The sequence below is a fragment of the Paenibacillus prosopidis genome, from assembly GCF_003337375.1.
In the GTDB taxonomy this organism is placed as follows: Bacteria; Bacillota; Bacilli; order Paenibacillales; family Paenibacillaceae; genus Pristimantibacillus; species Pristimantibacillus prosopidis.
This window is the reverse complement of the sequence record NZ_QPJD01000015.1, coordinates 1-115,343: the sequence shown is the minus strand read 5'-3', so window position 1 is coordinate 115,343 and position 115,343 is coordinate 1. Positions and strand designations below refer to the sequence as shown.

Sequence of the window (115,343 nt, the reverse complement as noted above, 5' to 3'; positions counted from 1 at the left end):
CTTCTTGCGGCCATCATTACCGGCTAAGCGCATGGGAACGAATCGGATTGACGCTCGATGAAGGGCACCTGGTAGAATATGATGCGGATATGGAATCCGTCGATCCACTATCATTCCCTGGTTATGCGAGTAAGCTGGAGCAGCAGAAGAGTAAGTCGAATCTGCGCGATGCTGTCGTAACCGGAGAAGGCACGATCGGCGGTTTTCCAGTTGTCGTAGCGGTCATGAGCTTTGATTTTTTCAGCGGTAGTATGGGATCCGTCGTTGGTGAGAAAATTACTAGAGCAATTGAAGCGGCTCATGCCAAGCAGCTGCCGCTTCTTATTTTCTCAACTTCGGGCGGAGCCCGGATGCAGGAAAGTATTTTGAGCTTGATGCAGATGGCTAAAACAAGCGCGGCGCTGTCAAAATTTCAAGGTGCCGGAGGTTTGTTTATTTCCATCTTTACCGATCCTACTATGGGCGGCGTTTCTGCGAGCTTTGCAAGCTTGGGCGATTACAATTTGGCCGAGCCTGGCGCAATCGTCGGCTTTGCAGGCCGCATCGTTATCGAACAAACGATTCGTCAGAAGCTGCCGGACAACTTCCAGACGGCGGAGTTTAATTTGCAGCACGGCCAGCTGGATAAAGTCGTACACCGCAAAGATATGAAACCTACGTTAGCAAAGCTGCTCGATATGCATTGCGTAAGGGAGGGAACATCCTATGGCGGGTGAGCTGCCTTTTGAAAAACCGCTGAACGATTTGCGGCAAAAGATAACGGAACTGAAGAGCCTCAGCGTAGAGAAGGGCATTGACTTCTCGGAAGAAATTTTGGGCTTGGAGCAGAGATGCAAGCAGCTGGAAGACGAGCTGTATAGTGAACTCACTCCGGCTCAGAAAATGCATATGGCGCGGCATCATCAACGTCCTACGTCACTTGACTACATTCAAACGGTATTTACCGACTTCATGGAGCTGCACGGAGATCGTCTATTTGCGGACGATCTTGCTATTGTGGGCGGTCTTGCCAAGCTGAACGGCATTCCGGTAACGGTAATCGGCCATCAGCGCGGCAAGGATACACGCGAGAATATCGCGCGTTTCTTCGGCAGCCCGCACCCCGAGGGCTTCCGTAAAGCACTTCGATTCATGGAGCAGGCAAATAAGTTTAAGCGGCCTATTATCACGTTTATTGATACGAAGGGCGCATATCCGGGCAACACCGCCGAGGAGCGCGGACAATCGGAAGCGATTGCCCGTAACTTGCGGGAGATGGCCGGCTTCGGCGTGCCTATCATTTGTGTCGTTATAGGTGAAGGCGGCAGCGGTGGAGCGCTGGCACTAGGCGTTGGCAACCGTGTACTCATGCTTGAAAATGCGATTTATTCGGTTATATCGCCAAACGGAGCGGCATCCATTCTATGGAAGGATGCGTCCAAAGCGGATCAAGCTGCTGAAGCGATGAAAATAACGGCAAAGGATTTACTGGAATTTGGCGTTATTGAAGATATTATTGCCGAGCCGCAAGGCGGCGCGCACAAAGATCTAGCATTTCAAGCAGAACAGATTAAAGAGAAGCTGTGGCATCATTTGCAGGAGCTATTGCCATTAAATGAACATCAGCTAATTGAGGATCGCTACAACAAATTCCGCAAGGTTGGCCAGTATAAAATTGCTGAACAGCACTCTTTGGAAGCGCCGATCCCGAATGCGCAGACTGCGAATGCAACAAATGCGGCCAATGAAATTGAGAAATCGCTCGAACAAGCTCCGGAAGAGGCTCCGACCATCCAGTAAGTCATATGTACAATTGATTTTCCGCTGTACAAGCAGCGGAGAATCGTGTCAGAATATATTAGAATATCAGGCAATAAACGGAGGAAACTTAGCATGCGTAAAACAAAAATCGTTTGTACTATCGGTCCATCCAGCGAATCGCTGGAAAACACAAAGAAATTAATTAATGCAGGAATGAATGTTGCCCGTCTAAATTTCTCCCACGGAGATTTTGAAGAGCACGGCAACCGGATCATTAACATTCGTAAAGCAAATGTTGAGCTCGGTACATCGGTAGCCATTTTGCTTGATACGAAGGGTCCTGAAATTCGTCTGGGCAAGCTGAAAGAAGAGCCGATTGAACTCAATCAAGGTGAAACTATCACGCTGACAACTGAAGAGATTTTGGGTGACCGTAATCGTATTCCGGTTACATACAGCAATCTTCCAAACGATCTATCCGTTGGTTCGACTGTTCTAATCGACGACGGTTTGATTGGTTTGACTGTTGAAGAAATTAAGGGAACCGAAATTTTATGCCGTATCGTAAACAGCGGTCCGATCAAAAGCAAAAAAGGCGTCAACGTACCCGGCGTGAAAATTTCATTGCCTGGTATTACAGAAAAGGATGCTAACGATATCGTGTTCGGTATCGAGCAGGGCGTAGATTTTATCGCAGCTTCTTTCGTTCGTAAAGCAAGCGACGTGCTTGAAATCCGTGAGCTCCTTGAGCGTCACAACGCTTCGCATATCCAAATTATCTCGAAAATCGAAAACCAAGAAGGCGTTGACAATCTCGATGAAATTCTTGAAGTGTCCGACGGTCTGATGGTAGCTCGTGGTGACCTCGGCGTAGAAATTCCAGCCGAAGAAGTGCCGCTCGTTCAAAAAAATATGATTAAAAAATGTAACCGCGTAGGCAAACCGGTTATTACGGCTACACAAATGCTTGATTCCATGCAGCGCAATCCGCGTCCAACCCGCGCTGAAGCGAGTGACGTTGCGAATGCGATTTTCGACGGAACAGATGCAATTATGCTTTCCGGTGAAACAGCTGCCGGAAGATACCCGGTGGAATCGGTGCAAACGATGGCGCGTATTGCAGAACGCGCTGAAGGTTCGCTTGAATACCGTGAGATTTTCACGAAGCAAGCAAATGCTCAGCAAACGACCGTAACGGAAGCAATCAGCCAAGCGGTAGCTAACTCTGCTCTTGATCTTCAAGCGAAGGCAATCATTACATCGACGCAAAGCGGCTTTACTGCCCGCATGGTTTCGAAGTACAAGCCGAAGTCGCCGATTATTGCCGTGACTACGGATGAGAAGGTTATGCGTCGTCTGTCCCTTATTTGGGGTGTACGTGCCGTGTTGGGTCCGGAAGCAGATACAACCGACGAAATGTTTGAAAATGCGGTTAAAGGCGGAATGAGCACTGGCTTGCTGAGCCTCGGCGATACAGTTGTGATTACAGCCGGCGTTCCTGTTGGCCGTTCAGGTACAACGAACTTAATCAAAATTCACCACATCGGTGAGCTTTTGGCACAAGGACAAGGTATCGGCAGCCAAATAGCAACAGGTAAAATCGTTGTAGCGCGTACGCCGCAGGAAGCGATTCAAAAAACGACACAAGGCTCTATTCTTGTTACGGTAACTACTGACAAAGATTATATGCCTGCATTCGAAAAAGCGGCAGCGGTAATTACAGAGCAAGGCGGAATTACAAGCCATGCCGCAGTAGTTGGTTTAAATCTTGGAATTCCTGTAATTCTCGGCGTTTCGGGTGGAACAGAACTGCTTAAGGATGGCATGGAAGTTACGGTGTACGGTGAAACAGGCGTCATCTACCACGGACAATCCAAAGTGTTGTAATTGGTTAGTCATATAAAGTAACAATCATATATAACAAAAGCTAAAGCGATGGTGATCTCACCGTCGCTTTTTGTTAACCAGATACTGACGAGTTAAGCAAGTTTCAATTGCAAGGAGGTATTTTATGGCATCGGCATCCAATTGGTTTATGCATCCGCTTCGTGTGAGATATCAAGAAACCGATCAAATGGGAGTCGTTTTTCACGGCAATTATGTAACTTGGTTTGAAATCGGACGTACAGAATGGATAAGGAATGCAGGCTACGACTACAAAAAAATCGAGCAGGGCGGCTTACTGCTGCCGGTTGTCGATTTACAGTGCCGTTATTTGCTTCCCGCTCTTTATGATGATACCTTGCTCGTATGCACACGAATTGCGGAATGCTCTCCTGTACGGGTTACCTTTCAATCGCAAATCAGAAGGGTGACGCAGTCTGACTTCCATCCCGAAGAGCTTGCAGAAGATCAACAGCTTCCCGGCGAGCTGCTCGTGGAAGGCGGAACGAAGCATGTATGGGTGAACGCGCAATGGCAGCCTACCCGAATAAATAAGGCGATGCCGGAATTATATGAGCTGCTGCGCACAAAATCAACCTAAGGACACGCTTATAAAGTCTGTTTTGCTTCAAATATATGAATTTGGCAAAACATTTAAGGAGGGTCATGCATGTATAAATGGTTATTAGCTGCTTTTCTTATTGTGCCTGTTATAGAGCTGTGGGGAATTTTGCAGGTTGGTGATTGGCTTGGCGGGTGGACCACTTTTTTTATATTGATTATTATGGGGTTTGCCGGTGCTTATTTGGCCCGTGCGGAAGGACGTAAGGTATGGATGGATGCTCAGCGGCAAATGCAGGCGGGACAAATTCCTGGTCGAACGCTGTTGGATGGCATCTGCGTGCTTGCCGGAGGTATCCTCTTGCTAACGCCAGGCTTTTTCTCGGATATGGTAGGTATTACGCTGCTGCTTCCTATGACGCGTCCGTTTTACCGTCAAATACTGCTGCAATGGATCGAGAATAGAATGAGAAACGGTAATTTTAAAATAGGCCGGTTCTAATATTTACGCCGCTTTTACAAAAGGTTAACATGCAAATAATAGTCATGCTTCATAATAGAATAGAATAATACTGCACAAACCTTGCAGGAGGCGTGAGAAATGACCAGACAACATTTTTCCAACTATGTAAACCGTGACTTGAGTTGGATCGAATTTAACCAAAGAGTTCTTCAAGAAGCACAGGATGCAAGCAATCCTTTGCTGGAGAGAGCTAAGTTTTTGGCGATTGTCACGAGCAATTTGGATGAATTTATGAGCGTTCGTGTTGCTGGCATTCAAATGCAGATGAGAGCCGGTTTGACAAAAATCGATTTCACCGGCTATACGGCGCCAGGCCTTTGGAAAAGACTTATAAAAAGAGCAACGCAAATGGTTCATGATCAATACCGTACTTACAGGGAAGTATTTCGCGGTCTCAGCCGTGAAGGAATATTTATTCGTTCGCTTGATGAGCTTAATGTATCGCAAACAAAAGCAGTTTCGGATTATTTTCATGAAATTGTATTTCCGGTTTTAACTCCGATGGCGGTCGATCAAAGCAGACCCTTCCCGCTCGTTCATACAAAGGAGCTGTATTTGGCTGTTTTGCTAAGGGAAGTGGGGGATCCGGCAGAAGAGGAGCCGTTATTTGCTATTGTGCAAGTGCCTTCCATTTTGCCGAGATTTGTACCCGTGCCAGGAAGGACGAATAGTAAAAAGACGGAATTCGTGCTTTTGGAGGATTTGATTGAAGAATTTATTGATACTTTGTTTAACGGGTATATTCCTTTCTCCGTTAATCCGTTCCGTCTTACGCGTGATGCAGACATCACACTGAACGAGGAAGACGCGGAGGATTTGCTCGAGGAGATTGAGAAGGAGCTGCGCCGCCGCCGCTGGGGCATTCCCGTTCGTCTTGAAGTGGGGAAAGGGATGCATCCGTATGCGCTCGAAATGCTGATGGAGGAGCTGGAGATCGCGGACAATCTTTTTGAAATCGATGGTCCCCTTGATTTAAGCTTTCTGATGAAGTTTGCGGGCGCATTACCGGGCTATGATAATTTACGCTATGAAAAGATGGAACCGGTATATCCGCGGGAATTCGATGATACGGACGATATGTTCGACGTAATAAGACAACGTGACGTATTGATGTACCACCCATATGAGTCGTTTGATGCGGTTAATGATTTTGTGATGCAGGCTGCTTATGATCCGGATGTGCTGGCTATTAAAATGACACTGTACCGCGTCAGCGGCCAATCTGCGCTTGTTCAGGCGCTTGCAAAGGCTGCGGAGTCGGGTAAGCAGGTTACAGTTGTTGTGGAGCTGAAGGCGAGGTTTGACGAGGAACGTAATATTGCGTGGGCGCGTCAGCTGGAGAAGGCAGGCTGCCATGTCGTATATGGTTTAGTTGGTTTAAAGACGCATGCCAAAATATTGCTCGTCGTTCGGCGTGAGCACGGGACGCTGCGACGCTATGTGCATGTTGGAACAGGTAACTACAATGACAGCACGGCAACCTTGTATACGGACATTGGATTATTCACTTCACACCCGGTAATTGGCGGGGATGCTTCGGCGTTATTCAATGAGGTAACGGGCTATTCATCGCCCTATGAGTGGAAGGCATTCGGCGTTGCGCCTACTGATTTGAAGGAAAAGCTGCATCGTCTCATTGATCGGGAGCGATTAAATGCATTAGAGGGAAAACCGGCACGAATCATAGCAAAGATGAATTCGCTGTCAAATCAGGAAATGATCGATAAGCTGTACGAAGCTTCCCAGGCCGGTGTGAAAATCGTGCTCATCGTCCGGGGAGTATGCTGCTTACGGCCTGGAGTACCCGGCCGAAGCGAGAACATACAAGTTATTAGCATTGTTGACCGTTTCCTTGAGCATGCAAGAATCATGTATTTCCACAACGATGGGGAAGAGGAAGTGTATTTGTCCAGCGCGGACTGGATGACACGTAACTTGACCCGGCGTATCGAGCTTATGTGTCCGGTATTTGACACTACTCTTCGCCAAATATTAATTAAAATGCTGCAGCTCAACATTAACGATAACGTTAAAGCGCGCAAGCTGCAGCCTAATGGTACTTATGAGCATGTCGTGAACGATAACAATCAGCCGTTTCGCAGTCAATTTGAAGCGAGAGTTATATCGTCGTGGAAGGGCCGTGCATAGCCGAATAGTCTAAGACAGGGAACACACCCCATAGTTTTTTGAATTCAGCGGCCAGTTCTTCAACCTCACGGCACTCGACTGCGAGCGAGCCTCGCGGATGAACAGGCCGCAGCAAAAGCTGGGAGCCGGATTTTTGCGTATTCAATTGTCCAATGGCCTGCGTTTCCGTCCGGTCAAGCGCGGCTGACAGCTGCAGCAGCGCCCCAAGCTTATAAATGACATCAAGGTCGGACTCGTTCAGCAGCTCTCTATATTCGGATATGTGCTGACGAGTCCGGTTTTTGCTTTTGTAAGAGGCGACTGCGGCCGTCATTATGATTTCCCGGTGCGACAAGCCGTTCAGATGCGAGTTAATGATGAGATAAAACGAATGTCTGGCATATTCGTAATAATCGATCGAAGCGCCGATTCTGAACAACTGTGAAGCGGTGTCCAGCACCACCCTTGTTTGCGGCGGCAATTGATGAACGAAGTTCAATGCGTCATAAAGCTCAAGTGAGAGCCGGTTAACCTGCATAACGTTGTACTTGGGCGCTTCGGGATGCAGCGCGCTTAAATTCGTCAGGCTGTAAGCGAGCACGTCATCCAGCTTTGGATGATTCGGGAACCTCGTCGCATGAAATAATCCGTCACGCAGGCCAGCGCCGCATATGCGGTAATAAGCGGCTCTTGTGGCCTGGAACAATACACGAAGAATGGCTACCCCAGGAACAACGACATCGGCGCGGTCCTTGGACAAGCCGGGCAGCTTGCGTCTCTTATCGAGCGGAAGCTTTCTCATTTGATTAAACAGCTCATCCGTATCCTCGCCGGTTATAGGATAGTTATGGGTTTGCGGAAAAGGATACTTATGAGCAGCCTGATGCATTTTGCCGAGTGCTCTGACGGTGCCTCCTACTCCTACAAGCGGTAATCCGGGAGCTTCGCCGATCCACGTTTCATGCCGCAACGCTTCTGTAACATGCGCTTCGAGTGCCTTCAGCTCATCGTCTTGAAGCAAGCCCTTCGAGCCGAACCGTTTGTTAAGGCTTACGCAGCCGAATGGCAGCGAAACCGTACGGACAAGCGCACGATTACGGAATAACGACAGCTCCGTGCTGCCGCCGCCGATATCGATGAGAAATCCGTCCCGAATATGGAGCGAGTTGATCATGCCGAGAAAGCCGTAAGATGCTTCCTCTTCGCCGGATAGCAATTCGATGATTAGACCTGTATCTGCTTTTATCCGTTCGAGAATCTCTGAACGGTTCTCGGCATTTCGTATAGCTGCAGTCGCTACTGCGCGAATCTGGCTGGTATGATTGTGCGTACATATCATTGAAAAATGGCGCAAGGTGTCGATAAGATCATCGAGAGCCGTTTTCGAGAGCCGTCCATCCTCGTCTAAGCGCTCGCTTAGCCTCGCAGGCCGCTTGCTGCTATCAGCGACACGATGTGCGCCATTCGCTGTCCTCTCGTATACGACGAGCCGGACGGAGTTGGAGCCAATGTCTATTATTCCGATGCGTTGTTCTGTCATGTAGCGCCTCCGATGCGGCAAATTTTGCACTGCCAGTTCTCTATTGGACATTTTACCATTATATTCGCTTCTGTAAAAATAGTTTTAAGAAGCGGCTAAAATTGGCGCAATTAGGGAAAAATGCTGCTGGAGCAGACGATGAGGAACGCGAAATATAGTGCGAAAAAAATATTAATGATGCCGATAAAGCATTTTTATGTCTGTATTTGTTCACTTAACTGCGAAAATCATTTATGATTAATAGCGATGGTACAAATTACAATCCCTATTACTGATAACTATACCCAAGTTAAAGGAGAGAGAACGATGACAGCAACTAAAGGTCTGGAAGGAATTGTCGCCGCGGCGTCTTCCATCAGCTCGATTATTGACGGAGTACTGACGTATCGCGGAATTGATATTGACGAGCTCGCCGAAAACGCTACTTTTGAAGAGGTCGCCTACCTGCTTTGGTATGGTAAACTACCTAATCGTTCCGAACTTGACGGACTGCAGAAGAAGCTGGATCAATATGCGGCAGTTCCGAACGGAGTTCTTGAGCAATTAAAGCTGTATCCAAAAGACACGAACTCGATGGCCGCGCTTCGTACAGCAGTATCCAGCCTTGCATTGTACGATGCATCCGCTAACGATATGTCCCCTGAAGCGAACCAACTGAAAGCCATTAAATTGCAGGCGCAATTGCCGACAATCATTGCCGCTTTCGCACGTATTCGTGAAGGCAAAGAGCCTGTAGCTCCAAAGCAAGGGGTATCGATCGCATATAATTTCTTATACATGCTTACAGGCAGCGAGCCAGCTGCAGTAGCTGTTAAAGCACTTGATCAGGCTCTTGTACTTCATGCCGATCACGAACTTAACGCATCGACATTTGCAGCCCGTGTTACGGTTGCTACGTTGTCGGACATTTATTCGGGCGTAACATCTGCAATCGGCGCGCTCAAAGGACCTTTGCACGGCGGCGCGAACGAAGCCGTTATGGTTATGCTTGAAGAAATCGGCTCGGCGGCAAACGTTGAAGGCTACATTAACAACGCGCTTGCAAACAAGCAAAAAATTATGGGCTTCGGACACCGCGTATACAAAAACGGCGATCCGCGCGCAAAGCATTTGCAGCAAATGTCCCGCGAGCTGGGCAAGCTGACAGGCAACATGGAGCTCTACGAAATGTCAGTTAAGATCGAAGAGATGGTTACGGGTCAAAAAGGCTTGAAACCAAACGTCGATTTTTATTCCGCTTCCGTCTATACGACGCTTGAAATTCCACGCGATCTGTTTACGCCGATCTTCGCGATTAGCCGCGTATCAGGATGGAGCGCGCACATTCTTGAGCAATATCAAGATAACCGCTTGATCCGACCGCGTGCTGATTATGTTGGTCCTGTTAACGCGAGGTATATTCCGATCGAGCAGCGTTAATTTTCAAACCGAATGCAACGGAAAGAGTGAGGGCGAACGATGTTCGTTCTCCTTTTCACGAAAATAAACTAACTTCTACTTGCCAAGCAAGTACATATCCAAGGAGGATTTATTCATGGCTAAATTCGAAAAATTCGCGCTTCCGACAGAAGGCGAGCAAATTACAATTGATAACGGTGTACTTCAGGTGCCGAACAACCCAATTATTCCTTTCATCGAGGGCGACGGCACAGGCCGCGACATCTGGCGCGCTTCGAAACGCGTATTGGATGCAGCAGTAGAGAAAGCATACGGCGGCAGCAAAAAAATTGCTTGGTACGAAGTGTTTGCCGGCGAAAAAGCATTCAACGAATATGGCGAGTGGCTGCCGGCTGATACGCTTACTGCAATCCGTGAATATATCGTTGCGATTAAAGGACCTTTGACTACGCCAATCGGCGGCGGGATCCGTTCCTTGAACGTGGCTCTTCGTCAAGAGCTTGATCTATATGTTTGCCTTCGTCCTGTCCGTTACTTCGATGGCGTGCCTTCCCCTGTTAAACGACCTGAGCTGGTTAACATGGTTATTTTCCGTGAAAACACTGAGGATATCTATGCAGGCATCGAGTACCAAGAAGGTACTGCAGAAGTGAAAAAAGTGATCGAATTCCTGCAAAAAGAAATGGGAGCCAACAAAATCCGTTTCCCTGAAACTTCCGGTATCGGTATTAAACCAGTATCGAAAGAAGGCTCGCAGCGTCTTGCCCGCGCAGCGATCGAATATGCGATCAAACACGGCAAAAAGTCCGTTACGCTCGTACACAAAGGCAACATCATGAAATTCACAGAAGGCGCGTTCAAAAACTGGGGTTACGAAGTGGCTGAGCAAGAATTTGCCGAGCAAACATTCACTTGGGGCCAGTATGACCGCATCAAAGAAGCAGAAGGTACAGAAGCTGCCAACAAAGCGCAAGCTGAAGCAGAAGCTGCTGGCAAAATCGTCGTGAAGGACGCAATCGCGGATATCGCGCTTCAACAAGTTCTTACCCGTCCAACTGACTTCGACGTTATTGCAACATTGAACCTGAACGGTGACTATTTGTCCGATGCATTGGCTGCACAAGTTGGCGGTATCGGTATCGCTCCAGGCGCAAACATCAACTACTTGACTGGTCACGCGATCTTCGAAGCCACACATGGTACTGCTCCGAAATACGCGGACAAAGACGTTGTTAACCCTGGCTCCGTTATCCTGTCCGGCGTTATGATGCTTGAGCACCTTGGCTGGCAAGAAGCTGCTGACCTTATCTATAAAGGTATGGAAGCATCTATCAACAACAAAACAGTAACTTACGACTTCGCACGCCTAATGGAAGGCGCAACTGAAGTGAAATGCTCCGCCTTCGCAGACGAAGTTATTAAAAATATGTAGTAAAAGCCTTAAAAGGCGTTTTCGAACCCTCCTAAATCCTCCCTTCCAAGGGAGGACCCCGAGGCGCTGCGCCCTCTGGACACCTGCAAGGGGGAGGGACGTTGGAAGTACAGAGATGTTTGGAAGCTTCTGATGCGGAAGAGCGCTTTCGTCCCTGCGGGACACGCTTTACGTTTGAGAGTTGGACGTTTAGTTCAGACTTATAACAAATGAAAGCAAATAACTATCAGCTCATGTGAAAGGAGACTAAGCGTCCCCTTTTGATGAGCTCATTATTGGGAGGGTTTATTCTAATGGCTATCAAACGCAAAAAGATTACGGTTGTAGGCGCTGGCTTTACGGGCGCAACTACTGCGCTGATGCTTGCTCAGAAAGAACTTGGCGATATTGTTCTTGTCGATATCGCGCCGCTTGAAAACCCGACCAAAGGCAAAGCGCTCGACATGCTAGAAGCAACACCTGTACTCGGCGTTGACGCTAGTATCATCGGTACTTCGAATTATGATGATGCAAAAGATTCCGACGTCGTAATTATCACTGCCGGTATCGCTCGTAAACCGGGCATGAGCCGTGATGACCTCGTTAACACGAATGCGGGTATCGTAAAATCCGTTTGCGAAAACGTAAAAGCGACTAGCCCTAACGCATATGTAATCATCCTGAGCAACCCGGTTGACGCGATGACTTATGCAGCATTCCAAACGCTCGGTTTCCCTAAAAACCGCGTAATCGGTCAATCCGGCGTACTGGATACGGCTCGTTACTGTACATTTATTGCACAAGAGCTGAACGTATCCGTTGAAGACGTTCGCGGCTTCGTGCTGGGCGGACACGGCGACGATATGGTACCTCTCGTTCGTTACTCGAACGTTGGCGGTATTCCAATCGAGAAGCTGATCCCGGCAGAACGTATTGAAGCAATCGTTCAACGCGCTCGCGTTGGCGGCGGCGAGATCGTTAACCTGCTTGGCAACGGCAGCGCGTATTATGCACCAGCGGCATCGCTCGTTCAAATGACAGAAGCGATTTTGAAAGACAAAAAACGGATCATTCCGGTTATCGCATTGCTTGAAGGCGAATACGGCTATGACAACCTGTTCATGGGCGTTCCGACAATCATCGGCGGCGACGGCATCGAGAAAGTACTCGAGCTTGACCTGACTGCTGAAGAGAAAGCAGCGCTTGATAAATCCGCACAATCTGTCCGCAACGTCATCCAAGTCGTAACAGCGGGCTAAGCTAAATAACGAACATAAGCATTTTATAAAATATAAGAATTTATATGTTTCACACCTATAAATAAGCTTATATTTCACCGCGAAACGAGCTTTTGCCGCCAGGACGGCGACAGCCGTTTACGCTTGAATAAATGCGTTTGGGAGGACCCTGACAGTATGCTGCCAGGGTCCTCCTTGTCTACCCCAAAAGAATTTATAAGTTTCCAAGTTGGCGGAAGAACAAATTCTATTTTGCGATAAAACCTACCTCTAAACACGGTCGCTCATCCTTGAGAGGCCTCGATAGAGGTTTTCTCATCGTGCCTAGGAGGGATACAGATTGATCGAACAGGCAAGACAAGCTTTAAAACAGATATACGGCTATGATTCATTTCGTAAAGGACAAGAGGACATCATTTCAGGCATATTGCATGGACGGGACACACTCGCTATTTTGCCAACCGGCGGAGGAAAGTCGGTCTGTTATCAAATTCCTTCGATGCTGCTGCCCGGAACGTCACTTGTCATTTCACCTCTCATATCCTTGATGAAGGATCAGGTGGATGCGCTGAAGAGGCTAGGGGTATCGGCAGCATTCCTTAACAGCTCACTTGGAGCGGCGGAGTACCGGGACGTCATGCGGAGCGCAATGCAAGGGGAATACAAGCTGCTCTATGTAGCGCCGGAGAGATTAGATGCGCCGATGTTTCAGTCGCTGTCGGAGCAGCTTGCAATACCGCTCATTGCTATTGATGAAGCGCATTGCGTATCGCAGTGGGGACATGATTTCCGTCCCAGCTACCGTCAGCTTGCCGGTTGGATTGCCAGAATGGCAAACCGGCCGCTCGTTGCCGCGTTCACAGCTACCGCCACTAATGAGGTTGCTAAAGATATTGCCGATATGCTCAAGCTTCGTAACCCGAGCGTGTTCGTAACCGGTTTTGCGCGGCCGAACTTATCGCTCTCTGTCGTTACCGGCGTCGAAAAGAGAAGGTTTCTCGAACGCTATGTAGCGGAACGCAAAGAGCAGTCGGGTATCGTCTATGCGGCAACACGCAAAGAAGTCGAAAACGTCTATGAGCAATTGACGCGAAGCGGTATCCAAGCCGGTAAGTACCATGGCGGATTATCGGACGCAGAACGGGCTCAAACCCAAGAAAAATTTCGTTTTGACGAAATTCGCGTGATGGTCGCAACGAATGCTTTTGGCATGGGGATCGATAAGCCAAACGTCCGTTACGTGCTGCACTGGCAAATGACCGGCGATATCGAATCCTATTATCAAGAAGCGGGCCGCGCAGGCCGCGACGGCGAGGAAAGTGAATGCGTGCTGCTGTTCGAGCCTGCAGACATGCAGGTGCAGCGCTTCCTAATCGAGCAAGGCACCGGTGACATGGATCGAAAGTCTATCCAGCTGTCCAAGCTTCATACGATGATGAATTACAGCCGGACACAGCGCTGCTTGCAGCAGTTTATCGTTGATTACTTCGGCGAAACCGGCGTAGAAGCATGCGGCAAATGCAGCAGCTGCCTCGACAAAAGCGAACCCGTCAATCGGACGGATGAAGCGAAGATGGCTTTATCCTGCGTTGGGCGGATGAAAGGTCGTTTCGGTGTGACGATGGCGGCTAAAGTGCTGAAGGGCTCCCGCGATAAACGGCTGCTGGAGTTCGGACTTGACCGTTTGTCTACTTACGGTCTCATGCGTCATTTGCCAGAGAAGGAAATCACCGACTGGCTCTACTGGCTAGTTGCAGAAGGATACTTAAGGTTAAGCGAAGGGCAATATCCGGTTGTATCGCTGACTGCTAACGCGCTTCCGGTTCTCGAGGGCCGTGAGCCGATCATGCAGCGGGTGCGTGCGACCGTCCGGCAGGCCGCGACTTCTGACAGCATGGGCGCTTCGCCGTTGTTTGAAGCGCTTAAGCAGTGGCGCAAGGAGAAAGCGGCCGTGGAAGGCGTTCCGCCATTCATGCTGTTTTTTGACGCGACGCTAAGGGAGATTGCTAATGTGCAGCCGCAAACGGTTGAACAGCTGCTGGGGGTAAAAGGAATAGGCGCGGCGAAAGCAGACAAATACGGTGACGGATTGCTTGAAATCATCCGGTCATTCGGGGATGAAGCAGCAGCTTCAGCAATAACGGATACGAGATACAAGCAAGCTTCAGTTACGAAAAAACGGGTGAATACAGCAGACGAGCGGGCCAGTCATTTGGCGTCACTCGAGCTATTTCTAGCCGGACAGGAGCCGGAGTCGATTGCAAAGGAAAGAGGAATGAGTAAGGTTACGATTGAGGGGCATTTGATCCGCAGCGCAGAGGAAGGGCATGAGCTTGATTGGAGCCGTATCATCCCTGCCGAATATGAGCAGCAAATCGTTGAAGCCATTCAACAGTTGGGCGCGGACAAGCTGCGTCCTATAAAGGATGCGCTCCCGGAGGAGATTGCCTACTTCGCAATACACGGTGTAATTTGCAAATATGGTCTCAAAGGTTAAGTCAAAATATAAAAATTTATAAGATTAACACTTATAAATTAGCTTATATTTCACCGCGAAACGTAAGCTGTGCCTCCAAAGGACGGCGACAGCCGTTTACGCTTGTTTGAAAAAAATCTCATTTCTGATAAACTAGTCGTATTATATGATTTTGGAAATTGCGGCTAGCTTTTTATGTTTTTCCAAAACAGGAGGAGTTTAAAAATGTTTAATGCAATGTTGTTTTTGCATGTATTAGGTGCGGTTGGAATGGGATTCTATATTGTGCTCCCGATTATGGTAGGAAGAGCTTCAAAGCTTGCTGGAGTAGGCCAAGGCGGTTTGGCCGACGGACTGTTGTCTGCAAACCGGATTGCCCAATACTTCCTCATCGTGCAGCTGCTGACGGGCGGATATTTGATGTCGCAGGCCGATTATACGGTAGCATGGATGGTTATCATTATTCTATTGTTCCTGGGTATAGCCGCACTGGGCGGTATCGTATCGAAGCCGCTAAAACGTGTAGTCTCCTCCATTCAAGAGGGACAAAGCGCGACAGCTCATATTAACAAAGCGCGCGTTATGAGCTTGATCATTCTGGTGCTTTATATCGTCATTATTTACTTCATGATGTTTCCGATGATTGAGAGTTAATAGTTATAAATAAGAACACTGTAGGAGGATTGCAAAGTGCATGAATCATCACCTCATATTATAACGTTTGGCGAATCAATGGCTTTATTTATGCCACAGGAGCATAAGTCCATCGAACGTGCCGCAACGCTTGAGCAAAGCTTCGGCGGAGCGGAAAGCAATGTCGCAATCGGGCTTGCGCGGCTGGGCTCCTCGGTAGGTTGGTTTGGCGCGCTGGGCGACGATCCATTTGGCAAAATCATCCTGAAGACGCTGCGCGGCGAAGGGGTGGACATTTCGCGGGCGCAGCTTCATGCGGATGCGCCGACAGGCATGATGTTCCGCGAGCATGTTGCGGGAAAACTTGCCGTCCATTATTTCAGAAAGCATTCGGCTGCCAGCAGAATGAAGCCTGAGCAGCTGGACGAGGAATATATTCGCGGCGCCAAGCTGCTTCATGTAACCGGTATCACTGCGGCGCTCAGCGAAGATTGCCGTAAGACGCTGCGTCGTGCCGTCGACATTGCGAAGGAAGCCGGCGTACTCGTCAGCTTTGATCCGAATTTGCGGCTTAAGCTGTGGTCGATTGAACAAGCGCGTGAGACGCTGCTGCCGATCGCGGCCGATGCGGATTACTTTTTGCCGGGCTGGGACGAGCTTAAGCTGCTTTATGATACCGACGATTACGAGCATATTAAAGAACAGCTGAATCAGTTGAAGGCTGTCAGCATTATTAAAGGCAAAGGCGATACGACAGTCATATTAAATAATGGGCAAGAAGAAAGCCTGCCTTTCTATCCGGCTGAGCAGGTAGTCGATACGGTAGGGGCGGGAGATGGCTTCTGCGCAGGCTTCCTGGCAGGTATTATGAAGGGGATGACGCCTGTTGAAGCGGTGCGGCTTGCCAGTATTAACGGCTCGCTAGTCGTTCAAATGCGCGGCGATTGGGAAGCGCTGCCGGAGTGGAATATCGTCGAGCAGCGCTTGTCTGCCAAAGCATGGGTGGAGCGCTGACAATGGCGGATGGATACGGCTCCAAGGGACAGCGTCGCCGGGAGGCGGTGCTGCAGCTGCTCAAGCAGCAGGGACGGGTCACGATCCCAGAGATGGTCGAGCGTTTCGGCTGCTCCGAAGCGACGGCCCGCAGGGATCTCGAGCAGATGGAAGCGGACTATCCGGTCATCCGCACAATTGGCGGCGCGATGTATGACGGCATGCATACGGTGCGCGAGCTTCCTTTTGCCGAGAAGGAAGGACTGTCCATTTTGGAGAAGGAGCGTATTGCCGAGCTGGCTGCATCTTTAATTACCGAAGGGGATGTCATCGGTTTATCCGGCGGGACGACCAATTTCTTAATTGCGAAGACATTAAAGTCCCGCAAGGGAATAACGGTAGTGACCAATGCGGTTAACATTGCAATGGAACTGGCGGGCAGCCAAATTCAAGTTGTAGTGACAGGCGGTATTATGCGGCACAACAGCTTCGAGCTATGCGGTCCGCTCGGTGAAGGAATGGTAGGAAACTTGAATATCGGCAAAATGTTTATCGGCGTCGATGGTATTTCTGCCGCCGGCGGCATTACGACTTATTCCGAGCAGGAAGCGCAAATTGCGAAAGCGCTAATTAAACGTTCGCAAGAGACGTACGCCGTATTTGATCATACGAAAACAGACCGGACGTCGCTATTTTCCATCGCTTCATTATCTGAGCTGCGCGGAGTCATTACCGATGTCCCGCTTTCCGAGGAGCTTGCGGCTCAAATGGAGGCGTATGGCATTTCTGTACATGTAACAGGGTAGTAAAAATGAAAAAGACGGTATCCTCTTACTATAAGAGATACCGTCTTTTTGTCCTTCGGTTTGGAGAGTACAATCCCTTCGTCCCGGCTAGATGAACAGGAAAAGCTCCCACTATTCTTTATGTTTTGATGTTATATCTAATTTAACAGGAATTCCTTCCTCTGATTCGGCAAGTTGCCCGTGTAGAAGGGATTTTCCGCTCGATTATCGGGAGGTTTTCCATCAATATGATCCCAGAGAGCGCATGCGGGCAAGATTAGCAGGAGGTTTTCCAGTTCATGTAGCCGGACGCTTATTTCACCGTATTCTCATAAACGGAACGGCCTTGCACCCATGTCCGGCGAACGTTGAACTGCGCGTCGGTCCAGACGAGATCGGCTTGCTTACCGACAGTAATCGAACCGGTGCGGTCACTGATTCCAAGCTGTTTTGCTGCATTGCCGCTTGCCATACGGCTCACCTCTGGTAAGGACAAGCTCGTATGATCGAGCATGAAGCGAAAGGCACGTATCATTGTCAAGCTGCTGCCTGCCAGGGCATTGCCTTCGCGCAGACGCGCGACGCCTTGCTTCACGACGACGGTCAAGCCGCCTAGCGCGTAGTCTCCGTCCGGCATGCCTGCTGCCGAAATGGCGTCAGTTATTAGAATGACTTTATCCGCCGGCTTCGCTGCAAGCAGCAGCCGGATTGCTGCGGTATGAACATGCTCGCCATCGGCAATCAACTCGGCATAAATGCGGTCGTCGGTAAGCACGGCACCAAGCGTTCCAGGCTCACGGTGGTGTAAGCCGCGCATCGCATTGTACGTATGCACCGCATGGGAAAGTCCGGCGTCCGCCGCAGCTTCTATTTCAGTGTATACAGCATCGGTGTGCCCGCAAGCAGTAATTATTCCTTGTTCAGCAAGCCATGAGATCATTTCAATAGCCCCCGGCTTCTCTGGTGCCAGTGTAAGCAAACGAATGAGATCCGGCCATTCCGAATGCCATTTCTTCAGCCAGTCGAGCTGAGGGTTTTTGATGTGGGCAGGATTTTGCGCGCCGGGCCACTTTTCGCTTATGAATGGACCTTCCAAATGAACGCCATATAGAGCGGCAAAAGGCATTTCAGTTGATCGGTACTCTGCTGCTGCCTGAAGCACCGCTTCAATCGCTTCTTTGGAAGCGGTCATCGTCGTCGCCAGCATTCCTGTTGTTCCTTGCGAAGCATGAAACCGGGTAATCGTATCGTAGCTCTCGCGGTCCGCATCCATAAAGTCTGCGCTAAAGCCGCCATGAACGTGAATGTCGATAAAGCCGGGCAGCAGCCATCCGCCTTGTCCGTCAATTGACTCTAGCGATTCGGCAAGCTCTGCTTTATCCATGCTTTCATGTGAAATAATCCGTTCTATGCGGCCATTCAGAACGATGACACTTCCCGTCACCACACGATCCTCTAGTACGATATTAATATTGCGAATGAGCCAGTTAGCAGAGCTGCTATTCATTTAATCCAACATCCTTCCTGCCTCGCGATCGAGCAGTACGATTACACGTGCATGTGTTTGAAGCAATGAAGCCGGTACACTTGTCGTAATTGGGCCTGTCAGCGCTTCTTTTACAATTTCCGCTTTATCAGCTCCGCGAACGGCCAATACGATGGTGTCTGCCTTCAAAATCGAGCCTACACCCATCGTAACCGCATAGGTTGGAACTTCGTCCATGGAAGCAAAGAAGCGAGCGTTCGCTTCGCGGGTTTCATCCTTCAGCTTCACTGCGTGCGTACCGCCGGATAAGTTGACATCAGGCTCGTTAAAACCGATATGTCCGTTATGGCCGAGGCCAAGCAGCTGAATGTCGACTGGTTGGGCTTCGAGCATCGCATCATAACGTATGCACTCCGCGTCAATATCATCCGCCATCCCGTTCGGCAAATGCGTCCGGTCTTCCGGGATATCGATATGCGAAAATAAATGCTTGTTCATGTAATACGCATAGCTTTGGTCGTTTTGCGGCGGCAATCCGACGTATTCATCGAGATTGAAGGTCGTCACGCTGCTGAAGCTTACTTTTTTCTGATTGTACAACTCTACCATTTTGTCATAAATTCCGATAGGTGTCGATCCTGTTGCCAGCCCCAATACGGCGTTTGGTTTTTGGTTTACGGTATTAACGATCAGCTCTGCGGCGTACGCGTCTAATTGCTGCTGAGTATCAAAAATGATAATTTCCATGTATGTGCCTCCTCGGTGGATTCGTTGATTTTATATTATATGAATTTCGACGGATTAACAATAAAAAATGATTGTAAAAATCAATTTAATGATTGCAAAAATCATAAACGGACAAATAGCTTCGTGGATGTTCAAATCCACAGGGCTTGGGAGCGAGATATGAAAAAATATGCTATGCTTGTACGTAGCCGGCTAAGTGTAAGATTACCTAGCCCTAAGCGCAAACTAACGATGTTGTGAAAAGATAGAGAAGCGAAACTGGAGCTGCACCGCTATAAAAGGCATCAGCCGTTTACGCTTGGGAGGAACAAGCATGACAGTAGAACAACAAGCAGCTACCGCGAAGCGCAAAGGAGAGCATATACGCATTTGCTTACAGGAGCAAGTGAATAGCGTAGGTATTGAGACTGGGTTCGAGAGGTACCGGTTTAAACATAATGCGCTGCCGGAGCTGTCCTTTCATGAGGTGAAGCTGAGTACGGAATGGCTCGGCAAGAGGCTGGGAGCTCCCTTGCTTGTCAGCTCCATGACAGGCGGTACTGATGAAGCGGGAGCCATTAACCGCCGATTAGCGATTGTGGCTGAGGAGCGGGGATGGGCTATCGGGCTCGGCTCCATGCGCGCAGCAATAGAGAACGAGGAGCTGGCTGCCTCGTTCTCTATTCGAAAGGATGCTCCTACCGTACCTGTCATCGCAAATATAGGCGCGGTACAGCTTAATTATGGATTTGGTGTAGATGCTTGCCGAAGAGCAGTTGAAATTGCAGAGGCAGATGCGCTCGTACTGCATTTGAACAGTATGCAGGAGGTATTTCAGCCGGAGGGCGACACTGATTTTCGCAGCTTGCTATCGGCAATTGAGCAGGTATGCAAGTCAATTGGCGTGCCTGTCGGCGTGAAAGAGGTTGGCTGGGGAATCGATGGAGATACGGCGGCCGCGCTTGATCGTGTTGGCGTCGCATTCATTGATGCTGCAGGCGCAGGCGGAACATCATGGAGCCAGGTGGAGAAATACCGGTCGAATGATTCGCTTCGCAGACAGGCGGCAGAAGCTTTTGCCGATTGGGGCATTCCTACTGCTGAAAGCATCGTGGAAATTCGCAAGCAGCTGCCGGCTGCGAGCGTTATTGCGAGCGGCGGCTTGCGTAATGGAGTGGATGCGGCCAAAGCGATCGCTTTGGGCGCGAACTTGGCTGGCTTCGGGCGCGTTTTGCTCCCGCAAGCAGCTAACGGTAATAGCGAAGTATCAATAGAACAGTTGAAGCTGCAATTCGAACGGATTGAATTTGAACTTCGGACAGCGATGTTTGGTATCGGCGCAGGAACAATAAGTGAACTGCGGCAGACGAAGAGGCTTATTCCTAGATTGGAATAAGCAGTACAAGCTTTCTTAAACGGCAGAGGGTTAGCTCTATGAGCAGTCCCTCTGCCGTTTATTTATTCGAGTAGGTTCCCTTTGATAACGCTCTGATTTATACCGCTGCGAACAATTAAGCCCGTCTCCTTGAAATAGAGTCTTTATTTATGAAACCTTTGGAAGGACTATGATCCAGTGAAAGCTTTTTGGACTCGGGCGTATGAATGATTAACGCCAGCAGCGCAATGGTAACGTAAACTGAAGCAGGCTGATAAACTAAGTAGACATCCTCCCACTTTGGTCCGAATTTATTCTTATATTCATACAGCCCCTTAAAGTTATACAGCTTGCTCCCGTACTTGTACAGCAGCTTGCCTATGATAAAATCGCCCGCGTTGGCTAAGGGAGCCATGCCCAAGCTGCAAAGGGCATAGTTATGCTCCCTGGCCCACAAGAATAGCGAAAGAAACAGAACATCCATTGTGCCGTGCGGGCATGCTTTCGTATAACGCATGAGGTCTACGGTTATTCGCCGGCGAACGGAGTCTTCTTCCTGACCCGTAGCAAATTGACGATGATCACCTGCGACCGTCACGAACGCCTCGTAATTTTTATCTGGGCCAACCAACACTGCAACAGGAAATCGGCTCACGTATTCCGTTGCAAAAGACCCCACGGAGAAGCTTTTTTCCTTCCGATTACTGAGCCATTCATCCGATATGGCTTGAAGACGCTTCAGGAATGAATCGGAATAAGGCGGGAACAGAACCTCGACGGAGAAGCCGTTACGTTTAAATTTATTTATACGATTGCGCAGCTTAAGCCAGTGCTTGCCATTCAAATGAAAGCTGGACAAATCTACTTGAGCTTCTTCTCCGATTTTGGCACAGTGCAGCCCAAAATGCTTATAAAGCGGCAGATATGAGGATTTTGCCTGATAAAATACCGGCATACATTTATTTTCATAGCAGTTTGCAATAAACTGCTCGATGACTTGTCTAATGGACTGGGGTTTCCCAATAGGGTCGCCAAGCACAATTCTTCTCTTCCCGACCGAACGGTACACGATTAAAGCCTCGTAATCAGAATCCCAGAACCATTCCTTATCACCAAGGTAATATAAATGAGTGTGTGAAGTGTGTCCGCAGCTTTCAAGCAGTTGCTTTAGACGTTTTTCAGAAGTGATATCGATCATGGAAAAATCCTCCAAGTTGCTGTATCTGAGCTGTTGTCAGTATCGAATTATGTCTATCGAGCTTACGTTAGCAATTTGTATTATAGAATAGAATATAGGCCGATGGGAATCTATTTTGCGAGCATAGCGTAATTCAAGTACAATAAGTAATCATAACGATTTACATAGCGGACGACCGATAATGAAGGAGAGCACGGACATGAAAGCATGGTACGAACAAAGCTTTGGCACTGATTATATGCTCGTTTATAAACATCGTAATTGGGAAAATGCGAACAAAGAAGTTCATTGCATGATCGATTGGCTGCAGCTGCCGCAGGGCGCCGAGGTACTGGATATCGGCTGCGGCATGGGAAGGCATGCGCTCGCGCTATCAAGCTTAGGCTATACCGTAACCGGTATCGATTTATCGGATATATTACTTGAGGAAGCCCGTCGACATGATGAGACTGGCACAGTTAAATGGGTGCAGGGCGATATGCGCGCGCTGCCGTTCGAGGCAGGCAGCTTTGATGCGACGGTTAATTTGTTTACCTCATTCGGATATTTCTCGATAGAAGAAGATAACGTTAACGTGCTGCGGAATATTCGGAAAGTGCTTCGCAAAGGCGGATCATTTTTAATCGATTTTTTAAATCCGGTCTATGTGGAACGGCATTTGGTTCCTCGCTCCGAGCGGCGTGATGCGTATACGGGTTTGCTTATTGAAGAAGTTCGGTCGATTGAAGACGGCTGGGTGCAGAAGGAGATCACGGTATCCGATCCTTATAAGCAAGATGAGCCGAGGCAATATTTAGAGAGAGTCAGGCTGTTTTCACTCGAGTGGTTTGAACGGAATTTGGCGGAATGCGGACTTGCTTTGGAGCAGCTGTACGGGAATGTTGACGGCTCCGGGTATGAAGCAGCCACATCTCCTCGCATGATTATGGCAGGGAGGGCGAGATGATGAGTGGAGAGCAAGGCGAGTTTAGCTTGTCCGCGAGAACGGACGAAGTAGCAGTGGATTCAGTGATATGGCATGGGGAATGGGTTCAGGTGAAGGTACCTCTGCCATTTTCGTTAAAATGGGTGAACAGCTACCTCTTCCCTGAAGAAGAAGGCTATACGCTGATCGATCCAGGATTACGGACGGATGAAGCGATCCGTGTATGGGATGCCGTTCTGCACAAACTCGGCCTGCAGTGGACAGATATTACCCGTATCCTATTGACGCATCAGCATCCCGATCATTATGGCTTGGCTGGATACGTGCAGCAAAAAAGCGGCGCGCCGGTGTTCATATCGCGTCTCTCCCATGCTTATGCGGTTAGATTATGGGGAGGAAGCAGTGATTTTTCTGAGCAATTGCAGGCTCTGTATGGCAAGCATGGGATGCCGTCCGAGTTAAGAGAGGCTATCGGGGAGAATCTGGAAACCTTTGTCGCAATGGTGTCGCCGCAGCCGAAGGTAACCTACATCGAAGCAGGCAGCAGCATCGCAATTGGCGGAATGGACTGGCTGTTGATCGATGCTCCGGGTCATGCAAACGGACAGCTTTGCTTCTATGAGCAGGAGCGGGGCTGGATGCTCTGCGGCGACCAAGTGCTGCCGCACATTACGCCGAATGTGAGCGTCGTGCCGGGAGAGGGAGGAGATCCGCTGGAAGCCTTCCTTACTAGCTTGGAAGAGCTTAAAGCTTATGAAGTCAAGCTTGCATTTCCGGGGCACCGTGATCCATTCACGGATTTCACCGGCCGCATCACGGAGCTGCAGCAGCACCACGAGCGCAGGCTTGAGCGGATGGTTGCGATGCTCGCGGAAGAGCCCCGCACCGCTTTCGGGATGTGTGAGGTATTGTTCGGCAGCCGACTTCGCGAAAATCCGCATAATCTACGATTTGCGATGTCGGAGACGATCGCTCATCTGGTTTATCTGGAGAGGCGGGGGCGGATTGCTTCCGCTGTCGTGGACGGCGTTCATCAATATGCCGCAACCTTACTTTAAAAGTCGTGGAAGAAAAAGGGCTTTTCCTTTAGGCAGATTGCCTCAAGGAAAGCTCTTTTTTTAAAATATAAGAATTTATATGTTTCACACTTATAAATAAGCTTATATTTCACCGCGAAACGAGCTTTGCCGCTAAGGACGGCGACAGCCGTTTACGCTTGTTTAACACACATAATATAGTTTTATGATGATTTAATGAAGAATGCAAAATATATATTGCGACATATATAAATATATGATACATATTAAATAACGGAAAAACCTCATCATGCACATTTATTACTTATTCCGTCATAAGAGACCAGAGGGAGATTGGATAATGGAGAGAGAATTGGCACTGGAACTTGTACGTGTAACGGAATTGGCTGCGCTGGCATCCGCACCATGGATGGGGAGAGGCGATAAGAATAGCGCAGACGGTGCGGCAACTTCGGCGATGAGGGCGATGTTTGATTCGGTTTCGATCCGCGGAACGGTCGTTATCGGCGAAGGGGAAATGGATGAAGCGCCAATGCTTTATATCGGGGAGGAAGTCGGCAGTCTTAACGGTCCCGAGGTGGATGTTGCGGTTGATCCGCTTGAAGGTACGGAAATTGTAGCAAAGGGCTTAAATAATGCGATGTCAGTTATAGCGGTTGCAGGCAAAGGTCAATTGCTGCATGCGCCCGATATGTATATGGAGAAGCTTGCATTCGGTCCGGCGCTTGTAGGGAAGCTGAGCATTACCGATCCTATGGAAGTGACGCTTCAAAAAGCGGCAGATGCATTAAACAAGAAGGTTTCGGATTTAACCGTCATGATTTTGGACCGTACTCGTCACGAGTCTATTGTGAAGGTGCTGCGCAAGGTCGGCGTCCGTATCAAGTTTTTGTCAGATGGCGATGTAGCTGGCGCTATGGCTCCCGCATTTCCGGAGGCGGGTATCGATTTATATGTTGGTTCAGGCGGAGCGCCAGAGGGCGTATTGGCGGCAGCAGCGTTAAAATGCCTGGACGGAGAGTTACAGGCGCGGTTGATGCCAGCGGACAGCAATGAATATAATCGCTGCGTCCAGATGGGAATCGAGGATCCGTACCGGGTGCTCACCATGGAAGATATGATTGGTACGGGAGATGTTTATTTTGCGGCAACAGGCGTAACGCCCGGCGAGTTTCTCGGTGGTGTACATTATTTCCCGGATCAACGGGCCGAGACGCATTCCATCGTCATGCGCGCGAAGACGAAGACAATCCGGTACGTACGTTCACTGCACTATTTACCGAATAAGCCGTTTCTAAATAATGATAATAAATAGAAAAATAGGGGCTGCTCCTGCTGGTCGAAGACCGAAGGAACAGTCCCATTTCTTTATTATCGCCTATGAAAAAAGGAGCAGCGAATGTCCGTTGGACAAGCTGCTCCTTCTGCTATCGTTTGATTGCCTTAATCGAGAGGAGGCTGCGTGACGCCTTCTCTTTCTGCCTGTTTGCGGTGAGCGATCCGGCTTGCCGCCGATGCGGCTATCGCGCCGACGATATCATCCAGAAACGTATGGATTTGACCGTCGCTCTTATCGTTCAGCCTGACCAAGATACCGGGCTTCAGCTTATCGATATAACCGAAGTTTGTAAAGCCAATGCTGCCGTATACGTTAACAATTGACAGCGCCAAGATTTCATCACAGCCGTAAAGCCCCTCGTCGTATTTAATCATATCCTGCAGCGGCGCCATCAGCTTGCCTTCTTCAGCGAGAATATCAAGCTGAATGCCAGTCAATACCGCATTCTGCACCTCGCGCTTGGATAGGACGGCATCGACATGCACAATGCATTCCTCCGGCGTTAGGTCAGGGAAATAATCCTTTTGCAAAAAGTGAACGAGCTCAGCGATCGCCAGCTTCGTTACTCCGCGCTTAACGAGCCATTCATCTGTTGCATCCGCGACCTTGCGGCTGTTGAGGCTGTAAATTTCCGGATTGGACATGTTTCTGTTCCCCCTCATGATTTTATGTGGACAAAACTGGTCTAAAACAGGGAAGGGCTCGTATACATAGTACTACAAATAAGGAGTTGTACAAAGCCGCCAGGCAAAAAATGATTAGGGAGGAAAGACGAATATGATTCAAAAGAGATGGATTCGGGGCGCTGCGATTACCGGTGTATTGGTGCTGCCCCTTCTGACAGCCGGATGTGGATTATTTTCACAGGAGACAGGCAAATCGATTGATCCGCCGCAGGTAGAGGTAAAAGACGGAATAGACGGTGCTGGAACCGGACAGGCTTCCCCGCAAGGCGAAGAAACGCAAATGACCGTTTACCTGCAGGACCGGAACGGCTATTTAGCGCCAATCTCATTGCAGACCGCGCTTGGCACCAATGAAGTTGCAGCCCAGAAAGCACTTGAGATGATGGTTGAAAACGGTGCTTATGCCGACCAGCTTCCTGAAGATTTCCATGCGGTAATACCGCAAGGAACACAAATTAAACAATACAAATACGACAAAGAGCAGAAGCTGGCTATCGTTGAGTTTTCAGAGCCCTTTGCCGATTATAATGCTCAAGACGAGCGGAAAATCGTTGAAGCGATCACGTGGACACTAACGGCAATGACGGGTATTGAAGGCGTCGAAATCTGGTATGAAGGTGCGAAATTACCGGAAATGCCAGTCGACGGCTTCCCGCTGGACGATACGCTCACCAGGGCGGTAGGGATCAATATTGAAGCTGCCGACGGCGTAAACTACGCGCAGTCCACGCCGGTAACGCTCTACTTTTCAGCACAGACCCAAAACGACGAGCAATACTACGTGCCTGTTACCCGCCTTATTGCCCGCACGGAATCGACGGCTCAGGCTGCTCTCGAGCAATTGATCTCAGGCCCGCTTAATAAGAAAGAGCTGACCAGCGTCATTTTGCCGGACGTACAGGTGAAGAGCATTGAAGAAAAGGATGATATCGTTACCGTTGATTTGCAGGATGAGGCATACGAAGCTGGACAGAAGGTACCGGCGGAAATGCTGCAGGCTCTTGTCCTATCCATCACTGAAAATACAGAAGCAACCAGCGTTCAAATCAGGCTCAATGGAGAAACAAACATCGTAGATGACGCTGATAAATCCTATAGCCAGCCAGTCGGCAGACCGCATCATGTCAATGCAATCAAATCGTAAATCATGAATAACAGGACGATTAAAAGGGGGACGGGCGTCTCCCTTTTTTCTTTTTCCAAAGGATCGGATGCAATTCGTATGGCACTTTGGTAAAATAGGAAAGATTATAGAGTGGTTCGTTTTAGAATAAGATTATGTGGCGTAGTGGGAAAATCGTTCTAAAGAAACGAAGTGGTCGTTTCTTGTTCCCGGATTTTTACCGCTAAATGTCTTATTAAATGCAAAAAAATCTGGGAACGAAAGCGATCGTAAGGATGATTTACCCAAATAGCCATTTGTAATCAGCGAACTTAATGATGAAAGAAATACTCAGGAGGCTACTTACATGCGAATTGACGGTCGGCAAACGAACCAGCTTCGGCCGGTAACAATAACGACAGGTGTAAATAAATACGCGGAGGGCTCGGTCCTTATCGAGGTTGGGGATACGAAGGTCTTGTGTACAGCAAGCGTTGAGGAACGTGTTCCGCCATTTATGAAGGGACAGGGCAAAGGCTGGATTACGGCTGAATATGCGATGCTCCCGCGCGCGACTCACTCACGCAACATTCGCGAGGCGGCAAAGGGGAAGCTCACCGGAAGAACGATGGAAATCCAACGGCTGATCGGACGCGCACTGCGCTCGGTTGTTGATCTGCAGGCACTCGGAGAGCGGACGATAACGCTGGACTGCGATGTCCTTCAAGCGGATGGCGGCACGAGGACGACTTCTATTACCGGCGCATTCATTGCCCTTTCGCTCGCGATTAACAAAATATCGGAAAAAGTGCAATTCGCAAAATACCCGATCACCGATTTTCTGGCATCTGTCAGCGTCGGCGTCATCCAGGAGAAGGCGCTGCTTGATCTTAATTATGATGAGGATTCGAAGGCGAAGGTCGATATGAACGTCGTTATGACCGGCAGCGGCAAGTTCGTAGAAGTGCAGGGAACAGGTGAAGAAGCGCCATTCTCGCGCGATGAGCTGAACCAATTGCTTGCACTCGGAGAAGCGGGGATCACGGAGCTGATCATCAAACAAAAGGATGTGCTCGGACCGCTCGCGGCTCGTATCGGAGGTTAATTTTTTATGTCGATCCCATCAATTCTTTCGCATGAGACCATCGTTATTGCGACCAAAAATGCCGGCAAGGTGAAAGAATTCGCCCATGCACTGGAGAAGCTTGGCAAAAAGACGGCAAGCTTGCTTGATTACCCGCAAATTCCGGATATTATTGAAGACGGATTAACGTTCTTGGAAAATGCCCGGATTAAAGCGAAGACGACAGGCGACGCTCTCGGTGTACCTGTGCTGGCTGATGACTCAGGCTTACGGGTGGAAGCTTTAAATGGTGAGCCGGGCGTCTACTCCGCCCGTTATGCAGGTGAGGGAGCGAAAGACAGCGACAATAACGCGAAGCTTCTGAAGCAGCTGAATCTTATACACGCGCGCAGAGAAGCTTTGGCTGTGGAGCTACTGCCTGACGGTTCGCGTCTGCTTAGCAAAGCGGAGTTCGTATGTGCGCTTGCTTTGTATGATCCGGCGACAGGAAAGTTTCTGGAAGCGGAAGGTACAGTGGAGGGCTGGATAACGGATCAGCCTCATGGCACAGGCGGCTTTGGTTATGATCCGCTATTTTGGCTTCCTGGCCTCAGCCGCGGAATGGCGGAGCTTACGAAGGATGAGAAGCAGCAAATCAGCCATCGCGGCGAAGCTCTGAAGAAGCTGCTTCCGCTGCTGGAGCAAGCGCAATAGCTTGAACAATAGAACAACCCCGAATGCATGAAGCCTTAATTGGCTCGAAGCAGGCAGGGTTGTTTTTTTTATCCAATTACTACTTTATATTGTTTGAGCCACAAATTCACCTGATAAAGATAGGCGAACAGCTGAGGGCCGGACATGAGCTGGCCGAACCAAGGAATGTTCGAACTCGCTGATTCCGACTCAGCAAGCTCTCTGACCTTCTTTACATTAATAAGCGGTAGGAGCGGGGAGGTTGGATCATTCAGCACTTCAAGCAGCAGGCCTTTAACGGCAGCTAAATAATTCGGATTATGCGTTTTTGGATAAGGGCTTTTTTTGCGGGTCAAAACATCATCCGGCAATACTCCGCGCAGCGCCTTGCGCAAAATGCCTTTTTCCCGGTCACCCGACGTTTTAATTTCCCAGGGGATGTTCCACACATATTCGACCAGGCGGTGGTCACAAAATGGCACCCGAACCTCGAGGCCAGCGGCCATACTCATCCGATCCTTCCGGTCGAGCAGCGTAGGCATGAAGCGGGTAATGTTCAAATAAGACATTTGCCGCATTTTTCTGAGCTGCTCATTTTCTCCGTCTAGATGAGGTACCTCCGCAATTGCCTGCGCATACCGGTCACCGATATAATCGAGCGGCTTAATCCACGCGGCAACGTCCGGTGCCAATAAATCGGCGCGCATTGCGGAAGCGAGCGACCATGGGAAGGTGCGTGCATTAAGCGCTTCTTCGCGGTGAAACCAAGGGTAGCCGCCGAATATTTCATCAGCCGCCTCACCGGATATGGCGACAGTAGCATCCTTCTTGATTTCATGACAAAAAAGCAGAAGCGACGCATCGACATCAGCCATGCCGGGAAGGTCGCGGGCGAATGTAGCGTCCTTTAATGCCCCGACAAGCTCAGGCGTATCGAATTGAATGGAATGATGAATGGTGCCTAGGTGTGAGGTCATTCTTTCAATCCAAGGCGCATCGCTGTTCGGTTGAAAGGCGTGAGCCTGAAAATGCTTGTCGTTGTCCGTATAATCGACCGAGTAGGTGTGCACATTTCCTTGATCGTTCTGGTCGTAATAGCGGACGGCGAGCGTCGTCAAGGCACTGGAATCAAGACCGCCTGACAACAGCGTGCAGACTGGCACGTCCGAAACGAGCTGGCGCTCAACGGTATCCTTTAGCAGCTCCCGAACATGCTCAGCTGTTGCTTCCGTGTCCTGCTCATGGGGATTGCTCTCCAGCTTCCAATACGTAACGGTCTTAACGCCTGCATGATTGACCGACATACATTGACCGGGTCTGAGCTCGCTAATATGTTTATATACGCCATGACCTGGTGTACGGGCAGGACCAAGTATAAAGATTTCGGCTAATCCTTCCGCTCCTACATCGGGTTTTACCGCTGGATGCGCCAATATACATTTTTGCTCCGAGCCAAAAATAAATAGACCGTCCTGCGTGCTATAGAACAAAGGCTTTACGCCAAGCCGGTCGCGCGCAAGAAAGAGCTCCTGCTCGGCAACATCCCATATGGCAAAAGCAAATATCCCGTTAAAACGCTCTACGCACGCTTTCCCCCATTCCATGAAAGCGACAAGCAGCACTTCCGTATCACAATTCGTCGTAAACGCTCTTCCTCTGCTTTCCAATTCCTTCCGAAGCTCAAGAGCATTATATAATTCGCCGTTATACACAACGACATATTTGTCATCGCCGGTATGACGAATCATAGGCTGGGCTCCGTTTTCAGGATCAATAACGGATAAACGCCGATGCCCTAAGGCGCAATGCGCCGATATCCACGTGCCGGAAGCGTCGGGACCGCGCGGTGCAAGAGTGTCGGTCATCTTCTCTAAGCTTTCGCTTTGCTTAGTCAGATCACGGTTCCAATCGATCCAGCCGGTAATTCCACACATCGATCTCATTCCTCTCTTTAGCTGGTCTCCAGTAGCGATAATATCAGTTATATGCTGAAAAAAGGGATAAAATGTCTGTCCGACGGGGGATGCTAGAGGTAGCTGCAAAAGTATGGGAAGCAGGAAAGGAGTCAGGATTTATGAAAGGTGACGAAGCTGTAAGCAGTGAACGAAAGCCCTATTACGTATCGGTTCAAGCGGGGCAAATTTTAGAGGATCCGCAAGCGGCCGCATACGAGCTTGAAATTTTGGCGAACGAGGAAGAGTACACCCGGCTTCGGGAGCAGTTCGATGAGCTGGCGAGCATGGATGAAGCGCAAGCCTTCCATTTTGTCAGCCATCCTTATGGCTCTGCCAGCGAAATGGAAATGAATAACGGATATGACGAAATTATTAAACGAATTTACAAGCAGATCTATGAATACGGGACGGAAACGACGAGGCAGCATATCGACAAGATGCAGCTGTTATAACGATACATGCGGGAGGTAATAGAAGTTGCAAGTAATAGAGGCGCATGTAAGAGGTGCCGTCCAGCAAGGCGGCATTCGATGCGGTGAGGTAGAGGTGACAACCGATGATGCGAAAGCTCCAGTTGTTCTTGCTTACTTCTCGCAGTCCGAGGATAATGACTTTGATTTGCAGGCGATTGTACGAAATGAAGCGGACACAAAGACAGATTGGTTCGACAACAATATGCATCAAGCATTTGAGGACATAACGATCAGCGCCTTCCGCAACATTAATATGAAGACGGATTGGGGAGCGCGCGAATCGTTTAAAGTGCAGGTGCTGTCCAGCGGCCGTGTGCGGGAAGAGCTTGCACGGCTGCTTGAACAAACGGAGTGAAAGGAGAGGCTGTTCCTACGGATCATTTCCGAATGGAACAGTCATTTTATTTTTACATACTTTTAGAGCGGTCGATTCTATTAAAAAGGCGTAATAAATGATATAATTCTACAAAAAATAGTGGAGGCATATCGTTTTGCAAAAGTTGGTTTTTTTCGTCGGAGTGGCAGGCACAGGCAAAACAACCGTAGCTAGAAAGCTGGCGGATCGCATTCCTGCGGCGTTTCTCGACCGGGATACAATTGGCGGCAGATTCGTTGAGGCCATTTTGGAGATGAACGGTCTGGACAAAAATGACCGTGATTCTGATTACTACAAACGGAATTTACGCGATTTGGAATATGATACGGCCAAAGACGTTTGCATCGAAAATTTGGCAGCAGGCCAAAACGTATTTATGATTTCGCCTTTTACGGCGGAGCTTAAAAATAAGCAGTGGATTGAAGAGGTCATCAGCGCAGCAGGCCTGAAGAAGCAGGACGTGGACGTGAGTGTAATCGTTGTAACGCTGCTGGATATGGGCATGCAAAAGGAACGCATTATCGGCCGTCAAACCGAGCGCGACCAATGGAAGCTGAACAATTGGGGAGATTTCGAAAAACGTATCGATTTTGTACCGCAAATCAATTGGGATATTCCGCAATCATCGATTCTCATATTCGACAACAGCGGTGAATTGACTCAGGAGAAATCAGAGCAGCTCTATCAGTTTATTAACGAGAAGCAGCCTTCGTTAACGTTGTAATGTATCGCAGACCGTCCCCGATTGCCGGGGAATTGGCTGTGAAGTAACCGCCAATCGAATTAAATACAAACCGAAAAAACCTCCCTCAGATAATATTCGCTGAAGGAGGTTTACTTATATGTAATGGTGTTTATGAAAATTAGAATGGCGTCCCAGAAGAGATTCGAACTCCCGACCGACGCCTTAGAAGGGCGTTGCTCTATCCAGCTGAGCTACTGGGACACGAATAATAATATACCATATGTGAATCGTTTATTGCAAGCAAATATGTATATTTTTTTTCAAGCCGCTTCATTTTCTCGAAAAAAGAGTGAAATGGCGGTGTTTGTTTTTTCTTTTGACTCGGCATGGTATAATCGTACGCGAGATTAGTTGAATGATCAAACGGCGTGACAATAAGGCGGTGTTACCATAACGACTCCCAATGACACACAAGGCGACAACAAGGATAACGTTTATTTGTTCCCTAGCATGCTGGACCATTATCAGGTACAGCTGACTCGTATGCTAGAAGCGGAACAGTATGGGGAGGCCAAGGAGCTGCTTCGCTTTTTGCTGCAGTGCCAAGGCGAAGACGAGCGCCATTACGAAGAATGGGACAGCCTTCTGACTTGGCTCGATATGGCTTTTCCAGAAGATGGATCAAGCAGGGATGACACTGGCTTCATCATGGCAAATGTGGATAAGGATGATGAGAATGAGGCATTGATGCGCGAACAGATTCTGAATCCTCCTGATCAGGATGAGGCTTATGTGAACCAAGTGCTGTATATCATGCAGCATCATCCGATGATAGACCAGCAAATGCTTGCTCTGGAACGTGCGGCATATGTTCAAGCAGAAGATATTAATGATACCATTATCGAATGGCTAATGACCCAGCAAGTACATCCAGTCGTTCAGTTTAAGGCGCTGCAATGTCTGCGTAAGAGAGGAGCTTCCGGAACGGTTACGATCGAGAGACTGGGAGAGATAGTGGAGCTGGAAATGGATGCTACTCCGCTGTCTATGGATGATTTTCCTGAGCCAGTTAACCGTATTTTAAATCGGACGGAGCAGGTCGCCGAGGTAGATGATCCGACACTTCCTCATTTTGCCAGGGAGCTATGGAAAGAAAGCCTGCAATTTTTGTACGGCACGGCTGCTTATCATTGGATGCTGAGGGAGGATGAGGATACGGTCGACTGCTTTGCTGCTGCACTGCATTTGACGCTGCTGCTCACCGTGTACGGCTCAGCCAACGATGACGATATTCGCGATACATATGGCATTACCGAAGGATTAAGATTTCGTTATGAGCAAGCATGTAGAGCTCTGAGGCAGGTTGCCTTATTGCAGCAGTCCGGAGATGATGAACCTCAGTCTTGAAAAGGTTGTCCATCTTGTTTATAATAGAATGGTTTATGGAACGTGAAAACTAGGATGCATGAGCATTTTCGGAGGGGAAGGCATAAAATGAAAGCAACTTGGGAAAAAATAGACAAGAACATCGTGTCGATCGACGTGGAGGTAGAAGCGGAGCAGGTCGCACAAGCTCTTGATCAAGCATTTAAGAAAGTCGTTCAAAAAGTGAATGTTCCAGGATTCCGTAAAGGTAAAGTGCCGCGCGGCATTTTCGAATCCCGTTTTGGAATTGAAAGCCTGTATCAGGATGCTATTGACATTCTGCTGCCTGATGCTTATTCCGACGCAGTCAAAGAAAACAATCTTCAGCCGGTTGACCGTCCTGAGATTGACGTAGAGCAATTCGCAAAAGGTCAAACATTCAAATTTAAAGCTAAAGTTATCGTTAAGCCGGAAGTAACGCTTGGCGATTACAAAGGCTTGGAAGTTGAAGCTGTCGCATCTGAAGTAACGGAAGAGGAAATTGCAGCTGAACTGGAGCGTTTGCAGCAGCGTCACGCAGAGCTTTCGGTCATTGAAGAAGGCGCTGCTCAAAACGGCGACATTACCGTTATCGATTTCGACGGCTATGTAGACGGAGAGCAATTTGAAGGCGGCCAAAGCGAACGTTATTCGCTTGAGCTTGGTTCAGGATCTTTTATCCCTGGCTTCGAGGAGCAAGTTGTAGGCATGCAAATCGGCGACTACAAGGACGTAGAAGTTACGTTCCCTGAAAGCTACCATGCTGAAAACCTGGCTGGCAAACAAGCAGTATTCAAAGTGAAATTGCATGAAATCAAACGCAAAAATCTTCCGGCTTTGGATGATGAGTTTGCTAAAGACGTCAGCGAGTTCGATACAATTGACGAATACAAGCAAGATCTGTCCGCTAAGCTGAAGGAACGCAAGGATAAAGAAGCCGAGCAAGCTCTTGAAACAGCAGTTGTCGAGAAAGCTACGGCGGCAGCAGATGTTGAAATTCCTGAGCCGATGATCGTTACTGAAACGGACTACATGGTCAAGGATTTCGAAAACCGTCTGCGCATGCAAGGCATGAACATGGATCTTTACTTCCAATTCTCAGGTCAAAACGAGTCTGTTCTTCGTGAGCAAATGCGTGCGGATGCCGAGAAGCGCGTTCGCAATAACCTGGTGCTTGACGCTATCGCGAAAGCGGAAGGAATCGCTGCGACTGACGAGGATTTGACGGAAGAGCTTGAGAACTTGTCCAAAGCCTACAACCGCCCTGCGGATGAGCTTCGTGAGATTTTCACGAAAAACGGCAACATCGACAGCTTGAAAGAAGATGTTGCGCTTCGTAAAACAATCAAGTTCTTGCTTGAAAACAGCAAAACGGTTTAATCGATCACATAAGAGAAATTAAATAAAACGTTTTACACAAGATAAGGCACGTCACAGATACGTGCCTTATTTTGACCCTACATATGAAAATGTGCTTGCTCTGGAGGCTAATCTCCGTACATATCGAACGGCCGTCGCCGTATACTGTATTATTGGAAAAATGACATCACTTCGATGACGTGTTACAATAAGTAAGTAATCTAAGCCATAAACGAAAAGAGGTTGGTCGCATGAATCTAGTACCGATCGTAGTCGAACAAACAAACCGTGGGGAACGTTCTTACGATATTTACTCCCGTTTGCTGAAGGACCGTATTATCTTCCTTGGGAGCGCAATTGATGATGACGTAGCAAACTCCGTCATTGCACAGCTGCTGTTTCTGGCGGCCGACGATCCGGAGAAAGACATTCATCTGTACATTAACTCTCCCGGCGGGTCCGTAACAGCTGGGATGGGTATTTTTGATACGATGCAATATATTAAGCCTGAAGTGTCTACGATTTGCATGGGCATGGCAGCAAGCATGGGTTCGTTGTTGTTGACAGCGGGTGCGAAAGGGAAGCGGTTCGCGCTTCCAAACGCTGAGGTTATGATTCACCAGCCCCTTGGCGGCGTGCGTGGTCAAGCGACCGATATCAAAATCCATGCGGATTGGATTTTGAAAACGAAACAAAAGCTGAATCAAATTTACGTAGAACGTACCGGACAGCCTTATGACAAAATCGACCGCGATACCGACCGTGACTATTTTATGAGCGCGGAAGAAGCTCTTGCTTACGGTTTGATTGACAAGGTGATTACTACTCCGGTATCGGCGATTTAATCAAAAGGGGTGATTACATGTTTAAATTCAACGATGAAAAAGGCCAGTTGAAATGTTCGTTCTGCGGAAAGTCGCAAGATCAAGTACGTAAGCTGGTTGCCGGACCCGGCGTCTATATATGCGATGAGTGTATTGAGCTGTGTACAGAAATTGTTGAGGAAGAGCTTGGGAATGAGGAAGAGCTTGATCTCAAGGACATTCCGAAACCGAAAGATATCCGGGCAATATTGGATTCTTATGTTATCGGACAAGAATTTGCGAAAAAATCATTGTCTGTAGCCGTGTATAACCATTACAAACGCATCAATTCCGGCAGCAAGATCGAAGACGTGGAACTGCAGAAGAGTAATATTTTGCTGCTGGGTCCAACGGGCTCCGGTAAAACATTGCTGGCGCAAACGATGGCTAAAATATTGAACGTTCCATTTGCAATTGCAGATGCTACATCGCTTACGGAAGCCGGTTATGTAGGGGAAGACGTGGAGAACATTTTGCTCAAGCTCATTCAAGCTGCCGACTACGATGTCGAAAAAGCGGAGCGCGGTATTATTTATATCGATGAGATTGATAAAGTGGCCCGCAAATCGGAGAACCCGTCCATTACGCGCGACGTATCGGGTGAAGGCGTGCAGCAAGCGCTGTTGAAAATTCTAGAAGGCACGGTTGCATCCGTTCCGCCTCAGGGCGGTCGCAAGCACCCGCATCAAGAGTTTATTCAAATCGATACGACGAACATTTTGTTCATTTGCGGCGGCGCGTTCGACGGGCTTGAGTCCTTGATCAAACGCCGTATCGGTAAGAAGGTTATCGGCTTCAACTCTTCGGGCGAAATGCAGAAGGATTTGAAAGCAGGCGAATATTTAACGATGGTATTGCCTGAGGACTTGCTCAAATTCGGACTTATTCCGGAGTTTGTTGGACGTCTGCCGGTTATTTCTACCTTGGAGCCGCTTGATGAGCCGGCACTCGTTCGGATTTTGTCCGAACCGAAAAACGCGCTTGTGAAGCAGTACCAAAAGCTGCTTGAGATGGACAATGTCAAGCTCGATTTCGAGCCGGCCGCACTCGATGCCATTGCGAAGGAAGCGATCAAGCGCAACACAGGCGCACGCGGCCTACGCGCAATTATCGAAGGCATCATGCTCGAGGTTATGTATGAGGTGCCGTCACGTGATGATGTGAGCACATGTCTCATTACGGAGCAATCCGTAAAGGACAAAATTATGCCTGAGCTTGCTGCTAAGAAGGGTAAGAAGAAAGAAGAGAGCGCCTAGCCATCACTACCGTCATTGTTTCCACCCAGCCGTGCGGGTCACCGCCAGTCAAAGGGTGGACTTTGACGTTCATGGGAGAGATAAGTAAATGTACTTACGTCAAGATACGGTAGCGGTTAAAGTCGGCGATCTTACGATTGGCGGCAGCAATGAAGTAATTATTCAAAGTATGTGCACGACCAAGACAGCAGATGTGGAAGCGACAGTCGCAGAAATATTGCGTCTCGAGGAAGCGGGCTGTCAGGTCGTGCGTGTTACCGTCAATAATAAAGAAGCAGCAGAAGCGATTAAAGAGATTAAAAAGCGCATTCATATTCCGCTTGTCGCGGATATTCATTTTGACTACCGATTGGCACTGATGGCGATCGAGAACGGCGTAGACAAGGTGCGGATTAATCCGGGCAACATCGGTCGCCGCGAGAAGGTCGAAGCGGTTGTCCAGGCGTGCAAGGATAAGGGCATTCCAATTAGGATTGGCGTAAACGCAGGTTCATTAGAAAACCACTTGCTTGAGAAGTACGGTTATCCGACTCCGGAAGCGATGGTAGAGAGTGCATTGTTCCATATCGGAATCTTGGAGGAGCTTGATTTTCACGATATTATCGTGTCGCTGAAGGCGTCTGACGTACCGATGGCGATTGCCGCATACAGCATGGCTGCCGAGAAAATTAAATATCCGCTGCATCTTGGCATTACGGAAGCAGGTACGCTGCATACGGGCACAATTAAGAGCTCGGCGGGCATCGGTGCATTGCTGGCTCTTGGCATCGGCAATACGGTACGGATTAGCCTCAGCGCTGATCCGGTTGAAGAGGTGAAGGTAGCACGCGAGCTGCTGAAGACGTTCGGACTGATTACGAACGCGGCAACGCTCGTTTCGTGTCCGACATGCGGCCGATTGGATATCGATCTATTTTCAATTGCCAATGAGGTAGAGGATTATATTGCAAAAATAAAAGTGCCTATAAAAGTTTCCGTGCTTGGCTGCGCGGTGAACGGGCCCGGCGAGGCACGCGAGGCCGATATCGGCATTGCAGGCGCAAGAGGCGAGGGCATGCTGTTCCGGTACGGGGAAATGATACGCAAAGTACCGGAAGCAGAGCTTCTAAACGAGTTAAAGAAAGAAATCGATGAAATCGTACGCGTGTTTGAAGAAACAGGCGAAATACCTGGCCGCAAGCATCATGCGCCAGCATAAGCCATGACAGATTAAGAGGCTTAATTACGTCCATACGTGACGTAGTTAAGTTTCTTTTTTTATAGGCATGGAATGTGATGAATAGGGTAAATTATCCACTGATGATACACATCACAGCTGAAATAGATGCGGAGGTGAAAAACGTGGATTGCGATCAACCGAATCAACAATGCGAAATCGATCAAGAAAGCTTAAAGCGCATTCTGCAGCAATCGCTTGATCAAGAAACAGAACTTCTTCGAACCTATACAACGACTTCGGAACAGATTCATCAAAACGAAGAGCTCAAGATCCGGCTGCAAAACTTTGCGGAAGGGAATGCCAAACGTTCCAGGCAGCTGATGGATGAACTGAAAGCATTGAATTAGGAGTTCCCTTTCCGGCAGGTGGACAGGATGTTCTGACGAAATCGGAAAAAAATCGCGAAAGCGGTTATTCCCTCTTCTAAGGGGTAATACTACCAATTATGTAGTTTGTTCGTACTGCCAAAGGACGGCGTCAGCCGTTTACGCTTGAGAGGGGCGGATAGGTAATGAATTTAAGTGTTGTATTAATGTTGATCCAAGTGTTTTTTGCTGTAGTTATTGGCCTGTATTTCTGGAACTTGCTGCGCAATCAGAAGACGAACCGTTCTGCGGTAGACCGGGAATCGCGCAAAGAAATGGATAAGCTGCGTAAGCTGCGGTCGGTTTCGCTGACGAAGCCCCTGGCGGAGAAGACGAGACCGCAGGCGATGCAGGATATCGTCGGACAACGCGACGGGCTGCGTGCCTTGAAGGCAGCGCTCTGCAGCGCAAATCCGCAGCATGTTATTATATATGGGCCGCCAGGCGTCGGAAAGACGGCTGCCGCACGCGTTGTGCTTGAGGAAGCAAAAAAAAATCCATCATCGCCGTTTCTTCCGGAGGCAAAGTTTACGGAGATTGATGCGACAACTGCGCGGTTTGATGAGCGTGGTATTGCCGATCCGCTTATCGGTTCTGTGCATGACCCGATTTATCAGGGTGCGGGCGCAATGGGAGTTGCGGGAATTCCGCAGCCGAAGCCAGGTGCCGTTACGAAGGCACACGGCGGTATTTTGTTTATTGACGAAATAGGTGAATTGCATCCGGTACAAATGAATAAATTGTTAAAGGTGCTTGAGGACCGCAAGGTCTTTCTTGAAAGTGCTTATTACAATTCGGAGGATGCAAACATCCCGGTTTATATTCATGATATTTTTCAAAATGGATTGCCTGCCGATTTCCGGCTTGTTGGAGCAACTACCCGCTCGCCGCAGGAAATTCCGCCTGCCATCCGGTCACGCTGTATGGAGGTGTTTTTCCGGCCATTGCTTGCAGATGAAATCGGGTTAGTAGCGGAAAATGCAGTGAAGAAGATCGGCTTTGCGCCGTGCCCGGAAGCCATTGACGTTGTCAAAAAATATGCAACGAACGGCCGTGAGGCAGTAAATGTCATTCAGCTTGCAGCCGGCGTAGCCTTATCCGAGAAAAGGGACAGCATCACAGCAGGCGATATTGAGTGGGTAGTCAACAGCAGTCAAATTCCGCCGCGTCCTGACCGCAAAGTGCCTGATGCTCCTCAGATTGGCTTTGTGAACGGTCTTGCCGTCTACGGTCCGAATATGGGAACGCTGCTCGAAATTGAGGTTAGCGCAATTCCTGCTGCCTCAGGAAACGGTCAATTTACGATTACCGGCGTTGTTGACGAGGAGGAGCTTGGAGGCGGCACACGGACACTCAGACGCAAAAGCATGGCAAAGGGCTCTGTGGAAAATGTGCTTACGGTGCTGCGCCGCATTGGACTTAATCCGCAGGATTACGACTTGCACATTAACTTTCCGGGAGGAACGCCGATTGATGGGCCTTCCGCCGGGATTGCCATGGCAACAGCGATTACTTCGGCTATCAAAGGCGTACCAATCGACAATAAGCTAGCGATGACGGGAGAAGTCGGCATTCATGGCAACGTGAAGCCTGTCGGCGGCGTATTAGCTAAAGTAGAGGCTGCATTCCAAGCAGGTGCCAAGCAGGTTATTATTCCGAGAGAAAACTGGCAGGCCATATTCGCTGATCTGGAGGGACTTAAGGTTATTCCGGTAGAGCGGGTTGAAGAAGTGTTCGCTTATGTGTTTCCTGAGGCTGACGTCCTGCCGAATCGCGTGGAAACACCGCTTGGAACAGATCTTTTTATTGCATCAGGCGTTCCCTATTTGCAGGCTGATTCCGTAGAATGATAAAATGGGGAAGACGTTAACATTTGGAGGTGCTGGAGTGGGACCTAGTAAATCGAAAGGTCGTCGACTGCCCTTGCTTCCGCTGAGGGGTCTACTCGTTTATCCCAGCATGGTGCTCCACCTTGATGTGGGTAGGGACAAATCGGTTCGGGCGCTTGAGCGCTCGATGGTCGAAGATCATATGATATTGCTTTGTTCACAATCTGAAGTGAACATTGAGGAGCCGACCGAGGAAGATATATATAAGGTCGGCACGATTGCGAAAGTGCGGCAAATGCTGAAGCTGCCGAACGGTACGATTCGCGTTTTAGTGGAAGGTGTCATTCGCGCAGAGATTTTGGATTATTTGCCGAATGATGAGTTTTACGAAGTGTCGGTTAAGGAGCTGCCGGAGCAGGAGACGGATGACCCTGAGGTTGATGCGCTTATGCGTTCCGTTCTGAGCCAATTTGAGCATTACATTTCGTTATCGAAGAAAATAACGCCGGAAACGCATGCTGCGGTGTCGGACATCGACGATCCAGGTCGGCTTGCGGACGTTATAACGAGCCATCTGACACTGAAAATCAAGGATAAGCAGGACATTCTTGAAACGGTCGATGTAGGAGAGCGTCTGGAGAAGCTGCTCGACATTTTGAACAATGAGCGAGAGGTGCTTGAGCTCGAACGCAAAATAAACCAACGCGTCAAGAAGCAAATGGAAAAAACGCAGAAGGAATATTATTTGCGCGAGCAAATGAAGGCGATTCAAAAGGAGCTTGGCGAGAAGGAAGGTCGCGCAGGCGAGGTTGAGGATCTGCGTAGTCAGCTTGCCGAAGCAGGTATGCCGGATCTCGTGAAGGAAAAGATCGAGAAGGAAATCGATCGCCTGGAGAAAATGCCGTCTACATCAGCGGAAGGCGGCGTCATTCGAAATTATATCGACTGGCTTCTGTCATTACCGTGGAATAAGCAAACGGATGATGACCTTAGCTTGAGCAAAGCGGAGGATATTCTTAACGACGATCATTATGGATTGGAAAAGCCAAAGGAGCGGGTGCTGGAATATTTGGCGGTGCAGAAGCTGGTCAAGCAGCTCAAAGGGCCTATCCTTTGTCTAGTCGGTCCTCCAGGCGTCGGCAAAACGTCGCTCGCACGTTCAATCGCGAAGTCGCTGGGTCGAAAGTTTGTACGTATTTCACTAGGCGGAGTGCGGGATGAAGCGGAAATTCGCGGTCACCGCCGAACTTACGTTGGCGCGATGCCGGGCAGAATCATTCAGGGAATGAAGACGGCGGGCTCGTTAAATCCTGTATTTCTGCTGGACGAAATCGATAAAATGGCAATGGACTTCCGTGGCGATCCTGCTTCAGCTCTTCTAGAGGTGCTTGATCCTGAGCAAAATAATACGTTCAGCGATCATTTTATCGAAGTTCCGTTCGATCTTTCGAATGTTATGTTCGTAACTACAGCGAACGCGATGCACAACATTCCGCGGCCGCTGCTTGACCGTATGGAGGTTCTGTATATTCCAGGCTATACGGAGCTTGAAAAGCTGCAGATCGGCATGCGTTACTTGCTTCCGAAGCAGAAGAAGGAGCATGGGTTAACGGAGGAGCAGCTGAAGGTATCTGACGAGGTACTGCTGCAGCTTGTTCGAGAGTATACCCGTGAGTCGGGCGTACGTAATTTAGAACAGCAAATTGCTGCTGTGTGCCGCAAAGCAGCGAAGCACTTCGTTGCGAATGAGCAGGCAGAGCAGCAAGAGCCGCTTGAGCTTAAGAGCGAGCTGCTTAAGGAATGGCTCGGACCGGCGAAGTTCCGTTACGGGCTTGCTGAGACCGAGAACCAAATCGGCGCTGTTACCGGCCTGGCTTGGACGGAGGTTGGCGGCGATACGCTAGTCATCGAGGTAACAATCATGCCTGGCAGCGGGAAGCTGACGTTAACCGGCAAGCTCGGTGATGTCATGAAGGAATCGGCGCAAGCAGCTTTCAGCTATACGCGGTCAAGAGCGATCGAGTTAGGTCTTGATCCGAGCTTCCATGAAAAAAACGATATTCATATTCATATTCCGGAGGGTGCCATTCCAAAGGATGGTCCATCTGCAGGCATTACCATTGCAACGGCTCTTATTTCGGCACTTACCAATCGCTATGTGTCCAAGGAAGTAGCGATGACAGGTGAAATAACGCTGAGAGGCCGCGTGCTTCCGATTGGCGGCTTAAAGGAAAAATCGCTGGCCGCACATCGCGCAGGCATTCGGAAGGTGCTGCTGCCGAAGGACAATGAACGGGATTTAAGGGACATTCCCGACAGCGTACGCAATGATATGCAATTTATTCCTGTCAGTCATATGGATGAAGTGCTGAGGCATGCGCTCGTTCCGGTTCAAACGGGGGAGAAGGCAGGTACATCGATTTTATGAAAATAACACAAGCGCAGTTCATCATCAGTGCGGTACAGCCGCATCAATATCCTGAGGACGCCTTGCCGGAGATTGCTCTGGCAGGGCGTTCGAATGTCGGCAAATCATCCTTGATTAATAAATTAATTTTACGCAAAAACTTAGCTAGAACGAGTTCGCAGCCGGGCAAGACGCAGCAGCTTAACTATTACCGGGTAAATGAAATGATTTACCTGGTCGATTTTCCCGGTTATGGCTACGCGAAGGTGTCGAAGACGCAGCGCGAGCAGTTTGGTGAGATGATTGAAAAATATATTCGTGATCGCGAGCCGCTTAAGCTGCAGCTGCTTGTAATCGATATCCGTCACGAGCCGTCAGCACAGGATAAGCTTATGTACAAATGGCTGAAGCATTACGAGATACCGACCTGTATCGTGGCGACGAAGGCGGATAAGATTCCGAGGTCGAAATGGGACAAGCATATAAAGATGATCAAAAAATCGCTGGAAGCGGATCCGCGCGATTCAGTCGTTTTGTTTTCCTCAGAAACGGGGCTTGGACGAGAGCAGCTTTGGGACATCATTACGGAAGCGATTGCTACATGAGGTAGCTAGTGCAATAAGTTCTTATATAAAGCAGAGGATTCAGTGAAAAAGTCGGCTTTCCTCGTGGAATCCACCGTTTTTTTGTGGAATATGCGTAAATATCGGGGATGGACGGCAGGAATATAATTCGCTGATCACGTATAATATACTTAAACAGCAAGACCAAAGCATCTAGACCAAAGCGTGCAAGTTTAAAGAATTGAGGAGATTTTTATGGCTAAGCGGCTAGCCACAGAGTATGTAAATGCCAAACTGCAGTTAACGAATGATGAGATGGCTGAGTTTATCCGATTATTTGAAGAGCAGCAATTACGCCTTCAGGTGCTAGTGCTCGATAACGGAAACCAGGAGCTGGTTCTCGAAGACGTAGCAGGGAGGGAAGAAGTCCGACTGACCTTCGAACGTCAACAAGACTATTATGTATGCGTACTTACTTGCCGCCTTATTGGGCCAAGGCTGACCAATGCTATGCGCAAAGCGGTATCTGCTTTCCGCGGCAACGCGATCGTCAACCGAATCTATAGTCATTATACGATGATCTATCATTATATGAACGGTACTGTTCTCAAAATTGTTGAAAGCTCCAAAACAGGAGAACGAGTGGTATTTGAGTTTAAGGATACGCTTGGTCAACTAGAGCGTGTTTTCCGCAGCCGTCTGATTGAGCGTGAGATCAGCTTAATCAACAGCGCGGTTAACGAGCTGCTCGATCTGCGCAACCAAACAAACGAGGCTGAAGAGATTGGCAATATCGATGAGCGATTAACCGAATTGACCCGTAAGCTCTTTGTTCTTGAAGCGTAATAATGTATAAGAAAAAGGAAAGGAGCCGCTGCCGCGGCTCCTTTTTTTCGTTACCACATCAGAATGTTTAAGTGCATTACAGCGATAAAGCGTAAAGGAGATCATTCTGATTATAAAAACTTCATAAACGCGGTCGCCCATCCTCGAAGTACTTCGATAGGAGTTTTTCTCATATCTAATATTTGTCATTGGCTCTATATGCAACATATTGCGAGTGTAAACAGTTAATAACATTGGGAACATGAATAATGACTGTTACCTACACACATAGGAGAAGGAGAACGAGCCACATGAATCAGACAGCACGGTTCAAACAGTTTGCAATTGGCATATCCTTTGCGATTGCCATTTCATTATCGTCTTGCAGTAACAGCGATGCTAATATGAATCAAACACCGCCTCCAGCAACAGCGTCTCCAAGCGTACAGCCAAGCACAGAGCCACGCACGGAGCCAAGCGATACAAATGACGGGAACATTGAGGAAGAGCTGACAGGCGGCTCTGAAGCGGCAGTAACGATTGGTTCCCTTGTTGAGCTTGCAAAAGAAGGTAAGGTGCCAAATTGCGAATATGCCGCGCATTCCGCTTTATATGATGAGATTGAGAAGGCATGGGGAAAGGCCGATAGTAATAATACTTCCGGTAAAGGCATATATGCCGAATACAAAGACAAAGGCATTACTTTCGGGTACAACAAAGGGATGATTGTATTCGATGTAAGATCATATGCGAAGAAGCTTCAGTCGCTTACCCTTACGGATATTGAAGCCGCTCTGGGTAAAGCGGATAAGACAACCGTTAACGGATCAGACGACATCTATACGTATCAGGTTAACGAGCAATACCAGCTGAAATTTATAATTTCGGAGACAACCGGCAAGGTTGACCACATCTCCGTATATAGTCCGGAGGACACCAAAAATAATATGGCGGGATGACCCGTTATTGAGTTGCGGGATAAGCTTATTGATCATACATTGAGAACGGGGCTGGAAGGTGAACGCCAATTCAATCCTTGCAAAAAAAAATGTTGCAATTATTACGGATAGATGTTATTTTTATTCTCGTTGAAAAGATTGTTGGCCTTAAATAATAGGAACCAGGATTCACTCAGGACATTGTTATGTTGCGAGAGATTAATCCCTCGGGAAGTGAATGACGTAGGTCCTAGCGGATGAAATTTTTCAAACATTTTATTCCTAGGAAGGGGGAACCGAAAGATGGAATATTCAACTTTCGGAAGACACGTTGCTGTTGATACTTGGGGTGTAGACTTTGATCTACTAAACAGCGCTGAATTTTTACAATCACACATGGTAGAGGCTGCTGAAGCTTGTGGTGCTACTGTATTGTCAGTTCAAGCGAAACAATTCGAACCTCAAGGAGCAACTGTACTCGTGCTGCTGTCGGAGAGTCACCTCTCGATTCATACGTATCCTGAGAGAGGTTTTGCTGCGCTGGATTGTTATACCTGCGGTGAAACTGTTGATCCTCAGCTTGCGATCGACTACATGCTCGCTGTACTGAAGCCAAAAGCAACTTATGCGAAGAAGCTTGTACGCGGAATGGGCGAACTGCAAGTGGAAGAACCAAAAATGAAACAAACCGAGCTCGTTTAAGAGCTTTAAATTAATCGGTCATATCGAAATAACCATGGGATTTCTCCATGGTTATTTCTTTGCCTGAAAAGGGAATAATGAGTATGTATTTTTCAAATATTATTCATAAATGAACACTATCTGAATGTCGAATTGTGCTATACTTAACGGTAATATAATAGGTTGATACGAATTGGAGAAGGAGGCAGGTGACCGCGCATGCACATTATCGCGATAGGACTGAATTATCGAACGGCTCCCGTGGAAGTTAGAGAACAATTTGCGTTTGCGGAACGGGATTTACCGGAAGCGCTAAAGCAGCTCATTCAGACACAAAGTATAATGGAATGTGTCATAGTAGCGACCTGCAATCGGACGGAGCTATACGCTGTTGTAGACAGGCACCATTTGTGCGGGCACTATATTCGAAGCTTTATGGAGAAATGGTTTAAATTGCCTCGTCAGCAATTTACGAACCATTTATATATGTACGAGGATGACAAGGCAATTGAACATTTGTTCCGAGTCACAAGCGGACTCGATTCGATGGTCATAGGAGAAACGCAAATTTTAGGCCAAGTGAAAAGTGCGTTTTTGTTAGCGCAACAGTTGAAAACGACCGGAACAGTGTTTAACATGCTGTTTAAACAAGCAGTCACGCTGGCTAAACGCGCGCATTCCGAGACAGCGATCGGCGAATCGGCTGTTTCTGTCAGCTATGCAGCCGTCGAGCTCGGAAAAAGGATTTTTGGACAATTTAACAAAAAGACCGTTATGGTTATAGGCGCAGGAGAAACGAGTGAGCTGACAGCGAAGCATTTGTATGCGAATGGTGCTGACCGGGTTATTGTCGTGAATCGGACGTACGAGCGGGCAGCGAGTCTGGCGGACAAGTTTAACGGCGTCGCATGGTCGATGGAGGAAGCGGCGGAGAGGCTGCACGAAGCGGACATTATTATTAGCTCGACAGGGGCACAAGGCTACGTACTCAATCGTCAGCAGGTAGCTGGAGCGATGCAGCGCCGTAAAGCAAAGCCTCTGTTTATGATTGACATAGCGGTACCCCGTGATTTGGATCCTTCAATTGCGGCTGTCGATAATGTCTTCTTGTACGATATTGATGATCTGGAGGGCATTGTGGAGAGCAACCTGGAGCACCGCCGCCTGGAGGCCGCCAAAATCGAAGCGATGATCAGCGAAGAAATCGAGCTGTTTGACCAATGGTACAAAACGCTTGGTGTCGTTCCGCTTATCAGAGCGTTGCAAACGAAAGCGTCAGACGTTCATGAGGAAACAATGAACAGTTTGACGAATAAACTACCTAACCTTGGGGAGCATGAGCTCAAAGTCATTCGAAAGCTGACGAAGAGCATTGTAAACCAAATGATGCAGGACCCTATTTTGCGCATAAAAGAAATGGCCGGTGAAAAGCGGGCTGATGAAGCCATGGATATGTTCGTCAAGCTGTTTGCACTGGAGGAAGAGCTGGCTAAGACGCAGCAAGCAGAGCTTGAGGCGGCTGCCGAGTCTGGCGTTGCGGCAAAAAAGAAAAACGTTCAAACCCATGCGGCTGCGGTGGCACTAGCTCCTATTATCAGATAGAGGGCCGTAATGTGGAGGGACAATGCTGATGCAAAACTTGCTATATGATGCGATACTTTATATCTATGCCCTGAGCCTACTGTTTTATTTCTCCGACTTCATGAACGCGAGCCGGAGAGCAAAACGGATAGGTACAGGGCTGCTTATTTTTGTTTGGGTTTTGCAGACTGGTTATTTGATCACCCGCATTGTGTCTCATTTACAAATGACAGTTGTAACTCCTTTTGAGTATTGGTTAGGGTTTTCATGGCTTCTGGTTACGATATCGTTAGTCATCAGTCGGTTTATAAAGATTGATTTTATCGTCTTTTTTGTAAATGTAGTCGGATTCGCGGTGCTGGCGCTTAACTTGTACAGCAATCCAGGGAACGGCGAATCATTAGCGGTATGGAAAACAACGAGGGATCTGCTGTATGTACATATTAGTCTGGTCCTTTGCGCATATGCGGCACTAACAATTGGGGCTTTATTCGCCTGCATGTATTTATTTTTGCACAACCAATTGAAGCGTAAACGGTGGTCAAATTTTGTGAGAAGACTGCCAAGCTTAGATTTGATCGAGCGCTATGGTGACCGGGCGGTTATCATCGGCGTGCCGCTGCTGGCTATGTCCCTCGCGATTGCGGTTATATCTCTGCTCGTTGAAGGCCGCATAGCGCTGCTGTTTGACTGGAAAGTCCTTTCTTCGTTTGCGACATTGATTATGTATATTATTTATGTCTATCAGAGAGCGATGCTAAAACGGCCAGGACTGCAGCTTGCTAGGCTATATATCGCTTCGTTTGGAATGCTGGTTTTGAATATATTATCGAATTACTTTTCATCTTTTCATTAATAAAGCGGAAGATGCTGTGAATGGAGGCGCTAAGCAGATGAATGGATATTATCCCATCGTCTTGCAGCTTCGAGGCAAGCGGTGCGTCATTATCGGTGGCGGGGGCATTGCGCAGCGCAAGCTGCTTGGACTGCTGGAGGCAGGGGCGGATGATGTGCTTCTGGTCAGCCCTTCTGTCACGGCGCAGATTGAAAGGTTGGCAGCAGAGGGCAAGTTCCGTTTAGAGCGCCGCGAATATAAGGAAGAGGATGCGAAAGAAGCATGGCTTATATTTGCGGCGACAAACGATAAGCGTGTCAATGCAGCGGTTGCTGCAGACGGAGAGCGATTCGGTGTTTTGGTCAATGCGGCAGATGAGCCGGACAACAGTACCTTCATTTCACCGTCCGTCGTACGCAGAGGCGATCTATTGCTTGCCGTTACCGTATCCGGAGCGAGTCCGGCGCTGTCGCAACAGATCAAGCAGGAGCTTGAAGCACAGTACGGCCCTCGCTATGAAGAAATTGCGGCCCGGCTGCGCCGATTGCGTGATCGGACGCTTGACATGATTTTGGATGAGCAAGAGAGACGGGCCGTACTAAAGCTTGCAGCTGAAGATGCTGTGCAGTTTAATCGTAACAACTTCGACACTGATGAATGGCTGCAAAGCCTGTATCATCGGATAGACAGGAGGCATTCATAATGGCAGCAGCAAACATGGAGAAACGGGTTATCGTTGTAGGAACTAGACAGAGTGCGCTCGCGTTGACACAGACTGGACAAGTCATTGATGAGCTAAAGCGGATCAGCGAGAAGCATGGCTTCGATTATACGTTTGAGATAAAGAAAATTGTAACGAAGGGCGACCGCATTCTTGATGTTACGTTGTCCAAGGTAGGCGGAAAAGGATTGTTCGTGAAGGAAATCGAGCAGGCGTTGGTCGACGGGGTAATTGACTTGGCTGTGCACAGTATGAAGGATATGCCGTTTGAGCTGCCGGAAGGCCTGATCAATGGCGCGATTCCTAAACGCGTCGATCCTAGAGACTGTCTAGTGATGCGAGATGGCAGCAGCTTGGATGACTTGCCGGTTGGCGCACGTATAGGTACGAGCAGCCTGAGGCGGTCATGCCAGCTTAAGCATGCCAGACCGGATCTTAAGTTGGAATCCATTCGCGGCAATATTGATTCACGTATTCGCAAGCTGGAAACGGAAGGCTTTGATGCGGTCGTACTTGCTGCGGCCGGACTAACGCGAATGGGCTGGCAGGATCAGATATCGGCAAGTATTCCCGTAGATGTATGCTTGCCGGCTGTTGGCCAAGGGGCGCTCGGCATTGAATGCCGGGAAAATGATAAGCAAATACGACAATTGCTTGCCTATTATAACGATACCGAAACAGAACTTACTGTACGGGCTGAACGCAGCTTTCTTGGTGCGCTTAACGGAGGATGCCAAGTTCCGATCGGCGCTTATTGTGTAATTAGCGATGCAGATCAAGGCAATAAAGTTGAGCGGCAGTTAGTCATGACTGGAATGGTCGGTTCGCCGGATGGCGCGACCATGCTGAAGGAAGTTATGCAGGGGACGAATCCCGAGCAGCTTGGACGCGATGTTGCAGCTGCTCTCATTGCACGCGGTGCAGACCGCATTTTAGCGGAAATTGGGGGATGAGAAGCTTGGATAAGGGGAAAGTTTATTTGGTCGGTGCGGGACCTGGCGATCCAAAGCTGATTACCGTGCGGGGCCTGCAATGCTTAGAGCAATGCGATGTTGTCGTGTACGACCGTTTGGCGAGTCCTCGGCTATTGAGACATGTGAAGCCCGGAACGGAGCAAATCTATGTCGGCAAGCTGCCGGACCGTCATACGATGAAGCAGGAAGAGATCAATCAGCTGCTTGTTGACTTGGCGCTGCAAGGGAAGACGGTTACCCGGCTAAAAGGCGGCGACCCGACGATTTTCGGACGGGTCGGAGAAGAAGCCGAGCTGCTTTACGACAACGGCATTGAGTTTGAAATTGTGCCCGGCATAACGTCAGCGATCGCTGTACCTGCTTATGCCGGCATTCCCGTGACGCACCGGGACATGGCCTCATCGCTTTCTATCATTACGGGACATGAGAGTCCGGACAAGCTCGATCGTTCGATTCATTGGGACAAGGTGACGAATGCGACAGGAACGCTTATTTTTCTTATGGGTGTCGCCAAAATCGGATATATCGCAGAACAGCTCATACGTCATGGCAAAGCTCCGCAAACACCGGTTGCACTTATTCGTTGGGGAACGAGAGTAGAGCAGCGCACGATTGTCGGGACGCTTGAGACTATTGAAGCGATCGTGAGAGAAGCGGATTTTCAACCCCCTGCCGTCATCGTTGTCGGCGAGGTCGTACTGCAGCGCGAGAAGCTGCAATGGTACGAAAAGAAACCGTTGTTCGGCATGCGGGTACTCGTCACGCGGGCAAGAGCGCAGGCTAGCGAGCTTGCGGATCAAATTGAAGCATTGGGCGGCGAGCCTTGCGAGTTTCCAGTCATCGAGACACAGGAGCCTTCAGAGCCGGCTGCGGTCGAAGCGCTTCGCGAGCGGCTGCAGGATGCGGAACAATACCAATGGATCATGTTCACGAGCGTGAACGGGGTTGATTACTTCTATCGCTGGCTGCGTGAATTCCATATTGATATTAGAAGGTTTCATGGCGCTAGAATTGCCGCAGTCGGTCCAAAGACGGCAGAAGCGCTTAAACAGCGCGGACTTACGGTGGAAGAGCTGCCGGTGAAGTTTCATGCGGAGGGATTGCTTGAGAAGCTGGAGGCGGAGCTGAAGCCGGGTGAGCGCGTGCTGCTTCCGCGAGGCGACTTGGCACGCGAAGTATTGCCGCGTGAGCTTAAGGCGAAAGGGCTAGTTCCAATCGAAATAGACGTTTACGAAACAGTGCTGGCCGATTCACAGGATGAGCTGGCGCTGGAATGGATCCGTGAAAAGAATATTCATATGATCACGTTTACGAGCTCGTCCACTGTGACGAATCTGCTTGAAGTATTGAAACGCAGAGGCATTGCGAATCCAGTAGATCTGCTCACGGGAATACCGGTTGCAAGCATCGGTCCCATAACGACACAGACGGTAGTTGATGCCGGCCTCAAGGTAACCATCGAGCCTGAAGATTCGACGCTGGACAGCTTAATGCAATCGATCGTTAACTATCATCGCGCCAATACAAGCGCAAATTAAGGGAGGAAGAGCAGGTTATGAGTTATCCGACAGTGAGGAACCGCAGATTGCGCAGAACGTCTGCGCTGCGCAGCTTAGTTAGGGAAACGGTGCTGAGCGCAAATGATTTTATTTATCCCATCTTTGTTACATTCGGTCATAACATCAAAGAGGAAATTCCTTCGATGCCGGGCGTTTACCATCTTTCAATGGACCGCTTGGAGGAGGAAATACGGGACGTTATCGCAGCCGGCATTCAATCCGTCCTGCTGTTCGGCATTCCGGAGCATAAGGATGCAATAGGCGCATCCGCTTATGACGCGAACGGTATCGTGCAGCAAGCGATTAGAGCGGTAAAGGAATGGGCTCCGGAGCTTGTTGTTATAGCAGACACCTGCTTGTGTCAATTTACCGATCATGGCCATTGCGGTATCGTTCATGTGCATGAAGCGACGGGTACGGCTGAAGTGGATAATGACTCCTCCTTGGATTTGCTTGTTCAGACTGCAATATCGCAAGCGCAGGCGGGAGCTGATATCATCGCGCCTTCGAATATGATGGATGGCTTCGTTCTCGCAATCCGTGACGGGCTCGATGAAGCAGGCTTCAGCGATATTCCTATTCTTTCGTATTCCGTGAAATATGCCTCTGCTTTCTACGGACCGTTCCGTGATGCTGCTCACTCGGCACCGCAATTTGGTGACCGCAAGACGTACCAGATGGATCCGGCTAACGTGCGCGAGGCGCTTCGCGAAGCGGAGTCAGACGTGGCCGAGGGTGCTGATATGCTCATGGTGAAGCCGGCATTAGCATATCTTGACGTCATTAAGCTGCTTAAGGAGCAATTCGATTTGCCTGTTGCAGCGTATAATGTAAGTGCAGAATACTCCATGGTAAAGGCTGCAGCTGCTAACGGATGGATTGATGAGCGTGCTGTCGTGCTCGAAACGCTGACCGGCATGAAGCGCGCCGGTGCCGATCTCATCATTACGTACCATGCGAAGGATGCGGCCCGTTGGCTCAAAGGAGAGGAATAACCAGATGAGTGAGCATTTGAACAGTAGAAATGACGAACGCTCGGTAGCGGCTTTCGCACGAGCCAAGAAAGTCATTCCAGGCGGTGTGAACAGCCCGGTCCGGGCATTCAAATCGGTAGGCTTGAACCCTGTATATATGGAACGGGGACAAGGCAGCCGTATATACGATATCGATGGCAACAGCTACATCGATTACGTCGCTTCATGGGGTCCGCTAATTATGGGACACGCGCATCCCGAAGTGATCGAAGCCATTAAACGTACGGCAGAGAAAGGGACGAGCTTTGGCGCTCCGACCGAGCTTGAGACCTTAATGGCGGAGCTTGTGTGTGAACGCGTCCCTTCCGTTGATGTTGTGCGGATGGTTAACTCCGGTACGGAAGCAACGATGAGCGCACTTCGGCTCGCACGCGGATATACGAATCGCAGCAAAATATTGAAATTTGAAGGATCCTATCACGGCCATGCGGACAGCTTGCTGATCAAAGCGGGCTCAGGCGTAGCGACGTTAGGTTTGCCTGACAGTCCCGGCGTACCTGAGCATGTGGCTTCGCATACGATTACCGTTCCTTACAACGATCTCGAATCGGTTAAGCTTGCATTCGAGAAGTTCGGTGAAGAAATCGCATGCATCATTGTCGAGCCGGTGGCAGGCAATATGGGCGTTGTACCTCCGCTGCCAGGCTTCCTGCAAGGACTGCGTGACGTAACGACGCAATACGGCAGCGTTCTTATTTTCGATGAGGTCATGACTGGCTTCCGCGTCGGTTATAGCTGCGCTCAAGGTTTATACGGCATAACGCCTGACCTGACTTGCTTCGGCAAAGTAATCGGCGGTGGATTGCCGGTCGGCGCATATGGCGGCAAACGTGAATTAATGGACATGATAGCGCCGAGCGGGCCGATCTATCAAGCGGGTACATTATCAGGTAATCCGCTTGCGATGACTGCAGGCTATACGACACTCAAGCTGTTAACTCCGGACACTTACGAGCAGCTGGAACGGCAAGCGGTCAGGCTGCAGCTCGGCTTCGAGGCAAATGCCCGCAAGCACGGAATCGCAAGCACCATTAATCGCGTAGGTTCAATGGTATGTCCGTTTTTCACCGATACGTTTGTTATTAACTATGATACAGCGAAAACATCTGATCTCGAACGCTTCAAGACTTATTTTGCGGCGATGCTTGATTTGGGAGTAAGCATTGCTCCATCCCAGTTCGAAGGCATGTTCGTCTCTGCTGTTCATACGAATGACGATATTGATGCGACGATAGAGGCCCACGATAAAGCGTTAAGTCGATTGTAGGAGGTTGCGCAAGTGACGATTGGGCAAGCGATACGGAATGGTCAATGGCTTGAGCTTGATTGGCCGGCTCTCGCTGCCAATGCCGCTTCTGAGATAAGCGATCCCTCTGCGGAAAAGGCTCCGGCAGCTCTGCCGGAGCTTGCGCAGCCGCGGGCCGGCAGTCATCCGCATCTTGTGCGGCAGTGGCTGCTGGCCCGTTCCTTATTTCCGGAAAAATGGATCAACCGGCTGTTCTCGGTCGGCGGCATTCAGTGGAGGGGAGAAACTCTTCAGCTGTTAGCTTTTCCGCCTATAAACCCTCATAGCGATCCGTTATACCGCAAAGCATTAGCAGGTTCTAACACGGTAGTTCCTGAAGTGCTTTTTGAGGATGATTTTTGCATCGTGTTCCATAAACCTGCAGGAATGGCTGTGCATGAATCAGTCCCCGGCCAGTATGGGACTTTAGATGAAGCAGCAGCAATACATATGCTTAGGCTGGGTGATCCGCTCACGGTTCGTCACATTCATCGACTGGATGACGATACTTCGGGTCCGGTTTTATATGCTAAAAATGATTTGGCCGGGTGGAAGCTGGATGATGCGATGCGACGAAAAGAAATCGACCGGCAATATATCGCCGTTGTACACGGGCGGGTGTCCAAGTCAAGCGATACAATTAATTTGCCGATAGGGAAAGATAGGCATCACCGTGCGCGGCGCCGCGTCTCGGAAAGCGGCGAGCAGGCGGTCACTCACTATGAGGTGTTAGAAGCCGGTTCGCAGGCATCAATTGTAAGAGTAAAGCTTGAGACCGGCAGAACGCATCAAATACGTGTTCACATGAGTTACATTGGCCACCCGCTCGTCGGTGACGCTTTGTACGGCGGCGATTCCCGCCTGCTGCCGCATCAAGCTCTCCATGGTGAGAAGCTGCTTTTTCCGCATCCATGGAATGGTTTAGTTGTCGAAGCAGCAGCTACATGGCCGCAATGGCTTGAACAGCTCGCGCGAAACGTTCAATCCCGTTCAAAATGATAGTCATGCTCCTGCCAATCCTACCATATAGATAAGTAGTGAATGTAACGTTAGCCCAAGCATTCAGTACGAGAAGGGAGGACTTAGGCGTGTCGGATCAAACGAACGGGTTACGCTTTGATGTGTATGAACGCGTCCATTTGCCTGATGATGTCGCAGCAATCGATGAGCTGGAGGAGATTGAGCTAGTTCCCCGCATCCAAGTGATCGATCAGGGGGATCATGCTGTTTTGAAAGGACAGCTGCTCTTAAGCGGGGTATATAGGGGGCAAAATGCCTCCGAAGCTCCGCTGACGCTTGAGCATTGGATTCCCGTCGAAATAACGCTGCCGATGAATCGCATATCACGGCTAGATGACATTTCGATAGAAATCGATAACTTTGACGTCGATTTATTATCTGCTCGAACGTTAAATATTACAGGTGTGCTATCCTTACGCGGTATTTCCGTAGAGCCTGTTCAGGAGCCGGAGGAACAATGGCGGGAGGAGCCGTTCACCGTTGTCCATCAACGGGAAGCTTATGATGAAAGGCCTGCAGAGGAGTTTTTTAGACGGACAGAGAACACGGAACAGCCGTACATACCGGAGGAGCCATCTTTTGCTGCAGAAGAAGAGCTCCAGTATGAGCAGCGGCCGGCATCGACGGACGAAGCAGAGGCTGCAGTTAAGATTTCATCCTCGGCAGCGGATATAGGATGGTCATCCTCGCAGCTATTCAATCCAACCGTGCAGCAAGCAGAAGAGAAAGAGAACGAGGAAGAAGAAGCGCGGGAAATTACGTATACCTCACAGCAATCGAGCGACGACAGCTGGTTGGCAACATCAGCGCCATATATGGACTCTGGCCAAGCTGAGCCTGTATCTTCACAGCAGTATGAACCTGAAAAAGATCGGACGGAGCTTGAAGCGAATGAGCAAGCTGCTCCGTTTCTGCCGGAACCGATCCTTGAGCAAGGGCAAGAACCAGAGCCCGAAAAACAAGAGCTTCGTATTGCTTTTGCTGGTAAACAACCGGAGGAAGGCAGCGGTCCGGCCTCCAATGTCGGCATACTGACATTGCTTTCATCAAGCAGACGCGAACAGGCGGCGCGTCAAGCGGCGGAAGAGGTAGTGGCCCAGCAGATTGCTGCTGAAGAAGCGAAGGTACAGGCATCAGGCGATGAAATAGAATGGAAAAATTTATTTCTAGGCAAGCGAAACGAAGATACCGAATTTCGCAAAATTCGGATGTGTATCGTGCAAAAAGACGAGACGCTCGACGTTATCGCCTCGCGATACAGCTTGAATCCAAGAGAAATATTAGTATACAACCGTCTGGATGAATCTGCTGTTACGGAAGGACAGCTAATATACATTCCTTCCTTAACAAAGAATTAACAAATTTGCCCTTATTGCTCATAAAAATGAGCGATAAGGGCATTTGTTGCTCTAGCCCAGTTGACTCCGCCGTGGAACAAAGGTATGATTATACATATATATGTTGTTATAACGACGTTGAAGGGGAATAGTAAGCAGCGAAGCCTTCAGAGAGTGGAACCGTTACGCTGAGAGGTTCTGCAGGATGTGACTGCTACGGGTCGCCCCGGAGTTGCCTGAACCAAGTAGGAGCAGCTTGTGTGCTCCACCTAAGTTAGGCCGGCCGCAGCCGTTATCTGTTTGAGTGTCGCGTGAATGCTGTTCGCGTGAAACAAAGGTGGTACCACGGAAGCTAAACCTTTCGTCCTTTATGATAAGGACGGAAGGTTTTTTTGTTTTTTAGATCGATTTGTGGAGGATGGAACGAATGTCAGAAAATCAAACGACAACTGCGATGCCGACGACTTATGATCCGAAGGCAGCCGAGCAGAAATGGTACGATTACTGGATGCAGGGCAAATATTTCGAGGCAGGCAAACGACCTGATGCAGAGCCATATACGATTGTTATCCCGCCTCCTAACGTTACCGGTATGCTGCATATCGGGCATGCGCTCGATTTTACGCTGCAGGATATTTTGATTCGGACGAAGCGGATGCAGGGCTATGACGCGCTTTGGCTGCCTGGCACAGACCATGCCGGTATCGCAACGCAAACAAAGGTTGAGCAGAAGCTGCGCGAGCAAGGCATTTCCCGTTACGACTTGGGGAGAGAAGCATTCCTTGAGAAGGTTTGGGAGTGGAAGGATCAGTATGCGAATACAATCCGCGAGCAATGGGCCAAGATGGGTCTTTCCCTTGATTATTCAAGAGAGCGGTTCACGTTGGACGAAGGGTTGTCCAAAGCCGTTCGCGAGGTGTTCGTTCGACTGTATGAGAAGGGGCTCATCTATCGAGGCAAAAAAATCATTAACTGGGACCCGGCAGCCCGCACGGCGTTATCGGATATTGAAGTAGAGTACAAGGAGCTTAACGGGCACTTGTATCATTTGCAATATCCGCTGAAGGACGGCTCGGGTTTCATTACAGTTGCAACAACCCGCCCGGAGACGATGCTAGGCGATACAGCTGTTGCGGTTCATCCAGAGGATGAGCGGTATAAGCACCTCATCGGTCAATTAATCATTCTGCCGGTTATCGGACGCGAAATTCCGATTATCGCTGACGAATATGTTGAAAAGGAATTTGGATCCGGCGCCGTAAAAATAACGCCAGCCCATGATCCGAACGACTTCGAGGTTGGCCAGCGCCATAACTTGCCGCAAGTGATCGTTATGGATGAAACCGGCACGATGAACGCTGAAGCGGGTCCTTATCAAGGATTGGACCGTGCGGATTGCCGTAAGCAGCTTGTGAAGGATTTACAGGAGCAGGGCGTGTGCATCCGCATAGAGGATCACGTTCACCAGGTTGGACACAGCGAGCGCAGCGGCGCCGTTGTTGAGCCATACTTGTCAACGCAATGGTTCGTTGCGATGAAGCCGCTGGCTGAAGCCGCTATTGCAGCTCAGAAAGCGGGCAAGGGCGTTAATTTTGTACCTGAACGTTTTGAAAAAATATATTTGCATTGGATCGAAAACGTACGCGACTGGTGTATTTCCAGGCAGCTTTGGTGGGGTCACCGCATACCGGCCTGGTACGATGAGTCAACCGGAGAAATGCATGTATCGCGCGAGGATATGGCAGGAGAACATCTCCGTCAGGATAATGACGTGCTTGACACTTGGTTTAGCTCCGCGCTGTGGCCGTTCTCGACGCTTGGCTGGCCGGATCAAACGGAGGACCTGAAACGCTACTACCCTACGGATGTGCTCGTAACGGGATATGACATCGTCTACTTCTGGGTAGCCCGCATGATCTTTACGGCGCTTGAGTTTACGGAGCAATCACCCTTCAAGGATGTATTGATGCACGGACTGGTTCGTGATGCGGAAGGACGCAAAATGTCCAAATCGCTGGGTAACGGCGTCGATCCGCTCGATGTAATTGAGAAATACGGCGCGGATGCGATGCGCTATATGATTTCGACAAGCAGTACGCCAGGTCAGGATTTGCGTTTCCGCTTTGAGAAGGTTGAGCAGGCTCGCAACTTTGCCAACAAAATTTGGAATGCGTCGCGTTTTGCGCTTATGAACCTGGAAGGCGTTGAAGCTAAGGACATTGATATTAGCGTTCATTTGGGCACGGCAGACCGCTGGATTCTGCATCGCTTGAACGAAACGGTGCGCGATGTCACCCGTCTGATTGACAGCTACGAGTTCGGCGAAACCGGCCGTTTATTGTATAACTTTATTTGGGACGATCTTTGCGACTGGTATATCGAATTCGCGAAGCTTAGCTTGTACGGCACGGATGAAGCAGCGAAAAAAGCGACGCAATCGGTGCTGGCTTACGTGCTTGACCGGACGCAGCGCTTGATTCACCCGTTCATGCCTTATATCAGTGAAGAGATCTGGCAGCATTTGCCACATGTCGGCGAGACGATTACACTCGCTGAATGGCCGGTGTATGATCAGGCGCTGGAAGCGGCAGATGCCGTTAAAGAGATGGAACTGTTAATGGAAATGATCCGTGCAGTGCGTAATATCCGCGCGGAAGTGAACGTGCCGATGAGCAAGAAGATCGAGCTGCTAATTAAGCCTTCGGGTGAGGCGGAAGCCGCCATCTTAGCCCGCAACGAAGAGTTCATCATTCGGTTCTGCGGCACGTCGAAGCTCGATGCGGGCTTGCATATTACTGCGCCTGACAAAGCGATGACTGCTATCGTTACGGGTGCAGAGCTTTATTTGCCGCTTGCAGGGCTCATCGATATCGAGCAGGAAATTGCTCGACTGGAGAAGGAGCGCCAGCATTTGAATACCGAGGTAGAGCGTATCGAGAAGAAGCTTAGCAATGAAGGCTTTGTTGCGAAGGCTCCTGCTAAGGTCATTGAAGAGGAACGCAGCAAAATGAACGACTATGCAGATAAACGCGAAAAAGTGCTTGCCAGAATTGCGGAATTGCGCGGATAACGCTGCAAAAACGGAAGAAGGATCGATAAGATGACGGATCAAATAAATGAGCAGCGGCCAACTAGGCCGCTGCATTCTTACCCGGAAGCGGTAGATTGGATTACAGGGCTCATTCCTTTTGGCATTCGCCCGGGGCTTGAGCGGATCGAGAAGCTCATGGAGCTGTTGGACAATCCGCATCGCAGGCTGAAATTTATTCATGTCGCAGGTACGAATGGCAAAGGCTCGACCTGCGCTTACTTAACCAGCGTGCTGCAGCGCGGCGGCTATGACGTGGGAACATTTACTTCGCCGTATATTACGAAATTCACAAACCGGTTCCAGTATAACGGCGTCGACATAGAAGAGGAGACGCTGCTCAAGCTTGCGAATGAGCTTAAGCCGCATGTCGAAGCACTGGCGGAAACAGAGCTCGGCTCGCCGACGATGTTCGAAGTGTCGACAGCGCTCGCTGTACTTTTTTATGCGAAGGTCACTTATCCGGATTATGTCGTGTGGGAAACGGGGCTTGGCGGGCGGTTAGACGTGACGAATATCGTTCAGCCGGTCATTTCCGTCATTACGAATATCGGACATGATCATATGGATCGGCTAGGGGACACAATTGCCGCCGTTGCTAGAGAGAAAGCTGGAATCATTAAAGCAGGAATACCTGTCGTGAGCGCGGTAACGCAGCCTGAAGCGATTGAAGTGATTAAGAAAACGGCGCAAGAAAAGCGTAGCACCCTTTATTTGCTCGGGGAACAGTTTCATGAAACCGAGCTGTCGGTACGGGAAGATGAGCAGAACTTCCGATTCGAGAATTTGTTCCGTACGATCGAACCGTTGACGATTACGCTGAACGGTGCGCATCAACGGACGAATGCGGCGGTTGCCGTCATGACGCTTGAAGTACTGCGGCAGTACAATGCGCTCGTTATTGAGGACGATGCACTGGCAGAAGGATTGCGTGCGGCAGCTTGGCCGGGACGATTGGAAATGGTATCGCAATCGCCGCGTATTTTACTCGATGGCGCGCATAATCCGGAAGGCGCTGAGACGCTGGCCGCTGCGTTAAAAAGCACATACAAATATAATCGTTTACATCTAATGATGGGTATGCTGGAGAATAAGAATCATCATGAAGTGCTTAAGCATATACTACCAATAGTGGATACGCTAATTGTGACCGAGCCTGATTTTCGGATGAAAAAAGAAGCAACGGCATTGGCTGATTTGGTACGGGAAATGCGGCAGCAGCGGCCTGATGAGTATTCTTTCGAGCTTGTAGTAGAACAGAATTGGCAAACAGCGTTACAAAAACTACAACAGTTAACCGGGGAAACAGACCTTGGGGTCGTGACAGGCACGCTTTATTTGATAGCGGACGTTCGCTCCCGCATAATGTATAACTCGGATTCTGAAAAAGGTTGGTGAACCGTCTTTGAATACGGCAGAACACGTTCATTTCATCGGAATCGGCGGTTACGGAATGAGTGCCATTGCCCGCGTTATGCTGGAAATGGGCTATAAAGTAACCGGATCCGATGTCGCCCGTCAAGAATTGACAGAGAAGCTTGCGGCTAATGGGGCCAGCATTTATATCGGTCACGAGCCAGAGCATGTGAAGGGAGCCGACTTGGTCGTATACTCCACAGCGCTTTCAAAGGACAATGTCGAACGGAAAGCTGCAGAGGCGCTTAATATTCCCGTGCTTCATCGTTCACAAATGCTGGCAAGATTAATGAATGCAGGCAAGGGAATCGCGGTGGCAGGTGCACACGGTAAGACGACAACTTCCTCGATGATCGCGCTTGTCATGGAATCTTGCAATGCCGATCCGACCTATATTATCGGGGGCGAGATCGTAAATGTAGGTACGAATGCGAAAGCGGGGAAAGGTGAATATGTTGTAGCGGAAGCGGATGAAAGCGACGGTTCGTTTCTTCAGTATCACCCTACGCTAGCTATTGTGACCAATATCGAGCCGGACCATCTCGAAAATTATGACGGCGACTTCGGCAAGCTGAAGGCAGCTTATGTACAATTTTTGCAACAGGTGAAAACGGGCGGTAAAGCGATTGTATGCGCGGATGACGAGACGGTTACCGAACTGATTCCGCAAGTATATCAAGGTACTGCTGACCCCTCGCAGCTTGTAACGTATGGAATAGACGGCGATGCTGATTACAAAGCCGGGAACATCGAGCTTGGCGATCGCAGAGTTTCATTTACGATGACGTATAAGGGCGCGCAGTTAGGTGCGATTGAGCTTTCCGTGCCAGGCCGCCACAATGTGTATAATGCGATGGCTACCGTTATAACGTGTCTAGAGTCAGGCTTGTCTTTTGACGAAGTAGCAAAAGCGATTCGTTTGTTCAGAGGCGCTAAGCGCCGCTTTCAGGTGCTTGGCGAAGTTAATGATATTCTGGTTATCGATGACTATGCTCATCATCCGACTGAAATCAGAGCCACGATCAGTGCTGCAAAAGCGACGGGCAAACGTATTGTAGCCGTATTTCAGCCGCAGCGCTATACCCGGACATTCTTCTTATTTGAGCAGTTCAGCCGTGCGTTTCCCGAAGCGGATGAGGTTATCATCACTGACATTTATTCGCCGGCCGGCGAACAGCAAATCGAAGGCGTGCACTCGCACAAGCTTGTGGAGCTTATCAAGAGCAACAGCAATGCGAATACGGTGTATCTTCCGACGAAGGAAGAAGTACTCGCATATTTGACTGAAAGGGTCGCACCTGGCGACCTAGTCATAACGATGGGAGCAGGCGACATTTGGAAGGTAGCGGATTCGCTGGCAAAATCGCTAAAATCGAAACACTGAAAGCATAACGCCCGAAGGTTCCATGACGGAATCATCGGGCGTTTGTTTTTTTCGGAAGTGGAAGCGCCTAATGAAAGAGGGGGCAATTTCACGAGGATTTCCTTGGTCATTTCATGCAGCGGATCCCCGCAGCATTTAGGGTCCTGAACAGTTACTAAATATGATACAATGATAAAATCAGACATCCAAATACATTAAGTTATGCGTCTTGAACGCAGCAAGGAGGGCTTTATTTTGTCAGTACATAATTGCAGTTATGCAGGCTATCTTTTGGTGCATTTTATTGGGGAGCAGCCTGACGGCGAGCAGGTCTATTTCTCCTACAGTGAGGACGGTCTGCATTGGAAAGACCTGAACGCGGGCTTACCGGTTCTGCGTTCCGAATTGGGGGAAAAGGGAGTGAGGGATCCGTTTTTAGTGCGCTCGCCCAAGGAGGACAAGTTTTATCTGATTGCCACGGATCTCCGCATTGCAAACGGAAAAGGCTGGTCCGCAGCAGCGAATGAAGGAAGCCGCGATATGATCATATGGGAATCCGCCGACCTGGTGAATTGGTCTTCACCATGGGCAGTGACGCTTGGCGTACCGGGAGCCGGCTGCGTCTGGGCGCCGGAGGCTATTTATGACGAAGCCGCGGACGAATTCTTGGTGTTTTGGGCCTCCGCGACGCAGGAGCCGCAGGAAAATGAGCGGAAACAAAAAATCTATAGCGCCCGTACGAGGGATTTCCGCAGCTTTACAGCGTCTGAAAAGTATATTGAACGGGAAAACCATATAATTGACACTACGATAATTGCCAACAACGGTACCTACTACCGTTTTTCTAAGGATGAAACGACTAAGAATATCAGGGTCGAAAAAGGCACATCGCTGGAAAAAGACTCATTTTCCAATCTGCACGTTCCGGTTTTGGAGGAATTGTTAGGTGTTGAAGGTCCGCAAATTTTCAAACTGGGCGACCGCGAGGAGTGGTGCCTTATTGTGGACCGCTTTGCGGAAGGCAAGGGTTACCTCCCCCTGCTGACCTCCGACCTTGAAAGCGGTGAATTCCGAGTTCTGCCGGAAGGGTCGTTCGATTTGGGGAAAACCAAGAAACGTCACGGCGGAGTACTCCCTATTACCGCTGCTGAATGCAGCCGCCTTCTGGCGGCGTTTGGTGACGGCCATCAGGTGTTGCCCGGGCAATTCGCCGACCCGGATCTTGTGAAGTTCGGCGACCGCTATTACCTTTATCCTACAACCGATGGCTTCACAGGCTGGTCGGGCACGCAATTTCATGCGTTTTCATCGGATGACATGCGTATTTGGAGAGACGAAGGCGTGATTTTGGATCTTGCGACGGAAGATGTACCATGGGCTGTCGGCAGTGCATGGGCACCGGCCATCGCAAGCAAAGGTGGCAAATATTACTATTATTTCTGTGGCAAAATGAAAAGCGGAGAGAGCGCTATAGGTGTTGCGGTTGCCGAGACTCCGGAAGGCCCGTTTCGCGCTCAGCCGCAGCCGCTTATTACCATGGAACAGACGAAGCGTCTTGGTATCGCCATGGGCCAGGCCATTGACCCATCCGTTTATTTTGAGGATGACGGTACGGCTTACCTGCTGTTTGGAAATGCACACCCTGCAATCGTACAGCTCGGCGAAGATATGGTAACCGTAATTGAGGATACGATGAGGAATCTTGTCGGCCTGCACGACTTCCGTGAGGCGGTCACCGTTCTTAAGCGCGGCGGGCAGTATCACTTCACGTGGTCCTGCGACGACACCGGCAGCGAGGATTACCACGTGAACTATGGTACGGCTGAACATCTTTACGGACCGGTAACTTACCGCTACCCGGTTCTACTCAAAAATAAGGAAAAGGATATGCTCGGCACCGCTCATCATTCGATTCTCCAGGAGCCCGGCACCGATAAGTATTGGATTGCTTATCACCGGTTTGTCACGCCGCTGACCCGGTTTACACAAGGAAAAGGCTATCATCGCGAAGTCTGCATAGACCCGCTCACCTTCGGCGAAGATGGGCTGATGCAGCAGGTGCAGCTGTAGAGGATGCCCGCGTAATGATTAATCTTTTGAATATGTCGTAAACAACAAACAGCCCTCACCTTTAATAAGGATGAGGGCTTTGGTTTGTTTTAAGGTGCAATCGACATGTTGTGGGCAACGATGGCGACCATCGCATTAGGGCATAGTCTTCGATCCTCTGCATCCATTCCTTTACTTCTCCAATCTTAATCCCAACCTCCCTCCCACCAACCTCCAGCGTGTCCCGCAGGGACGAAAGCGCTCCACAGCAGACACGTAACTCGCACACTTCTCTCTAATCTCCAACGTTAGTCCGGTTTAGGAAACCCGAGCGCGACGCCTTACAGCGTGTCCTGAAGGGACGAAAGCGCTCCACAACAAACGTAACTCACACCCGCCTCTCCACTGCCTACGTTAGTCCATTTGCAGGTGTCCAGAGGGCGCAGCCCTTGGGGCCCTCCCTTGGAAGGGAGGGTTTGGGTGGGTTCGAAAGCTCTTGAGGGTTTGGGTGGGTTCGAAAAGCCCTTGAGGGTTGGGGTATGCGTTGGTTTGGGTGGGTTCGAAAAGCCCTTGAGGGTTGGGGTATGCGTTGGTTTGGGTGGGTTCGAAAAGTCCTTGAGGGTTTGGGTAGCCTTTGAAGGTCTGGTAGATATCCCTTACAGGGCTCGGGTCTATTTCTCTTAAAAGTCTCATAGATTAAAAAGAGAAGAATGGGACAAGGAGCGAATGACATGAATCAAAAAAACCGTATTACTTACCGTTTCGATCGTAATGGACAATCTATCACTGAAGAGAGCCGCAGAGCGGATATTAAGCAGGAGACCGCCACAAATTCCGTTTCGTCCCATATCACTGCAAATAATAATGCCGCTAAACCGGCTAAATTAAATGTTATTCCGTTGTATCCCGCTAATGAACAGCATGCTCTCAGGGAAATAAGCCCTTGGAACAGTCCCTTTCAAGAAGATATTGGGGCACTCGAGCAATTAATTCGAAACACCGATACAGGGCCGGTACCGTCCTTGCCAGCGCAAGCGGGCCCGTCGAAGGTGAAGCTGGAAAGCCAGAGGAGAACCGAAATGGAAACTCCGCAAATAAACACGGACAAACGTGAGTCTAGCAAGACGGATTTCTTTATTGCAGAGAACGAAGTTGAGCCCATAAATGCTGACAAGATAGAGATGAACGACTCCCGTACGAATCCGCTTTATACCTCACGTGTAAAACACGTAACAGGTGGACCTTCTTGGTTCAATGTTTTTTTGTCGGTTGCAGGCGCGCTTGCTACCGGAGCGTTGTTTGGATATTTGCTGCTGTCGTTGTTTACAGGCGCAACGATTTGGCCTGGCGGTTCAAGCGATAATATGAACTCAGAGACTGTATCGGGAAGCACATCTTCTACTAACAATACGCCAACAGGTGCAGATGCTAATTCGAATGCAAATCAAGAGGATACGGTTACGCCTCCAGAAAACGGGACGAATTCAAACAGTGAGATAAATCCTGATGTTCCTATAGTCAGCCTCACGGGGTTTAATCGTACGTATTATATGCTGCAATTCGGGGTATTCAGCAATACGGAAGGACGTGATGCGGCATTAGCTCAGCTTGCAGAAAAAGGGCTGGCATCCGCAGCTATGACGGGCAAGAACGATTATCGCGTATATGCAGGAGTGGCCGCTGACAGGGCCAAAGCACAGACCTTGCGCGCACAGGTGCCGGAATTGGAGCTTTATGTAAAGGAAGTGACACTCACTGTGCCTGAAAAAATACCGTTCAGCGGCGATGGAGCAGCCGCGCAAGCCTTCTTCGAACAGACAAGTGACCTCGTCCAAATGTTGGACGAATTGGCATTAGCGCAGCTGGAGCAGCCTACGTTATCCCCTCTAAGCAAAACAGCAGCTGATGCATGGCAATCGGAGCACCAGAAATGGACGGAAAATGCAGTAAAAATGCGGAATGGAACGACAGATGCAGCAGGTAAAACCTATTTGAATAAAATCATTTTATCGATAAATACAGCAGCCAAATCGATGCTGGAATACGATAAAAAACCGTCTCGAGCTCATTTATGGTCGACGCAATCTGAGACAATGAAAGCTGTCATTACGCAAAAAGAGTGGTTTGAGTCCATCAGCGCATTGTAAACGAATAACATCATGCGTATAATAGATTCAGGTGTCACTTCATGGCGAGAGGCGTTGAAAGATGAAGAAAAACGGCTGGATTCTTCTCATTTTTATCATACTGGGCTTATTAGCGGGTGCTTTAGTAGCACGCTGGCTGGCTCCGGTTCCAGGCATTTCATTTTTGACAAAACCGATTGAAGCATCATGGTCACCCGCCATTGATTTATATGTGTTAAGCTTCAATTTATCGCTTCATCTTCAGTTTAGTTTGTTCAGCTTGATAGGAGCCGTTATAGCGATATGGTTGTACCGCAAAATATAAGCCGTCAGTACATAAACTAGCGGGGGCAAGCACGAAGGAGCGCAGTAATAACCATATGGAACCGATAAAATCACGCAACGAATCGATAAGCCGGCTTGTATTGGCTTCTTCGTCACCGCGCCGGAAGGAACTGGTCGCATCGCTGGGCCTTTCCTTGCCGGTTTATATTTTGTCTACGGACACCGATGAATCCATTCTGCCTGGCTGGACGCCGGTTCAAGTAGTAGAGCAGCTGAGCTTGCGCAAAGCTCAAGCTGCGGCACGCATGCTGGAGCAAAAGCAGGACAAGGAAGCATCTCTCATTATTGGCGCAGATACGATTGTAGTATTAGATGGAGACGTTCTTGGCAAGCCAAGTCACGATGAGGAAGCGAAGGCAATGCTAAGACGTCTGCAAGGCCGCTCCCACGAGGTGTATACAGGTGTAGCCTGTGTTCTTTCTTCGAATGGTGAAGCTGCGGTTGCCCACCGGATGACGAAGGTTCAAATGAAACCGCTCAGCGAGCAGCAGATTGCACGTTATGTCGCAACGGGTGAACCGCATGACAAAGCAGGATCTTATGGCATTCAAGGACTAGGCTCAACGATGGTGGATCGAATCGATGGCTGTTACTTTAACGTCGTCGGACTGCCGCTTGCACTTCTCTCAGATATGCTGGCCCAATATGATGTTCATGTTTTTTGAAAAATAAGGCAGTATATGATTTGAACTATATTTATGGAGAAGGCGGGATTGGGACATGGAGCCGCAATATATGATTTTGCGTGATGTCCCCCATGAAGAACGTCCAAGAGAGCGCATGATGCGATATGGGGCAGAGGCACTTAGCCATACGGAATTGCTGGCAATATTGTTGCGTACAGGTACACAACGGCAGTCTGCCGTTCATTTAGCCGGCGCGATACTGAAACAATGCGGAAACTTGCGCAATTTGATGGATATGAGCATGGAAGAATTGACGGCCATACGAGGAATAGGTCCAGCAAAAGCGATTCAGCTGCGGGCAGGCATTGAACTCGGCAGACGAATTACACGCAGCCGGTTGGGTGAAGCAGTTACCGTACGCAAGCCGCAGGATGCTGCGGATTATGTGATGGAAGAGCTCCGTTATTTAAAGAAGGAGCATTTTGTATGTTTATTTTTAAATACGAAAAATCACATTATTGCCCGTGAAACGTTATCTGTAGGCACTTTAAATGCGTCGCTGGTACATCCGCGCGAAGTATTCCGTGCGGCGATTCAGAGAAGCAGCGCATCGATTATTTGTGTCCACAATCACCCCAGCGGCGACCCGACCCCAAGTCCGGAGGACATCTCGCTGACGAAGCGGTTGTCGGAGGCTGGCCAGCTGGTGGGGATAGAAGTGTTAGACCATTTGGTGATCGGTGACGGACGTTTTATAAGTTTGAAGGAACAAGGTTACATGTAATATAATAAAGTGATTGTCGCAATTAGAAGGGAGCAACAACATGTTTGGTGGTTTTTCGAAAGATTTAGGAATAGATTTAGGCACAGCGAATACGCTTGTATTCGTCAAAGGAAAAGGAATTGTGGTAAGGGAGCCTTCGGTGGTGGCCCTTCGTACTGATACAAAAACAATTGAAGCAGTAGGCGAGCAAGCCAAAAAAATGATCGGCAGAACGCCTGGAAACATCCGTGCTATCCGTCCGATGAAGGACGGCGTTATTGCTGATTTTGAAACGACAGCAACGATGATTAAATATTTCATCCGTCAAGCGCAAAAGCAGCGCTCGTTATTCCCGCGTCATCCGAACGTCATGGTTTGCGTGCCGTCAGGGATTACCGCTGTTGAGAAACGGGCAGTTGAGGATGCTACTAAGCAGGCTGGAGCGCGCGAGGCCTATACCATTGAGGAGCCGTTCGCAGCAGCTATCGGCGCAGATTTGCCCGTATGGGAGCCGACAGGCAGCATGGTTGTCGATATCGGCGGCGGTACGACTGAGGTTGCGGTCATTTCCCTTGGCGGCATCGTTACTTCCCGCTCCATTCGCGTTGCCGGCGATGAAATGGATGAAGCCGTTATTCAATATATTAAACGGCAATACAACCTGATGATTGGCGAGAGAACGTCTGAACAGCTGAAGATGGAAATCGGGTCTGCGCTGCCACTTGATCGTGCGGAGTCAATAGAAATACGCGGCCGTGATCTTGTAACGGGCTTGCCGAAAACTCTTGCAATAACATCCGATGAAATTACGGAAGCGTTGACGGATACGGTAAATGCTATTGTTGACGCTGTTAAAGTTACGCTTGAGAAATGTCCTCCTGAGCTTTCCGCTGATATTATGGATCGGGGTATCGTGCTTACAGGCGGCGGGGCATTGCTGCGCAACCTGGACAAGCTGCTGCAGCGCGAGACGGGGATGCCGGTCATTGTTGCCGACAACCCGCTTGATTGTGTAGCAATCGGAACTGGACGTTCGTTAGACCACATTCATTTATTTAAAACGAGAGGCAGTTCTGCTCGCTCGAGACGTTAGTGCTCGTCCAATGGGGAATAGGATATGAAATGGGCAGGTGATTCGAGCTGTTTAAGCTAATGCGAAATAAGCGTATGTTTATGCTTATGATCGGGTTTATTCTGTTCATTGCGGTCATCGGATTCTCGCTCAGCGACCGCAAGGAATTGACATGGCCGGAGAAGTTTCTGAAGGATTCGGCAGCATACGTGCAGCAATGGTTTTACAAGCCCGCTGGTTATATAGCGGGCTTCTTTGAGGATATTGGCAATCTTCGACGTATCTATGAAGAGAATGAGCAGCTCCGGATTACGGCGGCAGCTTATTCCCGTGATAAAATAGAGTATAACTTCGTCAAGAAAGAGAACGAGCGGTATAAGGAAGAACTTTCTTTCACGAAGCGTCAGAAGCAAATGTATAATTATAATTATTTGATTGCACAGGTCGTGTCCGTAAGCAATGATGCGAACAACCGGACAATGAATATTAATTTAGGCTCCAAAAACGGCATTAAACCAAATATGGCGGTAACGACCGTCGACGGTTTAATCGGACTCATTAGCGCCGTAACCCCTTTATCGGCAACGGTGACACCCATTACGGAACTGAATGAAGCATCGCCGACGTTCAATTCTATTGCAGTTACGATAATGGGCCGCGAAGATGAATCGTTCGGCATACTGAGCAGCTATAACAAAGAAACGAACCGGCTGCTGATGACGAAAATAGCTGAAAACGATAAAATGGATATTTCGGATACTGTAATTACTTCGGGTCTCGGCAACGTGTATCCGCGGGGGCTCGTTATCGGTACAGTGGAATCCATGCAGAAAGGCGACTTTGGACTGACTAATACGGCATCCGTGAAGCTCGCTGCCAGCTTTGACCATCTAACCGAGGTGTTTGTTGTTCAGGTTCCGGAGCTGGAGGATGCTGGGCAATGAGCATGAACCGAATTATTGTGCTCATGCTGCTTTTATTTGTTATCGAGGGAGCTGTCATGCCGTGGATCATTCCGGCAGGCTTCGGCAACCGGATCATTCCGCACTTCATCTTTGTGGCTGTAGTTTTCTCGGCGCTCTATAGCGGCCGCCACCTTGCGCTATTGCTTGGAGTAAGCTTCGGACTACTTCAAGATATCGTCTATTTCGGCCATTTGATCGGGGCTCATGCTTTTATTATGGGGTTAATCGCCTATTATACGGGAGTATTGCTGGAGCGGCGACGCGCTACGGTCATGATGGCGATCTCGATTATTGGTTTTGCTTGTATCTTGTACGATTCTGCTCTATTTTTTATTTATAAAGTGTTCCGCATTACGAATGAGTCCTATGCGTGGGCTTTAATCGATCATATTCTGCCGAGTTTGTTTTTGCAGCTCGCGTTTGCCCTAGCCTGTTATGTGCCTGCAAGACGTATATTTGAATCTCAGACGAAAGCGAATTCAGAGCAGGATGAGGAATAAAAATACGGGCAAAAGCAGGAATTTGTCAGGTTCAGCAAGAATCCAATAGGTTGGGGAGGGACGAACGTGACCGAGAAGCAGCATATTATCATTAAAGGCGTCAAGGAAGGTCTCGTGTTCCTTCTCGACGATAAGTGCGAATTCGCTACACTTCTGGACGAACTGCAATACAAGCTGGAAAAAACACATCAACAATTGCTGACTGGACCGCTTGTTCATGTCCAGGTGAAGCTTGGCGCAAGGCAAGTGACTGATGACGACAAGGATCGGATTAAGACAGTCATACGGGCTCAAGGCAATTTGATGGTTCAATCCGTTGAATCTGATTCGCCTCTGTTGGATTCCATGCAAGGTAAACAGCCGAACCTGCAAGTGCTAACGTCTATTATTCGCTCTGGACAAACCTATGAGCATGACGGGGATTTACTATTGATCGGCGATTTGAACCCGGGCGGAACGTTGTTATGCACGGGAGATATATATGTAATGGGCGCTCTACGCGGCGTTGCGCATGCTGGTATAGGCGGTCGTACCGACGTCATTATTGCGACTTCGCTTATGCGGCCTACCCAGCTGCGCATAGCGGATGTGATCAGCAGGCCCCCGGAGGAATGGATGACCGGCGATGCGACAATGGAATTCGCCTTCTTAAGCGAAGGCCGAATGCAAATCGATAAGCTGGCGCAATTATTCCGCATACGGCATAATCCTATTATGTTTAAAGGAGTGTAGAACATGGGAGAAGCGATTGTTGTTACATCGGGCAAAGGAGGCGTCGGCAAGACGACTACCTCGGCAAACCTGGGAACGGCGCTAGCTTTGCTTGGCAAAAAGGTATGTATGGTGGATACGGACATCGGACTCCGTAATCTGGATGTTGTAATGGGTTTGGAAAACCGCATCATATATGATTTGGTGGATGTAGCGGAAGGCCGCTGCCGTTTAAATCAAGCGCTTGTAAAGGACAAGAGGTTCGATGAGCTGTACATGCTTCCGGCCGCACAAACAAAGGACAAAGATTCGGTAACGCCTGAACAGGTCCGCAGCATGATTTTGGAGCTTAAGAAGGAACATGATTATGTCATTATCGATTGCCCTGCCGGAATCGAACACGGCTTCCGCAATGCTATTGCCGGGGCTGATCGCGCCATTGTAATAACGACGCCTGAAAATGCGGCCGTTCGGGATGCTGACCGCGTTATCGGTTTATTGGAGCAGGAGAAAATCCCTTCCAAGCTAATCATAAACCGCATTCGACAAAATATGATGAAGAACGGCGAGATGCTCGATATCGATGAAATTTGTCAGGTGCTTGCAGTAGACTTGGTCGGGATCGTTCCAGATGACGAGAAGGTTATATCTGCCGCAAACAACGGTGAACCAACGGTTATGAATCCGGCTTCGCGTGCGGCAATAGCCTATCGAAACATTGCCCGCCGAATACTAGGTGACATGGTTCCGCTTATGGTGCTGGATGAGAAGGCGGGAGCGTTCAAACGTTTCCGTAAGTTTCTTGGAATAGGATGAATTCGATTTGCTTAATAAACTAAAAAAGCTGGACTGGGGAATTTTAATTATTTTATTGTTCCTCATGATTATCAGTACAGTTGTCCTTCACAGCGCCACAGCTAATTTCCCCCAATATGCCAGTTCAGACATGAGGCAGTTGTTATTTTACGCGGTTGGCTTCTCCATTGCCATTGCCGCTACACTGTTCGACTACCGTATCATTCTGAAAAGTTGGCATGTTTTATATGGCATTGGCGTTTCATTGCTAATTCTCGTCTATTTCTTCGGTGCAGTAATTAACGGTGCGAGAGGCTGGTTCAAATTGCCCGGAGGGTTTTCGTTTCAGCCTGCGGAAATTGTTAAAATCGTACTCATTATCGGAATCGCGTATATTATGGGAAGAAGGCAAGGCGATCGGCTTACGTTCTCACAGGATTTGCTGCCGGTTGGAGCATTTGCGTTTTTGCCGTTCATGCTCGTTATGATTCAGCCTGATCTTGGCAACGCTATTATATATTTGGTTATCGTGCTAGGCATGTTATGGATTGGCAACGTCAAATATTCACATGTGCTGGTTGGTCTTGCCGTCGTTATTGCCGGAATGGTCGTTTTCGTTACCCTATTCAATATGTTCAACCAAGAAATATATGATTATTTAGAAAATCAAGATAAGGAGCACTGGCATCAACGGATAAACACATTCATAAATCCTGAAGAGGCCTCTGCAGACGCAAGGCATCAATCGGAAAACGCTCAAATTGCGATTGGTTCCGGCGGCTTGAGCGGCGATGGCTATTTGCAAGGTGATATGAAAAATGGCGGCTTCATTCCGTATCCGTATTCGGACTCCATTTTCGTTGTCATCGGAGAAGAGTTCGGTTTCCAGGGCTCAGCCATTTTACTGCTGCTTTACTTTTTGCTCATTTACCGAATGATTGTGATCGCTTTCCAGTGCTATGATTTGCGGGCGTCGTTTATCGTTATCGGTATCGTGTCGATGTATGTGTTCCAGGTGTTTCAAAACATTGGGATGATGATCGGCATCATGCCGATTACCGGAATTACACTGCCGTTTATAAGCTATGGGGGCACTTCGCTCCTCCTTAACATGATGTCGATCGGACTCGTATTCAGCATTAAGGCGCATCAAGAGAAATATGAGCTGGCCGATTAACTGTATTTTAAATGAAGCGACAGCAGAGCTGTCTCAGAGCCGGATGTAATCCGTTCCCTGAGCAGCTTCTTTTTTTTGCAGAAGCCTTTCTCCGCATACTTGTCTTCCACTGCTCATATCCATGTATAAAGGAACAAGCTATCAGTAGTGATGATGGAAGCGGGGAGGAACAGCGATATGCAAACGAGAGATGGGGTAAAGCAGCGCAGACAGCAAAAAATAAAATCGTTGCTGGAACGGCAGCCGTCAGCAGCGCAAACGGAGGACATTTTCCCGGAGCCTGCAGATTCGTATAACCGTGCTTTTATTTATCCGGATGAGAGGGACGAGCTTGATCCCGAGGCCTTATGGAAAACAAATCCGAATCCTTGGGCAAGCTGGGGCGGGGATAGAGGTAACTTTGATAAACGGAGCTTCATAAAGGGACCGGAGCTGAGCAATAACAATGAACCGCCGCATAACCGAAAACGGAACTCCTTCCTTAAAGAGCTGCAATGGAAGCTTGCAATTGCTTTGTTGATGTTTGCAGCTGTGTGGGCGATCTTCCGTTACGATACGGAATGGACGCTGCAGGGACAAGCTCTCGTAAAGCAAGCGTTGACTGACGAGATCGATTTCACTGCTGCTGCTGCTTGGTACAGGGAAACGTTTGCTGGTGCCCCGTCTTTTATTCCTATTTTTGAGGAGGAACCTCAAACCGCAATCGGAGCGGACGGAACCGTTAAGCTGCCGATTGTATCACCTTTGCCGGATGGGTCGCTTGTTCGAACATTTGCGGAGCTGCTTAATGGAATAGAACTGGCAGGTACATCGGAGGAACAGGTGGTTGCCGCAGAAACGGGGCGCGTGCTGCAATTGACCGATCAGGATGAAAGCGGCAGTACGATTGTTATTCAGCATGCTAATCATCGTGTAACGGTATATGGCAAATTGGGCCAGACCGAGGTTCAAGTGAATGATTGGGTCGAGGCAGGCGATCCGATAGGCAAATTGTTAAAGTCGGAAGGTATGGAGCCGAGCCTGCTCTATTTTGCGGTGAAGCAAAATGATCAGTACATAGATCCTGTGGACGTGATACCGATTGATTAAATGGAAAGGAATAATTTGGTCGGTCCATCCTCTGTTCGTTATCATTATGCTCGGATCGGTCATTACAGGTTTTTTCGCCGAGCTGTTTACGTTGTTTTTGCTTGTATTGGTGCATGAGCTCGGTCATGTCATCGTCGCGCGCAGCCTAGGCTGGACCGTGCGTGAAGTAAAGCTTCTGCCCTTCGGTGGAGTGGTGGAGGTCGAAGAGGCTGGAGGGGTGCCGGCAAAGGAGGAAGCACTCGTAGCGATTGCAGGTCCGCTGCAAAACGTGTGGATGGGGCTTGCAGCGTGGGCTTGCGGTGAGCTTGGCTTATGGGCTCCGGAATGGTCGCAGTATGTTTGGAAGGCGAATCTGATGATAGGATTGTTTAATTTACTGCCCATTCATCCTCTAGACGGCGGTAAGCTGCTGCAGGCAGCGTTAAGCTATACGGTTAATTACTATAAAATGCTCATATGGTCTTCCCGCGTAAGCTTATTGTTTAGTGTATTGATGACCATCAGCTCACTTCTTCCGCTGTTCATTTATAAGGACGGAATACAGCTTAACCTGCTTATCGTCGGTCTATTTTTGCTGATGACAAATTGGACGTACTATCGGAATGTTCCCTATTTATTCTATCGGTTTTTGATGTATCGGGGACGTGTCGCCGTGCGGGCGATGACGAAGGGTGATTTGGCAAGTCCGATTATCGTTAGCGGCGGGCAATCTATTTTGTCGGTAGCCCGGCTGTTTCGAAGAGAGAGATATCATCTGATCTATATGGTTGAGTCAAGAAGCAAGGAAGTCAAGGTGCTGCCTGAGCAGAAAATTGTCGAAGATTGCTTGTCGGAAAATAATCCGAACCGTGCAGTATCGGAGCTTTTCAGGTAAAATAGATGAAAAGCGTACTGGCAGGTGATGTTCGGGGAATGAAGCAAATGTTGATGCACGTACATGGTGAAATGCTGCAAACTGCAGTACTTGAGAATGGCCGCTTAGTCGAATTTTTTATGGAGCGATCCAAAGCAAGCAGTTTGGTGGGCAACGTATACAAAGGCCGTGTCGTAAATGTGCTGCCTGGCATGCAGGCGGCTTTTGTTGATATTGGGTTATCCAAAAATGCTTTTCTGTATATCGATGAATTGCTTCATCCGCATTTGGACAAACAGCCCGAACATAAGCCGCTTATACAGGAGCTTGTCAGACCGGGGCAGGAGCTTATCGTTCAGGTAATGAAGGAACCGCTTGGCGGTAAAGGCGCGCGTGTGACGACACATTTTACACTGCCTGGACGCTGGCTTGTCTATATGCCCAGTTCTGACTATGTCGGCGTTTCGAAGAAAATTGGCAGCGAGAGCGATCGAACTCGCCTTCGTACAATTGGCGAAAAGCTGAGGCAAAATAAAGAGGGCATCATTTTGCGTACAGCGGCCGGGAGCGAGAGCGAGCTTTCGCTGCATGCCGATGTCTCACAGCTAAGAGAGCTTTGGCAAGCGATAGAGGGCCGCGGCAAGAAGGAGCATGCGCCCGCTGAGCTTCACCGCGAAGCTGGTCTTATGCACCGCGTCGTTCGCGATACGTTGACAGCTGATATGGATGAAATATGGATAGATGACGCAGTTCGCTATGAGGAGGCCTTATCGCTGCTGCAGGAAATGACCCCAAAGCTGCTTGAACGGCTAAAACGATATGAGAAGCTGTCTGGATCAGGTGTAAGCTTATTTGAAGCCTACCGGGTTTCGGAACAAATAGCCGCTGCATTTGAACGGCGCATTCCGCTGGAGAGCGGAGGCCATCTCATATGGGAAGAGACGGAAGCATTGACGGTAATTGATGTGAATACAGGCAAATTTACCGGTACATCTGATTTGGAGGATACCGTATTTCGCACGAACATGGAGGCGGCGGATGAAATAGCAAGATTGCTGCGGGTACGGGATGTCGGCGGTATAATTATTATAGATTTTATTGATATGGAACAAGAGAAGCATCGTGAGCAAGTCATGCACAGGCTTACCGATAAAGCCCGCAGTGATCAGACGAAATGCTCTATTTTAGGTTGGACAAGACTCGGTTTGCTCGAACTGACACGCAAGAAGGCCCGCGAGAACGCCGTCCAGCAGCTTTCAGAACGATGTGCGGGGTGCGGCGAAATTGTCAGACGAAATACATCGTTTAAATAGTTTAATTTTTATTCGATAAATAATTGATCTGATCTGCATAGTATGGTAAACTGTTTGGGTGTCTGTCTCGTACCTTGCGAGGAATGGGATGTACAAGTACCGCTCCGATTGGGTTTAGAAGCGTCTGCGGCGTCAGCCGTATACCACCTGAATTAGGCGAGTCTTCGAAAATAAGGAGGTGCACCAACTATGTTCGCAATTATTGAAACTGGCGGTAAGCAATACAAAGTTCAGGAAGGCGATGTAATCTACATCGAGAAACTGGACACAAACGCAGGCGAGAGCGTAACATTTGATCGTGTTTTGGCCGTATCCAAGGGTGAAGGTCTTGTGACTGGAACTCCTGTTGTTTCTGGCGCGTCGGTTTCCGGCAAAGTCGAGAAGCAAGGTAAAGGACAAAAGATCATCGTTTACAAATACAAAGCCAAAAAGAACTACCGTCGCAAGCAAGGTCATCGTCAACCGTTCACGAAAGTAACAATCGAGAAAATCCAGGCGTAAGAGGGATTTCATGATAACCGTTACGTTCGTACGGAGAGCCGCTGACAGACGGATCGTATCATTTGCTGTCGAAGGACATGCTAAATATGCGAAACCCGGCAAAGATATCGTATGCGCGGGTGTGTCGGCCATTTCGGTCGGCACCGTTAATGCAATCGAAGAGTTAGCAGGTACTGAGCTTCCTGCCGCTATGAAGAACGGCTGGCTGTCGTCGGATATTCCGACGCTGGCAGACGAAGAGGCGGATGGACGGATGCAGCTGCTGCTCGAATCGATGGCGGTTATGCTCGGCACAATTGCACAATCTTACGGCAAGCATGTCGTAATTCATGAACAGCTTCTTTGAGCTTACGCTTAAGGAAGCGGCTTTGCTTCAACAAACCTTTAAGAAGGAGGGAATCACTATGTTGAAACTGAATCTTCAGCTCTTCGCTTCGAAGAAAGGTGTAGGTTCCACGAAGAACGGACGTGACTCGCAGTCGAAACGTCTTGGGGCAAAACGCGCTGACGGTCAAACCGTATCGGCAGGAAGCATTTTGTTCCGCCAACGCGGAACAAAAATTCACCCGGGTACCAATGTAGGCATCGGTAAAGACGATACGCTTTATGCGAAAGTAGAAGGCGTAGTCAAGTTCGAACGTTGGGGACGCGAGCGCAAAAAAGTGAGCGTATACCCTGTTGAGCAGGCTCCGGTAGCCGCTGCAGTAGAAGCTTAATAGCAAAAAGTCCCGGCCTGCATCGTTAGGCCGGGTTTTTTATTTCAGCGCTGATGACCATGCGGCATTCGCATGATATACTGGATAAGCTAGGAAATACGAAGAAAGTGGGTTTAATCGATGGGACGCTTAACAACGGCGAAATATTACATAGCGGCAACTGTTTTACTGCCTTGTGCCGCTGTACTTATTTGGCCTTCTAAAGTGTGGTTAACTGCTGTCTTTCTCGTTTGGCTTATTGCTGCAGCGATTTACTGGATACGGACGGAACGGAAAGAGCATGCGCAGAGGACAGCGCGGACGATTTAATCGTTGCAAACATCGGCCATAAAAACACTCAATCATCATCGACATGACTGGATGAACGATCTGCAAGTCGTATATGGCTACATTCGGCTAAAGAAGTTGGATAAAACGATCGAATACGTGGAGAAAATAAGCGAACGGATGGCGATGGAGAGCAGTATATCAAAGCTTGGCGTACCCTCTCTTATTAGCTATATTCAGTCGTTTCGTACGATTTCGAATTCGCTGGAGCTTCAGGTAAAAATTAACGGCGATATTCATTTGAACGAAATAACGGCAGAAGCCGATCAAATAGCCGAAACGCTCATTCATACGATTAATGCCTATCGGTTTGCAGTGAAGACTAGCTACGGAAATGCTGCTGTTCTAACGCTGGAGCTGACACTGAATGATGATGCGCTATATGCGGCATTTTATTATCAAGGCGAATTAATGAATGAACAGCAATGGAAGCAAAAAATACAAAAGCAGTTGCAAGGCGCGCCTTTGCAGCCGGTCAACTTCGAGCAGCCTTATGCCAAGGTGCTGCTAAAGGCGGAAATGCGCGCTTGAACGGGGGCACAACATGTTTGTCGATAAAGCGAAGATTTTTGTGAAAGGCGGCGACGGCGGCGATGGTATCGTCTCGTTTCGCCGTGAGAAATATGTGGAACAGGGCGGGCCGGCAGGCGGCGACGGCGGACGCGGCGGCGACTTGATTTTTCAAGTAGACGAAGGACTGCGCACGCTGATGGATTTCCGTTATCAGAAGCATTTCAAGGCTGAGCGCGGCGAGCGCGGCAAAGTGAAGAGCATGCATGGTGCAGGTGCCGAGGATACAATCGTACGCATACCGCCAGGTACGATCATTATCGATGATGACACGCAGGAAATCATCGCCGATATGACGCGGCACGGTCAGCAGGTCGTTATTGCTAAGGGAGGACGCGGCGGACGCGGCAACACGCGCTTTGCTACTCCGACAAACCCGGCTCCGTACATTTCCGAGAACGGTGAAGAAGGTCAGGAGCGGTGGGTCGTCCTTGAACTTAAAGTAATGGCGGACGTCGGGCTGGTTGGTTTTCCGAGTGTCGGTAAATCAACGTTGCTTTCGGTTGTATCGGGAGCAAAACCGAAGATTGGTGCCTATCACTTTACGACGATAACGCCGAATCTTGGAGTCGTCGATGTCGGAGACGGACGCAGCTTTGTTATGGCCGATTTGCCGGGATTGATCGAAGGCGCGCATGAGGGCGTGGGACTCGGCCATGAGTTTCTTCGTCATGTTGAACGTACGCGTGTCATTATCCATGTCATTGACATGTCCGCATCCGAAGGACGCGATCCATTCGATGATTGGCTCAAAATAAATGCGGAGCTCGTGCTTTATAACGAGAAGCTGGCAGATCGTCCGCAAATTATTGCGGCTAACAAAATGGATATGCCGGAGTCGGAGGAGCAGCTCGAGCTGTTTAGGCAGCAGCTTGAAGAAGCGCGCGGCGATCGTGAATATGAGATTGTTCCGATCTCCTCGCTCACGAAGCAAGGCATCCAGGAGCTCTTGTACAAAGCGGCTGATGTGCTCGATACCGTATCTGAGCAGGTTGATATCGAAGAAGTGAAGGATGTTGAGGAACGGAAGGTTTATACCTACGAGAAGCGTGAAGAGACTACTTTCACCATCCATAAAGAAGATGAAGTGTTTGTCATTGAAAGCGCGGGAATCGATAAATTCATGAAGCGGATGAACTTGAATTCCTATGATGCGGTCATGCGTTTTGCGCGGATTATGCGGAAGATGGGTGTCGATGCTGAGCTTCGGAAGATGGGCGCCAAAGACGGCGACATGGTGCAAATTGGCGATTTTGCATTCGAGTTCTTTGAAGGCAGCGATTATAACCCGAATGGCTAGCGTTTAGCTTGCACATATGAATGACCGAAGACGGCGCAAGCCGTCTTTTCATTTTTCCTATTGCCCCGGGCCGTTTATTCCGATATAATGTCCACTATAGGTGAACAATTGTCTTTTTGAGGAGGACGTATAGTGATTAAGCGCTATTATGTCGTTCGGGAGGACATTTTACCGGAAGCGATAATGAAGACGATACAAGTAAAGGAGATGCTGAGTCGAGGAGAGGCGCTTACCGTTCATGAAGCGGTTGAACGCGCGGGCCTCAGCAGAAGCGCTTTTTATAAGTATAAGGATGGCGTTTATGCGTTAAATGAGCTGGAACGGGAACGGATCGCGACGATATCGATGGATTTGGAGCATCGATCGGGCGTGTTGTCGAACGTGCTCAGCATGGTAGCAAGCATGGAGGGCAATGTACTGACGATGAATCAGAGTATTCCGCTCCAAGGCTTTGCCAACGTCGTCATTTCCGTCGATATTTCGCAGCTTTCCGGGGAATTGTCATCGCTGGTCGAATTGCTTCGCAGCCAAGCTGGCGTACGTAAAGCTTCGGTCATCGGGCAAGGATAATAGGATAGATATAACGGAGGGAATATATGAAGCCGGTAAAAGTAGGTTTGTTAGGATTAGGAACAGTAGGTACAGGCGTCGTCCGCATTGTGGAGGGACATCAGGAGGATTTGCAAAGCCAGGTAGGTTCACCGATCGTTATTGAAAAGGTGCTTGTCCAAAACAAGAGCAAATCACGTAATATTTCGATTTCTTCAGATAAGCTGACAGAGGATCCGTGGGAAATTATCCGTCATCCCGACATTGATGTAATCGTTGAGGTGATGGGCGGCATCGCGCTTACGAAGGAATATATTTTGGAAGCACTCGAACGCGGCAAGCATGTTGTAACGGCAAACAAAGATTTAATGGCGCTGCATGGACCGGAAATTTTGGGAAAAGCGCAGGAGCACCGCTGCGACGTACTCTATGAAGCGAGCGTAGCCGGCGGCATTCCGATTATTCGTACGTTGGTCGAAGGCTTCTCCTCAGACCGTATTACGAAGATTATGGGAATTGTGAACGGAACGACTAATTTTATATTGACGAAGATGAGCCAAGAGGGCGCATCCTATGCCGATGTGCTTAAGGAAGCGCAGGAGCTTGGGTATGCCGAGTCGGATCCGACGTCGGATGTAGAAGGACTTGACGCAGCCCGCAAAATGACGATTCTTGCAACAATTGGGTTCCGTGCTAATGTAGCGCTCGAGGACGTATCCGTTCAAGGTATTTCATCTGTAAGCAAAGAAGATATTTTGTATGCCAAGCGACTTGGGTATGAAGTGAAGCTTCTCGGTATTGCAGAGCGTCAGGACGACCTTATCAGCATTAGCGTACAACCGACGATGGTTAAGCAATCCCATCCGATCGCATCCGTAAACGGCGTTTTTAATGCGGTTTATGTGTACGGTGAAGCGGTTGGAGAAACGATGTTTTATGGCGCAGGCGCAGGCGAGCTTCCAACTGCTACTTCGATTGTATCCGACCTGGTTGCCGTTGTGAAAAACCTGAAGCTTGGCGTTAACGGCATGCAAGGCAGTCTTGCTTACAAAGAGAAGAAGCTGAAAACCGACGAGCAAATTTCTTCGAAATATTTCTTGCTGCTTCAAGTGGCAGACCGTGCCGGTGTTCTGGCACGCATTACGCAAGTATTTGCTGACTTTGAGGTTAGCCTGGAGTCTGTTCTTCAGCAGCCAGCTCCTTCAAACCCCGAAGCCGAAATTATCATCATTACTCATGATGCGAATAAAGCAGCTATTCAAAAGGTGCTGGCAATGTTCGAATCGCTAGATGTCGTTCACAAAGTGAAGAGCGTTTATCGCGTTGAAGGTTAAGCGGCATGAATAATCGCAAAGTTATTGTAAAAATACCAGCAAGTACGGCAAATTTAGGCCCAGGCTTCGATACGCTCGGCATGGCGCTTTCGTTATATTCATGGATTGAGATGAGCGTGTCCGAAAGAACCGAAATTCAGCTTTTCGGCGATCAAATGAAAGGCTTGCCGAGAGACAAATCCAATTTAATCTATAAGGTCGCACAGCTTGTGTTCAAGGAAGCAGGCGTGTCCGTTCCGGAGCTGTTGATCTCGATGTATAGTGATATTCCGCTTACCCGTGGTCTCGGAAGCAGTGCATCGGCTATCGTAGGAGCGCTTGTTGCCGCCAATGCGTTAATCGGCAGCCCGCTAACGGATGACAAACTGTTCCAGATAGCGACTGCGCTGGAAGGGCATCCTGACAATGTAGGCGCTTCGTTGTTCGGCGGCATCGTCGTTTCCGCATGGGATGGCGAGCGTGCCGACTATGTGCGGATTGAGCCGCATCACAAGCTGGAGACGCTCGTTGCTATACCTGCGTTTCAGCTGTCAACGGAAAAGGCTCGTCACGCGCTGCCGGCGCAAATCAGTATGGCTGACGCCGTATTTAACGTCGGCCGCAGCTCTTTGCTCGTCGCCGCGCTTGCAAGCGGCGAGCTGGGAATCATACGACATGCGATGAAGGATCGCCTGCACCAGCCTTACCGTGCAGCATTGATTCCCGGCATGACAACGATTCTTGAGCGCGCGCACCAGTTCGGTGCGCTTGGAGCTGCGCTTAGCGGGGCTGGGCCGACGCTAATCGCTTTTGTCGATGCCGATTGCCCGGATAAAAAGGCACTGGAGAGGTTTTTGCTCGACACGTTGAAGATGGAAGGTATTGAAGCGGAAACGCTTTGGTTGTCACCGTGCGCTGAAGGGCCGGAAATTACGGTAGAGCAGCGTTCGGAGCAAACCTCCGGTTCGTTGCTGGACAGAATTAAAGGAGACGTTAAGGCATGAAGACGATTGCAGTATTACCAGCCGGCTCTGTATCGGATGAGGCGGCACGACATTTGTTCCGCGGGGAAGAGATTGACTGGAAGCATCACCGTCTTATTTCGGATGTTTTCTTGTCGACCGTAAACGGGATAAGCGATTACAGCATTATCCCGATTGAAAATACGATAGAGGGCTCCGTCAGCTTACATATGGACTGGCTCGTGCATGAAGTGGACATCCCGATTCAAGCGGAATGGGTATACCCGTCAATTCAAAACCTGATCGGGCGGCAATCCGAGCTGTTGAATGGGTCCGGCGAGCTCGATTACTCCCGTATTAAGAAAGTAATCAGCCATCCAGTAGCAATTGCCCAATGCTTGCAATTTTTGCGGACCCATCTACCGCATGCCGAAACCGAGCATGTGAGCAGTACAGCCGAAGGCGTTCGTATCGTTCGGAATAATCCGAATGCCGGGTGGGCGGCCATCGGAACGATGACAGCTGCGGCGAATGAAAGCCTTGATGTGTTAGCGCGCGGGATCACGGATCACGATAATAACTATACGCGTTTTTTGCTTGTCGGATCAGAGCCGTATACGGCCCGTCAATCGGATACGATGAAAACGAGCATATTAATAACGTTGCCTGAGGACTTTCCGGGAGCTCTGCATCAAGTGCTTTCTGCGTTTGCATGGCGGAAAATTAACTTGTCCCGCATAGAATCCCGTCCAACGAAGAAGAAGCTGGGCAATTACTATTTCTTTATCGATATCGATATGGCGCTGGATACGGTGCTGCTGCCCGCGGCTCTGCAAGAAATTGAAGCGCTCGGGTGCCAGGTTCGTATATTGGGCAGTTATCCTAGTTTTTCAGAAGATAAAATCTTATAGCTTTCGTTTAAGCGACATACTTTTTGGAGGTGTTGGAAAGGTCATGGCACAGCAATGTATCTACTTGAATGGTGATTATGTTTCGAAAGATGACGCTAAAATATCGGTTTACGATCACGGTTTTTTGTATGGCGATGGAATATTTGAAGGTATCCGGATATATAACGGCAATATTTTTAAATGCAAAGAGCATCTGAATCGACTTTATGATTCGGCAAAATCAATCATGCTCGATATCCCGCTGTCGCAAAGCGAGATGCAGGATGCGCTCGTTGAAACGATTCGCCGCAATGAAATGCGCGATGGCTACATCCGTCTTGTCGTGTCCCGCGGTCCTGGTAACCTGGGTCTTGATCCGAAGCGATGTCCGTCAGCATGGGTTATCATTATTGTAGAGCAGCTTGCCATATATCCGGAGGAAGCGTATCAGAGCGGGCTTGTGTCCGTATCGGTATCGCAGCGCCGTAATATTCCAGATGCACTTAATCCAAAAATTAAGTCGCTCAACTACTTAAACAACATTTTAGTGAAAATTCAAGCGAATTTGGCTGGTGTCGGTGAAGCTATTATGCTGAACTCGCAGGGCTACGTGGCTGAAGGATCGAGCGATAATATCTTTATCATTAAAAATGGTACCGTCTATACGCCGCCATGTTACGTTGGTGCCCTTGAAGGGATTACGCGTGCAGCCATTATGGAATTGTGTGCCGTACACGGGTACAATCTGAAGGAAGAGCCATTTACACTGCATGATGTATATGTTGCGGATGAAGTGTTCTTTACAGGGACGGCTGCTGAAGTAATTGCCGTACGTGAAGTAGACGGCCGGACAATTGGTTCAGGTCAAGCAGGTCCGATTACTACTCATTTACTTCAAGAATTCCGAAAAATTGTATCTGTAGACGGCGTAAAAGCATTCGATTAGCACGCAGAAGCATAGTAAAGCCGGGTTCGCTTAAAAAAAGTGAGCCTGGCTTTACTATTTTTTTTGTGAAAGTGGAGACACCCGCCCATATTCTGCATAGGATGTAAGGATTGATAGCAGGCAATTAACTATGCCTGGTTATTCAGAACGTGACAGGAGGGTATCAGCGAGTGAAAATTCATATGGTAAAAAAAGGCGATTCATTATACTTCATTGCTCAAAAGTATAATGTATCGATGGAAGAAATTTTAAAGCTGAATCCGGGGATTACGAATCCGGATGCCATCGATGTAGGCATGAAGCTGAAAATTCCGTCCAGCCATACGGGCGGATCGGGCGGGATGGACATCATGCATCAGCATGTGGTGAAGCAAGGGGATACGCTTTGGAAGCTGTCCAAAGCGTGGGGAGTACCGCTCGCTGATATGATTAAAGCGAATCCTCAGCTCAAAAATCCAAATGTATTGCTAACAGGCGAAATTGTCAACATTCCGAAAGTTGGCGGAGTAATGCCTGAAGCACCTGCTGCTCCGGGCACCGTAGGCGCACATTCGCTTCATCCTAGTTCTATTATGCAAAATGTGCAAGGATGGGTCGGGAAAATGGCTACGGCTCCGATACTTGGAAAAACGCCGACAGGACCTATTGCTGGCAAGACGCCTACTGCTCCCATAACACCTTTGGCAGAAGCTGCGCCAGCAGCGCCAATCGCACCACCGCAGGCGGCGCCTATTCAAGAGAAAAAGCCGACTGCTCCCATTGTGAAGCCTGTTGCACCAGCAGCAATTCCTGCTCCGAAGCCGATGGCAATTGAACCTGCTAAGAAGACGCTGCCGATTCAAAAACCGGTAGAGAAAAAGCAAGCTCCGATTCATGCCGAATACAAACCAAATGTCGATTTGTTTAAGCAGTACGGCATTCCGGCTACAGAAGCGTTGTCTTTGTATGATTTGCCCAAAGCACCAGAAGCTGTTTCTCCGGCAGCTAAGCATCCTACTTACGGTGGTTACGATTACGGTCAACCAATGACTATGCCTGCACAAACGGGCCATGGTTACGATTACGGTCAACCAATGACTATGCCTGCACAAACGGGCCATGGTTACGATTACGGTCAACCAATGACTATGCCTGCACAAACAGGTCATGGTTACGGCTATGGCTATGGAGAATGGCATCAGCCACCAGTACCATTCAGTAATACGGTGAGCCCGCTCGGCGAAGGAAACGATTCGTATGATTGCCCTCCGGGAACGGTCTTCGTTGGAAGCTATCCTTCTCCATCGACGATGCCTCTAGGCGCTGGACCGGATTGGGGCTACGGCAATCCAATGGTAAGCCCGCTGCAGCAAGGTTTTGGCGAGAATAACATGGTAGCGGGAGCATCCGCAATGCCTAACCAAGGAATGGTGTCTCCACTATCGGCCATGCCGAACCAGGGTATGGTGTCTCCGTATTCGGCCATGCCGAACCAGGGAATGGTGTCTCCGTATTCGGCCATGCCGAACCAGGGAATGGTGTCTCCGTATTCGGCCATGCCGAACGAGGGAATGGTGTCTCCGTATTCAGCCATGCCAAACCAGGGAATGGTGTCTCCGTATTCGGCCATGCCGAACCAAGGAATGGTGTCTCCGTATTCGGGCATGCCGAACGAGGGAATGGTGTCTCCGTATTCAGCCATGCCAAACCAGGGAATGGTGTCTCCGTATTCGGCCATGCCGAACCAGGGAATGGTAGCACCGTCTTACATTCAACCTGAAACAGGCTATGGATACGGTTCAAACCTTCCTCCTTATCCTTCCTATCCGGGGTGGCCTCAAACAGCAGGTGCAGGGGCATATGAGAAGGATTGCGGATGCCATGGAGATCGGACGGAGCAGACTTCCGTCAAGCTGGCAGATACAGAAACACCAAAGTCAGCCAAAACAGGCGTTCAACGCAAAAACACAAAAAAAGCGGTTATCCGCACGGTGAAGACACGTCAGAATAAAACGAGAAATCGTGGCAGCATGCCTTGGTTAAATAATTAATGCAATGAATCTAAGCTTCTGTTCTCTCCTGATGAGGGACGGAAGCTTATTTGTTGTTTTCGTGATTACAAAATTCGTTTGAATAATAATGCAATAATGGCGCACACTATCAAAAAATATAATGAAGGGGTCTTCCATATGACGGAATTCAGCCTTTGGAAAAATCTAAAAAAGCGTCTTCGCCGAAAACGCCGTCCGTTGTGGATGCTGGGTGGCATTCTGTTCTGCCTACTTGCCGGATGGTGTGCCGTTTCATATGCAGAGACGGTATACGCAGAAACGCCGAAACCGAATAACAATAACCAGAGCATCATTAAGACGCTGCAGCAGAAGCAAGGAACGCTAACCGTTAAGCTCCATCAGTTATATGTATGCGGTGAGGAGATGAGGCCGCTTGGCCGAATGATGACCGAGCAGATCGTACAGCTTCTGCTTGTGCATCCGGAATGGAATGCGACGATGGATAAAGACCAAAGCACGATACTTTTTGAGGAGCGAATCGATGACTTGTCCGAGCACTGCAAAGCGCATGCTTATATGGGAGTGGACAAAAAAGGGAATTTGACCCTTTACGACGGGGTTCCGAAAAAAGAAAAGGTTGTGCGCACCTTCTTCCAACTAGATGTGCGATATATGGAAAGCAGCCTGCCGCAGGATAAGCTGGACAAACTCTCGAGAGGTATTCGTATAAGTGATATTGATGAATACAACAGTGTTTTGTCGACATACAGCGACTATGCTATGGAACAAAACGAAAAAGTTATGAAACCAACATATTAGCATACGCAAATGAGCAGAGACCGTACATTAGATGTCGGTCTCTTTCATTTTGTGATTATCAAGCGAAATGTCAAACGCGCGTTCTCATTCACGCCAACATTTGCTATAATGGTTGGTATGCTTTCGAAGTAAGTATTACTTCGTAAAACTGGGAGTATGCTTACGAAGTAAGTTTTGCTTTACAAAACGAAGCGTATGCTTTCGAAGTAAGTTTTACTTCGTAAAACTTTTGAGGAGATGGCGGTTTGCGCGTTCTTGGTATTGATCCTGGTATTGCAATAGTTGGTTTTGGATTCATAGATAAAATCGGACATAAGCTCACACCCGTGCAATACGGTGCTATACAGACGGAAGCCCATACACCCTCAGAGCAGCGTTTGCTGCAAGTTTATGATTCTGCGGGCGCATTGATGGATAAATATAAGCCTGACGCCGTTGCTGTGGAAAAACTGTTTTTTAACCGGAATGTAACGACGGCATTTGATGTAGCTCAGGCTAGGGGCGCTATTATTTTGGCTGCTGCGCAGCGTGGCTTGACAATCGGGGAATATACGCCGCTTCAGGTGAAGCAGGCGGTTGTAGGCTACGGCAAAGCAGAGAAGAAGCAAGTGCAAGAAATGGTCAAAGTCTTTCTGAAGCTTTCAGCCGTGCCGAAGCCTGACGATGTTGCCGATGCGCTTGCGGTAGCCATTTGTCATGCCCATTCTGCCGTATTGACTCAGAAAATTAACGAGGTGAAGCGTTCGTGATCGATTTTTTAAGAGGACTTGTCGTTCATTTAGAATCCGAATATATCGTTATGGACGTAAGAGACACGGGCTATCGGGTGTTTACGCCTAATCCGTATGCGTTTGCCAAAAAAGAAGAGCCGGTAATCATTTATATTCATCATCACGTACGCGAGGATGCTATTTTATTATTCGGATTTGAAACGCGGGAGGAGCAGACGCTGTTCCGTAAACTGCTGGAGGTGTCCGGCATAGGACCGCGCGTCGCTTTGGGCATTTTGTCGGGTGGACGGCCAGATGCGGTAATTGCCGCCATTCAGCAGGAAAACATCGCATTTCTGACTAAGCTGCCAGGCATTGGGAAGAAGACCGCCCAGCGGATGATTCTCGACTTGAAGGACAAGCTGATCGGAGCAGGGCTAGACGGCGGCTTGCTGACTGCTGCAGGCGTTGCCCTAGATCTATCATCCAGCGGCAGCACGGGACAGGGTGCCGGTACCGCATGGCAGGAAGCGCGCGAGGCGCTTGCTGCACTCGGCTACACAGCGGCAGAACTGGACCGCGCATGGAACGGCCTGCAGACGAGCGTAACAGCCGAGGAAACGGTAGATTCATTGATGAAGCGGGCGTTGCAGCAGCTGTTTAAAGGCTGACGGAGGGAGATGAACGAAGGATGGACGATAGAATCATTTCCGCCAACCTAATGATGGAAGACCAAGCGGTAGAGCTAAGCCTGCGTCCCCGTTATTTGGCCGAGTATATTGGGCAGACGAAGGTCAAGGATAACCTGAAGATCTATATCGAAGCCGCAAAAATGCGCAAGGAAGCGCTTGATCATGTACTGCTTTACGGTCCGCCAGGACTCGGGAAAACGACACTTTCGAATATTATTGCGAATGAGCTCGGTGTTAATCTTCGAACTACGTCAGGTCCTGCCATCGAACGTCCGGGCGATCTTGCTGCTTTGCTAACCAATTTACAAGAGGGCGATGTGCTGTTTATCGATGAGATACACCGGCTGCACCGCACCGTAGAAGAAGTATTGTACCCGGCTATGGAAGACTTTGCGCTCGACATTATGATCGGTAAGGGACCAAGCGCCCGTTCGGTCAGACTCGATCTGCCTCCGTTCACCTTAATCGGTGCTACTACGCGGGCAGGTCTGCTTTCAGCACCGCTGCGGGATCGCTTCGGTGTCGTAAGCCGTCTTGAGTTTTACAATATCGACGAGCTTGCATTTATCGTGTCACGCACATCCGAAATTTTGAATGCCAGCATTGTTGGGGAAGCGGCTTCTGAGATCGCGATGCGTTCACGCGGTACGCCGCGAATAGCGAATCGTCTGCTAAAGCGGGTTCGCGATTTTGCGCAGGTTCGCGGCGATGGTGTGATTACGCATGATATCGCCCGTTCAGCGTTGGAGCTGCTGCAGGTCGATCCAAAGGGGCTTGATAGTATTGACCACAAAATGCTGTACGCCATGATGACCACCTTTGCCGGCAGGCCTGTCGGACTGGATACGATAGCAGCGACAATTGGCGAGGAAAGCCAGACCATTGAAGACGTGTACGAACCCTATTTAATGCAAATCGGATTTTTGCAGCGAACGCCGCGCGGACGTATTGCAACCGAAAACGCCTATCGTCATCTTGGTTTGCCTATGCCGGGGAGGTAGGTGCTCATGTGCGCGAAAGCTGCCTTGTCTTCCGAGACACTTTATGTCGTATATGATGGACAATGCAATCTGTGCTTGGCTTCTGTAGCGAAGCTGAAGGAGCTTCCAACATCTGCGGCACTTCAATTTGTGCAGATTCAACAAATCGAGCTTACGGACGGCAATCAGCCTATCGTTCCCGGTCTTCATCAGGTGAAACGCGAGGCGCTGTATGACAAAATGCATGTTACAGATGAGCAAGGCAGGCTGTTTGCAGGCGCAGACGGGGTTATCCGAATATTGCGAACCGTGAAGGGGCTCCGGTGGCTCTCCGCATTTTACCGGATACCGGGAATGAAACGGCTGGCCGATTGGATGTATCGCTACGTAGCGAATCGAAGATATGATTGGTTTGGATCAACCGGGCAAAGCTGCTCGATTAACGGGTGCGAGCGGTTGCCAGACAGAGGGGAGAAATACAAACATGGCAATTAAAAGGTCGATTAAGCGTTTAATCTTTTTGACCTTATCTATTTTAATGCTTGTTTCAGCCTGGACGGCTTCGCCCTCAAGAGCGGCGGTGCCGAAGCTGGATCAAATCCGGGTCGCGATATTTATGCAATTACCTGGGAAATATGTCGATACAACGGCTGCTGCGACATTCTCGTCAGCAGGCGGCATGAATGTCGGCTTAAGGCAGCCGGACGGAATTCATAATTGGTTTAGCGTTGCGGCAGCTGCACAAATTCGTTTTGCTGCTGAAGATTATAAGGTCAATGTATTTGAATCGACTAATTTCTCCTCTGCTTTGGCTGTTTATAAAAGAATTCAAACTGCTAAAGGGGCAGGATACCTGACTTCGATTGCCAAAAACGGAGCTATCGTATATCAAGTTTTAGAAGGTACATATAATACAGCCGCTGATGCAACTGCTGCACAAAGCAAATGGACGGCTGACGGCGAGCTGTCAAAGCTAGCCGGTGGATTCAAACCGGTGCTTCAAGGTCCTCTTCACCTCGAAAGCGCGCCGCTTGCGAGTAAAGCGGACGCAGCAGCAGCTGCGAGCTCCTTCGGTGCGGCAGGCATCGATGCATTTGTAGCTGTACGTTCGCTGCAAAATGGCGTTGTCAGCTATTCCGTTATGGTAGGAGCTGCCGTGACTGATGCCGAGCTCCAAATCATTAAAGCAGCAGCGGCAAAAGCGCCAGGCGGAAGCAGCTTGAAGGAAGCTGATCCGCAATCCGCCTATTTGCTCATTAGGAATGATCACTCGCTAAGCGCTAAAGCGGAAAGCAGCTCAGAGCTGTATACGTTTGCCGGCAGTGACACGAAAGTATCGGTATCGCCCGCTGCCGCTGATCCGATCAAGCTGACTGAAAGGAGCAACCGCACCTATCGCGGACTGTTTGAGCTTAGTGAACTTAACGGCCGTATGGCTGTTATCAATGAGCTTCCTTTCGAGCAATACTTATATTCCGTTGTCGGAGTAGAGATGTATCCGACATGGCCTTCTGAAGCTTTGAAGGCTCAGGCGGTAGCCGCCCGTTCCTACGCGTTAAACAAGGGCTTCGGATTCCAGATCGCACATGTCGTCGATACAACATTAAGCCAGGCTTATTACGGAACAGGCTCGGAGCGTCCGACAACAATAGCCGCCGTCAACGAAACGGAAGGCGAAGTTGCGTTATACGAAGGTAAAGTTATCGAGGCATTATTCTCTGCAAATGGCGGAGGCATTACGGCTGATGCAAAAGAAATTTGGAACAACTCAATTGCTTACTTACAATCTGTCAAAAGTCCGGATGCTTCATCAGAAGCAGGACTTCACTATTGGTATAGAGTCGTTCTCCCGAGCGGAGCAATCGGTTATATTCGCGATGATTTACTCGATGAAACGGGTCAAACGACGGCAGCTGGCAGCCGTATCATGCAAGTAAACACGAATGGTACAAAGGTGCGCAAGCATCCGCTTATCCAAGACGCCGTTCCTCTAATTGCTCAAGCGGACATAGGGACAAAAGTTGTTGTAATAGAGAAAACCATTGAATCCAATTCAATGTCCTGGGTTCGCGGCCCTTATTCACCGCAAGAGATGCTAACCGCTATGAATGTAAGGTTGAAGACGAAGCTATCTGGACCAGTAAATACGATTGAAGTAAGCCAGCGTGGTCCTTCAGGACGGGCAACTGAAATCCTGGTTAATGGGCAAGTACTGCTCGTGGATAAACCGGATGCGCTGCGCGGGACGTTAGGGGTACAAGGCTCGCTGCCAAGCACGTTGTTTAAAATCGACGAAACGGCTAAGGTCGTCATGCTTGGCGCAGGCTCATCAACTCGAACAAAGCCGAGGGATAGTCAGCCTGTCTATACGATTGGCGCAGGCGGTAAAGTAGAAGAAGCATCGAATGCGAACCTATTTATACTAGATGGGGACGAGAATGTACGAGCAGCAACGAAGGAGCCGTCGTTCCGTTTTGTCGGTACCGGTAACGGGCATGGGGTCGGTCTTTCGCAATACGGAGCGCTAAGCCTTGCACAGCAAGGGTATGACTATCAATATATTTTGAAATACTACTACAAAGATGTAACCATCGCTAAGGAATGATTGATACGATATGAACGTAGATTGGTTCGATTTTGAATTGCCGGAACGTTTAATTGCACAGACGCCGCTTCCGGATCGGACGGCGTCCAGACTGCTTGCCTTAAACAAGCATACAGGGGAAATAACGCATAACACTTTTACCGATTTGGAGCAGCTTGTTCAGGCAGGAGATGTACTCGTATTGAACAATACGAGAGTTATTCCCGCAAGGCTGACTGGTATGAAGAGTGATACCGGAGCGAAAATCGAGCTGCTGCTTCTAAAGCAGCTTGGCGATGACCGCTGGGAGGCGCTCGGAAAGCCGGCCAAACGATTAAAAGCAGGAACAGCACTTTCGTTCGGAGATGATGGTAACGGTAATCCGCTGCTGCGCGCTGTCATTGAGCAGGAAGGCGAAATGGGCGGCCGGACGATTCGATTTGAGTATGAAGGGATATTTCAAGAGCTGCTGGACCGCCTGGGAGAAATGCCATTGCCTCCGTACATTAAAGAACGGCTTGAAGAGCGGGAGCGGTATCAAACCGTTTATTCCCGTCACGCCGGCTCTGCAGCTGCGCCAACAGCGGGCCTGCATTTTACGGATGAGTTTCTGCAAAGGCTTCAAGCAAAAGGCGTTAAGCTTGCTTACGTCACACTGCATGTAGGCTTGGGCACCTTTCGTCCGATGTCCGTAGAGCTGGTCGAAGAACATGAAATGCATGCGGAATATTATGAGCTGGATGAGCACAATGCGCAAATCCTAAATGAAGCCAAACAGAGCGGTGCCCGTATTATCGCGGTAGGGACGACATCATCGCGAACGCTCGAAACGGTGGCTGCACGTTTTGAAGATCAGCCTATACAGGCATGTAACGGCTGGACCTCTATCTTTATTTTTCCGGGGTACAAGTTTAAGCTTGTTAATGCGCTGCTCACTAATTTTCATTTGCCAAAGTCAACACTCGTTATGCTCGTTAGCGCTCTCGCCGGACGGGACGCTGTCATGCGGGCATATGAAGAAGCGATTGCGAAAGAATATCGTTTTTTCAGCTTCGGCGATGCGATGTTTATTTACTAATTAGGAATAGGAAGCGTGAAATGTGGCTGTAAAATACGAATTAATTAAACAATGCAAGCAATCGGGAGCGCGTTTAGGACGCGTTCACACTCCGCACGGCGTTATTGAAACGCCTGCTTTTATGCCGGTAGGAACGCAAGCTACTGTTAAAACGATGAGTCCGGAAGAACTTAAGACGATGGATGCCCATATTATTTTGAGCAACACGTATCATTTATTTCTTCGTCCGGGCCACGACATCGTAAAGGCGGCTGGCGGGCTTCATAAATTTATGAACTGGGACAGACCGATCCTTACGGATAGCGGCGGCTTTCAAGTATTCAGCCTCAGTGAAATGCGCAAAATTACCGAGGAGGGCGTTCATTTCCGGTCCCATCTAAACGGAGACAAGAAGTTTCTGTCGCCCGAAGTAGCGATGGAGATTCAGAATGCGCTCGGCTCAGACATTATGATGGCATTTGACGAATGTCCGCCCTTTCCTGCGGAGCACGAATATGTTAAAAAATCGCTTGAACGGACGACCCGTTGGGCGGAACGGTGCCTGGAGGCGCATGCCAGACCGCATGATCAAGGCTTGTTCGCGATCGTTCAAGGCGGAATGTACAAAGATTTACGCATTCAGAGCGCAAATGATTTGACTTCCATGGATTTCCCGGGGTATGCTATTGGTGGACTGAGCGTAGGCGAGCCTAAGCATTTGATGTATGAGGTGCTAGATTATACGGTTCCTATATTGCCTGCGGCCAAACCCCGCTATTTAATGGGGGTAGGTTCTCCGGATGCGTTGATAGATGGCGCTATCCGCGGCATCGATATGTTCGATTGCGTGCTCCCGACACGGATCGCCCGTAATGGGACAACGATGACGAGCCAAGGCAGATTAGTTATTCGCAATGCGAAATACGCCGAAGATTTCGGACCTTTGGATCCAGAGTGCTCATGCTATACGTGCACGAACTATTCGAGGGCATATATCCGGCATTTAATAAAAGCGGATGAGACGTTCGGCATGCGGCTGACGACTTATCACAACTTGCATTTCCTGCTTCAACTCATGCGGGACGTCCGGCAAGCGATTTTGGAGGACCGGCTGCTTGATTTCCGGGATTCCTTCTTCACTAGCTACGGCCTGTTCGATAATGAGAAAGGGTTTTGAAAGGGGGGATTTCGATGTGGCTATTAGCAACTGAAACCGGAGCTACAAATAACATCTTCGGGATGATTTGGCCTTTTGTCCTTATGTTCGCGGTATTTTATTTCCTGCTTATCCGTCCGCAGCAGAAAAAACAAAAGACACGTACTGCTATGTTAAACCAGTTGAAAAAAGGCGATAAAATTTCAACAATTGGCGGTTTGCACGGAACTGTTGTGGAGCTGACCGATGACACGGTTGTGCTTCGCGTCAACGATACGACAAAAATGACGTTCGAACGCAGCGCAATCAATACCATCATTACTTCTGCGCCAACAGCAACTGAGTAATAGAAGCAATGGATAAAAAAACGGCTGACATACTTGTTATGTCAGCCGTTTTTCTCATTTTTTAAGGTTTACGCCTATCATGCCGCCGAAAGCGCCGGATAGAAGAGCAGCTCCCAAAAGCGCTGCACTGTGCCACGATAACGAGGCATCCGACGCCAAGAAGCTAATGATGATTACGATTGCTGCATACAATAATCCGAGGATGGAGCCATTGTACCAGCCTTTGGAATCTGAACGTCTGCCTGCTGTGAGGCCGCCTGCTAAAGAGGCAGCGGCATGAACAATGAGTGCGTATGTTGATAAGCTGCTTTCCTTCATTTCTGTGAAATGCAAAAGTAGTGATAGCAGCAGTGCGCCTGCTGCCAGCCAAATGATTGAAAAAAGCACTCCGGCAAGTAAAGGTGAAGCGATTAAAGGCGGTTTAGGAGCTTGTTTAACCGAACTCATCAAATTCCCCCCAGTAAGATGAACGTAATACTAATCCATATGGTCAAGCTGGGTGGAATAGTACAACTATACGCCGAAGTGTACATGTATTTATTTTACCGTTGCAGATGGATTGCCATATATTCGTGTACCATTCCTCGTATGATGTGACCAGCCGCAGGTCAGAATAGCTGTACGGACAAATACAGTTGACATTCAGCTGATATGACAAGTCGAGGAGGGGGTTTCCGTTGGAGTTTTGGGGCCTGTTGATCCGGACGGTGATCATATATTTCGTCGTATTTCTGATCATGCGCTTTATGGGTAAGCGGGAGATCGGTAAGCTATCCGTGTTTGACCTTGTTATTTCAGTCATGATCGCAGAGATTGCCGTTATTGTGCTTGAAGATATGGAACGATCGATGTGGGAAGGCATTTTGCCAATGGCCTTTCTGCTGCTTATTCAATTGGGAATCGCCTTTATGACAATGAAAAGCCGTAGAATTCGGCTATTGTTTGACGGTAAGCCAAGCGTTATTATTGACAATGGGAAATTAAACAGTGACGTTATGCGCAAGCAGCGTTATAACTTAGATGATTTAATGCTTCAGCTTCGGGAAAACAAAATCAACACCGTATCGGATGTAGAGTTTGCGATATTGGAAACGAGCGGCAAGCTATCTGTCATACAGAAGGAGAAATCGGGCGCTTCAAATGAGATGGACTCGGAAAGCGGAGGATCAGAAGCCTTTGGGACGGAACAAAAGTTAAAGCCTTACGGCAAGTCAAACATAATTCCGCCAAAGTACCGGTTTGAAATTTTACCGATTCCGCTCATTATGGATGGCAAGGTTCAGGATGAAAATTTAGAGAAGCTTGAGAAAACGCGGTTTTGGCTTAAAAACGTACTGCAGGAGGAAGGCGTTAAGGACTTCAAGGACGTATTCTTTTGCACGATTGATCATAAGGGTAGACTGTTTGTCGATTTACAAAATAAAAAACCGCGTTTTTAAGAAGGGGGAAATCCCTATCCCTTCCTTGAACGCGGTTTTTCATTTTTGAATAATAAGCAAGGAATTGCCTATTTAAACCATCTGCCGAGCAACGGAATACGTGCGACATCGTAGCGGTCAATAATCTTCATCCAAATCATGAGCAGTAAATATAGGATAACGCTGGCCGTACAGGCGAGAATCAGGTTGATCCATTCCACAGAAAGCGGCTGTTGATTCATTGTGAAGCGGGCGGCAGCACCCATAACGACCATGGCAGCTCCTACCTTAACAAAGTCAAACAGCTTCATATGGAAGCCGATAAAACGAAGCACGCTGATACCATGCAAAACAGTGACCAGTACGATATTAACGTTAATTGCGATTAAGGCGCCGTATATGCCGTATTCCGGATCTGAAGCGAGCTGGACGATGAGAAACAGCTTAACAACGGCTCCGATCAACGTATTCATAAGAGCGGTGCCTGGTTTGTCCAGCGCTTGAAGAGCTGCTTGAAGCGGTGCTTGCAAGTAGATGAAAATGCCTACTGGTGCGATGAGCTGAAGCATGGGGGCTATCTCAGCGTGATTATACAGCATTCTGCAGAGCGGCTCCGCAAACAATGCCATGACGACGACGAATGGCGCACCCGATACAAGTGCGAGCCGCATCGATTGGTGAAGGCGCTTATGAATTAAGGCGCGATCGCCTCGTGCTGCCGCTTCCGATAAGGAAGGCACAAGCGATACGGCAAGTGAATAGGTGAGCGCTGTAGGCAGAAGCACCAGAGGGATAACCATACCTTGCAGTGCGCCGTATTGCGCTGTAGCTATTCCGGTAGCAATGCCTGCAGCGGCTAGACTGCGGGCAGTAAAAATGGACTCGAGCAAATAGGATAGCGAGCCGACCATCCGGCTTCCGGTTACAGGTATGGATAAGCTTAGTAATCTTCTCAGTACGGGAACTCTTTTTTTTGACGGATCAGGTGATTGGGCGGCCATGGCTTTTTTTCCGCGATGCTTCTCGCGGTAATATTTCCACATGATGACAGCTAACCCACCGACTTCTCCGACAACGACGCCCAACATTGCTCCTGCTGCCGCCCATTCAAGACCTAATGGCAAGAGGACGTAAGCGAATGCGAGGGATGCAATGATCCGCAGTATGGTCTCCGTAATTTGGGAAATTGCGCTAGGTACCATATTTTGTTTTCCTTGAAAGTATCCGCGGTAAACCGCTGAGATTCCGCTAATAAGCAGAATCGGCGTCATAGCAAGGAAGGTTTGGTATACGCGGGTATCAGGCAGTACATGAGTCGTTATCCAAGGGGCAAATAATAGCATAGCACCTGTCATTACGACTCCAAGCGTAACAACCAATCCCATTGCAGCTCGGAAAATGTATTTAACGCGGGCAGAGTCACCTTGTGAATCGGCTTCTGCGATCCATTTGGCTACAGCGAGCGGGATGCCGCCTGTAATAATCGTGAGCATGACGGTCAAAAATGGAAAGCTGAGCTGGTATAAGCCGACGCCTTCCGCGCCAATTATACGCGGAAGCACAATACGAGGTACGAAGCCGAGCAACCGATTAATGATGCCGGCGGCCAGCAAAATCATAGCACCCTTGATAAATGTTTGCTTCGTCATTAGATTGCCCTCATCTCTTTCGTGGAATAGCTAGTCCGGTCCTGCTTTTCTCAAAATATAAGAAAGTATAAATTTGAGCTTTATACGATACTTATATTTCACCGCGAAACGAGCTTTTGCCGCCAAAGACGGCGACAGCCGTTTACGCTTGGGTAAGACGAAGCTGTGAGACAGGCCGGTATAATCATCTTTATGCTCGGCATGTCCGATTCCATGTCACTCATTTTTACCGATGACTGGACAGTTGGGCAGGAGAATCCTGCAAGCGTATCGAATACATGTACTAGACGATGTAAGCGGGTGTTTACGAAGCGGGTTTTTACTTCGTAAAACTTGGAGGAGGATCAGCAGCATGGCGGACGAAGAGCTAAGCAGTGTTATCGAGGAGCTGTGCAACAGCAAGGCGGAGGAATTTCGGCTTATCGGGTATGAGTATGTTACGGGCAAAGAAATTTGGGACTGCGTCAATGAAAAATATCAGAAGAACGGTCAGCCCGAGCTGCACCAGCTGGTAAACGATATTTTGTCTTTGAAGGTAACCAAATTCATGAATTATATGACAATTAGCGCTTACAAAGGAACTCAATTCTAGAAGATTGGGTTCTTTTTTTTTTGACTCGATTTTGCGGCGTCTGTATAATAGGAATATTGAGATCATAAGGGGGATTTAGACGTATGTTCGGGAAGAGAATAGTTGCCTTCCTTGCGATCGTTGTAATTATGTTTGGCGTCATCGCTTGGACAAGCCCAGCGCTAGTGAAAGATGTTCGGCTAGGCCTTGATTTAAAAGGCGGATTTGAAGTGCTTTACGAAGCTGAGCCGCTTGAGGGCGGTGAAGCGGTTACACCGGAGTCATTGAAAGAAACGGCTAGAAGTCTCGAAAAGCGTATTGATGAGCTCGGTATAGTAGAGCCGGAGATTACGACTGAAGGAACTAACCGGATTCGGTTAAAGCTTGCCGGGGTTGCGAATGAGGAAGAAGTAAGAGAAATTCTTGCCAAGCCGATCAACCTGACATTCCGCGGTCCGGATGGAAAGATTGAGCTGGACGGAAGCGATTTTAAGCAGAATGGCGCGGGAGTAGGCTATGACAACTTGAGCAAGCCGTTCGTAACGATTGAATTAAAAGATGCCAAAAAATTCGAAGAGATTACTACCCGGTTAACGGGTCAATATTTAGCCATTTATCTGGACGACAAAGAATTGTCCAAACCGTCCGTTAACTTCCCGATCTCTGGCGGGTCTGCTCAAATATCGGGTGATTACACGGTCGATGAAGCAAAAGAATTAGCCGATATGATCAACCTTGGGGCACTTCCGCTTAAGCTCGTTGAGAAATATACCCAAAGCGTTGGCGCTAAGCTTGGACTTGAATCATTGAGAGATACGGTACAGGCGGGCATTATCGGCACGGTAATTATTTTAGTGTTCCTCGTCATATTGTTCCGCATACCGGGCGTTGTTGCAGGCATTACCGTAATTACGTACACGTGGCTGTTAATCGTTGTATTTAATCTAATGAACGCAACGCTTACATTGCCAGGTATTGCAGCTTTCGTGCTCGGTATCGGTATGGCGGTTGACGCGAATATCATCATGTACGAGCGTATTAAAGAAGAAATTCGAAGCGGCAAAAGCTTACTGTCCTCTTTGAAGGCAGGCTCGAAAAACTCCTTCCGTACCATTATGGATGCGAACATTACCAACATTATTGCGAGTGCCGTTTTGTACTTTATCGGTAACGGGGCTATCCGGGGCTTTGCGCTCACGATGATCTTCAGTATTCTAGTAAGCATGATCACGAATATTTTCTTGTCACGTTTCCTAATCATGCTGCTTATCCGCAGCAACTTGTTTACTAAACCTAGCTATTACGGTGTGAAGGAGGCAGAAATCCGTGAACTTTAATACAAAAATCCGCTATGACTTTATAGGGAACCGTAACAAGTTCTTTCTGTTCTCAATCGCGCTGACATTAGCAGGGATTTTGTCGCTTCTAATTTTCAATCTGAACTTCGGGGTTGATTTCAAGGCCGGCACGAACATGGATATCGCGGTAGGCAAGCAGGCAACTCAGGCAGAAGCGATAGCGATTCTCGAACAGGCTGGCATTAAAGGTATTACGCCGACCGTTGGCGGCAATGGAAACGAACGGGTATCAGCACGATTCGATGAGGTGCTTACTCAGGCCAAAATCGTAGAAATCCAAAACGCCTTTAAAGCAAAGTACGGCGATCAAGTATCGGCTGAAGTTAACGTCGTGTCTCCGGATATGGCGCAGGAGCTTGGGATCAAAACGATTTGGGCTATACTGATCGCCAGCGTAGCCATTATGATTTATGTGATGTTCCGCTTTGAATGGCGCTTTGCGCTTGCGGCAAATATTGCGATTTTGTACGATGCGTTTGTCGTCGTTGCGCTATTTTCGATTTTCCGGCTCGAAGTAGATTTGCCGTTCATAGCTGCCGTATTGACGACGATTGGATATTCGATCAACGATAAAATCGTCATTTTTGACCGAATTCGTGAAAATTTGCGGTTTGGACAATTCAAAAATCGCGAGCAGCTCGCTGAAATGGTGAATGCGAGCATATGGCAAACGATGGCGCGTAATATTTATACAGTACTAGCGGTATTGATCGTTGCGGTTTGCTTGTTTATATTCGGAAGCGAGTCTATTAAGCTGTTCGCACTGGCTAAAATCATAGGTTTGTCCAGCGGAGCTTATTCATCGATCTGTATCGCGAGTCCGCTCTGGCTGCTCCTTAAAGGGAAGCAAAAACCAAAGGCTGCCGTTAAGGCAACGACTGCTCCTTAAAGCTTAGCACGCTTACGAAGTAGGTTTGCTGCGTAAACCTAAGCCCACGCTTACGAAGTAGATTTTGCATTCGCAAAACCTAAGCTCATGCTTACGAAGTAGGTTTTTCATACGCAAAACCTTGTAGGAGGTACACATGTCAACCGCACAGCGATATGCAAAAGCAGAGTCTGCAAACTGGGCCGGCTTATGGGGAAACATGCTGCTGGCACTATTTAAAGGTACAGTAGGCTGGTTGTCAGGCAGCAAGGCATTGCTCGCAGATGCATTCCACTCAGCAGCGGAAGTTGCCGCAGCCATTGCTGCATTATCCGGACTACAAGCCAGCCGCCGCCGCAAGACGGCCAAACCAAATGCTGCGGCGGAAACCGAGGATAGAAGAGGAGAGACGGCGGCGACTATTTTGTTGTCTGTCGTCCTTCTTATCATTGGGCTTGAAATCGGCATTTCTGCAATCCGTGATATTTCAGACGGTGTTACGGATGCTCCTCACTGGAGTTCCTTAGCGGCAATTGCTGCAGGTCTAATTGTTAAAGAACTGTTTTTCTCTTCAAAGGAACGTATTTCCGGACTATCCTGCTCGTTAGCGGCATTTATTGGAGCGGGTGGAGCAATCATTGGTAACGTGCTGACAATGCCGGTACTCTATTATTTGGACCCGGCTGCAGCACTCGTTATTGCGGTCATTATCATGAACAACGGCTATCGCATGACTGCCGCCTTAATACGCAAGGATCACAAGGAAGCTGCGGACGAGGAAGATCCAAACGAACTGATGCAGCTTGTACAGCGCGTCGAAGGGGTCATTACCGTACAGTCATTGCGTGCGAAGGAGCATGGGCATTACGTCGTAGCAGAAATCGTTATCAGCGTTAATCCGCGCATTTCTGTACTCGAAGGCCATGAAATAGCAAAACGGGTTAAACAGCTTGTCATGAAAAGATTTATTCATGTTACAGATGTATCGATTTATGTTGAGCCATACGATCCGGGTTATCCATACAAGTCCAATCATGATCCGAATCAGGAGCAGATGCCGACACTGCTGCAATAAGAACTGCAAACAGCAGGAAAGGGGGAAGCAACATGATTCAAAGGAAAACACGCTGGGCTGTAGCAGCGTGGGATGATACAAATGAAGACAAAGCGAAGCAGCTGGCCGCGAAGCTTAGCTTACCGCCGCTCGTTGCCCGGCTGCTTGTGCAGCGGGGGTATAGTGAAGCGGAAGCGGCAGAACGTTTTTTACGCGGCGGTCAGGAGTATTTTCACGATCCGTATTTGCTGCTTGGCATGAAGGAAGCGGTTGAACGCATTAAGCGGGCGGCTGCAAACAATGAGAAAATTCGGATTTATGGAGATTATGACGCTGACGGCGTATCAAGCACATCGCTGCTCGTTCATTTGTTTCGTTCACTGAATTATCATTATGACTATTACATACCGCATCGCGCGTTAGAAGGGTATGGCTTAAACCGTAAAGCGATTGAGCTGGCTGCCGAAGAGGGCGTTTGTTTAATCGTTACGGTCGATACAGGCATAAGCGCTTATGAAGAGATTGAATATGCAAAGCAGCTCGGTATTGATGTCGTTGTAACCGACCATCACGAGCCACCCGAGCAAATTCCGGACGCATGCGCGGTAATTAATCCGAAGCAAGGGGCCTGCGGCTATCCTTTCAAAGGTTTGGCAGGCGTCGGCGTTGCTTTTAAACTGGCACACGCGTTGCTTGACAGACCCCCGCTTGAATGGGCTGATATCGTTAGCTTAGGCACAATTGCAGATTTAATGCCGCTTACAGACGAAAACCGGATATTCGTACGATACGGCTTGGAGAGACTTCGCAGCAGCGCTGGGGCGGGCTTTCGTGCATTAGCGGAAGCAGGCGGTATAACGCTAGGCGAATTAACTTCAACCGGTGTCGCGTTCAGCATGGCCCCGCGTATCAATGCGGCGGGCAGGCTGGATCATGCAAAGCGGGCAGTCGAGCTGCTGACGACGGATGATTACGACACTGCTATTTTGGCGGCCGTGGGTCTGGATAGCTTAAATAAGGAACGTCAGCGCATTGTCGAGAGCATCGTAAAGGAAGCTGAGCAGCAATGGCAAGCAAAGTGCGAAGCTGCTGAAGCAGCGGGTGTAGAAGCACCGCCCGTTATCGTACTTGCAGGTGAAAGCTGGAATGTCGGTGTCATCGGTATCGTTGCATCGAAGCTGCTCGAACGGAATTATAAACCGGTTATTATATTGGGAATAGATGAGAAGACTGGCATGTGCAAGGGTTCTGCGCGTTCTATTGAAGGCTATGATCTGCACGCCGCTTTAACAGCCTGCTCTGAGCTGCTTGATCATTATGGCGGTCATCAGGCGGCTGCCGGAATGAGCCTTCACCGCGATCTGTTAGAGCAGTTTGAAGAGCGCCTTGGAGAGTTAGCGAAACAATGGCTTAGCCCTGATGACTGGATTCCGAAAACAACGGTTGATCTGGTGTGTACAGTAAGCGAGGCTACGCTCGATACGATTACGGATCTGGCGCTGCTTGAGCCGTTCGGCATGGGGAACCCTTCGCCGCGGCTGCTGTTTCAGGGCGCTGAGCTTGCAGACCGACGTACGATCGGCAAAGAATCCAAGCATTTAAAGCTGTCGCTGGGCAGCGGGCGACGCTTGCTGGATGGAATCGGCTTCGGCATGGGAATTCTTGCGGAAGAACTGCAGCCAGGGCATACCATTGATGCAGTTGGAGAATTATCCGTAAATGAATGGAACGGTCAGCGTAAGCCGCAGCTGCAGCTGCATGATCTCCATTTTGAGCCTTACAATGACACAGCGTTTCCTGAGCGCGAACATTTCGGTCTTATTTATCAGCAGTTAAGGCTGCTTGGCCAAGCCCCGCTGCAAGGATTAACCGGGCGGCTGTCAAAGCAATGCGGCTTACCTGCGGAGACGGTTCAGCTTATGCTGGATGTATTTGAGGAATTGCAATTTATCGAACGCCGCGATGGACGAATGATTGCGGCCTCGTCGCCGCAAAAACGGGAGCTGTCCTCTTCGGAGCGGTACCGCATCGCGAAGCAGCAGTCTGAACGGTCACAAACGTCGGCAATTGGAATAAAATAAATATTTTAAACGATGGAATGGAAAGGGTTGACAGTTCGTGTCCAATACACCATACAATTTTAAAGATTACATCCGGGTAATTCCTGATTTCCCGCAGCCAGGTATCCGTTTCAAAGACATTACAACGCTTCTGAAGGACGGCGGAGCTTATCGCGCGGTTATCGAAGAGATGCGCGCAGCCGTTCAGCACATGAACATTGATATTGTTGCCGGTCCGGAAGCACGCGGATTCGTTGTAGGTGCTCCGCTTGCTTTAGCATTAGGTGTAGGCTTCGCTCCGATTCGGAAAAGCGGTAAGCTGCCTGGCGAGACGATTACGGCCAACTACGATTTGGAATATGGCAAAGATCAGCTTGCTATGCATAAAGATGCCATCACTCCTGGCCAACGGGTGCTTATTGCGGATGATTTGCTTGCAACGGGCGGTACAATTGCAACATCAATCAACCTTATCCGCCAGCTTGGCGGCGAGGTTGTCGGAGCCGCTTTTCTCATCGAGCTTGCTTATTTGACAGGCCGTGAGAAGCTGGAAGGAATCGATGTATTCTCACTTATGACTTACGAGTAAGAAATCTCCATTCGAGCTGTTAAAAAGGGATGTCCCTCCCGCGACTGAAGAAACCGCCTGTCTCCTCATGCACAAACAGTGTGGAGGGAAGGCGGTTAATTTTTTATTGCATGGCTCCGGTAGTTGACGTGGTGCCGCTATAACAGGCATAATATTATAAAAACTCGGAAAACGCATGAATGGGATCCGCCAGGAGTGTATTCAGAAAGGGACGTTTCATGGGCATTGAGCATTTACTCGAGAAGGCATCCGCCTATATGAAAGAGCAGGACCTTATACGCATCCAGGAAGCCTATGATTTCGCGGAACAAGCCCATCACGGACAAGTGCGGAAATCGGGAGAGCCATATATATTACACCCCGTTGCGGTTGCAGATATACTTGTAGATATGCAAATGGACGTGCTGTCGATTATCGCAGCACTGCTTCACGATGTCGTAGAAGATACGACAGTAGATTTGCACACCGTTCGTGCGAAATTTGGCGAAACGTGTGCGATGCTGGTAGACGGTTTAACGAAGCTTGAAAAAATTAAATTTCGTTCGAAGGAAGAGCAGCAGAACGAAAATTACCGTAAAATGTTTGTCGCGATGGCACAGGACATTCGCGTAATTCTTATTAAATTAGCGGACCGGCTGCACAACATGCGCACGCTCAAATTCCAATCGGAGGAAGCACAGCGCCGCATCGCATACGAAACGCTCGAAATTTTTTGCCCGATTGCTCATCGTCTCGGTATTTCGGCCATTAAATGGGAAATGGAAGACATTGCGCTGCGCTATTTAAACCCGCAGCAGTACTACCGTATTGCCAATCTCATGAAGAAGAAGCGCGCGGAACGCGAGCAATTTATTGATGACGTCATCTCACGAATTACGGAGAAGCTGGAAGAAATGGGCATCGAAGGAGATATTTCCGGCAGGCCCAAGCATTTGTACAGCATTTACAAAAAAATGACCGATCGAAACAAGCAGTTTACTGAAATTTATGATCTGCTTGCCATTCGGATTATTGTGGATAATATTAAAGATTGTTATGCAACGCTCGGTATTATTCATACGTTGTGGAAGCCGATGCCTGGCCGATTTAAGGATTATATCGCAATGCCGAAGGCAAACATGTACCAGTCGCTGCATACGACCGTCATCGGACCGAACGGTGAACCGACCGAGGTTCAAATCCGAACATGGGAGATGCACCGTACGTCTGAGTACGGGATTGCGGCGCACTGGGCGTACAAGGAAGGCTCGCTCGTGCCAGGCGGCAACTTTGAAGATAAAATGTCATGGTTCCGCGAAATTTTGGAGCTTCAGCATGAAGCGCGTGACGCATCTGAATTTATGGAATCTCTCAAGATGGACTTTTTTGCCGACTTGGTATTCGTCTTTACGCCGAGCGGCGAAGTCATTGAGCTGCCTGCTGGCTCCGTGCCGCTTGATTTTGCATACCGCATTCATACAGAGGTCGGTAACCGCACGATAGGCGCTAAAGTGAATGGCCGAATCGTTCCGCTTGATCATAAGCTGAAGACAGGCGATATCGTTGAAATTTTAACGTCCAAACATTCCTACGGACCGAGTCAGGATTGGGTGAAAATTGCTCAATCATCGCATGCCCGAAGCAAAATCAGGCAGTGGTTCAAGAAGGAGAAGCGCGAGGAGAACGTCGCGAAGGGCCGCGATCTGCTAGAACGCGAGCTGAAGCGGCTTGGGCTTGAGCCTTCTGCCTGGCTGGGTGATGAAAAGCTGCAGGACGCAGCGGCGAAGTTTGCTTTTAACGATATTGAAGATATGATGTCTGCTATCGGCTTTGGCGGGATAACTGCTGCGCAAATTTGCACGAAGCTGACTGAGAAGATGCGGAAGGAAGCCGAGCTGGCCAATCAGCTTGAGTTGACGGCCGAAGTGAAAGAAATTAAATCACCCGGCAACCGGAAGTCGAGACCGACTCAGGGCGTAACGGTGAAGGGGATCGACAATCTCCTTGTCCGGTTCGCACGCTGCTGCAATCCCGTACCAGGGGATACCATTATCGGCTATATCACGCGGGGCCGTGGCGTCTCGGTTCACCGCATGGATTGTCAGAACATCCCGTTCGGCGATCAGGGTGAAGAAGGGGAACGCGTTATTGAGGTGGAGTGGGAAGACTCCATCGAAGCGAATTACAGCGTCGATATCGAAATTACAGGCCACGATCGCAGAGGACTTCTCAATGAGGTTCTGCAGGCGGTTTCAGAAAGCAAGACGAACATTTCAGCCGTTACGGGACGTTCGGTTAAAAATAAAATGGCTTTGATTCATATGACGGTGCTTATCCGCAACATTGAACATTTGTCGTCGGTCGTCGAAAAAATAAAACGGGTTCAGGACATTTATTCGGTACAGCGTATTATGCAATAGCTGTTAAGAGGCGATGAATCGAATATCGGAGGTTTTAAGGCAGTGAAGGTCGTTGTACAGCGCAGCAAGCAAGCGAAGGTCGCTATTGATGGCGACATAGTGGGAGCAATCGAGTTCGGGCTTGTGCTGCTTGTTGGCATTACGCATGAGGATACGGAAGCGGACGTTCGCTGGATGGCAGACAAGATAGCAGGCTTGCGCATCTTTGAAGATGAATCGGGTAAAATGAATCATTCGGTTACGGATATCGGCGGCCAGCTGTTATCGGTATCGCAATTTACGCTCTATGGCGATTGTCGTAAAGGCAGACGTCCGAATTTTATGGCAGCGGCAAGGCCAGAGCAGGCTGAGCAGCTCTATGATAGGTTCAACGAAGCGCTTCGTTCCCTTGGCCTTGTCGTAGAGACCGGCCGATTCGGCTCGATGATGGACGTTGAGCTCGTTAATTCAGGTCCGGTGACGTTAATTTTGGAGAGCGGTGCTTAAGAAAGCAAATGCGGGAAACAATATACAGTGAGCTGTGCCGGACATGAACAAAGCTGGTGCATGCTGAAAGCTGTATTGGAGGAAAACCGCAATGCATCAATCACGCAAGGAACAGGGTATTGAGCGTGTCTCGCGCAGGCTGCTTCATCCGGATCGCAGAGAAGCAAAGGTAATGGCTGAGCTGGAGGACGATATTGAAGCCGCTGAAGAGTGGGCTGGCTTTCCCAAGCATTCGCGCCGAGACAATCCGGGACATTAAAGGTCAGAGATTTTTCCAATAGCTTTGTGTGCAGCGCGCCGTCCGGGTGAATAAACCGGGCGGTCGTCTATATATGTACAAGCACAAAGGGAAAGTACAATGCGTCTACGGTACTCAGCTGCATGCGATGTAAAAACGCTTTCGAAATTGTAATATTCCTGTAATCAAACTCTAACTTTCCTTTAACATCGTTAACCTATAATAAATCTCGACCCCCTTTTTAAAAATATATTTTACTTTTGGACCTACAACTCGTTTGTGGGTCTTTTTCTGTCCACTTTTTGTTGTCCTTGACTTTCCCCATTACGACAGGTAAAATTAGTTCTCAGTATAATCAAAATGGATTCGTTGATGGGACAAAGTAATTCTTCACGTTATATTCAGAGAGGGACGTCATTTGGCTGCAAGCGTCCTTATATCGGTGGAATGAACAGACTTCCCGGAGAACAGACGGTGAACAGACAGAGGGAGCGAGCAGTGGCTTGTACCCGAAGCACAGTAGCTGGACTGCGGATGACGGACGTTAACCGTCTTGAAGCGAGCTTTTGCATGGCATGCATGCTCGGAATGTGGGTGGTACCACGGGAGCTACACTCTCGTCCCTTACGGCGTAAGCTGTTAGGAGCGGGAGTTTTTTGCGTTTTCCGGGACATATCTAGTATGAATACGGGGGCAGGAGGTTTTTTGGATGGCTTTTCAAAAATTACCGGGCACACAGGATATACTGCCCGGAGCGGTAGAGAGATGGCAGTATGTGGAGCAGAAGGCCCGAGATATTTGCCAGCGGTACAATTTTCGTGAAATTCGGACGCCAATTTTCGAATCCACTGAGCTGTTCCAGCGCGGGGTAGGAGAGACGACCGACATCGTCGAGAAGGAGATGTACACCTTTACTGACCGCGGCAATCGCAGCTTGACGCTGCGTCCGGAAGGGACCGCTGGCGTCGTAAGGTCTTATGTGGAAAATAAGCTGTACGGTGAACCGGACGTATCAAAGCTCTATTATATTGGTCCGATGTTCCGTTATGAGCGGCCGCAAGCAGGACGTTACCGCCAGCTGCACCAATTTGGCGTTGAAGCGTTAGGCTCGGTAGATCCGGCTTTGGATGCTGAGGTAATTGCGCTTGGGTATACGTTTTATACGGAGGTCGGTCTCAAAGGCGTACGTGTCGAGGTGAATTCGGTCGGTACGCCAGCAGTACGCGCTGCTTTCCGCGAACGGCTGCTTGCATTTTTGGAGCCGAAGCGGGAGCTGCTCTGCAAGGATTGCCAATCGCGGATGGACCGCAATCCGCTTAGAGTTCTCGACTGCAAGGTTGATCAGGAGCATTTTGAAGATGCGCCGTCGATTTTGGACAGCTTGGACGAGGAATGTCAAAATCATTTTGATAAAGTAAAAACGTATTTGAGCGATATGGGTATTCCATATGAAATCAATCACAGACTCGTTCGCGGCCTTGACTACTACACGCATACCGCGTTTGAGTATAAAGCGGAGGGTATTGGCGCGATCGACACGATTGGCGGCGGAGGCCGTTATAACGGGCTCGTATCCGAAATCGGCGGTCCCGATCAGCCGGGCGTAGGTCTTGGTCTTGGATTGGAAAGAACAATTCTGCTGCTTCAGCACCAAGCGACTGAGCTGCCTGCTTCGAACCAAGTGGATGTATATCTTGTTGCTCTTGGCGAAGCTGCTGAGCGTGAGGTGACGAAGCTTGTGTATCAGTTAAGACAACGCGGCATTCGCGCCGAACGGGATTATCTTGGACGTAAGATGAAGGCGCAAATGAAAGCGGCAGATCGGCTTCAGGCTCGTTATACGGCGATTCTTGGGGACGATGAGCTCGTTCGGGGCGAAATATCGTTGAAGGATATGGCCAAAGGCGAGCAGCGCGTCGTTGCGATAAGCGGGCTTGCAGACGAAATCAGCGGTTAAGCTCAACCAAATAAACCATTCATAACGAAATGAGGAGAATGAAAATTATGTTATTAAAAACTCATCACTGCGGCCTGCTTACGAAAGCGGACGTCGGTCAAACCGTAACACTGAACGGCTGGGTACAGCGCCGCCGCGACCTTGGCGGCGTACTATTTATCGATCTCCGCGATCGCTCCGGTATTGTGCAAACGGTATTTAACCCTGATTTCTCCGGTGATGCTTTAGCCATTGCAGACCGTGCCCGGAACGAGTATGTCCTTGCCATTCAAGGTACGGTCGTAGAACGCGATACGGAAACATACAACGCGAACTTGGCAACAGGCGAAATTGAAGTTCGTGTAACGAACATTGAAGTGATGAATGCTGCCAAAACACCTCCATTCCCGATTGAAGACGGCGTTGAGGTTGATGAGTCGCTGCGTTTAAAATACCGTTACCTGGATTTGCGCCGCCCGGAAATGCAGCGTACGCTGTTCCTTCGCTCGAAAGCGGCAAAGGTGTTCCGCGATTTCCTTGACGGCGAAGGCTTTATCGATGTTGAAACACCAATCCTGACGAAGAGTACGCCGGAAGGCGCCCGCGATTATTTGGTCCCAAGCCGCGTGCATGAGGGCGAGTTTTTCGCACTGCCGCAATCGCCGCAAATTTTCAAGCAGCTGTTAATGGTCGGCGGTATTGAGCGCTACTATCAAATCGCGCGCTGCTTCCGTGACGAGGATCTCCGCGCAGACCGTCAGCCGGAATTTACGCAAGTCGATATTGAGACATCATTCCTGTCGCAGGATCAATTGCTTGCTTTGATGGAGCAGTTAACGGCGAAGCTTCTTCGCGAAACGGTTGGCGTGGAGCTAGAGCTTCCTTTCCAACGCATTACGTATGCAGACGCAATGAACAAATACGGCTCTGACAAACCAGATCTCCGTTTCGGTCTTGAGATCGAAGATATTACCGATATCGTATCGGGGAGCGACGTAAAAGTATTCGCGAGCGTAGCAGCAAGCGGTGGTGTAGTAAAAGCATTGAACGCTAAGGGCTGTGCAAGCTGGAGCCGCAAGGAGCTTGACGACCTGCAGCCGTTCGCGGCTCGTTACGGCGGCAAGGGACTTGCATGGATTACAGTGAAGGATGGCGAATGGCGCGGACCGATCGTTAAATTCCTTAAACCGGAAGAAATTGCTGCGCTGACAGAGCGACTGCAAGTAGAAGAAGGAGACCTTCTTACATTCTCTGCCGATAAAAAGAAGGTTGTTGCAGATGTACTCGGTAACCTCCGTTCGAAGCTGGGCCGCGACCTTGGCTTAATCGACGATTCGAAATTCAAATTTGCATGGGTTGTTGATTTCCCATTGCTCGGCTGGGACGAGGATGCGAAGCGTTATGTAGCTGAGCATCATCCGTTCACGCGTCCGAACGAAGACGATCTCCATTTCTTCGATACGGATCCGGGACAAATTCGTGCGCAAGCATACGATCTCGTTCTGAACGGTTACGAAGTAGGCGGCGGCTCGATGCGTATATACAAACGCGACGTTCAGGAGCAAATGTTCAAAGCGCTTGGCTTCACAATGGAAGAAGCGCAAGAGAAGTTCGGCTTCTTGCTTGACGCATTTGAATTCGGAACGCCTCCGCACGGTGGTATCGCATTTGGCTTCGACCGTCTAGTGATGCTTCTGACAGGCCGTACAAACCTTCGTGAGACGATTGCATTCCCGAAAACGGCAAGCGCAACTGATTTGCTGTGCGATGCGCCTTCCGAAGTTGAGCTATCACAGCTCGAGCAGCTGCATATCCGCACGGTGCTGAAGCCTAAGCAGCCTGTTGCCGCTGCGAATGCAGCAGCAGACAGCAACGACAAATAAGCGTTATAAGCAAAGGAGGCGGCAGCTGGATGCTTCACCAATTTTCACGTACGGAGCTGGCCATCGGGCCGGAAGGATTACAGCTGATGAAGGAGAGCACGGTTGCCGTGCTCGGCATCGGCGGCGTTGGCGGTATTGCCGCTGAAGCTTTAGCGCGCACTGGCGTTGGTCGAATTATCCTGATCGATAAGGATGTTGTCGATATAACGAACGTCAACCGTCAAGTTCATGCGCTTACGACGACAGTAGGACAGCCGAAAGCAGACTTAATGCGCGACCGGATTAAATTAATTAATCCGGATTGCGACGTGATCGCTATGCGAATGTTCTATACGGAGGAAACGTATGAGCAGCTGTTCGCATATCCGCTCGATTATGTAGTTGATGCATCGGATACGATTTCGTATAAAATTCATTTGATCAAGCAATGCTTGGAGCGGAAGATTCCGATCATATCAAGCATGGGCGCAGCTAACAAAATGGACCCAACGAAGTTCCAGGTCGTGGATATTTCCAAGACGCATACGGACCCGATAGCGCGTGTCGTGCGTACGAAGCTGCGCAAGGAGGGCATCAAACAGGGCGTGAAGGTCGTTTTCTCGTCTGAGCTTCCGATGAAGCCGCGTGAGGATGTAACCGAGCGTATTGTCCCGGAAAATGCTCCTGCCATCCGCAAGGCGAAGCAGCCGCCGGCAAGCAATGCGTTCGTTCCTCCGGTTGCCGGTCTTATTATGGTAAGCGTCGTTGTGAAAGACTTACTTGAAATAGGCGGGATTGAGCTGTGAATGAGACATTAGTCAAAAAACTGAGATTGTCACCGGGTATGAAGGCTTTAGTGCTTAAGGCGCCTTCCGATCATTATGTAGAAGAGCTTGGACTTTCTGCTGAATCAACAATAGTCGAGGACGGGGTCCAATATGATTTCGTATTGCTGTTCGTTCTATCGTTGTCAGAGCTGGAGGAGTATGGTCCAGGGGCTGTTCGCGCGGTTAAGCCTGACGGTATGCTATGGATTACTTATCCGAAAGGGACCTCCAAGATCAAGACGGATATTAACCGGGATACCGGCTGGAAGCTGATGCTGAAGCAGAATATGGAAGGCGTTGCGATGATCTCGATGGATGATACGTGGTCGTCCATGCGATACCGTCCGGAAGGTACCGCGAAGAGCAGCACCCGCGCGAAGCGGACTGCTTCTGCTATTGTGGCCGCAGTGGCCAGCGGCCGTTCATCAGCTCCAGCATCGGAGGAAGCTCCATTGCCGGAGGATTTGGCAGCCGCGCTTCAAGCATCGCCTGCTGCGGAACATTTTTTCCGCGGCAGCCTGACAGCCGCGAAGCGGCGTGACTTCGTCAAGTGGATTACCGATGCGAAGAGGGAAGAGACGCGTACTAATCGCGTTTCAGCAACGGTCGATAAGCTGGAGAAAGGTCTTAAGTCTCCTTTTGATAAATAATTTATAATAAACTAGCCGTTTCGGGAAAAGAGCGCAAGATGCTTAACTCTCGATACGGCTATTTTAATTAACTGGGTAACTTGAGCCAATGGAACATCGGCCAATTTGCATACATCTGCTGCGTATCGAACAGGACGGGAACTACGTAGTCGCCTTTGTAATACGTTTCTTGGCTCAGCTTCTCCATCGGGATATGAAAGCTGACCCTAAGCGCCCGATAAAAGACGGGTTCGAGCAGGGACAAGAAATAGCGGTAATGATGCAGCTCTGCAAAATAAATGATCGAGGAGAGCAAGTCGGATATGTAGCTTCCGCGGAATGGCTTGATTAAGGCGATTTTATCTATTTCGGCGACCATGCCTTCCTCAGCAGCGTCAAGGATGTACTTCTGAAGTTTAGTCAAATTCGAAACCGCGCTTCTACTTTTGTTGAAAAGGTTAATTTCAGCCGTTCCTATGTAATTGCCATCGGGAGTGAGTACAACGTATCTGGCCAGTGCATCTTTACTGAATTCTATCTCGTACCCTTTTTCTTTCCATACCGTCGTCCAAATGTCGTTAAACAGCGCTGTTTCGATCGGATTTTCCACAGGCTTAAACATCATTCATTCAACCCCTTGCAGCATGTGGTACTGAATTTTTACATAAAAATATACTTTTATGACATAAATCGATGGTTCGACAGCATGATTATACACTTTTTGCCAAACGTTGTGAATGTGTGAAGTGTGATAAATAGATGACATTTATCGTATCTGGCGAACAAATGTGCTTGTATGCTATGATCGAAGGAACAGATGGAAGAAGGTTGGGGAACGTTATGGATTTGTTTTCTTATCAAGAGGCGGAAACGCCGCGCGCTCGGTTGTTAGCCGACCGGATGCGGCCGCAAACGCTGGATGAATATATTGGACAAGAACATATAGTTGGTGCGGGCAAACTGCTCAGACGCGCGATAGAAGGTGATCAGGTATCATCTGTTTTGTTATACGGCCCTCCCGGCTGCGGCAAAACGACGCTTGCACACATTATCTCGCTGCGTACCGCCGGAGAATTCGTGAAGCTGAATGCGGTTGACGCATCGGTTAAGGATGTAAGGGAAGTCATCGATCAAGCCCGAACGAACAAAACGATGTTTGGCAAGAAGACGATTCTTTTCTTGGATGAGGTACATCGCTTCAATACGGCAAGACAGGATGCATTGCTGCCGGCTGTCGAGCAGGGAATCATTATTTTTATCGGGGCGACAACGGAAAATCCGTTCCATCATGTGAATGGGGCTTTGCTGTCCCGTTCCACGCTGTTCCAGCTCCAGCCGCTTGGCGAGGAGCATGCTTACGAAGCAATGAGAAGAGCGCTTGCCGACCGCGAGCGAGGCCTTGGCTTTATGGATCTGCATGCCGATGAAGATGCTCTTCGGCATATTGCGGCAATGGCAGGAGGCGATATCCGCCGCGCGTTAAACGCGCTGGAACTTGCCGCTGTGACGACTCCCTCGGAGCAGGATGGCTCCGTACGGATTACGCTGGAGGTGGCACAGGAGTCGATCAGGAAGCCAACGATACGCGCCGATCTGTCGACGCAATATGATGTGCTCTCTGCGTTTCACAAGAGCGTACGCGGCTCGAGCGACGCCGCTTTGTTTTGGTTCCTGTACGCGGTCGAGAAGCTGGGTATGGATCCGATGACCTTTATACGCCGGCTTATCGTAGCGTGCAGCGAGGATATCGGGCTGGCTAACCCGCAAGCGATGCTTCAAGCTGTAACCGCAATGGATGCCTATCACAAGATCGGATGGCCGGAAGCGAAATATAACATTTCGCAAGCCATTTTGTTTGCGGTTGAAAGCCCGAAGTCAAACGCAACCGCAATCGCTATCGGCAATGCGGAAGCGGCGATCGAGAGGGCAGGTGGGGCGGAGGTGCCGCTCCATTTGCGCGATACCCATTACCGCGGGGCGCAGCAGCTCGGTCATGAGGGCTATAAATATCCGCATGACTATCCGAATCATTATGTGATGCAGCAGTATTTGCCTGATTCGCTTGGCGGAATGACTTTTTACAACGCCACGGAGCAGGGGATGGAAGATAAAATTAAACAAAATCAGCAGCGGCGCAAAAGTAAATGATATAAGAAAATTAAAGGGGTTGTCTCAAAAGTAGGTAAGCTTATTACTTAGATAGCACTCTTGTAGTGAAAATCATGTTTCAAATCAAAAAATGGTGACGATAGGGC

At 49.1% G+C, this 115,343-nt stretch carries 106 protein-coding genes, 1 tRNA gene and 2 other annotated features (1 of these 109 running past the window's edge); of the genes, 97 read left to right on the top strand and 10 right to left on the bottom strand.

Annotated elements, in window-relative coordinates:
• The 6 genes from accD to ppk1 form a co-directional block, all read left to right on the top strand.
• A protein-coding gene (accD, locus tag DFP97_RS22170) for an acetyl-CoA carboxylase, carboxyltransferase subunit beta (RefSeq protein WP_114382432.1) crosses the window boundary here: on the top strand, window positions 1-716 show its 3' portion. 154 nt of this gene lie to the left of the window's left edge; 716 of the gene's 870 nt are visible here — the last part of the coding sequence; the start codon falls outside the window, past its left edge; the stop codon is at window positions 714-716.
• Complete coding sequence (locus DFP97_RS22165) at window positions 706-1,779, top strand: acetyl-CoA carboxylase carboxyltransferase subunit alpha (protein WP_114382431.1); 1,074 nt, start codon at window positions 706-708, stop codon at window positions 1,777-1,779. Before accD ends, DFP97_RS22165 begins: the two co-directional genes overlap by 11 nt.
• A gap of 93 nt (window positions 1,780-1,872) precedes the next feature.
• Window positions 1,873-3,627 carry a pyruvate kinase gene (gene pyk, locus DFP97_RS22160; protein WP_114382429.1) on the top strand — a complete coding sequence of 585 codons (1,755 nt, stop codon included), beginning with the start codon at window positions 1,873-1,875 and terminating at the stop codon, window positions 3,625-3,627.
• A gap of 124 nt (window positions 3,628-3,751) precedes the next feature.
• On the top strand, window positions 3,752-4,225 hold the full coding sequence (locus tag DFP97_RS22155) for an acyl-CoA thioesterase (RefSeq protein WP_114382427.1): 474 nt from the start codon (window positions 3,752-3,754) through the stop codon (window positions 4,223-4,225).
• Between the two features lie 69 nt (window positions 4,226-4,294).
• Window positions 4,295-4,687: an FxsA family protein gene (locus DFP97_RS22150; RefSeq protein WP_114382425.1), complete on the top strand. Its 393-nt coding sequence runs from the start codon at window positions 4,295-4,297 to the stop codon at window positions 4,685-4,687.
• Window positions 4,688-4,786: 99 nt separating this feature from the next.
• Window positions 4,787-6,856 carry a polyphosphate kinase 1 gene (gene ppk1, locus DFP97_RS22145; RefSeq protein WP_114382423.1) on the top strand — a complete coding sequence of 690 codons (2,070 nt, stop codon included), beginning with the start codon at window positions 4,787-4,789 and terminating at the stop codon, window positions 6,854-6,856.
• Here the strand turns inward: ppk1 and DFP97_RS22140 are convergent.
• Window positions 6,828-8,375: a Ppx/GppA family phosphatase gene (locus DFP97_RS22140; RefSeq protein WP_114382422.1), complete on the bottom strand. Its 1,548-nt coding sequence runs from the start codon at window positions 8,373-8,375 to the stop codon at window positions 6,828-6,830. The genes ppk1 and DFP97_RS22140 overlap by 29 nt on opposite strands.
• A gap of 306 nt (window positions 8,376-8,681) precedes the next feature.
• Here DFP97_RS22140 and citZ point away from each other — a divergent pair, with 306 nt between their 5' ends.
• From citZ to DFP97_RS22105, 7 genes are all read left to right on the top strand, one after another.
• Window positions 8,682-9,794: a citrate synthase gene (gene citZ / locus DFP97_RS22135; protein ID WP_114382420.1), complete on the top strand. Its 1,113-nt coding sequence runs from the start codon at window positions 8,682-8,684 to the stop codon at window positions 9,792-9,794.
• A 115-nt stretch (window positions 9,795-9,909) separates the two neighbouring features.
• Window positions 9,910-11,205 (top strand): NADP-dependent isocitrate dehydrogenase, encoded by a 1,296-nt coding sequence (icd, locus tag DFP97_RS22130; protein ID WP_114382418.1) that lies wholly within the window; start codon window positions 9,910-9,912, stop codon window positions 11,203-11,205.
• A gap of 293 nt (window positions 11,206-11,498) precedes the next feature.
• On the top strand, window positions 11,499-12,443 hold the full coding sequence (gene mdh / locus DFP97_RS22125) for a malate dehydrogenase (RefSeq protein WP_114382417.1): 945 nt from the start codon (window positions 11,499-11,501) through the stop codon (window positions 12,441-12,443).
• Window positions 12,444-12,762: 319 nt separating this feature from the next.
• Window positions 12,763-14,919 carry a DNA helicase RecQ gene (recQ, locus tag DFP97_RS22120; protein ID WP_114382415.1) on the top strand — a complete coding sequence of 719 codons (2,157 nt, stop codon included), beginning with the start codon at window positions 12,763-12,765 and terminating at the stop codon, window positions 14,917-14,919.
• Between the two features lie 204 nt (window positions 14,920-15,123).
• Entirely contained in the window at window positions 15,124-15,552 is a 429-nt protein-coding gene (locus DFP97_RS22115; RefSeq protein WP_114382413.1) for a hypothetical protein, read from the top strand.
• Window positions 15,553-15,588: 36 nt separating this feature from the next.
• Window positions 15,589-16,545, top strand: a complete 957-nt coding sequence (locus DFP97_RS22110) for a sugar kinase (protein WP_114382411.1) — start codon at window positions 15,589-15,591, stop codon at window positions 16,543-16,545.
• A gap of 2 nt (window positions 16,546-16,547) precedes the next feature.
• Window positions 16,548-17,330 (top strand): DeoR/GlpR family DNA-binding transcription regulator, encoded by a 783-nt coding sequence (locus DFP97_RS22105; protein WP_114382409.1) that lies wholly within the window; start codon window positions 16,548-16,550, stop codon window positions 17,328-17,330.
• A 292-nt stretch (window positions 17,331-17,622) separates the two neighbouring features.
• On the opposite strand, the gene nagA is transcribed toward DFP97_RS22105, so the two are convergent.
• The gene (gene nagA, locus DFP97_RS22100; RefSeq protein WP_114382407.1) at window positions 17,623-18,816 is read right to left on the bottom strand and encodes an N-acetylglucosamine-6-phosphate deacetylase; all 1,194 of its coding nucleotides are present in this window, start codon (window positions 18,814-18,816) and stop codon (window positions 17,623-17,625) included.
• Complete coding sequence (gene nagB, locus DFP97_RS22095) at window positions 18,817-19,542, bottom strand: glucosamine-6-phosphate deaminase (protein ID WP_114382406.1); 726 nt, start codon at window positions 19,540-19,542, stop codon at window positions 18,817-18,819.
• A 313-nt stretch (window positions 19,543-19,855) separates the two neighbouring features.
• Here nagB and fni point away from each other — a divergent pair, with 313 nt between their 5' ends.
• Window positions 19,856-20,917 (top strand): type 2 isopentenyl-diphosphate Delta-isomerase, encoded by a 1,062-nt coding sequence (gene fni, locus DFP97_RS22090; RefSeq protein ID WP_114382404.1) that lies wholly within the window; start codon window positions 19,856-19,858, stop codon window positions 20,915-20,917.
• Between the two features lie 115 nt (window positions 20,918-21,032).
• Here the strand turns inward: fni and DFP97_RS22085 are convergent, their stop codons facing one another.
• Complete coding sequence (locus DFP97_RS22085) at window positions 21,033-22,094, bottom strand: phosphatidylglycerol lysyltransferase domain-containing protein (RefSeq protein ID WP_114382402.1); 1,062 nt, start codon at window positions 22,092-22,094, stop codon at window positions 21,033-21,035.
• Window positions 22,095-22,293: 199 nt separating this feature from the next.
• Here DFP97_RS22085 and DFP97_RS22080 point away from each other — a divergent pair, with 199 nt between their 5' ends.
• The 3 genes from DFP97_RS22080 to glpX all read left to right on the top strand — a co-directional run bounded on the left by DFP97_RS22080 (window position 22,294) and on the right by glpX (window position 25,371).
• Window positions 22,294-23,040, top strand: a complete 747-nt coding sequence (locus tag DFP97_RS22080; RefSeq protein WP_114382400.1) for a class I SAM-dependent methyltransferase — start codon at window positions 22,294-22,296, stop codon at window positions 23,038-23,040.
• Complete coding sequence (locus DFP97_RS22075) at window positions 23,037-24,077, top strand: MBL fold metallo-hydrolase (protein WP_245976528.1); 1,041 nt, start codon at window positions 23,037-23,039, stop codon at window positions 24,075-24,077. The genes DFP97_RS22080 and DFP97_RS22075 overlap by 4 nt, the downstream gene beginning before the upstream one ends.
• A 319-nt stretch (window positions 24,078-24,396) precedes the next feature.
• On the top strand, window positions 24,397-25,371 hold the full coding sequence (gene glpX, locus DFP97_RS22070) for a class II fructose-bisphosphatase (RefSeq protein WP_114382397.1): 975 nt from the start codon (window positions 24,397-24,399) through the stop codon (window positions 25,369-25,371).
• A 128-nt stretch (window positions 25,372-25,499) separates the two neighbouring features.
• Here the strand turns inward: glpX and DFP97_RS22065 are convergent, their stop codons facing one another.
• Complete coding sequence (locus DFP97_RS22065) at window positions 25,500-26,039, bottom strand: phosphatidylglycerophosphatase A family protein (RefSeq protein WP_114382395.1); 540 nt, start codon at window positions 26,037-26,039, stop codon at window positions 25,500-25,502.
• A 133-nt stretch (window positions 26,040-26,172) separates the two neighbouring features.
• On the opposite strand from DFP97_RS22065, the gene DFP97_RS22060 reads away from it, so the two are divergent.
• From DFP97_RS22060 to rdgB, 3 genes are all read left to right on the top strand, one after another.
• A complete protein-coding gene (locus tag DFP97_RS22060; RefSeq protein ID WP_114382393.1) occupies window positions 26,173-27,225 on the top strand; it encodes a GerMN domain-containing protein in 1,053 nt (350 codons plus the stop codon).
• A gap of 325 nt (window positions 27,226-27,550) precedes the next feature.
• A complete protein-coding gene (rph, locus tag DFP97_RS22055; protein ID WP_114382392.1) occupies window positions 27,551-28,288 on the top strand; it encodes a ribonuclease PH in 738 nt (245 codons plus the stop codon).
• 6 nt (window positions 28,289-28,294) lie between these two features.
• Window positions 28,295-28,960, top strand: coding sequence for an RdgB/HAM1 family non-canonical purine NTP pyrophosphatase (gene rdgB, locus DFP97_RS22050; protein ID WP_114382390.1), 666 nt, complete (start codon window positions 28,295-28,297; stop codon window positions 28,958-28,960).
• A 68-nt stretch (window positions 28,961-29,028) separates the two neighbouring features.
• Here the strand turns inward: rdgB and asnB are convergent, their stop codons facing one another.
• Window positions 29,029-30,873, bottom strand: coding sequence for an asparagine synthase (glutamine-hydrolyzing) (asnB, locus tag DFP97_RS22045; protein WP_114382388.1), 1,845 nt, complete (start codon window positions 30,871-30,873; stop codon window positions 29,029-29,031).
• A 140-nt stretch (window positions 30,874-31,013) separates the two neighbouring features.
• Between asnB and DFP97_RS22040 the strand changes: the two genes are divergently transcribed.
• The 3 genes from DFP97_RS22040 to DFP97_RS22030 all read left to right on the top strand — a co-directional run bounded on the left by DFP97_RS22040 (window position 31,014) and on the right by DFP97_RS22030 (window position 32,467).
• Window positions 31,014-31,346, top strand: coding sequence for a hypothetical protein (locus DFP97_RS22040; RefSeq protein ID WP_114382386.1), 333 nt, complete (start codon window positions 31,014-31,016; stop codon window positions 31,344-31,346).
• Window positions 31,347-31,371: 25 nt separating this feature from the next.
• Window positions 31,372-31,722 (top strand): hypothetical protein, encoded by a 351-nt coding sequence (locus tag DFP97_RS22035; protein WP_114382384.1) that lies wholly within the window; start codon window positions 31,372-31,374, stop codon window positions 31,720-31,722.
• A 136-nt stretch (window positions 31,723-31,858) separates the two neighbouring features.
• Complete coding sequence (locus tag DFP97_RS22030; RefSeq protein ID WP_114382382.1) at window positions 31,859-32,467, top strand: P-loop nucleotide/nucleoside kinase family protein; 609 nt, start codon at window positions 31,859-31,861, stop codon at window positions 32,465-32,467.
• Between the two features lie 145 nt (window positions 32,468-32,612).
• On the opposite strand, the gene DFP97_RS22025 is transcribed toward DFP97_RS22030, so the two are convergent.
• A tRNA-Arg gene (locus DFP97_RS22025) sits at window positions 32,613-32,689 on the bottom strand.
• A 237-nt stretch (window positions 32,690-32,926) separates the two neighbouring features.
• Between DFP97_RS22025 and DFP97_RS22020 the strand changes: the two genes are divergently transcribed.
• From DFP97_RS22020 to yajC, 59 genes are all read left to right on the top strand, one after another.
• Entirely contained in the window at window positions 32,927-33,835 is a 909-nt protein-coding gene (locus DFP97_RS22020) for a hypothetical protein (RefSeq protein ID WP_245976526.1), read from the top strand.
• A gap of 87 nt (window positions 33,836-33,922) precedes the next feature.
• Window positions 33,923-35,212: a trigger factor gene (gene tig / locus DFP97_RS22015; protein ID WP_114382381.1), complete on the top strand. Its 1,290-nt coding sequence runs from the start codon at window positions 33,923-33,925 to the stop codon at window positions 35,210-35,212.
• Between the two features lie 230 nt (window positions 35,213-35,442).
• Window positions 35,443-36,036, top strand: coding sequence for an ATP-dependent Clp endopeptidase proteolytic subunit ClpP (gene clpP / locus DFP97_RS22010; protein WP_114382379.1), 594 nt, complete (start codon window positions 35,443-35,445; stop codon window positions 36,034-36,036).
• Between the two features lie 17 nt (window positions 36,037-36,053).
• Window positions 36,054-37,310 carry an ATP-dependent protease ATP-binding subunit ClpX gene (gene clpX / locus DFP97_RS22005; protein WP_114382377.1) on the top strand — a complete coding sequence of 419 codons (1,257 nt, stop codon included), beginning with the start codon at window positions 36,054-36,056 and terminating at the stop codon, window positions 37,308-37,310.
• Between the two features lie 88 nt (window positions 37,311-37,398).
• Window positions 37,399-38,508 (top strand): flavodoxin-dependent (E)-4-hydroxy-3-methylbut-2-enyl-diphosphate synthase, encoded by a 1,110-nt coding sequence (gene ispG / locus DFP97_RS22000; protein ID WP_114382375.1) that lies wholly within the window; start codon window positions 37,399-37,401, stop codon window positions 38,506-38,508.
• Window positions 38,509-38,651: 143 nt separating this feature from the next.
• The gene (locus DFP97_RS21995; protein WP_181873625.1) at window positions 38,652-38,876 is read left to right on the top strand and encodes a hypothetical protein; all 225 of its coding nucleotides are present in this window, start codon (window positions 38,652-38,654) and stop codon (window positions 38,874-38,876) included.
• A gap of 164 nt (window positions 38,877-39,040) precedes the next feature.
• Window positions 39,041-40,744: an ATP-dependent protease LonB gene (gene lonB / locus DFP97_RS21990; RefSeq protein WP_114382373.1), complete on the top strand. Its 1,704-nt coding sequence runs from the start codon at window positions 39,041-39,043 to the stop codon at window positions 40,742-40,744.
• A 37-nt stretch (window positions 40,745-40,781) separates the two neighbouring features.
• Complete coding sequence (lon, locus tag DFP97_RS21985) at window positions 40,782-43,151, top strand: endopeptidase La (protein WP_114382371.1); 2,370 nt, start codon at window positions 40,782-40,784, stop codon at window positions 43,149-43,151.
• Complete coding sequence (gene yihA / locus DFP97_RS21980; protein ID WP_114382370.1) at window positions 43,148-43,735, top strand: ribosome biogenesis GTP-binding protein YihA/YsxC; 588 nt, start codon at window positions 43,148-43,150, stop codon at window positions 43,733-43,735. Before lon ends, yihA begins: the two co-directional genes overlap by 4 nt.
• Window positions 43,736-43,948: 213 nt before the next feature.
• Window positions 43,949-44,539 (top strand): non-ribosomal peptide synthetase module, encoded by a 591-nt coding sequence (locus DFP97_RS21975; RefSeq protein ID WP_114382368.1) that lies wholly within the window; start codon window positions 43,949-43,951, stop codon window positions 44,537-44,539.
• A gap of 290 nt (window positions 44,540-44,829) precedes the next feature.
• Window positions 44,830-45,477: a YjgB family protein gene (locus tag DFP97_RS21970; RefSeq protein ID WP_114382366.1), complete on the top strand. Its 648-nt coding sequence runs from the start codon at window positions 44,830-44,832 to the stop codon at window positions 45,475-45,477.
• Window positions 45,478-45,759: 282 nt separating this feature from the next.
• Entirely contained in the window at window positions 45,760-46,158 is a 399-nt protein-coding gene (gene speD, locus DFP97_RS21965; protein WP_114382364.1) for an adenosylmethionine decarboxylase, read from the top strand.
• 198 nt (window positions 46,159-46,356) lie between these two features.
• Window positions 46,357-47,739, top strand: coding sequence for a glutamyl-tRNA reductase (gene hemA, locus DFP97_RS21960; RefSeq protein WP_114382362.1), 1,383 nt, complete (start codon window positions 46,357-46,359; stop codon window positions 47,737-47,739).
• A 28-nt stretch (window positions 47,740-47,767) separates the two neighbouring features.
• Entirely contained in the window at window positions 47,768-48,574 is an 807-nt protein-coding gene (gene ccsA / locus DFP97_RS21955) for a cytochrome c biogenesis protein CcsA (RefSeq protein WP_245976524.1), read from the top strand.
• Window positions 48,575-48,611: 37 nt separating this feature from the next.
• Entirely contained in the window at window positions 48,612-49,256 is a 645-nt protein-coding gene (locus DFP97_RS21950) for a precorrin-2 dehydrogenase/sirohydrochlorin ferrochelatase family protein (RefSeq protein ID WP_114382358.1), read from the top strand.
• A complete protein-coding gene (gene hemC / locus DFP97_RS21945) occupies window positions 49,256-50,227 on the top strand; it encodes a hydroxymethylbilane synthase (RefSeq protein ID WP_245976523.1) in 972 nt (323 codons plus the stop codon). The genes DFP97_RS21950 and hemC overlap by 1 nt, the downstream gene beginning before the upstream one ends.
• 5 nt (window positions 50,228-50,232) lie before the next feature.
• Window positions 50,233-51,786, top strand: a complete 1,554-nt coding sequence (gene cobA, locus DFP97_RS21940; protein WP_245976520.1) for a uroporphyrinogen-III C-methyltransferase — start codon at window positions 50,233-50,235, stop codon at window positions 51,784-51,786.
• A 17-nt stretch (window positions 51,787-51,803) separates the two neighbouring features.
• Window positions 51,804-52,802 (top strand): porphobilinogen synthase, encoded by a 999-nt coding sequence (gene hemB, locus DFP97_RS21935; RefSeq protein WP_114382354.1) that lies wholly within the window; start codon window positions 51,804-51,806, stop codon window positions 52,800-52,802.
• 4 nt (window positions 52,803-52,806) lie between these two features.
• Entirely contained in the window at window positions 52,807-54,108 is a 1,302-nt protein-coding gene (gene hemL / locus DFP97_RS21930; RefSeq protein ID WP_114382352.1) for a glutamate-1-semialdehyde 2,1-aminomutase, read from the top strand.
• A 12-nt stretch (window positions 54,109-54,120) separates the two neighbouring features.
• On the top strand, window positions 54,121-55,125 hold the full coding sequence (locus tag DFP97_RS21925) for an RluA family pseudouridine synthase (protein ID WP_245976518.1): 1,005 nt from the start codon (window positions 54,121-54,123) through the stop codon (window positions 55,123-55,125).
• An 89-nt stretch (window positions 55,126-55,214) separates the two neighbouring features.
• A complete protein-coding gene (locus tag DFP97_RS21920; protein WP_114382351.1) occupies window positions 55,215-56,504 on the top strand; it encodes a LysM peptidoglycan-binding domain-containing protein in 1,290 nt (429 codons plus the stop codon).
• Between the two features lie 108 nt (window positions 56,505-56,612).
• Window positions 56,613-56,855 (top strand) — a binding site (T-box leader).
• Between the two features lie 55 nt (window positions 56,856-56,910).
• Window positions 56,911-59,553: a valine--tRNA ligase gene (locus tag DFP97_RS21915; RefSeq protein ID WP_114382349.1), complete on the top strand. Its 2,643-nt coding sequence runs from the start codon at window positions 56,911-56,913 to the stop codon at window positions 59,551-59,553.
• 30 nt (window positions 59,554-59,583) lie between these two features.
• The gene (locus DFP97_RS21910; RefSeq protein ID WP_114382347.1) at window positions 59,584-60,969 is read left to right on the top strand and encodes a bifunctional folylpolyglutamate synthase/dihydrofolate synthase; all 1,386 of its coding nucleotides are present in this window, start codon (window positions 59,584-59,586) and stop codon (window positions 60,967-60,969) included.
• Between the two features lie 7 nt (window positions 60,970-60,976).
• Complete coding sequence (gene murC, locus DFP97_RS21905) at window positions 60,977-62,371, top strand: UDP-N-acetylmuramate--L-alanine ligase (protein ID WP_114382346.1); 1,395 nt, start codon at window positions 60,977-60,979, stop codon at window positions 62,369-62,371.
• Between the two features lie 234 nt (window positions 62,372-62,605).
• Window positions 62,606-64,420 carry a glycoside hydrolase family 43 protein gene (locus tag DFP97_RS21900; RefSeq protein ID WP_245976516.1) on the top strand — a complete coding sequence of 605 codons (1,815 nt, stop codon included), beginning with the start codon at window positions 62,606-62,608 and terminating at the stop codon, window positions 64,418-64,420.
• Between the two features lie 710 nt (window positions 64,421-65,130).
• A complete protein-coding gene (locus DFP97_RS21890; protein WP_181873624.1) occupies window positions 65,131-66,546 on the top strand; it encodes an SPOR domain-containing protein in 1,416 nt (471 codons plus the stop codon).
• Window positions 66,547-66,607: 61 nt separating this feature from the next.
• Window positions 66,608-66,850, top strand: a complete 243-nt coding sequence (locus tag DFP97_RS21885) for a DUF4321 domain-containing protein (RefSeq protein ID WP_114382338.1) — start codon at window positions 66,608-66,610, stop codon at window positions 66,848-66,850.
• A gap of 55 nt (window positions 66,851-66,905) precedes the next feature.
• A complete protein-coding gene (locus DFP97_RS21880) occupies window positions 66,906-67,535 on the top strand; it encodes a Maf family protein (RefSeq protein ID WP_114382336.1) in 630 nt (209 codons plus the stop codon).
• Window positions 67,536-67,590: 55 nt separating this feature from the next.
• A complete protein-coding gene (gene radC, locus DFP97_RS21875) occupies window positions 67,591-68,280 on the top strand; it encodes a RadC family protein (protein ID WP_114382334.1) in 690 nt (229 codons plus the stop codon).
• A 40-nt stretch (window positions 68,281-68,320) separates the two neighbouring features.
• Window positions 68,321-69,352, top strand: a complete 1,032-nt coding sequence (locus tag DFP97_RS21870) for a rod shape-determining protein (protein WP_114382333.1) — start codon at window positions 68,321-68,323, stop codon at window positions 69,350-69,352.
• Window positions 69,353-69,411: 59 nt separating this feature from the next.
• A complete protein-coding gene (mreC, locus tag DFP97_RS21865) occupies window positions 69,412-70,275 on the top strand; it encodes a rod shape-determining protein MreC (RefSeq protein WP_181873623.1) in 864 nt (287 codons plus the stop codon).
• Entirely contained in the window at window positions 70,272-70,796 is a 525-nt protein-coding gene (gene mreD / locus DFP97_RS21860) for a rod shape-determining protein MreD (protein ID WP_114382330.1), read from the top strand. The genes mreC and mreD overlap by 4 nt, the downstream gene beginning before the upstream one ends.
• A 66-nt stretch (window positions 70,797-70,862) precedes the next feature.
• Window positions 70,863-71,528, top strand: a complete 666-nt coding sequence (locus DFP97_RS21855; protein ID WP_114382328.1) for a septum site-determining protein MinC — start codon at window positions 70,863-70,865, stop codon at window positions 71,526-71,528.
• A 3-nt stretch (window positions 71,529-71,531) separates the two neighbouring features.
• Entirely contained in the window at window positions 71,532-72,323 is a 792-nt protein-coding gene (gene minD, locus DFP97_RS21850) for a septum site-determining protein MinD (RefSeq protein ID WP_114382326.1), read from the top strand.
• Window positions 72,324-72,330: 7 nt separating this feature from the next.
• Entirely contained in the window at window positions 72,331-73,479 is a 1,149-nt protein-coding gene (locus DFP97_RS21845) for an FtsW/RodA/SpoVE family cell cycle protein (protein WP_114382324.1), read from the top strand.
• 177 nt (window positions 73,480-73,656) lie between these two features.
• Window positions 73,657-74,568, top strand: coding sequence for a M23 family metallopeptidase (locus DFP97_RS21840; RefSeq protein WP_181873622.1), 912 nt, complete (start codon window positions 73,657-73,659; stop codon window positions 74,566-74,568).
• Window positions 74,561-75,442, top strand: coding sequence for a M50 family metallopeptidase (locus DFP97_RS21835; protein WP_114382320.1), 882 nt, complete (start codon window positions 74,561-74,563; stop codon window positions 75,440-75,442). The genes DFP97_RS21840 and DFP97_RS21835 overlap by 8 nt, the downstream gene beginning before the upstream one ends.
• Before the next feature lie 38 nt (window positions 75,443-75,480).
• Entirely contained in the window at window positions 75,481-76,734 is a 1,254-nt protein-coding gene (locus DFP97_RS21830) for an Rne/Rng family ribonuclease (RefSeq protein ID WP_245976513.1), read from the top strand.
• An 84-nt stretch (window positions 76,735-76,818) separates the two neighbouring features.
• Window positions 76,819-76,908: a sequence feature (ribosomal protein L21 leader region), on the top strand.
• Window positions 76,909-76,923: 15 nt separating this feature from the next.
• Window positions 76,924-77,235, top strand: a complete 312-nt coding sequence (rplU, locus tag DFP97_RS21825; protein WP_114382319.1) for a 50S ribosomal protein L21 — start codon at window positions 76,924-76,926, stop codon at window positions 77,233-77,235.
• Window positions 77,236-77,245: 10 nt separating this feature from the next.
• Window positions 77,246-77,581 carry a ribosomal-processing cysteine protease Prp gene (locus DFP97_RS21820; RefSeq protein WP_114382317.1) on the top strand — a complete coding sequence of 112 codons (336 nt, stop codon included), beginning with the start codon at window positions 77,246-77,248 and terminating at the stop codon, window positions 77,579-77,581.
• 58 nt (window positions 77,582-77,639) lie between these two features.
• Window positions 77,640-77,951 (top strand): 50S ribosomal protein L27, encoded by a 312-nt coding sequence (gene rpmA, locus DFP97_RS21815; protein WP_114382562.1) that lies wholly within the window; start codon window positions 77,640-77,642, stop codon window positions 77,949-77,951.
• Window positions 77,952-78,071: 120 nt separating this feature from the next.
• The gene (locus tag DFP97_RS21810) at window positions 78,072-78,260 is read left to right on the top strand and encodes a hypothetical protein (RefSeq protein ID WP_114382315.1); all 189 of its coding nucleotides are present in this window, start codon (window positions 78,072-78,074) and stop codon (window positions 78,258-78,260) included.
• A 3-nt stretch (window positions 78,261-78,263) separates the two neighbouring features.
• On the top strand, window positions 78,264-78,809 hold the full coding sequence (locus DFP97_RS21805; protein WP_114382313.1) for a Spo0B domain-containing protein: 546 nt from the start codon (window positions 78,264-78,266) through the stop codon (window positions 78,807-78,809).
• Window positions 78,810-78,822: 13 nt separating this feature from the next.
• Window positions 78,823-80,148, top strand: a complete 1,326-nt coding sequence (gene obgE / locus DFP97_RS21800; protein ID WP_114382312.1) for a GTPase ObgE — start codon at window positions 78,823-78,825, stop codon at window positions 80,146-80,148.
• 132 nt (window positions 80,149-80,280) lie between these two features.
• A complete protein-coding gene (locus DFP97_RS21795; protein WP_114382310.1) occupies window positions 80,281-80,718 on the top strand; it encodes an ACT domain-containing protein in 438 nt (145 codons plus the stop codon).
• Window positions 80,719-80,744: 26 nt separating this feature from the next.
• On the top strand, window positions 80,745-82,031 hold the full coding sequence (locus DFP97_RS21790) for a homoserine dehydrogenase (RefSeq protein WP_114382309.1): 1,287 nt from the start codon (window positions 80,745-80,747) through the stop codon (window positions 82,029-82,031).
• Window positions 82,032-82,036: 5 nt separating this feature from the next.
• Entirely contained in the window at window positions 82,037-83,014 is a 978-nt protein-coding gene (gene thrB / locus DFP97_RS21785) for a homoserine kinase (RefSeq protein WP_114382308.1), read from the top strand.
• Window positions 83,011-83,883: a prephenate dehydratase gene (pheA, locus tag DFP97_RS21780; RefSeq protein ID WP_114382307.1), complete on the top strand. Its 873-nt coding sequence runs from the start codon at window positions 83,011-83,013 to the stop codon at window positions 83,881-83,883. Before thrB ends, pheA begins: the two co-directional genes overlap by 4 nt.
• A gap of 43 nt (window positions 83,884-83,926) precedes the next feature.
• The gene (gene ilvE / locus DFP97_RS21775; protein ID WP_114382306.1) at window positions 83,927-84,808 is read left to right on the top strand and encodes a branched-chain-amino-acid transaminase; all 882 of its coding nucleotides are present in this window, start codon (window positions 83,927-83,929) and stop codon (window positions 84,806-84,808) included.
• Between the two features lie 170 nt (window positions 84,809-84,978).
• Window positions 84,979-86,838: a LysM peptidoglycan-binding domain-containing protein gene (locus DFP97_RS21770; protein ID WP_114382305.1), complete on the top strand. Its 1,860-nt coding sequence runs from the start codon at window positions 84,979-84,981 to the stop codon at window positions 86,836-86,838.
• Between the two features lie 138 nt (window positions 86,839-86,976).
• Window positions 86,977-87,618, top strand: a complete 642-nt coding sequence (locus DFP97_RS21765) for a BofC C-terminal domain-containing protein (protein WP_181873621.1) — start codon at window positions 86,977-86,979, stop codon at window positions 87,616-87,618.
• Window positions 87,619-87,863: 245 nt separating this feature from the next.
• Complete coding sequence (gene ruvC / locus DFP97_RS21760; protein WP_114382303.1) at window positions 87,864-88,367, top strand: crossover junction endodeoxyribonuclease RuvC; 504 nt, start codon at window positions 87,864-87,866, stop codon at window positions 88,365-88,367.
• The gene (ruvA, locus tag DFP97_RS21755; protein WP_114382302.1) at window positions 88,364-88,999 is read left to right on the top strand and encodes a Holliday junction branch migration protein RuvA; all 636 of its coding nucleotides are present in this window, start codon (window positions 88,364-88,366) and stop codon (window positions 88,997-88,999) included. The genes ruvC and ruvA overlap by 4 nt, the downstream gene beginning before the upstream one ends.
• A 20-nt stretch (window positions 89,000-89,019) precedes the next feature.
• Window positions 89,020-90,021, top strand: coding sequence for a Holliday junction branch migration DNA helicase RuvB (gene ruvB, locus DFP97_RS21750; protein ID WP_114382301.1), 1,002 nt, complete (start codon window positions 89,020-89,022; stop codon window positions 90,019-90,021).
• Between the two features lie 6 nt (window positions 90,022-90,027).
• On the top strand, window positions 90,028-90,495 hold the full coding sequence (locus tag DFP97_RS21745) for a thiol-disulfide oxidoreductase DCC family protein (protein WP_114382300.1): 468 nt from the start codon (window positions 90,028-90,030) through the stop codon (window positions 90,493-90,495).
• Window positions 90,485-92,605: a SpoIID/LytB domain-containing protein gene (locus tag DFP97_RS21740; RefSeq protein WP_114382299.1), complete on the top strand. Its 2,121-nt coding sequence runs from the start codon at window positions 90,485-90,487 to the stop codon at window positions 92,603-92,605. Before DFP97_RS21745 ends, DFP97_RS21740 begins: the two co-directional genes overlap by 11 nt.
• A 10-nt stretch (window positions 92,606-92,615) precedes the next feature.
• Window positions 92,616-93,662, top strand: coding sequence for a tRNA preQ1(34) S-adenosylmethionine ribosyltransferase-isomerase QueA (gene queA, locus DFP97_RS21735; RefSeq protein ID WP_114382298.1), 1,047 nt, complete (start codon window positions 92,616-92,618; stop codon window positions 93,660-93,662).
• A 22-nt stretch (window positions 93,663-93,684) separates the two neighbouring features.
• Window positions 93,685-94,818, top strand: a complete 1,134-nt coding sequence (tgt, locus tag DFP97_RS21730; protein WP_114382297.1) for a tRNA guanosine(34) transglycosylase Tgt — start codon at window positions 93,685-93,687, stop codon at window positions 94,816-94,818.
• Between the two features lie 14 nt (window positions 94,819-94,832).
• Complete coding sequence (gene yajC, locus DFP97_RS21725) at window positions 94,833-95,144, top strand: preprotein translocase subunit YajC (protein ID WP_114382296.1); 312 nt, start codon at window positions 94,833-94,835, stop codon at window positions 95,142-95,144.
• A gap of 54 nt (window positions 95,145-95,198) precedes the next feature.
• Here yajC and DFP97_RS21720 read toward each other — a convergent pair whose 3' ends face one another.
• Entirely contained in the window at window positions 95,199-95,591 is a 393-nt protein-coding gene (locus DFP97_RS21720; protein WP_114382295.1) for a TIGR04086 family membrane protein, read from the bottom strand.
• A gap of 230 nt (window positions 95,592-95,821) precedes the next feature.
• On the opposite strand from DFP97_RS21720, the gene DFP97_RS21715 reads away from it, so the two are divergent.
• Window positions 95,822-96,583, top strand: coding sequence for a YetF domain-containing protein (locus tag DFP97_RS21715; protein ID WP_114382294.1), 762 nt, complete (start codon window positions 95,822-95,824; stop codon window positions 96,581-96,583).
• A 68-nt stretch (window positions 96,584-96,651) separates the two neighbouring features.
• Here DFP97_RS21715 and spoVB read toward each other — a convergent pair whose 3' ends face one another.
• Window positions 96,652-98,211 carry a stage V sporulation protein B gene (spoVB, locus tag DFP97_RS21710; RefSeq protein WP_114382293.1) on the bottom strand — a complete coding sequence of 520 codons (1,560 nt, stop codon included), beginning with the start codon at window positions 98,209-98,211 and terminating at the stop codon, window positions 96,652-96,654.
• 352 nt (window positions 98,212-98,563) lie between these two features.
• Here spoVB and DFP97_RS21705 point away from each other — a divergent pair, with 352 nt between their 5' ends.
• The 13 genes from DFP97_RS21705 to DFP97_RS21650 all read left to right on the top strand — a co-directional run bounded on the left by DFP97_RS21705 (window position 98,564) and on the right by DFP97_RS21650 (window position 113,109).
• Window positions 98,564-98,803, top strand: coding sequence for a post-transcriptional regulator (locus DFP97_RS21705; RefSeq protein ID WP_114382292.1), 240 nt, complete (start codon window positions 98,564-98,566; stop codon window positions 98,801-98,803).
• Between the two features lie 83 nt (window positions 98,804-98,886).
• Window positions 98,887-100,119, top strand: a complete 1,233-nt coding sequence (gene secD, locus DFP97_RS21700) for a protein translocase subunit SecD (RefSeq protein WP_114382291.1) — start codon at window positions 98,887-98,889, stop codon at window positions 100,117-100,119.
• Window positions 100,109-101,029: a protein translocase subunit SecF gene (secF, locus tag DFP97_RS21695; RefSeq protein WP_114382290.1), complete on the top strand. Its 921-nt coding sequence runs from the start codon at window positions 100,109-100,111 to the stop codon at window positions 101,027-101,029. Before secD ends, secF begins: the two co-directional genes overlap by 11 nt.
• Window positions 101,030-101,165: 136 nt before the next feature.
• The gene (locus DFP97_RS21690) at window positions 101,166-102,083 is read left to right on the top strand and encodes a cation diffusion facilitator family transporter (protein ID WP_114382289.1); all 918 of its coding nucleotides are present in this window, start codon (window positions 101,166-101,168) and stop codon (window positions 102,081-102,083) included.
• 32 nt (window positions 102,084-102,115) lie between these two features.
• Window positions 102,116-104,143, top strand: a complete 2,028-nt coding sequence (gene recJ / locus DFP97_RS21685) for a single-stranded-DNA-specific exonuclease RecJ (RefSeq protein WP_114382288.1) — start codon at window positions 102,116-102,118, stop codon at window positions 104,141-104,143.
• 37 nt (window positions 104,144-104,180) lie between these two features.
• The gene (locus DFP97_RS21680) at window positions 104,181-104,711 is read left to right on the top strand and encodes an adenine phosphoribosyltransferase (RefSeq protein ID WP_114382287.1); all 531 of its coding nucleotides are present in this window, start codon (window positions 104,181-104,183) and stop codon (window positions 104,709-104,711) included.
• Window positions 104,712-104,929: 218 nt separating this feature from the next.
• Window positions 104,930-107,110 carry a RelA/SpoT family protein gene (locus tag DFP97_RS21675; RefSeq protein ID WP_114382286.1) on the top strand — a complete coding sequence of 727 codons (2,181 nt, stop codon included), beginning with the start codon at window positions 104,930-104,932 and terminating at the stop codon, window positions 107,108-107,110.
• A gap of 42 nt (window positions 107,111-107,152) precedes the next feature.
• A complete protein-coding gene (gene dtd, locus DFP97_RS21670) occupies window positions 107,153-107,596 on the top strand; it encodes a D-aminoacyl-tRNA deacylase (protein ID WP_114382285.1) in 444 nt (147 codons plus the stop codon).
• 91 nt (window positions 107,597-107,687) lie between these two features.
• Window positions 107,688-107,855, top strand: coding sequence for a hypothetical protein (locus DFP97_RS30880; RefSeq protein ID WP_181873620.1), 168 nt, complete (start codon window positions 107,688-107,690; stop codon window positions 107,853-107,855).
• Between the two features lie 688 nt (window positions 107,856-108,543).
• Window positions 108,544-109,791 (top strand): histidine--tRNA ligase, encoded by a 1,248-nt coding sequence (hisS, locus tag DFP97_RS21665; RefSeq protein ID WP_114382284.1) that lies wholly within the window; start codon window positions 108,544-108,546, stop codon window positions 109,789-109,791.
• Window positions 109,792-109,838: 47 nt separating this feature from the next.
• Window positions 109,839-111,653 carry an aspartate--tRNA ligase gene (gene aspS, locus DFP97_RS21660; protein ID WP_114382283.1) on the top strand — a complete coding sequence of 605 codons (1,815 nt, stop codon included), beginning with the start codon at window positions 109,839-109,841 and terminating at the stop codon, window positions 111,651-111,653.
• Between the two features lie 29 nt (window positions 111,654-111,682).
• Window positions 111,683-112,438, top strand: coding sequence for a tRNA threonylcarbamoyladenosine dehydratase (locus DFP97_RS21655; RefSeq protein WP_114382282.1), 756 nt, complete (start codon window positions 111,683-111,685; stop codon window positions 112,436-112,438).
• Window positions 112,435-113,109 carry a YdeI/OmpD-associated family protein gene (locus tag DFP97_RS21650; protein WP_114382281.1) on the top strand — a complete coding sequence of 225 codons (675 nt, stop codon included), beginning with the start codon at window positions 112,435-112,437 and terminating at the stop codon, window positions 113,107-113,109. Before DFP97_RS21655 ends, DFP97_RS21650 begins: the two co-directional genes overlap by 4 nt.
• Before the next feature lie 67 nt (window positions 113,110-113,176).
• Here DFP97_RS21650 and DFP97_RS21645 read toward each other — a convergent pair whose 3' ends face one another.
• Window positions 113,177-113,713, bottom strand: a complete 537-nt coding sequence (locus tag DFP97_RS21645) for a hypothetical protein (protein ID WP_114382280.1) — start codon at window positions 113,711-113,713, stop codon at window positions 113,177-113,179.
• A 215-nt stretch (window positions 113,714-113,928) separates the two neighbouring features.
• Here DFP97_RS21645 and DFP97_RS21640 point away from each other — a divergent pair, with 215 nt between their 5' ends.
• Window positions 113,929-115,236 carry a replication-associated recombination protein A gene (locus DFP97_RS21640; protein WP_114382560.1) on the top strand — a complete coding sequence of 436 codons (1,308 nt, stop codon included), beginning with the start codon at window positions 113,929-113,931 and terminating at the stop codon, window positions 115,234-115,236.
• The last annotated feature ends 107 nt before the right edge of the window (window positions 115,237-115,343 follow it).

Excerpts from the sequence above, each read along its gene's own strand:
- ccsA (WP_245976524.1), top strand. The coding sequence starts at position 47,768 with ATGCAAAACTTGCTATATGATGCGATACTTTATATCTATGCCCTGAGC.
- DFP97_RS21655 (WP_114382282.1), top strand. The coding sequence starts at position 111,683 with ATGCTTCACCAATTTTCACGTACGGAGCTGGCCATCGGGCCGGAAGGA.
- DFP97_RS21840 (WP_181873622.1), top strand. The coding sequence starts at position 73,657 with ATGCAAACGAGAGATGGGGTAAAGCAGCGCAGACAGCAAAAAATAAAA.
- DFP97_RS21640 (WP_114382560.1), top strand. The coding sequence starts at position 113,929 with ATGGATTTGTTTTCTTATCAAGAGGCGGAAACGCCGCGCGCTCGGTTG.
- DFP97_RS22060 (WP_114382393.1), top strand. The coding sequence starts at position 26,173 with ATGATTCAAAAGAGATGGATTCGGGGCGCTGCGATTACCGGTGTATTG.
- DFP97_RS22040 (WP_114382386.1), top strand. The coding sequence starts at position 31,014 with ATGAAAGGTGACGAAGCTGTAAGCAGTGAACGAAAGCCCTATTACGTA.
- DFP97_RS22150 (WP_114382425.1), top strand. The coding sequence starts at position 4,295 with ATGTATAAATGGTTATTAGCTGCTTTTCTTATTGTGCCTGTTATAGAG.
- DFP97_RS21675 (WP_114382286.1), top strand. The coding sequence starts at position 104,930 with ATGGGCATTGAGCATTTACTCGAGAAGGCATCCGCCTATATGAAAGAG.
- DFP97_RS22080 (WP_114382400.1), top strand. The coding sequence starts at position 22,294 with ATGAAAGCATGGTACGAACAAAGCTTTGGCACTGATTATATGCTCGTT.
- speD (WP_114382364.1), top strand. The coding sequence starts at position 45,760 with ATGGAATATTCAACTTTCGGAAGACACGTTGCTGTTGATACTTGGGGT.
- DFP97_RS21820 (WP_114382317.1), top strand. The coding sequence starts at position 77,246 with ATGATAACCGTTACGTTCGTACGGAGAGCCGCTGACAGACGGATCGTA.
- rplU (WP_114382319.1), top strand. The coding sequence starts at position 76,924 with ATGTTCGCAATTATTGAAACTGGCGGTAAGCAATACAAAGTTCAGGAA.
- ppk1 (WP_114382423.1), top strand. The coding sequence starts at position 4,787 with ATGACCAGACAACATTTTTCCAACTATGTAAACCGTGACTTGAGTTGG.
- radC (WP_114382334.1), top strand. The coding sequence starts at position 67,591 with ATGGAGCCGCAATATATGATTTTGCGTGATGTCCCCCATGAAGAACGT.
- obgE (WP_114382312.1), top strand. The coding sequence starts at position 78,823 with ATGTTTGTCGATAAAGCGAAGATTTTTGTGAAAGGCGGCGACGGCGGC.
- pyk (WP_114382429.1), top strand. The coding sequence starts at position 1,873 with ATGCGTAAAACAAAAATCGTTTGTACTATCGGTCCATCCAGCGAATCG.
- DFP97_RS21890 (WP_181873624.1), top strand. The coding sequence starts at position 65,131 with ATGAATCAAAAAAACCGTATTACTTACCGTTTCGATCGTAATGGACAA.
- DFP97_RS22105 (WP_114382409.1), top strand. The coding sequence starts at position 16,548 with ATGGCGGATGGATACGGCTCCAAGGGACAGCGTCGCCGGGAGGCGGTG.
- thrB (WP_114382308.1), top strand. The coding sequence starts at position 82,037 with ATGAATAATCGCAAAGTTATTGTAAAAATACCAGCAAGTACGGCAAAT.
- lonB (WP_114382373.1), top strand. The coding sequence starts at position 39,041 with ATGAATTTAAGTGTTGTATTAATGTTGATCCAAGTGTTTTTTGCTGTA.
- DFP97_RS21690 (WP_114382289.1), top strand. The coding sequence starts at position 101,166 with ATGTCAACCGCACAGCGATATGCAAAAGCAGAGTCTGCAAACTGGGCC.
- DFP97_RS21950 (WP_114382358.1), top strand. The coding sequence starts at position 48,612 with ATGAATGGATATTATCCCATCGTCTTGCAGCTTCGAGGCAAGCGGTGC.
- fni (WP_114382404.1), top strand. The coding sequence starts at position 19,856 with ATGACAGTAGAACAACAAGCAGCTACCGCGAAGCGCAAAGGAGAGCAT.
- hemA (WP_114382362.1), top strand. The coding sequence starts at position 46,357 with ATGCACATTATCGCGATAGGACTGAATTATCGAACGGCTCCCGTGGAA.
- asnB (WP_114382388.1), bottom strand. The coding sequence starts at position 30,873 with ATGTGTGGAATTACCGGCTGGATCGATTGGAACCGTGATCTGACTAAG.
- DFP97_RS22075 (WP_245976528.1), top strand. The coding sequence starts at position 23,037 with ATGATGAGTGGAGAGCAAGGCGAGTTTAGCTTGTCCGCGAGAACGGAC.
- DFP97_RS21970 (WP_114382366.1), top strand. The coding sequence starts at position 44,830 with ATGAATCAGACAGCACGGTTCAAACAGTTTGCAATTGGCATATCCTTT.
- hisS (WP_114382284.1), top strand. The coding sequence starts at position 108,544 with ATGGCTTTTCAAAAATTACCGGGCACACAGGATATACTGCCCGGAGCG.
- mreD (WP_114382330.1), top strand. The coding sequence starts at position 70,272 with ATGAGCATGAACCGAATTATTGTGCTCATGCTGCTTTTATTTGTTATC.
- pheA (WP_114382307.1), top strand. The coding sequence starts at position 83,011 with ATGAAGACGATTGCAGTATTACCAGCCGGCTCTGTATCGGATGAGGCG.
- hemC (WP_245976523.1), top strand. The coding sequence starts at position 49,256 with ATGGCAGCAGCAAACATGGAGAAACGGGTTATCGTTGTAGGAACTAGA.
- DFP97_RS21720 (WP_114382295.1), bottom strand. The coding sequence starts at position 95,591 with ATGAGTTCGGTTAAACAAGCTCCTAAACCGCCTTTAATCGCTTCACCT.
- DFP97_RS22155 (WP_114382427.1), top strand. The coding sequence starts at position 3,752 with ATGGCATCGGCATCCAATTGGTTTATGCATCCGCTTCGTGTGAGATAT.
- nagA (WP_114382407.1), bottom strand. The coding sequence starts at position 18,816 with ATGAATAGCAGCTCTGCTAACTGGCTCATTCGCAATATTAATATCGTA.
- rpmA (WP_114382562.1), top strand. The coding sequence starts at position 77,640 with ATGTTGAAACTGAATCTTCAGCTCTTCGCTTCGAAGAAAGGTGTAGGT.
- recJ (WP_114382288.1), top strand. The coding sequence starts at position 102,116 with ATGATTCAAAGGAAAACACGCTGGGCTGTAGCAGCGTGGGATGATACA.
- glpX (WP_114382397.1), top strand. The coding sequence starts at position 24,397 with ATGGAGAGAGAATTGGCACTGGAACTTGTACGTGTAACGGAATTGGCT.
- DFP97_RS21790 (WP_114382309.1), top strand. The coding sequence starts at position 80,745 with ATGAAGCCGGTAAAAGTAGGTTTGTTAGGATTAGGAACAGTAGGTACA.
- secD (WP_114382291.1), top strand. The coding sequence starts at position 98,887 with ATGTTCGGGAAGAGAATAGTTGCCTTCCTTGCGATCGTTGTAATTATG.
- icd (WP_114382418.1), top strand. The coding sequence starts at position 9,910 with ATGGCTAAATTCGAAAAATTCGCGCTTCCGACAGAAGGCGAGCAAATT.
- DFP97_RS21810 (WP_114382315.1), top strand. The coding sequence starts at position 78,072 with ATGGGACGCTTAACAACGGCGAAATATTACATAGCGGCAACTGTTTTA.
- tig (WP_114382381.1), top strand. The coding sequence starts at position 33,923 with ATGAAAGCAACTTGGGAAAAAATAGACAAGAACATCGTGTCGATCGAC.
- DFP97_RS21765 (WP_181873621.1), top strand. The coding sequence starts at position 86,977 with ATGACGGAATTCAGCCTTTGGAAAAATCTAAAAAAGCGTCTTCGCCGA.
- clpX (WP_114382377.1), top strand. The coding sequence starts at position 36,054 with ATGTTTAAATTCAACGATGAAAAAGGCCAGTTGAAATGTTCGTTCTGC.
- DFP97_RS22165 (WP_114382431.1), top strand. The coding sequence starts at position 706 with ATGGCGGGTGAGCTGCCTTTTGAAAAACCGCTGAACGATTTGCGGCAA.
- yihA (WP_114382370.1), top strand. The coding sequence starts at position 43,148 with ATGAAAATAACACAAGCGCAGTTCATCATCAGTGCGGTACAGCCGCAT.
- mdh (WP_114382417.1), top strand. The coding sequence starts at position 11,499 with ATGGCTATCAAACGCAAAAAGATTACGGTTGTAGGCGCTGGCTTTACG.
- rph (WP_114382392.1), top strand. The coding sequence starts at position 27,551 with ATGCGAATTGACGGTCGGCAAACGAACCAGCTTCGGCCGGTAACAATA.
- ispG (WP_114382375.1), top strand. The coding sequence starts at position 37,399 with ATGTACTTACGTCAAGATACGGTAGCGGTTAAAGTCGGCGATCTTACG.
- DFP97_RS21975 (WP_114382368.1), top strand. The coding sequence starts at position 43,949 with ATGGCTAAGCGGCTAGCCACAGAGTATGTAAATGCCAAACTGCAGTTA.
- hemL (WP_114382352.1), top strand. The coding sequence starts at position 52,807 with ATGAGTGAGCATTTGAACAGTAGAAATGACGAACGCTCGGTAGCGGCT.
- spoVB (WP_114382293.1), bottom strand. The coding sequence starts at position 98,211 with ATGACGAAGCAAACATTTATCAAGGGTGCTATGATTTTGCTGGCCGCC.
- aspS (WP_114382283.1), top strand. The coding sequence starts at position 109,839 with ATGTTATTAAAAACTCATCACTGCGGCCTGCTTACGAAAGCGGACGTC.
- DFP97_RS30880 (WP_181873620.1), top strand. The coding sequence starts at position 107,688 with ATGCATCAATCACGCAAGGAACAGGGTATTGAGCGTGTCTCGCGCAGG.
- DFP97_RS22065 (WP_114382395.1), bottom strand. The coding sequence starts at position 26,039 with ATGTCCAATCCGGAAATTTACAGCCTCAACAGCCGCAAGGTCGCGGAT.
- ruvB (WP_114382301.1), top strand. The coding sequence starts at position 89,020 with ATGGACGATAGAATCATTTCCGCCAACCTAATGATGGAAGACCAAGCG.
- DFP97_RS21915 (WP_114382349.1), top strand. The coding sequence starts at position 56,911 with ATGTCAGAAAATCAAACGACAACTGCGATGCCGACGACTTATGATCCG.
- queA (WP_114382298.1), top strand. The coding sequence starts at position 92,616 with ATGAACGTAGATTGGTTCGATTTTGAATTGCCGGAACGTTTAATTGCA.
- nagB (WP_114382406.1), bottom strand. The coding sequence starts at position 19,542 with ATGGAAATTATCATTTTTGATACTCAGCAGCAATTAGACGCGTACGCC.
- DFP97_RS21740 (WP_114382299.1), top strand. The coding sequence starts at position 90,485 with ATGGCAATTAAAAGGTCGATTAAGCGTTTAATCTTTTTGACCTTATCT.
- DFP97_RS21830 (WP_245976513.1), top strand. The coding sequence starts at position 75,481 with ATGAAGCAAATGTTGATGCACGTACATGGTGAAATGCTGCAAACTGCA.
- minD (WP_114382326.1), top strand. The coding sequence starts at position 71,532 with ATGGGAGAAGCGATTGTTGTTACATCGGGCAAAGGAGGCGTCGGCAAG.
- DFP97_RS22115 (WP_114382413.1), top strand. The coding sequence starts at position 15,124 with ATGTTTAATGCAATGTTGTTTTTGCATGTATTAGGTGCGGTTGGAATG.
- DFP97_RS22140 (WP_114382422.1), bottom strand. The coding sequence starts at position 8,375 with ATGACAGAACAACGCATCGGAATAATAGACATTGGCTCCAACTCCGTC.
- yajC (WP_114382296.1), top strand. The coding sequence starts at position 94,833 with ATGTGGCTATTAGCAACTGAAACCGGAGCTACAAATAACATCTTCGGG.
- DFP97_RS21885 (WP_114382338.1), top strand. The coding sequence starts at position 66,608 with ATGAAGAAAAACGGCTGGATTCTTCTCATTTTTATCATACTGGGCTTA.
- clpP (WP_114382379.1), top strand. The coding sequence starts at position 35,443 with ATGAATCTAGTACCGATCGTAGTCGAACAAACAAACCGTGGGGAACGT.
- DFP97_RS21745 (WP_114382300.1), top strand. The coding sequence starts at position 90,028 with ATGTGCGCGAAAGCTGCCTTGTCTTCCGAGACACTTTATGTCGTATAT.
- DFP97_RS22085 (WP_114382402.1), bottom strand. The coding sequence starts at position 22,094 with ATGATCGATATCACTTCTGAAAAACGTCTAAAGCAACTGCTTGAAAGC.
- rdgB (WP_114382390.1), top strand. The coding sequence starts at position 28,295 with ATGTCGATCCCATCAATTCTTTCGCATGAGACCATCGTTATTGCGACC.
- citZ (WP_114382420.1), top strand. The coding sequence starts at position 8,682 with ATGACAGCAACTAAAGGTCTGGAAGGAATTGTCGCCGCGGCGTCTTCC.
- ilvE (WP_114382306.1), top strand. The coding sequence starts at position 83,927 with ATGGCACAGCAATGTATCTACTTGAATGGTGATTATGTTTCGAAAGAT.
- DFP97_RS21870 (WP_114382333.1), top strand. The coding sequence starts at position 68,321 with ATGTTTGGTGGTTTTTCGAAAGATTTAGGAATAGATTTAGGCACAGCG.
- DFP97_RS21880 (WP_114382336.1), top strand. The coding sequence starts at position 66,906 with ATGGAACCGATAAAATCACGCAACGAATCGATAAGCCGGCTTGTATTG.
- DFP97_RS21705 (WP_114382292.1), top strand. The coding sequence starts at position 98,564 with ATGGCGGACGAAGAGCTAAGCAGTGTTATCGAGGAGCTGTGCAACAGC.
- DFP97_RS21910 (WP_114382347.1), top strand. The coding sequence starts at position 59,584 with ATGACGGATCAAATAAATGAGCAGCGGCCAACTAGGCCGCTGCATTCT.
- DFP97_RS21645 (WP_114382280.1), bottom strand. The coding sequence starts at position 113,713 with ATGATGTTTAAGCCTGTGGAAAATCCGATCGAAACAGCGCTGTTTAAC.
- hemB (WP_114382354.1), top strand. The coding sequence starts at position 51,804 with ATGAGTTATCCGACAGTGAGGAACCGCAGATTGCGCAGAACGTCTGCG.
- mreC (WP_181873623.1), top strand. The coding sequence starts at position 69,412 with ATGCGAAATAAGCGTATGTTTATGCTTATGATCGGGTTTATTCTGTTC.